Raw genomic sequence first — 115,343 nt, 5'->3', positions numbered from 1 at the left:
TATTTGCACCTCTAGCTATTATTATAGCCAATTATATAGAAATTATACCCGATAAATGGTTTAAAGAACTCTTTTTAGGTGTGTTAATTTTACTGCCTTTTACCTTGTTATTGTTGTAGTTTTTTGCCAAACGCTAAATCGCCAGCATCGCCAAGTCCAGGAACAATATACCCCTTGTCGTTTAAGGTGTCATCAATAGTGGCGATCCATAAATGTGTGTTTTTATCAAAATGTTGCGCTACAAAATCAACGCCTTCCTGTGCGCCAATAACACTAATTAAATGAATTTCTTTAGGTGTTCCAAATGGTTTTAAGGCTTCAAAAGTGGCTAGCATCGATTGTCCGGTAGCTAGCATAGGGTCGGCAAGAATAAGGGTTTTACCTTCCAAACTTGGGCAAGCTAAGTATTCTACAATAATCTCAAAACTTTCAGGATTGTGTTTATGGTGTCTATATGCAGAAATAAAGGCATTCTCAGCACCATCAAAATAATTTAGTAATCCGTTGTGTAATGGCACACCGGCTCGCAAAATAGAACACAACACAACCTCATTATTTGGTAAATCTATATGGCTTTGTCCCAAAGGGGTTTCAATTGTTTCAGAATTAAAACTTAAAGTTTTACTCATTTCGTAACCCAAAATTTCTCCAATACGCTCAATGTTTCTTCTAAAACGCATACTATCCTTTTGAATATTAACAGCTCTAATTTCAGCTATAAATTTATTTAAAATGGAGTTTTTAAGTGATAAATTATGAATTGTCATAGGTGAAAATCTAAATTTTGATAGTAAAGTTAATGAATCACAATTAAAAATTTAATTATCACCCTTTTTCAGGGTTTTATAAATTTAAAAATCTTAGATAATTTATGTAATTTCGCATTATAAAAATCAAAGAATATGTTTACAAATAAAGCTAACAAAATTTTTCAAGAGGTTATTGAAAAATATCACATTATTAACACTGTAGATCAACCATTTGAAAATGCTTATCCAGAAAGCGATTTATTAGAGCATTTATTATATAGAAAATGTTGGATTGATACGGTACAATGGCATTATGAAGACATTATTCGCGATCCCCAAATAGATCCTGTTGCAGCATTAACTTTAAAACGTAAAATTGATGCTTCAAATCAAGATAGAACCGATATGGTGGAATATATTGATAGCTATTTCTTAGAAAAATATAAGGGAGCTACTGTAAAACCAGGCGCTACTATTAATACCGAAAGTCCAGCTTGGGGAGTCGATAGATTATCTATTTTAGCCTTAAAAGTGTATCATATGAATGAGGAAGCAACTCGTAATGATGCTTCCGCGGAACACAAAGCCGCTTGCCAGAAAAAGTTAGATATTTTGTTAGAGCAACGCGTAGATTTATCAATAGCTATTGATACGCTTTTAAGTGATATTGAATCAGGTGATAAATACATGAAAGTGTATAAGCAAATGAAAATGTACAATGACGATGAACTAAATCCAGTACTTCGTTCACAAAAATAGAATTCCTGCGTAGGCGGGAATCTCATCCTAAATGTTGAGATGCCAAAACAACAAAAAAACATTCTAGTCATTCGTCTCTCAGCTATGGGAGACGTGGCTATGACTGTTCCCGTTTTACGAGCGTTAACCCAACAGCATCGCGAACTTAAAATTACCGTATTAACACGTGCTTTTTTTAAACCTTTTTTTAGAGATTTAGAAAACGTTGAGGTGTTTTCTGCCGATGTAAAAAGAGAACACAAAGGTGTTTTTGGACTCTATAAGTTAGGAAACGCCTTAAATGAAACACAGTTTTATGTAGTGGCCGATTTACATAATGTACTGCGAAGTAAAATTCTTAAAAACTTTATTACTTGTAAACGTTTTATTTCAATTGATAAAGGCCGAAAAGAAAAGCGACTTTTAACTTCAAAAAAAATAAATAAACAGCTTAAAACAACACATCAACGCTATGCCGATGTTTTTGGTACGCTAGGGTATAAAATAGACTTGAGTACTCCTAGTTTTTCAAAAAAAATAGACTTAAATCCCGAGTTAAAAAAGTACATTAAAGACCCTTTAAAAAAGAGTGTAGGAATCGCTCCTTTTGCAGCACACGAAGGGAAAATGTATCCTTTAAACTTAATGAAACTGGTCATAAAAAAGCTATCGAAAGATCATAATATTATTTTGTTTGGTGGTGGAAAATATGAGTCTGAAATACTTAATGGTTTCCAAAATAGTTTTGATAATACAACCAATCTCGCAGGTAAATTATCGCTTGATGAAGAATTGGATGTTATCTCCAATTTAGACATTATGCTTTCCATGGATTCTGGTAATGCACATATAGCAGCAATGTTAGGTGTTAAGGTGGTTACTATTTGGGGTGTTACCCATCCATTTGCTGGTTTTGCACCTTTTAATCAACCTAAAGATTATGCATTGTTAGCAGACAGAGCAAAATTTCCATTAATTCCAACTTCAGTTTATGGAAATAAATATCCAGAGGATTATAAAGAAGCGGCCGGAAGTATTTCTCCTGAAGTAGTTGTTGGAAAAATTGTTTCCATTCTTTAAAAACGACGTATTCTTCCTGTAAAATAGATATGTTTTATATTAAATGGATGCCATTAAACATCATCAAAATCTATAGTTATACTTGGTGTTGTAGGATGTGCTTGACAGGTTAAAATTAAACCTTCGGCAACTTCGCTTTCGGTTAAAATATTGTTTTGTCTCATGGTAGCTTCACCTTCTGTAACACGTGCTAAACAACTGCTACAAATACCACCTTGGCAAGAATAAGGCGCATCTAAATCTTCATCTAATGCTGCCTCTAGGATGGTTTGTTTTTGCGACATATCAAACGTTGTGGTTTCATCGTCAACAGTAACTGTAATTTTTGTGTTTCCTGTAGCTGTAGCAATTTCCTCTTGAACCTCTGCTGGTTTTGCAGCTTTAAAAAGTTCAAAATGAATGCGATTTTCATCAATATCGTGTTCTGTTAGTACATCTTTTACCGTATGAATCATCGCTTCTGGTCCACAAAGGTAAAACGCATCAACCTCAATATGTTTATGTTTGTTTTTCATAACATAATTAACCGTGCTTTTTTCAATTCTACCAAAAATGGCATCGTCTTCATCTTGCTGGCTAAATACAAACTGAATAGAGAATCGATCTTTATGCGCATGCTGAAGTTCTAAAAGCTCATCAAAAAACATGGTGTCCTTGGTGGTTTTGTTACCATAAACCAAAATAACTTTGCTGTTTACTTCTTCTTCTAAAGCACATTTAATAATACTTAAAATGGGTGTAATACCACTTCCAGCTGCAAATAAAGCTATGTTTTTAGTTTTAGAGTCGTTTGGCTCAAAAACAAAGCGCCCTTTTGGTGGAGCAATTTCAATAGAATCGCCAACTTTTAAAGTGTTATTGGCATAAGCAGAAAAAGTTCCTTCTTTGACTTCTTTAATAGCTACTTTTATTTCGCCGCTTTTTGGAGAAACACAAAGTGAATAATCTCTACGTATTTCATTACCATCTATTTCAGTTTTTAGAGTAATGTATTGGCCTGCTTTAAAGGTAAACGCCTCCTTTAAATTGTCAGGAAGATTAAAAGATATGCTAATCGCTTTATCTGTTTCTCTTGTTATATTTTTTACTGAAAGTTTATGAAATGATGACATAGGTAATTGTTTTCAACAAAAATAAGGAAGCCTTTAAATAAAATGTGTTTTTTTCAATAAAAAGTAAAGCTTGTTTGTATTTTAGTTCAAAAGTTGAAGTTCTTTAAACACAAAACGATGAAATATTATTTTAAATCTGTAACAATTTTGGATTTAGATACACTTACATTTATGAAAACTAAAACCACCAAAAATGATAAAGCGTTTTTTAAGTTTAGAATGGAAATCCTTTTTTAGGTCGGCAAGCTTTGGTAAAAGTTTAGGTATTAAAATATTTATGGGCTTTTTAAGCTTGTATTTAATAGCCATGTTTTTAATATTGGGTATAGGTTTATTTCCAGCGCTTCAAGAGTTTTTTCCAGAGAGCGATCCTTTATTAATTGTAAATAGTTTTCTTTTTTATTGGATTTTAGGCGATTTGGTAATTCGTTTTTTCTTTCAAAAACTACCTGTAATGAGCGTAATGCCATTGTTGGTCCTTCCAATAAAACGAAGTAAGATTGTAAATTATGTATTAGGAAAATCGGTATTTTCCTTTTTTAATGCCTTGCCTTTATTTGCAATTATCCCATTTGGTGTTACTTTAATAGTTAAAGATTATCCCGTAAGTCAAGTTATAGGGTGGATGGCAGCTTTAATTGTAGTGGTTCTTATTATCAATTTCTTGAATTTTATTGTTGAAAGTTTTTCGGCCGAAAAAGAATTGTCTTTTCTGCCAATTCTAGTTTTAGCAGGAGGTTTGTATGGTTTAAATCATTTTAATGTGGTGTCGTTTAGCGAAATTATTGGCAATGGTTTTAATGCTATTTACAATCAATCTGTTTTTATTGTAGTACCTATATTAATTCTGTTGGCCTGTTATGTGCTCAATTTTAAATTACTAAAACAAAAACTGTTTTTAGATAGCGGGTTAAAAACAAAAATTAAAGAAGTAAATACTTCTAACCTAGATTGGACTAAAAACTTTGGAGATATAGCCCCATTTTTACAGTTAGATTTAAAATTAATTTGGCGAAACAAACGAACTAAGTCTACAGTTTGGATGGTTGTTTTTGGGCTTTTGTATGGTTTGGTTTTTTATGTTAACCCACAATTTATAAGCATGACACCGTCTTACATTTTTGTTGGCGTGTTTTCTACAGGTATTTTTTTAATGAATTTTGGGCAGTTTGTTCCTGCTTGGGATAGTAGCTATTACGGACTATTAATGACCCAAAACCTTAAATACGAACAGTATTTAAAATCAAAATTCACTTTAATGGCCTTAAGTGTATTAATCTTATTCGTTTTAGGAATTCCGTACGTGTATTTTGGGTGGAAAGTATTATTTGCTCATTTTGCAGCGGCCATTTATAATATGGGTGTAAATACGCATGTTATTTTATTAGGCGGTTCCTTTAATCGTAAAAAAATAAACCTTAATGAAAAAGCGGTGTTTAATTACCAAGGTACTGGAGCAGTACAATGGCTAATAGGAATTCCTATTTTGCTTTTACCAATGGGAATCTTTGCTGTAGTGTATTTTTTAACAGGTTTTGAAATAGCGTGTTTGGTTTTAATAATTCTAGGTATTGTTGGAATTGTTTTCCATCAAAAAATAATGAAATTAATCACAAAGAAATATACAGATTCAAAATATAAAATGATTGATGCTTTCAATCAAGATAACTAATAAGTCTTAAATACTAAATATCATGATATCAACGTCTAATTTATCTAAAAAATATAACGGAAACCAAGTGTTAAGTATAGACGCTTTAGATATTCCTAAAGGGCAAAGCTTTGGTTTAGTAGGGAATAATGGTGCTGGAAAAACCACTTATTTTAGTTTGTTGTTGGATTTAATTCAGCCAACTACAGGGTACATTAAAATTAACGATGTACAAGTTGATAAAAGTGAAGATTGGAAACCGTTTACAGCTGCTTTTATAGACGAAACCTTTTTAATAGGCTACTTGACGCCCGAAGAATATTTCTATTTTATTGGCGAATTACGCGGACAGAACAAAGCCGATGTAGATGCTTTAGTAGCGCAGTTTCAAGATTTTTTTCATGGCGAGATTTTAGGACAAAAAAAATACTTGCGTGACCTAAGTAAAGGTAATCAGAAAAAGGCCGGAATAGTTGCAGCGTTAATAGGCAACCCAGAAGTTATTATTTTAGATGAACCATTTGCAAATCTAGATCCTACAACGCAAATAAGGCTTAAAACGATTATAAAAGAATTAGCCGAAAAGCAAGGTGTAACAGTATTGGTTTCTAGTCATGATTTATTACATGTTACCGATGTTTGCGAGCGTATTGTTGTGCTTGAAAAAGGAGAAATTGTTAAAGATTTAGAAACAAATGCAGCGACTTTAAAAGAATTGGAAGCTCATTTTTCAGGAAGCGAAGTCTTATAAGGTCTTAATACTAGATTTTCAAGGTTTTTTTATGCGGAATCCCATTGGTGGTTTTCAAATTTAAAGCAACATTTTTAAGACTCTAACATAGGGTGTCGGTGTTTTTGCTCAACCATTTTATCTGTCAATATATAGCTAAATCCAAAAAGATGCTTATTTTTACCACGCTATATATAATAATAGCAAGACTTTATAGTTATTATCTAGACTAAAAATACCAGCATTGAAAACACCTACTAAAGCCATATTATTACTTATTTTAACTGTTTTTCTTGCATTAAGTTGTTCTAGAAAGAAAGATAAATTTATTAATAGAAACTTTCATGCGCTTACAGCAGAGTTTAATGCGCTTTATAATGGTTACAATGCTTTAGAAGAAGGAAGGCAAGCACTTAACGACGCCTATTTCGATAACTATTGGGAGGTTTTACCCATAGAACGCATGCAAGTTTTTGAAGATGTGGTGCTTCCTGGGCAGTCTAAAAACGAAAGTTTTTCTAGAGCCGAAGAGAAAGCGGTAAAAGCCATTCAAAAACATAGTATGAATATTGATGGTAAGGAGCGTAATCCGCAAATGGATGAAGCTTACTTACTTTTAGGTAAAGCACGATATTTTGATCAGCGCTTTGTACCGGCCTTAGAAGCTTTAAACTATATTCTTTATAAGTACCCTGCCAGCGATAAAATCAATCAGGCTAAGGTTTGGCGAGAAAAAGCAAATATTAGACTAGATAATAACGAATTAGCTATCGAGAACTTAAAGCGTCTTTTAAAACAAGAAGATTTAAAGGGACAAGATTTAGCTGATGCTAGTTCAATTTTAGCGCAAGCGTTTCTTAACACAAAAGTTATTGACACAGCTATTACCCAATTAGAAATTGCTGCAACAGCAACAAAAAATAACGACGAGCGCGGTCGATACCGTTTCATTCAAGGGCAGTTATATAATCAGTTAGGGTATAAGGATAGTGCCAATATAGCTTTTGATAAAGTGATTGATCTTAATAGAAGAACACCAAGAATCTATTTAATTACGGCACATTTAGAAAAAATAAAAAATTTCGATTTTGAAAACGGCGATAAGCTTGAAGTTACCGAATTACTTACAGAGCTTGAAGAAAACCGAGAAAACCGCCCATATTTAGACAAGATTTACCATCAAATAGGCGCATATCATTTACAAAACGGTTCAGATTCATTGGCTGTTGCTTACTATAACAAATCGTTACGTACAGACACGCGCGATAAATTACTTAAAGCTAAAAGTTACGAAACCTTAGGGGACATGAATTTTGATGCTTCGGTGTATGCCAAGGCTGGTCATTATTACGACAGCACCATGAGCAACTTGGTTTTAAACTCTAAACCTTATCGCGTTATAAAACGTAAGCGAGATAATTTAGAAGATGTTATTTATTACGAAGCTATAGCTAAAGCAAACGATAGTATTTTACGACTTGTAAATTTACCAGAATCCGACAGGTTAGCCTATTTTGAGTCTTTTGTTGAAGATTTAAAAATTAAAGCTGAAGAAGAAAAGGAAAAATTAGAAGCAGCCAATAGGAATAGTGGGCTTGCAACTATAGGCAGTCCTGGAGGTGTTCAGGTTAATCGCGGCGGTAACCAAGAGGAATCAACCATTTTTTATTTTTACAACCCTACAACTCTATCTTATGGTAAAAATGAGTTTAATAGGTATTGGGGCGATAGACCTTTGGAAGATGATTGGAGGTGGTCTAGTAAAGGAGCTACAAATAATGTAAATACTAATACAAATGTTAGTATTGCAGATATTGCTTCAGATGAAGAACGTTTCGACCCTCAGTTTTATATCTCTAAAATTCCTTCAGCAGAAAAAGAAATAGATAGCATTTCTAAAGATCGTAACTATGCGTATTATCAATTAGGATTGATTTATAAAGAAAAATTTAAAGAGTATAATTTAGCGAAAAGTAAATTTCAAGATCTATTAAAAAGTAATCCTGAAGAACGATTAATATTGCCTTCAAAATATAATTTATATAAAATTTATGAATTGTTAGGCGAAAATAGCGAGGCAGCAATTGCAAAAAATGAGATTATCGATGCATACCCAGATTCTAGATACGCAACTATTCTGAAAAATCCAGAGTTAATTACAGATCGCGATGAAAATAGTCCGGAGAGTTTGTATGAAGCCTTGTATATTCAGCATGAAAATCAAGAATACGCCGATGTAATTTCTAAAAGCGAAGAGTATATTAAAACCTTTGATGGTGATGCTATGGTACCAAAATTCGAACTTTTAAAAGCTACAGCTTCTGGTCGATTATATGGTTTCGAGGCTTATAAAAAAGGCGTAAATTACTTAGCCATTACCTATGCTAATACACCCGAAGGTAAGCAAGCTCAAAATATAGAGTCTAATATATTGCCAAAGTTGGAAAATAAGGCATTTGTTAAAGCAAGCGATAGTATTCCAGAAAACTATAAGGTTGTGTTTCAATTTAAAAACGCACCAAAAGAAACTATTTCTGGGTTTAAAGAAACGCTAGATGAGGTTTTAGGTAATGTTAAGTATTATAAATTAAGTGCATCGGTAGATGTTTATGGTCCCGATACTAAATTTGTGGTAATACATGGTATAAAAACCGAGCAAGTAGCGCAAACATTTAATCAGCTTCTAACGGAAGAGGATCAATATAAAATTAACACCCCTTATTTTGTAGTATCATCTACAAATTATCGAATTATTCAAATTCATAAAAATTTGGATGATTATTTGAATATCGACAATAATTAAACCTAAAACACATTATGTTCTCTGATAGTAAAAAAGTAAAACAAATGACAGAAAGCAACGGAAGTCAAAATATAATATCTAAAGGTACTCAATTGGTTGGCGACTTTACAAGCCAAGGCGATTTAAGGATAGATGGCAGTATTGAAGGAAATATTAAAACTGCCGGTAAAGTAGTTGTTGGTAAGTCGGGTTTAATAGAGGGTACATTAAGTGGAACGGATGCTTATTTTGAAGGCAAGTTTTCTGGAAAATTAGTGTTATCTGGTACGTTAACCTTAAAAGCTTCTGCGCATATTGATGGCGAGGTTGTGGCAGGAAAATTAGCAGTAGAGCCAGGAGCAACGTTTAATGTTACTTGCGTTATGAAAGGCGCTGGAAAAGAAATAAATAATGGCCAACAAGGAAAACTACCACAAGGAAAACCAGAAACAGGGAAAACAGCTTAACCCTTATATTAGGTTCACTTCTATAGCTATTCAAATGGGTTTAACCATTTATTTAGGTAGTAAACTTGGTGCATGGTTAGATGTTAAGCTAGGTAACGAAAATCAACTCTATTATAAAATAGTATCTCTTATAGCGGTGTTTTTTGCCATTTATTCGGTAATAAAACAAGTTATAAAAATAACCAATAAAGATTCTTAATGATTAAACGAATAGTTATAGTAGCCGCATTGTTTTTGCTGCTATTTGGTGTTAGTTATGGTATTCATAGCGCTATTATAAGTTCTAATTTATCCTATTCTTTACTTAATGTTTACCTGTTTTTTGCAATAAGTGCGGTTTTAGTGTATGCTACAGTAGAGGGTGTTTTTAGTAAATTGCCTAATCAAGCAGGTTACGCATACCTCATGATGATGTGTTTAAAAATAGGCGCTTTCGTTTTAATTTTTCAAAAAAGTATTTTTTCCGAAGTGGTGTTATCGCGGGTAGAACGCGTAAATTTAGTTGTGCCATTGTTTTTGTTTTTAATAGCCGAGGCCGTTGTTGTAGGGAAACTATTAAACGATAAATAGTTAGTCGTTTTTTAACGAATAAAAACTAATATAAAAAAGAGTTTGCAATTATGAATTATTGTGTACATTTGCACAAATTTTACAGAGCATAAATTTCATTATTTAGTAAAGGCATAATGGTGGCAAAAAAATCTATCAAGTTTATAAAATTTCTAGTACTATTCTTAGTCTCTTTTAACGGTTTTGCAGGCGGTGACAAAAACCCTCAAGGCAATACCATCGATACTCCCGATGAAATTAGAGAATATATTTCTCATCACTTAAAAGATTCTCACGATTTTCATTTTTTTACAGATAATGCATCTGGGACACATTATAGTTTCCCGCTTCCTGTTATTGTTTGGACAAGTGAAGGTTTAAAAACATTTATGTCTTCTGCATTTCATCACGATGATGCTGGTCACGTAGTTGTCGAAAAAGGTGGTGTTAAGTTAACGAAGATCCATAGTAAAATATACGAATTAGAAAGCGGAGCATCTTCAGTTAGTTTTGATGAAGACCATCATGCAACAAACGCACATAAAGTTTTAGATTTCTCTATTACTAAAAGTGTATTTGGTATGCTGTTGGCTGGTTTGTTAATGTTTTTAGGGTTTGTTGCCTTAGCTAAGAGTTATAAAAAAGGACCAATACCAACTGGATTTGGTCGTGTTTTAGAGCCTTTAGTAATTTATGTAAGAGACGATATTGCTAGACCAAACATTGGTGATAAAAAATACAGAAAATTTATGGGGTTCTTACTTACCGTATTTTTCTTTATTTGGATATTAAACTTATTAGGTTTAACACCTCTAGGTTTTAACGTTACAGGACAAATAGCAGTAACCGTTTGTTTAGCTATTTTTACAGCAATTATTTATTTATTTAGTGCTAGCAAAGATTTTTGGGCGCATACATTATGGATGCCTGGTGTTCCAGTAATACTAAGACCAATACTTGCAGTTATAGAGTTAGTTGGTTTTGTGTTAATTAAACCATTCTCTTTATTAGTACGTTTATTTGCTAACATGACAGCAGGTCACTTTGTTGTAATGAGTTTAATAGCATTAATGATTACACTTAAAAAAGACTTTGGTCCAATAGGATCAACAGGTATGTCTTTAGTGTTAGCATTATTTATATCGGTTATCGAGATATTGGTAGCCTTTTTACAAGCATTTATATTCACGATGTTATCATCGTTATTTATAGGAATGGCAGTTGAAGAACATGACCATCACTAATAAGAATTTGTTTAATTAATATTTATAAAAACAATTATTATGTACAATTTAATTGGAGCAGGATTAATCGTAATCGGAGGAGGAATCGGATTAGGTCAAATTGGTGGAAAAGCAATGGAAGGTATTGCTAGACAACCAGAAGCAGCTGGAAAAATTCAAACTGCGATGATCATCATCGGTGCCTTATTAGAAGGTTTAGCATTCGGTGCATTAATCTTAGGGAAATAAGAATTTCCTAAAAAACAAATAAAACAGCATTCTGCAACGGTTGGTTGCAGAAGCTGTTTTAAAAAAAATTAAACAAAAAAAGTTAAGTAATCTATATAGTATGGAAACTTTATTAAATGATTTTTCGGTAGGCTTATTCGTAATGCAAGCGGTTATCTTATTAATAATTATTTTATTAATGAGAAAATTTGCTTGGAAACCAATTCTTAATGCTCTTGATGAAAGAGAAGGCGGAATTGCGAATGCTTTAAAATCTGCTGAAAATGCAAAATTAGAAATGCAAAATCTTCAAGCAGATAACCAAAGGTTATTAAAAGAAGCTAGAGCAGAACGCGAGGAAATGCTTAAAGAAGCACGCGATATGAAAAATAAGATTATCGAAGATGCTAAAACTGAAGCTAGCGATACTGCTAATAAATTAGTAGCACAAGCTCAAGCAAGTATAGAATCTGAAAAGAAAGCAGCTATTGCAGATTTAAAATCGCAAGTAGCTAACTTATCATTAGAAATTGCAGAAAAAGTAGTGCGTACAGAATTATCTAACAAAGACAAGCAATTACAATTGGTTGAAACGATGTTAGGTGAAAAATCATTAAACTAAGTTATAATGGCGGGAGCAAGAGCAGCAATACGTTACGCAAAGGCATTATTAAGTTTAGCTACAGATCTAAAAACAACAGATGTTGTTAATACGGATATGAAGCTAATTGCTGATACCGTTGCAGGAAATAAAGAATTGAACGACATGCTTCAAAGTCCTGTAATAACGTCTTCAGATAAAAAAGCTGTTTTATTAGAGGTTTTTAAAGGATCTAATAAAAGTACTTTAGATTTAATTAGTACATTAAGTACAAATAACAGAATTTCTATTTTACAGCACGTAGCTTCAAAATACAATCAGTTATTTGATGAGTCTAAAGGTATTCAAATTGCAACAGTTACCACAGCAGTAGAATTAACAGCAGATTTAAAAAAGAAGGTTTTAGCAAAAGCTAAAGAACTTACAGGTAAAGATGTTGAGGTAGAAAATATTATAGATGAAAGCATTTTAGGTGGTTTCATTTTACGTATAGGTGATACACAATACAACGCAAGTGTTGCAAATCAGCTAAATAAGTTAAAACAAGAATTTACATTAAACTAAGATCTTTTAGGTCTAAATAAACAATAAGATGGCAGAAGTAAAACCAGCTGAAATATCAGCAATCTTAAAAAAACAACTTTCAGGTTTTGAGGCGAGCGCTTCATTAGATGAAGTAGGAACTGTATTAACTGTAGGTGACGGTATTGTTCGTGCTTACGGATTAGCTAACGCTCAATATGGTGAGTTAGTAGAATTCGAAGGCGGATTAGAAGGTATTGTATTAAACCTTGAAGAGGATAACGTAGGTATCGTATTATTAGGTACTTCTGTTGGCGTTAGAGAAGGGTCTACTGTAAAACGTACTTCTCGTATTGCATCTATTAAAGTTGGAGAAGGTATTGTTGGTCGTGTTGTTGATACTTTAGGTAACCCTATTGATGGTAAAGGACCAATAACAGGTGAAACTTACGAAATGCCATTAGAGCGTAAAGCTCCTGGTGTTATCTATAGAGAGCCGGTAACCGAGCCATTACAAACAGGTATTAAAGCAATTGATGCTATGATTCCAGTTGGTAGAGGTCAACGTGAGTTGGTAATTGGAGATAGACAAACGGGTAAAACAGCGGTTTGTATTGATACCATTATTAATCAAAAAGAATTTTACGATGCAGGTGAGCCTGTATATTGTATATATGTTGCTGTAGGTCAAAAAGCCTCAACAGTAGCACTTATTGCTAAAACATTAGAAGAAAAAGGCGCATTAGCTTATACTACTATAGTAGCTGCAAATGCATCAGATCCTGCTGCAATGCAAGTTTATGCACCATTTACAGGAGCTTCTATTGGAGAGTATTTTAGAGATACTGGTCGTCCAGCATTAATTGTATTTGATGATTTATCAAAACAAGCTGTTGCTTACCGTGAGGTATCTTTATTATTACGTCGTCCACCGGGACGTGAGGCGTATCCTGGTGATGTATTTTATTTACACTCAAGATTATTAGAACGTTCTGCAAAAGTTATTAATAACGATGCTATTGCTAAAGAAATGAATGATTTACCAGATTCGCTTAAGCCAATCGTTAAAGGTGGTGGTTCATTAACAGCTTTACCAATTATTGAAACACAAGCAGGTGACGTTTCAGCATATATTCCAACAAACGTAATTTCTATTACGGATGGACAAATTTTCTTAGATGGAGATTTATTTAACTCTGGTGTACGTCCAGCAATTAACGTAGGTATTTCTGTATCTCGTGTTGGTGGTAACGCTCAGATTAAATCAATGAAAAAAGTATCTGGTACTTTAAAATTAGATCAAGCACAGTTCCGTGAGTTAGAAGCTTTCGCTAAGTTTGGTTCAGATTTAGATGCGGTTACTTTAAACGTAATTAATAAAGGTAAGCGTAACGTAGAGATTTTAAAACAAGCTCAAAACGATCCATTTACTGTTGAAGATCAAGTTGCAATTATTTATGCAGGATCTAAAAACCTATTAAAAGATGTTCCTGTAGAGAAAGTAAAAGAATTTGAACGCGATTTTATCGAGTTCTTAAAAGCTAAACATAGTGATGTTTTAGCAACTTTAAAAGCAGGTAAATTAACTGATGAAGTTACAGATACATTAACAGCTGTAGCAAAAGATTTATCAGGTAAATATAGAGCATAAAAAGTGAGAGTTTAAAGTTATGAGTTTAGAGCGTTTCTAACTCATAACTTTAAATTTAAAGTGTAAAATTAATGTCACTCTAAGTCTAGTCTGTTCAAATGGCAGTCTAAGTATCGAAGAGTCTTTATAAAAATAAAGAATGGCGAATCTTAAAGAAATACGTAACAGAATATCATCAGTATCTTCAACGATGCAGATTACCAGTGCCATGAAAATGGTATCGGCTGCAAAGTTAAAGAAAGCGCAAGATGCTATTACCGCAATGCGTCCTTATGCTGATAAGTTAACCGAACTTTTACAAAGTTTAAGTGCAACTTTAGATGCAGATTCTGGAAGTGCATATTCTGAACAACGCGAATTAAAAAAAGTACTTATAGTTGCAATTACTTCTAATCGAGGTTTAGCTGGTGCATTTAATTCAAACATTATAAAAGAAGTTAACAGATTAACGTCTGAAACTTATGCAAACCAAGAAGTTTCTTATTTCGCTATTGGTAAAAAAGCAAACGATGCTTTTAAGAAAACCAATAATGTAATTGCCAATAAAAGTGAGATTTTCGATAATTTAAATTTCGAAAATGTTGCTGAAATTGCAGAAGGTTTAATGGAGAAGTTTGTTGCTGGAGAGTTTGATAAAATTGAAATAGTTTATAACAAATTCAAAAATGCTGCCACTCAAATAGTAATGACCGAGCAATTTTTACCAATTGTACCTGTAAAAGGAGAGGTAACAGTTAATGCAGATTACATTTTTGAGCCATCAAAATTAGAAATTGTAGAAGAGTTAATACCTAAGTCTTTAAAAACACAATTGTATAAAGGTCTTAGAGATTCTTTTGCCTCTGAACATGGTGCACGTATGACGGCAATGCATAAAGCAACCGATAATGCTACCGAGTTAAGAGATCAACTTAAATTAACTTATAACAAAGCACGTCAAGCTGCTATTACTAACGAAATCCTTGAGATTGTTGGTGGTGCAGAAGCTTTAAATAATTAATACATTCCTGCTAAGGCAGGAATCTTAACAAAATCTAAAACCTAACTTTAACGAGTTAGGTTTTTTTGGTTTAAAAGCCCTATTTTTAACCTTATAAATAAGCAATTTTTTTGAGCGGATTAAAATCTTTATTCAAACAAACATTTATTTACGGGTTAGCTACGGTCTTACCCAGAATGTTGAGTTTCTTGTTGGTTCGCCTTCATACCGATGAAAGTGTGCTAAAATCGGTTGCCGATTATGGCGATGTATCCTTAATATTTTCCTATTTCGTAATCTTTAATGTCATTTTAGCTTATGGTATGGAAACGGCATTTTTCAGGTTTTTTAATAAGGAAGACGACAAAGCAAAGGTTATTGGCACATCTACTATATCGCTAATCATAACATCTTTTGGTTTTTTTGTTCTTGCCTTATTATTTCAAAAACAAATCTCCAACTTTGTAGATATTAAAGTAGAATACATCCAGCTAGTGGTCTGGATTCTGCTATTAGATGCTTTGGTAATTATTCCATTTGCATGGTTAAGAGCCAATGCAAAACCCATGAAGTATGCTATTATTAAAATACTAAACGTGGTTATAAATTTAGGTTTAAACCTGTTTTTACTACTATGGCTAAAAGATTTGGCATCAGAGTACGCTGTACTAGAGCCGCTGTACAAACCCAACTATCAAGTTCATTATATATTTATAGCCAATTTAGTAGCCAGTGCAGTAACTTTAGTGTTAATGTTGCCTTTTTACTTTAAGGTTAAATTTACTTTCAACAAGGTACTTTGGAAACAGATGATGCAGTACGCTTTTCCTGTATTAATTGCCGGTGTTGCTTTTTCAATCAACGAAAGTTTCGATCGTATTTTATTAGACAAATTATTACCCGAAGCTATTGCCAAAACAGAAATTGGTATGTATTCGGCATGTTATAAACTAGCGTTGTTTATGATGCTATTTGCTACGGCATATCGTTTGGGTGTAGAGCCTTTCTTTTTTAGTCATGCTAAAACAGAAAACCCACAAAAAAATTACGCCATCATACTAGAGTATTTTGTCATTTTTGGATCCGTTATTTTACTGGCAGTTGTGGTTTTTGCCGATGTGTTAAAGGTTATTTTTATTGGCAATCAAGAGTATTGGGAAGCCATGTGGATTGTTCCGGTAATTTTAATAGCCAATTTTTGCTTAGGTATTTATCATAACCTTTCGGTTTGGTACAAAGTTACCGATAGAACCAAGTTTGGTGCCTATATATCTATTTTCGGCGCTGTGTTAACCTTAGTATTAAACTTTTGGTTAATACCTATTTTAAGTTATAAAGGTTCGGCTATAGCCACTTTAGCGGCCTATGCGTCTATGATGTTATTGTCGTATTATTTTGGTAGAAAATATTATCCTATTCCATACAACATTAAGAAAATTGCCATGTATTTAGGGCTATCCATAGCACTGTCTTTAGTATCTTTTTATCAATTTAGAGGTCAATATATTGTTGGAATTTCTATGTTAATTGTATTTTTGGCGATAGTATATTTTGCTGAACAGAAAGTCATTAAACAACTTTTAAAACGATAACATGCAAATTAAAATTATAAATAAATCTAATCACGATTTACCGCATTATGAAACGATGGCTTCGGCTGGTATGGATTTACGTGCCAACCTTACCGAAAGCATCACATTACATCCCATGGAACGCAAAATAGTACCTACAGGCTTGTTTTTAGAGCTTCCAGTTGGTATTGAAGCACAAGTGCGTCCTAGAAGTGGTTTAGCGGCTAAAAAGGGTATTACAGTGCTTAATGCTCCAGGAACAGTGGATGCAGATTATAGAGGTGAAGTTGGTGTGATTTTAATTAACTTATCACATGAAAACTTTACCGTAGAAAACGGCGAACGTATTGCTCAATTAGTCATTGCAAAACATGAACGTGTAGAATGGCAGGAAGTAGAAGTACTTTCTGAAACGGATAGAGGTGAAGGCGGTTTTGGGAGTACGGGAGTAAAATAGTTCCTGCGGAGGCAGGAACCTCTTAGTCGATAATAATGAAATATTGGTATGTCTACATAATGTCAAATAAGCCTAAAGGCGTATTATACATTGGTTTTACAGACAGTATAGAAGAAAGAGTAAAAGAGCATAAATTAAAGGTTTATCCTAAATCATTTACCGCGAAGTATAATTGCGATAAACTGATTTATTTTGAAGAGTTTGATAACGGCAATGAAGCTGAAAAACGAGAAAGACAATTCAAGAAATGGAAACGAGATTGGAAAATTAAATTAATTGAAGATATGAATCCTAGTTGGTCGGATTTGAGTATTAACTGGAATTTAAATTACAATAAATTAAGAAAATAAAGTTTAATATTAAAAGATACCCCGTCAAGCGGGGCATGTGATATGAAAATAATAGTACCAATGGCAGGTCGAGGATCTCGATTGCGCCCACATAGTTTAACTGTACCAAAACCATTAATTCCAGTTGCTGGACAACCTATTGTTCACAGATTGGTAAAGGATATCGCCAAAGTTTTAAAACAACCTATAGAGGAAATAGCATTTGTTTTAGGTGATCCGGCATGGTTTGGAGACGAGGTTGTTGCTAGTCTGGAAAAATTGGCAACAGATTTAGGCGCTAAAGCCTCTATTTACCGCCAGGATAAACCACTTGGAACGGGTCATGCTATTATGTGTGCAAAACCATCTTTGTCGGGTCCTGCAGTAATTGCTTATGCCGATACCTTAATTAGAGCAGAGTTCGATTTAGATCCAACGGCCGATAGCGTTATTTGGACAAAACAAGTGGATAATCCAGAAGCTTACGGTGTTGTTAAGTTAAATGCTAACCAAGAGATTGTGGAGTTGGTTGAAAAACCAGAAACTTTTGTGTCCGATCAAGCAGTAATAGGTATCTATTATTTTAAAGATGTTGCCGTATTAAAAGGGAAGCTACAAGAAATTCTTGATGAAAATATTATGAATGGTGGCGAATACCAAATTAACGATGGTATTAAACGGATGATGGCCGAAGGTAAAGTATTTAAAACAGGAACTGTTGATGAGTGGATGGACTGCGGAAACAAAGCCATAACCATAGAAACTAACCAACGTATGTTAGGGTTTTTAAAGGCCGATGGCGAGGAAACATTAGTAGCAGATTCGGCTAAACTAGAAAATTCTAAAATTATTGAGCCGTGTTTTATAGGTGAAAATGTGGTGCTTAAAAACACAACTATTGGACCTTTTGTATCGGTTGGAAATGGCACAGTTATTGAAAATTGTACCATTGAGAATAGCTTGATTCAAACGGATTCTGAAATTAAAAACGCTAAGTTAAACCATGCTATGATTGGTAATAACGTTAAGTATAATGGCGAATTTACTAGTATAAGTATTGGTGATTATTCGGTGTTAGAATAAAATCCTGCCAAAGCAGGAATCTCATAAAATGATGTTAGCAAATAGTATTTGACCAATAACTGAAGACTGCCAACTGCAGATTGACCGCGTTAGGGATTGAGCAACTGTTGGAGCTCCTCGCAGAGAGCGACTTGTGAAGGCCCGACCTTTAGGTAACGCCCAAATATTGAAAATAATGAAACAAAAAATCTACATATTATTTTTTCTCTTCGGAATGGTATTGCTTCCGCAGATGAACTATGCGCAGGTAGATTTTAATAAAACGCCCGACGACGATTTAGGGAATAACGAAGATGCGTTTCAGGAGTTATTTTACGAAGCGTTGAAGCAAAAAGGCATTGAGAATTATGATCGAGCTGCCGAAGCTTTACAGAAGTGTATTGACATGGATAATTCGGTGCCTGTGTTATATTTTGAGTTGGGTAAAAGTTACATAAAGCTTAAAAATTTTGGTGAAGCTGAAGATGCCTTAAAGAAAGCGGTGGATAAAGACCCAGATAACGAATGGTTTTTAGACGAGCTTTACGGCTATTATGCCTCGCAAAACGATTACGATTTAGCCATTAAAACGGTAAAGCAGTTGGTGCGATTTCATCCGGATTACAAGGAGGATTTAGCATCGCTTTACATGCAAACAAAAAAGTATGATAATGCGCTAGAAATTTTGGATGCGTTAGATGCCGAATTTGGCGTTTCGGTAAGTCGAGACGTTATGCGAAATCGAATTTACCAAGCTACAGGACGTAAAGAGGACCAAATAGAAAATTTAGAATCGCGCGTTGAAAATAACCCCGAAAAAGAATCGAATTATTTAGCACTTATTTTTAGGTATAGTGAAAATAACGAAAAAGAAAAGGCTTTTGAAACGGCTAAAGACCTTTTAAAGGTTAACCCAAATTCGCAATTAGTGCATTTGGCATTATACAAGTTTTATTTAGATGATAACGATGCTGAAAAGGCTATTGAAAGCATGAAATTAGTGGTTAAAAGCACTAAAATTAAGCCCGAAGCTAAATTAAAAGTGCTTAGAGATTTTGTGAGTTTTGTTAAAGAAAATCCGGAGTACGAAAGCGATTTGGTTGAGGCTACAGCTTTGGTTAGCGATGCCGATACTAGTAAATCTGTAGAGGAGTTAGGACAATATTATTTAGCAAAAAATGATAAGGTAAAAGCTTTAGAACATTTTGAAGAAGCTTTAAAACTAGAACCAAATAATTTTAAGATCCTGCAAAATGTAATGCTGTTATATATCGATTTAGAAAAGTTTGAGCAGGCTAAAACAAAAAGTAGCGAAGCGCTGGAAAGCTACCCATCGCAACCCGTTATTTACCTTATAAATGGTGTGGCTTTAAACGCCTTAAACCAACCTAAAGATGCTATTGAAGCTTTAGAAACTGGAGTAGATTATATTGTTGAAGACAGCAAAATGGAAGCCGATTTTTACAAGCAACTTAGTAAAGCTTATACCTTACTAAACAATACAACAAAAGCAAAAGCGTTTAGTGATAAGGCAAAACAAATACATCCCCAAAATTAATGCAAACAACTTCAAAAATTATTTTAGGCTTATGTACTATACTACTGTTTAATTGTAAATCTGCAAAAACAGTAAGAGGTGGCGAGGCTAATTTAAATTTGTCTACAAGACAAGTTATAAAGGAAAACGCAAAACAAGTTGCCACTTTTAAAACTTTACAATCTAGACTAAAAATAAGCTATACGCAAAAGGGAAAATCGCAGTCGCACACGGTTACATTTAGAGCCAAAAAGGGCGAATCCATATGGATAAACGCGCCGTTTTCTGTTATACGCGCTTTGGTAACACCAGAAAAAGTGAGCTTTTACAATAAGCTTGATAAAACGTATTTTGATGGCGATTACAAATATTTAAGCGATTTACTGGGCACCGAGTTGGATTTTAATAAGGTTGAGAATTTACTGTTAGGCGAAACCTTATATAATTTAAACGCTAGCGATTACACAACCAGTGTAGACCAAGAAGCTTATATTGTTCAGCCAAAAAATCAGCGTGCGTTATTCGAGATTTTCTTTTTGTTAAACGCATCGAATTTTAAGGTAAAATCGCAGCAAATATCGCAACCCAAGGAATTTAGGCATTTACAAATCGACTATTTAAAGTATCAAGATGTAGATAGTCAAATTATTCCGGAGTTAATAAAAGTAATTGCTGTGGAGGCGAACGAGGAAATGCTTATAGAATTAGAAATGAAAAGTGTGTCTTTAAACGAAGCGTTACGTTTTCCGTTTAAAATACCTTCGGGTTTTGAAGAAATTGAGCTGTAAATGAAAGTGAGTAAAAGTACATACCGGCTTATTTTTATTTTAGGGTTTTTGTTGTGCAGTAGTTTTAGTTTTTCGCAAAGCGATAAGCAGAAGCAATTAGAATCTCGCCGACAAGAGCTGCGCAGAGAAATTGAAAAAATTAACGAGTTACGTAACCAGACTAAATCTAAAACAAAGTCCGAGCTTAGTTTAATTGAAGATTTTAACCATAAAATTAGTGTGCTTTCTAATTTAATAAAGGTAACCAACCAGCAAGCCAATTTACTTACGCGAGAGATAAACACGAACCAAAATAAAATATCCAATTTAAGAGACGAGCTAAAGCAGTTAAAGGAAGATTATGCTGCTATGATTGTGAAGTCTTATAAAAGCAAAAACCAACAAAGTCGTATTATGTTTTTGCTGTCTAGTAACGATTTTAAGCAGGCTTACAAGCGTTTGCAGTACATAAAGCAATACTCGGACCACCAGAAGCAACAAGGCGAGATTATAAAGGCTAAAACGCTGGAGTTACAAGATATTAATGCGAGTTTATTAAAGCAACAAGAAGATAAAAAGAAATTGATTGCCGAAAACAGAGTGGTTCAAAAATCCTTAGAAGCCGAACGTAAACAGCACGAAGTGGTTATGGCGGCCTTAAAAAAGAACATGTCTAGGTATGTTGCCGAAATTAAACAAAAGCAACGCGAAGCCGATAAAATTGATAGAGAAATAGACCGTATTATTAAAGCGGCTATTGCAAAATCTAACAAAAAAGCGGGTAAAACCACCAGTTCTAAAAGTTTTGCTTTAACGGCTGAAGAAGAGGTGCTAGCCTCTAACTTTATTTCGAACAAAGGAAAATTACCTTGGCCAGTCGAAAAAGGTTTTGTGCGTTTAGGTTATGGTAAACAACCGCATCCTATTGATAGATCGTTAACCATAAATAGTAACGGTGTGCGTATTGCTACCGAAAAAGGCGCAAAAGCAAGAGCGGTTTTTGATGGCGAAGTAAGCGAAATTCTTAAAATGAAAAACGTAAATCCTATAGTCATGATTCGCCACGGAAATTACTTAACCTTGTACAGAAACTTATCGCAAGTGTATGTTAAAAAAGGGGATAAGGTTAAAACCAAACAGGTTATTGGCGAGGTGTTTACAAATCCATCAAACGGTGAAACAATTTTAAGTTTTACGCTATCTAAAGGTACTGCAACCGAGAATCCTGCGAGTTGGATTTATAAAATGTAACCCATATATTCCTGCGGAGGCAGGAATCTCATGATTAGAAACTACAATTATTATTTAAAGTTTTTTAGCTAATAGAATTTTTAGTGAAACATTTACGTTACATAAAACTCTACAATCTAAAGGCAATAATTAACGGTATTTTTTATACTTTTCTTACAAGTAAATTAAGTATATTTACGGGGTAACAACGAAGAAAAAGTTTTTATATCCCGGATTATTTGTGGGATATAAGTAGTGAAAGTTATTATATAACAAGTTGGCAAACATTTGAGGAATGACAGAAACGAACAATAATAACGATGGAATAATAGTCGGAGAAATTTCTAAAATTGCGAATAGCAACCCAAGAATTAACCGAGTTTTAAGTATGCTTTTAGACCATTTTATTATGTGTCTTTTAATTGTGCCATTGGGATTTTTGATTTTTGGATTAGGAGCATTAATGAAAGACAATTTGAACAACGGAATTGGAATGGTTTTAGTTTTTCTTCCTTTTTTCGTTTATTTAAACAAAGATTTTTTCAATGCCAAAAGTCCTGCAAAACGGATTTTAGGATTTCAAGTAATTGACCGAAAAACAAATAATCCAGCGAACGAATTACAATGTTTCGTTCGGAATTTGACTATTTGTGTTGCTTGGCCATTAGAAGTTATTGTTGGACTAATAAATCCTGAAAGACGAATTGGCGATTTTCTGGCTAACACAAAAGTTATTACATCAGAAAAACAGAAGCTTAAATCAATTTTTACTGATTTGAAAAACACAAACCTGAAAATAAATTTTATTGGGATTTTAATAATTGGCGGAATTTACTTTTATGGTTTAAGTCTTTTATTACCAAGTATGAATTAAAAAAAAACGATTTGCCAACAATGTATAAAAATAATCGCTCAATTTTGGGCTTAACCAAAGGTCGTTGCAAGTTTACTACGTCTGATTTTCCTGCGGAAAATCCTCGCACGTAAACCCGCAACTATTTTTATACGAGACCGTTGTACATAATGCGGAAATCGTGCTAAAATTGAACAATCCAAACTAAATACACCAACCCATATTAGAAAATTTAAATAAAGAAGTAATAAAAATATGAGCGAAATAAATAAAATATTTATTGCTACAGCAATTATGGTTGTAATTAGCTGTAAAGAAAACAAGAATAACTCAATAACTAATTACAAAGAATCTGAACAGACCGTAGTAAAATTGGAACCGGAAATTCAAATAACCGAAAATCAATCAGAAGGTTGGAAATTTACGGAAGCCAATGCTATTGCTTTACTTTTTGAATGGAATCAAGCACATAATGAACACGATGCAGAAGCTATAGCTAATTGTTATATGGACCAAGCTTATATGTACGGAAAATTGTATGAGCATAACGATGCAGTGACTATAAAAGAAAAAATGTTTAAAAAATATCCAAAATTTAAACAAAGAATAATTTCCAGTAGTATTAAAACTACTGGTTCGACATCATTTATTAAAAGAATAGATTTTAAGAAAGTTGTAACAATGAAAGGAAAAGAAACAATTTACAATTCATTTCTTGAATTTGGCGGAGCTCAAGGTATATTCTCTATCGTTGAAGAAGGTGACATCGATTAAATAAAATGAAATATAAAACGTGCGAAAGCATTATGCCCAACAAAGAACAGAGTTAAAGAACAATTAACTTTAAGCTAATTTTGAATCAAAGTTTTCATCATAAGGCAATCCGCTTTTTGCAATAGCAAAAGCCTGTTTAAGCAACTTATTTGCTACTGTTATTAATGCTAATTTAGCACTCTTTCCTTTAGCTACAATCCTGTCAAATATTGCTTTCATGCTCTGTATATTTATACACTGAAAAGGCTTCTAAAAACACAAGGTTTCTTAATTTTAATAGCGGAATAACAGCATAATTGATAGTTTAACAAACCTATACGTTATTCGTTTAAAAGATTTTGACGGGATTAATTACTTAAATAATCCTAAAATTGTGACACGCCAAAACACAAATTAGCATGACAAGCGCTGAACTACTACTTCTAAATTCCCGAATTCAAAATATTAGAAGTTCTACACCCGCGTTAGGGATTGAACGGTCTGTTTAAGCTCCCCGACTTTTTAGGAGGGAGCGAGTAGTGAAAGCCCGACCCTTGTGGTAACGCCCAAACAATTATCTAATCAAACAGTGCTTTTAACTCTGTAGCTTCGTTAGGCTTTATTTTTCCGGCTAGTAATAGACTAAGTTGTTTTCGGCGTAAAGCGGCCTCAAAACGCTCTATTTCAAGCTCGGTTTCTGGTTTTACTTCGGGTACTTTTACTGGGCGTCCTGTTTCATCGACAGCTACAAAGGTATAAATGGCTTCGTTGGCTTTTGTTCGGGCTCCAGATTCGCGATCTTCCATCCAAACATCAATAAAAACTTCCATAGAGGTGTTAAACCCACGCGATACTTTAGCTTCTACCGTTACAACGCTTCCTAAAGGTACAGCACGATTAAACGCCACGTGGTTTACAGATGCGGTTACTACAATGCGTCTGGAATGACGACGCGCAGCAATACTAGCCGCACGATCCATACGCGCTAATAATTCGCCTCCAAAAAGGTTGTTTAGTGGGTTGGTTTCACTGGGTAAAACCAAATCTGTCATGGTTGTTTTAGATTGTTCGGGTGTTTTTGCTTGCATTGTAGATTTTTATAATGCGGCAAAGTTACAAACTAATAGCATTTATTGTTTGAATTTACATTAAAGAAAATGAGAATGTAAACTAGTCTAGTTTTTGTACTAGTAACCAAGCGTCTCTGTTATGCGATTTTTTAATGTCTCTAAGTGCTTGTAAAGCATCTAGTCTACTTTCGTAGCTTGCATAGGCAACTTGGTGTAAACCGTATTTGTTTGTACCAATTTTTCGGGCAGTAAAACCATCGGCTTTTAGTTGCTTTACTCGGGTATCGCAGTTTTCTTCAACTCTAAAAGCACCTGCAACAATATGGTAATTACCTGTTTGTTTGGTTACGTTTAAGGTTATTGCTGGTAACGGGTTTAGGTTAAAAGTGGCTTGTTGTATTTTGGTATCTAACTGCTGTGTGGCTTGTCTTTGTGCAATTTGGTTATGTTGCTCAATTTGACCTACATAATAATTAGAAGCTCCAAAACCACCTAAAGTTAAGGCTATTAAAGCTACTGCAGCATATTTTAAATACGATTTAGACTTGCGCTTTTCTGGTGTTACACCAATAGGAATTACTTTTTCTATGGCTTCGGCTTCTTCTTTGTAAACCTCGCGTGTTACGGCAGGCGCTACAAATTGAGAAAGTCCAAAAGAATCGGTTAAATAATTTAAATGATACGTAGGTTCAAATAAAATTTTACCTTCTTTATTAAAAACAATTTCACCTATGTTTTTAAAAGTAAGCGTTTCGCCTTGTGTTAAATAAGACTTTAGAAGTTTAACACGTTTTGCAATTTTTTTGTTAGCCGCCTCGAAAGGGATTTTTTCTACATCGGCAACATAATGTGCCAATAAACCATCGTTTTGCTGAATTTGCTCATTAAATGATACCACTTTTTTTGGCGCATGAAAGGTATTTGTAGCATCATTAATGCTAGCAGATACTTGCTGCGTTAAAAAGGCACCAAACTCAGGAATGGTAACACACTCATATCTATATAGTAAGTCGCTTATGTAGGTTTCTAATTGCATAAAAACAAAGTTATAAAAAAGTAGTTTCTAATAAAATTTAGGGCGAACTTTTTATTAACAAAGTAAAAATTCTTTTATTGTAGTTTTAAAATCAACAAGATAGCATGACAGAAAATGATTTGCTTTATACTTTAGCCTTGCAACATGTGCCAAATATTGGCGATATTACTGCTAAACGATTGATTTCGCATTGTGGTTCTGCCGAGGCGGTTTTAAAAGAGAAGTCGCAAAACTTACTTAAAATAGATGGTATTGGAAGCGTTACTATTAGCGATTTGTTTAAATCACATCATTTAAAGGAAGCCGAAAAAGAGATTCGGTTTATAAAGGTAAATAATATTGAGGTGTCTTATTTTAACGAGGCTAACTACCCTGAAAAGCTAAAACACTGCATTGATAGCCCTATTTTGTTGTTTCAAACAGGTAAGATAGATTTAAAAAACCAACCTATTATTAGCATAGTTGGTGCCAGAAAGATTACTACCAGTGGTATTGCCTTTTGTGAAAATTTAGTGGAGCAATTAGCCATTTATAATCCTATAATTGTTTCGGGTTTTGCTTATGGCACCGATATTACGGCGCATAAAGCTGCTATGAAGCATAAGTTGCAAACCGTGGCGTGTTTAGCGCATGGACTAAATCAAATTTACCCGAAAGTGCATAAAAAGTACATGGTTGATATGGAAAAAAACGGCGGGTTTTTCTCCGACTTTTGGAGTACAGATACCTTTGATAAGAATAATTTTTTAAAACGAAATAGAGTTATTGCTGGTTTAAGCGAAGCGACTATTGTTATAGAATCGGCCGAAAAAGGTGGTAGTTTGGTTACCGCAGATATTGCGCACTCGTATAATCGCGATGTGTTTGCTGTTCCGGGTCGTACTACCGATAGCCAAAGTATAGGGTGTAATAATTTAATTAAGCACCAAAAAGCGCATATGCTAACTACACCTTTGGATGTGCCTTATATTTTAGGTTGGGAATTGGAAAGTGAGAAACAACCCGTTATACAAAAGCAATTATTTGTCGAGCTAGATGCCACCGAAAAAGTGATTTATAATTACTTAAAAGAAAACGATAAACAACAGTTAGATAGCATTGCATTAAACTGCAATTTGCCTATTTTTAAAGTCTCTGGAACCCTTTTAAATATGGAGCTTAAAGGCGTTGTAAGACCGCTTCCTGGGAAATTGTTTGAGGTTATTTAAAACGAAAGCGGAATAGATCTAGAAATTCAAGTTTTTAATCACGAGATTCCTGCTTTTGCAGGAATTTGTTAATAGCCAACTTTTTCGCGAACTCTCGCCAAAACATCATTAGCTATTATTTTGGCTTTTTTCACCTCACAACCAAAGCCACATCAATTTTGTTGAGGATATTCATATGATAACTTAATTTATTAAGGCTAAAAAAATGTGTTTTGTAATAAGATTTGGGTCTAACTAATTATAAGAATTAATGTACGTGTTTTCTAGCAATACAAGCTTCTTAATTGTTAATACCGATTACTTATTTGTTGAAAACTCTTTAATAAAAGTGTATTATTTATCCATAACTTTGAATGCAGGCTTTGAGGTCTTGATTTGTAACCGTTTGGTTGTAGAGATAAAGTGAATGTTTAATTTAAAAGTAAAATTCTTTATATGTTTAAAGAAGAGAACAAAAAAAAACTGCAAACCGTTTTTTGGATTGCAGCTATTATTTTTTATGTTGTAAGTACTATCACATTAGTTTCGACCCTAAGATAATACTAACAATTAAAAGTGATATTAGACCGAAACATTGAATGTTTCAATCATTCCCCACTAATTTATTAGATGGGGTATTTTTTTATACAAAATGTTTGTATTGTACAAATACAAATATACATATTATCATTTATAATTCTACATAAGTAGGTGTTTTATGTATAGAAATCTAATTAGTTTTATCTATATTATTTTAATTTTAGGTAATTATCTATTAAAATACTTTTGTCATTAAGTTCATTATCAAACAGTGTTTCATATAAAAAAATCTAGTTTGCGCGTTATAAATGCAATCTAAAGTGCTTTCTTATTGATTTGTTTGGTGGTTTCTATTTGGCATTAGAAGCTCCTGCCTCTTTAAAAATTTGACATATTACTATAAAGAAAATGGTACTCAGGTTACTTTTAAAAAGTTAACTTAAAATAAAATAACGTTTATGTTTAATGAGATTCCTGCTTTCGCAGGAATTTGTTAATAGCCAACTTTTTCGCGAACTCTCGCTAAAACATCATTAGCTATTAATTTGGCTTTTTCGGCACCAACTAAAAGTGCTTTGTCAATTTCCTCTAAGTTGTTCATGTAATAGTTGTAACGCTCGCGAGGTTCGGCAAATGTCTCAACAATTAACTCAAATAAGGCTTGTTTAGCGTGTCCGTAGCCGTAACCACCATTTTCGTAATTAGCTTTCATTTCGGCAATTTGTGCTTCATTGGCTAATAATTTATAAATACCAAAACAGTTACATGTACTCCAGTCTTTAGGATCTTCAAGCGGTGTGCTATCGGTTTCGATAGACATAATTTGCTTGCGTAGTTTTTTATCGTTTAAAAATATATTTATGGTATTATTTTGGCTTTTGCTCATTTTTCCGCCATTAGTACCAGGAATTAGCATAATGTTTTCTTGCACCGAAGCTTTAGGTAAAACAAAGGTTTCGCCAACTTTAGCGTGAAAACGCGAGGCCACATCGCGAGTCATTTCAATATGCTGTTCTTGATCTTTTCCAACAGGTATTATTTCGGCATCGTATAACAATATATCGGCAGCCATTAGCATTGGGTAGGTAAACAACCCAGAATTAACATCCTCTAATCTATCGGCTTTGTCCTTAAAACTATGCGCTAAGGTTAGGCGTTGGTAAGGAAAAAAGCAGCTTAAATACCAAGACAGTTCGGTTACCTGAGGGATATCGCTTTGTCTGTAAAACACGGTTTTTTCAATATCTAAACCAAATGCTAACCACGTTGCTGCGGTAGAATATGTGTTTTCGCGTAAGGTTTTTGCATCTTTAATTTGTGTTAAAGTATGCATATTTGCAATAAATAAATACGACTCGTTTTCTGGGTTTTTAGCCATTTCAATTGCTGGCATAATGGCCCCTAAAATGTTCCCTAAATGTGGTGTTCCTGTACTTTGTATGCCTGTTAGTATTCTTGCCATCTTTTCATTCCTTCAATGGAGGAATCTCTTTAATTAGTATTCAATCTTGTTTAACCAAGAGCAAAGGTAAACGTTTTAATAAAATAGCTCAATACAATTATGTATTTTTGAAGCTTATGAAACTATTTAAATATATTTTCTGGCTACTTTATCGTATTTGGTTTTATATACTAGTAGCGCTGCCTATTCTTTTACTTTTTCCAATTCTTTTAGTATCAATCGCTAAAGAATCTTGGTATCCTTATTTTTTTAGGATTGCTAGGTTATGGGCAAAGTTTATTTTAATAGGAATGGGGTTTGCCTATAGTATTAAGCGCGACGAAGTTCCAGATAAAAACAAAAGCTATATGTTTATTGCCAACCACACCTCGATGGCAGATATTATGCTTATGTTGGTGACGGTTAAAAATCCTTTTGTATTTGTTGGAAAAGCAGAATTAGCCAAAATTCCGTTATTTGGTTTCTTTTATAAACGCACCTGTATTTTGGTAGATAGAAGTTCGCCAAAGAGTAGGCAAGCTGTGTTTTTAAGAGCACAACGCCGCTTAAAATCGGGGCTTAGTATCTGTATATTTCCTGAAGGTGGTGTGCCAGAAGAGCATGTTATGTTAGATAGTTTTAAAGACGGTGCGTTTAGGTTAGCTATAAATCATCAAACACCTATTGTGCCTATAACTTTTGCAGATAATAAAAAACGTTTTTCATATACTTTTTTTAGCGGAAGCCCAGGAAGAATGCGCGTTAAAGTTCATAAATTTATTCCTACCGAAGGGTTAAAGATTGAAGATACTAAAGGTTTAAATGAAAACTCTAGGACTGTAATCTTGAATCAGCTAGAAGCTTTTGAAAGTAAATAGTTTTTAATACAATACTTCTAAAAATAAAAAAACTGCTCGAGGGGACGAGCAGTTTCCTTTTTGATATGAATTTCCGAGCTTAAATGGAAACCCACACCCAGATCTAACCAAAAACCTAGAACTTAATAGAGAATCCGGTATATACACCAATAAAAAATGGTGAAAAGTTACCGGAAGTATTGTTAAATGTGTTGAATTGATATTTAAAAATAGGTTCTAAATTCAAATCGAATGTTTTAGTAACCTTATAATTTAAACCCATTCCTAAATTGGCACTATAGCTTGTATTATTAATATTGCTAGCTTCACCAAGATAGGTTCTGGTTCCGTTTTGTTCTTCAGAAAAAATCTCGTTGTTATTTAAAAAGAACGAACTAAAACCACCAATAAGGTTAACACCAAGTTTTTTATCCGAAAGTGTATATTGAATTTCCAGTGGGATTTCAATATAACCTAATGCTTGATTTATAGAAGCATTAGAGGCCGCAAACGAATCGGAAGTATTGGCGTTTAAATTTTCTGAACTTATAAGTGCAACATCGGCATTACTTGAATTACCGCGAGCACTTACATTTTGTAACGCACTACTTTTAGAACTAAAACCAACCGATTGAAACACCACAACATCGTTGGTGTTGTAACCTAAATTAACACGGTTAATCCCAGAGCGGACGCTCAGTTTTTTGTTTACGGCATAACTAGCAGAAATACCATAACTCATATTAATTTCGCCCGTTTTAGAATTAGAATTAAACTGCGGATCTATAGATGAGCCTTCGTTTAAGGTATTAAAATAAACCGGTGCAGCATTTGGTGCTACACGCCATCTGTTGGTAGGTGTTTCGTTGTTGTTAGCAATGTCCTCGGTGTTATCTAAGGCCTCTTCAATAGAGCGTTTATTCTCTTCTGGGTTTACTTCTGTTTTTGCATCCTTTTCAGCTTCTTTTGCTGCTGTATTATCATTAGCATTTGCAATTGCTGTTTCCTTTTGGGAAGCTTCTTCAATAACCATAGTTGCTTTTTCTTTGTTTACTACAGCGGCTTCCTTTTTTAAATTAGTAGTCGTGTTATATGCTTCGGAAGTATTAGCAACTTGTGTTGTGTTTTCCGTTGAATTTTGAAGGTTGTTTGACTTTCTTTTTTCTTCTGAAACCGTATTAGCAACACTACTATTCTTATTATTAGTGCTTGCTATTGTTGTTGTGTTATAAAGTGATTTAGCATTTGTTTTGTTAGCTGATTTTTGCTTATTGCTTTTTAAAGGCGCATTATTAGAACTGGCTATGTTGTTTGAAGCATTTGCTGAATTGCTAATAGTATTAGACTCCTTTTTTGATGCTTTTGTGGTGCTATTCGTGTTATTATCATCGTCTTCGTTTGAAGCGATAACAGGAGTTTTAACAGTGTTGCTACTAGGTTGTTTGTTTTCCTTTACCTCAATATGTTCTATAGTTTCGGTTTCGGTATCTACAACTTGGTTAGTATTACTTGCGTCTGTATTATTAAAAAAGAGAGCACCAGCAGTTATTAATAACGCTAATAGTGCAGCAACGCCAGCATAACGCCACCAAATAGGAATAACGCGTCGTTTTTTCTTTTTTTCGTTCAGTTTTGCTTCAATATTTCTCCAAACGGCATCGTTAGGTGCGGCTTCAAAATCTTTAAATCCTTCCTGAAATAATCGGTCTATATGTTTTTTATCGCTCATTTATAAGGATTGTGAACGTTGTGTTGTTTTATAATCTTCAATCGTGTTTTTCAAAATGTGTCTTGCTCGCGCTAAGTTAGATTTTGATGTGCCTATGTTTATGTCTAGCATTTTAGCAATGTCTTTATGCGAATAGCCATCTAGAACATACAGGTTAAAAATTAACCGATACCTATCTGGTAATTCTTGAATGATTTTTAGAAGATAATCAATGGAGAGTTCGTCTTCATCAACTTCAACTTCTACATCTTCAATGGTGTTTTCGTTTATAATATCAAAAACCTTTTCGTTTCGGTAACGCTGTAATACGGTGTTTACGGTAATACGTTTTATCCAACCCTCAAAAGAGCCTTTGTTTTTATACTGTTCAATTTTTTTAAAAATTGTTAAAAATGCGTCTTGCAAATTATCTTGCGCTTCGGCATAGTTACGCGAATACTTTAAACAGATGGCGAATAATTTACCCGAATAGAGTTTATATAATTCGCCTTGTGCTTTAGTATCGTCATTCTTACAATTTTCTATGAGTTGGTCTAAACTCAATTTAAACATGTATTAATTAATACTTACTCTACAACGGGCACTTCAATGGTTAAATATTGCGTTTCGCCATCGGCGTCTTCACCCTGCCAAAACTTAAAAATATACGAACCGTTACTGGTTACTTTAAAGTTGAAAGTAGCTTCTACTTCTTCATTTTCAAAAGTTTCGCAGTCGTTTTGGTCAAAAACATAAGTAATTGGTGCTACTGTTCTTTCATTATTTTCTTTTAAATAATAAAATTCTTTAAAGCTGTGACACGATGATGGATTTAAGTAAGTTACTGTTATTGGATAAATTTCGCCTAACTCAAATTCGTCTGGTATATCTACACTTTCTACGGGTAAAATTTCAAAACTATAACGTGTGCCGTCATCATCAATACTACAAGAGGCGCACAGTATAAGTGTTAAACAAAGTACAAGTAATTTTTTCATTGCAAAATAAATTTTAGGGTTATCTACATGTTTGCACTATTAAGATGCAAAACAAACGAAATGGTTGCGTATAAAATTTACTTAATTAGTTGTTTGTTAATCTAACTGTACTAAAGTTAAATGTTTTGTGCTAAATGAGCTATGTGTAAAGCTTAATATTTTTTTAGAACGTATAGCTTTTTTAAGGTGAGGATAGTTTATAAACTAAAAAATCCCGAATTAACGGGATTTTAAATTTTTTATTCTTGCTCATCTATGAATTTCCTAACCTTGGCTTCAAGCTCGTCCATAAGTTCTGGATTGTCTTTTATTAATGCTTTTACAGCATCTCTACCTTGGCCTAATTTGGTTTCGTCGTAACTAAACCATGAACCGCTTTTCTTTATAATTTCTTGCTCTACGGCTAAATCTAGAATTTCACCAACTTTAGATACACCTTCGCCATACATAATGTCGAACTCTGCTAATCTAAATGGTGGTGCTACTTTATTTTTAACCACTTTTACTCTGGTTTTGTTACCTAAAACAGCACCATCTGTACTTTTTATTTGAGTAGATCGTCTAATATCTAAACGTACAGAAGCGTAGAATTTTAAGGCGTTACCACCAGTTGTTGTTTCTGGGTTACCAAACATAACACCAATTTTTTCACGTAATTGGTTAATGAAGATTACCGTACAATTGGTTTTACTAATTGAGGCTGTTAGCTTTCTTAATGCTTGCGACATTAAACGCGCATGAAGTCCCATTTTAGAGTCTCCCATTTCGCCTTCAATTTCACTTTTTGGTGTTAAGGCTGCCACAGAATCTATTACTACAATATCGATAGCGCCAGAACGAATTAAATTATCAGCAATTTCTAGAGCTTGCTCACCATTATCTGGTTGCGAAATAATAAGGTTATCGATATCCACACCCAATTTTTCGGCATAAAAACGATCGAAAGCATGCTCTGCATCAATAAATGCAGCTATACCTCCTGCTTTTTGTGCTTCGGCAATGGCGTGTAATGTTAGGGTTGTCTTACCAGAAGATTCTGGTCCGTAAATTTCAATTACTCGTCCGCGTGGATAACCACCAACGCCTAAGGCAATATCTAAACCTAATGAACCTGAAGGAATGGCTTCTACATCTACTATTGCAGAATCGCTCATTTTCATTACGGTTCCTTTTCCGTAGGCTTTATCTAATTTATCTAAAGTTAATTTTAGTGCTTTTAATTTTGCTTCTTTTTCTTTATCGCTGCTCATTTTCTTTGTTTTTTCTGAAAAATTGTATGCTAAAGTACTATATCTTTTTTCATGTTACAATAATAGTTTTCAACATCCTTAAATGTAGTGGTAAATACTTGATTTTAGGGCTTAAAAAAATATTTTTTATAGTTTTACGCAACCTTTTTTAATATTACGCATCTAGTTAGTAAAGGGAAAAAATATTGCTATCAAATTTGCCAAAAGAGTTTTGATATAAAGACTAACTCTAAACTCGATAAAAAGCATTTAAAACATTAGTTTTAGGTGCTTTTTTGTTTTTTAGGAATTGGATGGGTTTTTAAATAAACCTATAGCTCGTTTTTTAAACTTTGACCTTGGCAGGTTGGTTGCGCTAGGGATAGTAATGGAAAGCCCACAGCCTGACGAAGGAAGTGCGAGGACTTGCAATGGATAGCCCGACCTTTTGGGAGCGCCCAAATTTTTAAAATTGTGTAATTGTAGATTAATTGTATTTTTGCAGCTTAAAATATTCTTTAACTTAAAAATTTAGTATAGCATGCAACTGTACAATACATTAAGCGCAAAGGAAAGAGCTGAGTTAATCGAAAAAGCCGGAAAGGATCGATTAACACTTTCTTTTTATCAGTACGCTAAAATTACAAATCCTCAGGAATTTAGAGATCAATTATTTATTGCTTGGAACAAATTAGACGTTTTAGGGCGTACTTATGTGGCTCACGAAGGCATTAATGGGCAACTTTCATTGCCAGCAGACCAGTTTAATGAGTTTAAAGCACATTTAGATACTATTGATTTTTTAAAAGGCATTCGTTTAAACATTGCTATAGAGCAGGATAACATGTCATTTTTAAAATTAAAAGTGAAGGTGAGAAACAAAATTGTTGCCGATGGTTTAAATGATGACACGTTTGATGTTACCAATAAAGGGGTGCATGTTGATGCTGAAAAGTTTAATGAACTTATTGAGGATAATAACACCGTTTTGGTGGATATGCGAAACCATTATGAGAGTGAAATTGGGCATTTTAAAAATGCTGTAACTCCAGATGTGGATACTTTTAGAGAATCGTTAGATATTATTGAAGACGATTTAAAAGACCACAAGGAAGATAAGAATTTGGTGATGTATTGCACAGGCGGCATTCGTTGTGAAAAGGCAAGTGCATATTTTAAACATAAAGGGTTTAAAAATGTGTTTCAGTTAGAAGGTGGTATTATTGAATACACGCGCCAGGTGAAGGATAAAGACTTAGAAAATAAGTTTATGGGGCAGAATTTTGTTTTTGATGAAAGACGTGCCGAACGTATTAGTGATGATGTGATTGCTAAATGTCACCAATGTGGCGATGCTTTTGATACGCATACTAATTGTGCTAACGATGCTTGCCATTTGTTGTTTATACAATGTGATACCTGTAAAGAAGAGATGGATAATTGCTGCTCTACAACCTGTAAAGAGATTCATGCTTTACCTTTTGAAGAACAAAAAGCTTTACGTAAAGGCCAAGGTAATAGTAACGATATATTTAAAAAAGGTCGTGCCGACCACTTACCGTATAAAAAAGACTTGCGAAACATTTTTGAAAGTTTTAAAAAATAGAAAAAAGGCTCCAAATTTTGGAGCCTTTTTTTTGTTGGGTGTTTTGTGGTTTTATAAAGCTGTATAATTTTTTTGGTTTTTTAGAGTTTAATAGTCGGTAAAGGGTTATGTTTTATATATAATGAACAATCAGTTACTATGTAAAACCGATTAATTGTATACTTTTGAAGCGCAGAAAATAATTTAATGGATATATACAAGCTTTTAAAACTTAATAAGAAAATAAAAAACCATAGGGTGAAATTTCTAGGGTTGTATATTTTACATAAGTTGAATAAAAGGTATTTAGCGGTAAATTTAGATCCTGTTTTGGCGTGTAATTTACGTTGTAAAATGTGTTATTTTACAGATGAAGAATATGTTAAAAAGTTAAAAGGCCAGTTTAAAGAAGAAGAAATTAAGCGTGTGGCCGAAACTGTTTTTAATAGAGCATTAAAATTACAGGTTGGTTGTGGCACAGAGCCCACTTTATATAAAAAATTACCCGAATTAATAGCCTTAGGTAAAGCTTATAAAGTGCCTTATATATCGCTTACTACAAACGCTAATTTACTTACCGAAGAAAAAATAGAGGAGCTTTTAATAGCGGGTTTAAACGAGTTTACCATTTCGCTTCATGGGGTTAAAAAGGAATCTTACGAGAACTTTATGAAAAAAGCAGATTACGAAAAATTTCATGCTGCTTTTAATGCCTTTAAAAAACTTAAAGAAAAATACGATTTTAAGGTGCGTATAAATTATACGTTTAACAAGGATAATTTTCATGAACTAAAAGACTTTTTTCAATATTTTGATGGCGGTAGTTTCGATATCCTTCAAGTGCGTCCCATTCAAAAAATAGGAAATACCGAGTATAACGATTTTGATATTTCGAGTTTAAAGGATGATTATTCCGAAATAATACAAGAAATTTCAGAGCATTGTAAATCCAATAAAATTACGTTGTTGGCGCCTAAATCTATTGCTAAATTGGCCCAGAAAAACGAAGCTAGTTTTATATTCGATTATACCTTCTGTTATGTGTCTCCGACCAGTTTTTGGAAAGAAAGTTTTAATTGGAAAGAAGAAAGTTTTAATGAGTATAGCAAGAAAATAGGATGGAGTAAATTACTGTTTTCTAACATTTTTAAATCTAAAAAACAGCTTAGCACAACATCAAATAAACTTAATTATGATGTTAATTTTAATTGAAAAAAAATTAAAAAACCCTTTGCTTTATAGTCTCTTATAATAATCTTATATTTACATCTTGAAGCCTTTTTTATTATAGCAGTTATATGTGGGCTTCTTAAAATTTCATTATCAGGTATTTACAGGTTGCTATGCTGTAAGATGAAATTAAAAAAAGAATAGTTACGAACCATCTTCCGCTAGATACTTTTCTATACGGAATCAATATATATAAAATATGGCTTGCGCAAGTTGCTCAACTAAAGACGGCTCTCCAAAAGGCTGCAAAAATAATGGTACTTGTGGTACAGACAGTTGTAATAAGTTAACCGTTTTTGATTGGTTAGCAAACATGTCTTTACCTAACGGAGAAAAACCATTTGATTGGGTTGAGGTACGTTACAAAAACGGCAGAAAAGAGTACTACAAAAACACAGAAAATTTAACGTTAAGTATTGGCGAGATTGTAGCTACACAAGCCAAATCTGGTCATGATATTGGTATGGTTACCCTTACGGGGGAATTGGTACGCGTTCAAATGAAACGTAAAAACATTTCTGAAAATCCAGAAGAAGTTCTAAAAATTTACCGCAAAGCAAGTCAGAAAGATATAGATATTTGGTCGGCCGCAAGAGACAAGGAAGAACCTATGAAGGTTAGAGCACGTCAATTTGCAATCGATTTGAAACTTCAAATGAAAATTTCAGATATCGAATTTCAAGGCGATGCTAGTAAAGCGACGTTTTATTACACCGCAGAAGAGCGTGTTGATTTTAGAGAGTTAATTAAAGTTTTTGCACGCGAGTTTAGAACCCGTATTGAAATGAAGCAAGTTGGGTTTCGTCAAGAAGCTGCAAGACTTGGTGGTATTGGGTCTTGTGGACGCGAGTTATGTTGTTCTACATGGTTAACAGATTTTCGTTCGGTAAGTACATCGGCGGCTCGTTATCAGCAATTATCATTAAACCCTCAAAAGTTAGCAGGACAGTGTGGTAAATTAAAATGCTGTTTAAATTATGAGCTAGATACGTATTTAGATGCCTTAAAAAGCTTTCCTAAAAACGATACTAAGTTGTATACCCAAAAGGGAACTGCGGTTTGCCAAAAAACAGACATTTTTAAAGGCCATTTATGGTATGCCTATGAAGGTGAGTGGATGAATTGGCATAAAATCACTACAGATCAAGCAAACGAAATTATTGAGCTAAATAAGCAAAAGAAAAAAGTAGCTAGTCTTGAAGAGTATGCTTTAGAAATTTTAGAAGAAGATACTAAAGAAGTTTTTGAAAACGTTGTTGGTCAAGATAGTTTAACCCGTTTTGATAGTCCAAAAGGCAATAATAAACGTAAAAATAATAGAAGGAAAGGTAATCAAGGTAATAAAAAGCCTTCTAATGCCAAAGGTGCTTCTAACAATAAAAATACAGCACCAAATAAAAACCAAAATAGCCAAAAGCCAAACCCAAATAATCAAAGTCAAGGTGGTCAAGGTCAAAACAAACGTAGAAAAAATAACAGGAAAAAACCTCAAAACAATAATAATGCTGCAAAATAGAGTTGTATTATTTTTATTAATATTTACTACTGTAATAGTGTCTTGTGATTCCAATGGGGTGTATGATAAATACAAATCGGTTCCAAATGCATGGCATAAAGATTCCATTATTAGTTTTAAGGTAACACCACCAGATTCTATAAATAAGCATAATTTATTTGTTAATTTAAGAAATACAAATGCCTACAAGTTCAATAATATATTTTTAATTGTCGAAATGGTTTTTCCGCATGGTAAAACATTAAAAGATACTTTAGAATATAGGATGGCCGAACCAAGTGGTAAACTTTTAGGCGAAGGTTATACCGATATTAAAGAAAATAAATTGTGGTATAAAGAAGGCGTGGTTTTTCAGGAATCGGGCACTTACACGGTAAACATTCAGCATGCTATGCGCGAAAACGGAAAGGTAAATGGTGTTGTGGAGCTGGATGGTATTACAGATATAGGGTTTAGGGTAGAACATAATAATGCAAAATAAAATTGTCTCACTTGGTTTAGGCTAAGTGTTTTTTAATACATAGTAAATGGCAAAAGCAAAAAAAGAAACTAAAGCAGTTCAAGATTTTTCAAAATATGTCCGTTGGTTTTGGATCGTATTTTTAGGAGGTATTATTTCACTTTTCTTGATTTTTTTTCTAACCTCTATTTTCGGGGATTTACCAGATCACACGGTTTTAGAAAATCCTAAAACACATTTAGCTACCGAAATTATTTCGTCCGATGGACAAACACTAGGTAAATTCTATTTAAACGATAATAGAACGCCGGTTAACTATTCAGAATTTCCTCAACATTTAGTCGATGCGCTTATAGCAACCGAAGATGTTCGTTTTCATGAACATTCTGGTATTGATGCTCGAGGTACGTTACGAGCTATTGCTACCTTAGGTGGTGGCGGTGGAGCAAGTACAGTGTCTCAGCAATTAGCAAAACAATTATTTACAGGAGTAGCTTCTAGAAGTACTTTTGGTAGAATTTCTCAAAAAATTAAGGAGTGGATTATTGCTACACGTTTAGAGCGTCAATACACTAAAGAAGAAATTATTGCCCAATATTTTAATATCTACGATTTTGGAAATAACGCTGATGGTATTCGTAGTGCGGCACGTATTTATTTTGGTAAAGAGCCTAAAGATTTAAGCATTAAAGAATCTGCTATGTTGGTAGGGATGTTTAAAAATTCATCGTTATATAATCCAAGGCCAGAGCGTAATCCTGTAGGCGTTAAAAACAGACGTAATGTGGTATTGGCTCAAATGTATAAATACAATTATATTACAGAGGCAGTAAAAGATTCGCTTCAAAAAACCGAACTAGATTTAAACTATTCGCCAGAATCGCATCGTGAAGGTATTGCTACTTATTTTAGAGGCTATTTAGATGGTTTTATGAAGGATTGGATTAAGAACAATCCAAAGCCAGATGGAACAAAATGGAATTTGTATAACGATGGATTAAAAATCTATACAACCATCGATTCTCGTATGCAAACCCATGCTGAAAATGCAGTACAACAACACATGCCAAGGTTGCAAGCAGAATTTTTTAACCAAAATACGCCAAAAAGAAACCCAACAGCGCCTTTTTTAGATTTAGAAAAAGAGGAAATAGATGCCTTATTAAAACGAGGGATGAAACAATCTGAGCGTTGGAGGCATATGAAATATGATTTAAAGAAATCTAACGACGAGATTATTAAGTCTTTTGATAAGCCTGTAAAAATGACTGTTTTTGAATGGAAAGAAGGTAAAGCATCAGAAGTTGATACGCTCATGAAGCCTATTGATTCTATGCGTTATTACAAATCCTTTTTAAGAACAGGTATGATGTCTATGAATCCGCAAACCGGACATGTAAAAGCATGGGTTGGTGGTATTAACTACAGGCATTTTCAATACGATATGGTAAAACAAGGAAAGCGTCAAGTTGGTTCTACGTTTAAGCCTTTTGTTTACACAGCAGCAATCGATCAATTGCATTATTCGCCCTGTGATGAATTTCCAGATGTTCCGTTCTGTATTGAAGCTAATAAATTTGGAAACCCAGAAGAGTGGTGTCCAAAAAACTCTAATGGCGACAGTGATTATGGCGGAACAAGAACTTTAAAAAATGCCTTAGCAAACTCTGTAAATACAGTAACAGCACAGTTAATAGATAAAGTAGGGCCGCAAACGGTTGTCGATTTAGCCAAAAAACTAGGTATTGAGTCCGAAATGCTTCCTGTGCCATCTATAGCCTTAGGAACACCAGATATTAGTGTTTACGAGATGGTAGGCGCGTATTCAACGTTTGCAAATCAAGGGGTTTATACCAAGCCTGTTATGGTTACTAGTATTGAAGATAAAAATGGTACTATTTTGTATCAATTTAAACCAGAAACGCGCGATGTGTTAAGTGAAGAAACAACGTATGTGGCTGTTAAGCTTATGGAAGGCGTAACACAAATTGGTTCGGGTGCCAGATTAAGACATAGTTGGGCTAAATATAAGCCAGATTACAAGGAGGTTATTACTGGGTATCCTTATGAGCTAACAAACCCTATCGCAGGAAAAACAGGAACTACACAAAACCAAAGTGATGGTTGGTTTATGGGTATGGTGCCTAATTTAGTTACAGGAGTTTGGGTTGGTGCCGAAGATAGAGCAGCGCATTTTAAATCGATAACTTACGGGCAAGGTGCAGCAATGGCATTACCAATTTGGGGTGTTTATATGAAAAATTGTTATGCCGATGAAGAATTAGATATTTCTAAAGAAGATTTTAAAAAACCTGAAAACTTATCAATTAATGTAGATTGTTCTAAGCATGAAAGTACCTCTGATGCTGATGAAGATCAAGATGAAAATACACCAGAAGATTTAGATTTTGGATAATATTTAAACCTTATAAAACTATAAAGTAAAAACCATTCTGAAAAGGATGGTTTTTTTATTTGTTAATAATTTCCACTTATCATTCAATTATTCGTAAATTTATATTGCAAAAACTGAATATAATGATTAACAAAAAAGTAGCAAATGTACAAGATGCCTTAAAAGGCGTATCTGATAATATGACATTTATGTTTGGCGGTTTCGGGCTAAGTGGAATTCCAGAAAATGCCATTGCGCAATTAGTTAAACTTGGTGTAAAAGGATTAACCTGTATTTCAAATAACGCTGGAGTCGATAATTTTGGATTAGGGCTGTTGCTTCAAAAAAGACAAATAAAAAAAATGGTGTCATCTTACGTTGGTGAAAATGACGAGTTTGAGCGTCAAATGTTGTCTGGTGAGTTGGATGTTGAATTGATTCCGCAAGGTACTTTAGCCGAGCGTTGTAGAGCGGCACAGGCCGGATTTCCTGCTATTTATACACCTGCAGGATATGGTACGGAAGTTGCCGAAGGTAAAGAAACACGAGAATTTGATGGTAAAATGTACGTTTTAGAGCATGCTTTTAAAGCCGATTTTGCTTTTGTAAAAGCCTGGAAAGGCGATGCTGCTGGTAACTTAATTTTTAAAGGAACTGCTAGAAATTTTAATCCTAACATGTGTGGTGCAGCAAAAATTACGGTTGCTGAGGTTGAAGAAATGGTGCCTTTAGGCGAATTGGACCCTAATCAAATTCATATTCCAGGGATATTTGTGCAGCGCATTTTTAAAGGTGAAGTTTTCGAAAAACGAATTGAACAACGTACTGTAAGACCAAAAAGTACTTAAAGTTAAGCTCACCATAGAGTGAGTAACTTATAACTTTAAATATGTATTAACTTATAACTTAAATAGATGTTAGATAAAAACGGAATAGCAAAACGCATAGCAAAAGAAGTACAAGATGGCTTTTACGTTAATCTTGGTATTGGCATTCCAACACTTGTTGCTAATTATGTTAGAGACGATATAGAAGTTGAATTTCAAAGTGAAAATGGGGTTTTAGGTATGGGGCCGTTTCCTTTTGAAGGCGAAGAAGATGCCGATATTATTAACGCCGGAAAACAAACCATAACAACGCTTCCTGGTGCTAGTTTTTTCGATTCGGCACTTAGTTTTTCAATGATACGAGGTAAGCATGTAGATTTAACCATTTTGGGCGCTATGGAAGTGGCTGAAAATGGCGATATAGCCAATTGGAAAATTCCTGGTCGTATGGTTAAAGGTATGGGAGGTGCCATGGATTTAGTGGCCAGTGCAGAAAATATAATTGTGGCTATGATGCATACCAATAAGCGTGGTGAATCTAAACTGCTTAAAGCATGTAGTTTGCCATTAACCGGTGTTGGTTGTGTAAAACGTATTGTAACTAACCTTGCAGTTTTAGAAGTAACAGACCAAGGTTTTAAGCTGTTAGAACGTGCGCCGGGAGTAAGCGTTGAAACTATTAAAAATGCTACCGAAGGCACCTTGATTATTGAAGGTGAGGTTCCAGAAATGGATATTTAGGCAAAGTCTTTATTGCGGGTGAAATTGCTTAAATGTTAAAATTAAGTGTATTTCATCGATTAATTATGTTTTTTAACGATATATTTAAAATCTGTGCTATATTTGTAGAGCCCAATGAAACCAATTTAATATAAAGATTTCCCCAAATCTACCTTAAACTAACCGCTTATGAATTTTGCAACAAATCTACCTGAATTACCTACTAATGATGAAAGCAAATTCAAGGAAACTCTGAAACATAATGTTCAGTTTTTTAAGAGTTTGGTTTATTTAACAAAAAAGATATTCATGCTATAATCCTTTTGGAATAGCATGAATTAATTTTTTTGTGTACTCTTTTTTCGGATCGCTATAAATAGTATCGGCGTCATCCAATTCTTCAATTTTACCCTTGTTCATTACCAGTAATTGGTCAGACATATATTTAACAACGGCTAAATCGTGAGAAATAAATATATAGGTAAACCCAAAATCTTCTTTTAGTTCATTTAAAAGATTTAAAACCTGTGCTTGAACCGATATATCCAAAGCAGAAACCGACTCGTCGCAAACAATTAATTTGGGTTGTAAAGCAATAGTTCTAGCAATACCAATACGTTGCCTTTGTCCACCAGAAAATTCGTGAGGATAGCGGTTATAATAATCTTCAGATAAACCTACACGGTTTAAAATTTCAATTACTTTTTGTTTTCGTTCGTTATCAGAATTATATAGTTTATGAACTATCATGGGTTCTAAAATAGCTTCGCCAACAGGAATTCTAGGATTTAAAGAGGAATATGGGTCTTGAAATATAATTTGAATGTCTTTTCTAAGCGTTCTAATTTTAGATTTTGACAACTTAGTTATATCCACACCATTATATAATATGGCACCGGCAGTAGCTTTATCTAGTTGTAGTATGGCGTTACCTAAGGTTGATTTTCCGCAACCCGATTCGCCCACCAAGCCAAGTGTTTCGCCTTTGTAAAGTTTAAAACTTACATTGTTTACGGCTTTAAAATGCTGAGGTTTAGAAAACCAACCCGATTTAGAAATATATTCTTTTTCAACATTAATAACCTCTAAAAGTGGTGGTTTTGCATATAGTTTTTCATGATTTTTTTTACGTTGTGCCGTAGTTACAATTTCTGTTGAAATGGTGTCTTCTAAAAAATCTTGAATAGTTGGTAGTGTTTTAAGTCGTGAATCTAAAGATGGTCTAGAGTTTATTAAAGCTTTGGTGTAGTTGTGCTGTGGGTTATTAAAAATATCAGATACATGGCCTTGTTCAACAATATTGCCTTTATACATAACCAATACATGGTGTGCAATTTCAGATATTAAAGCCAAATCGTGCGTTATAAAAATAATGCTCATTTTTGTTTCTGCTTGTAACTCTTTTAAAAGGCTAATAATGTCTCTTTGCACCGTTACATCCAATGCTGTTGTAGGCTCGTCGGCAATTAAAATATCGGGTTTGCAGGCAATGGCCATAGCAATCATAACACGTTGTTTTTGTCCGCCAGATATTTCATGCGGGTATTTTTGATGTGTAATGGCTACATTGGGGAGTTTAACTTTTTCAAAAAGTAAAAGCGTTTCGTTTTTTGCTTCTTTTTTAGATAAGTTGGTGTGCTGTAATAGGATTTCTTCAACTTGTTTTCCGCAAGTCATCGATGGATTTAACGAACTCATAGGTTCCTGAAAAATCATGGCAATTTTATTACCTCTTATGTTTTGAAATAATTTTGGAGAAAGTGTTGTTAAGTCATTGTTATTATAAAGTATGCTGCCAAAATCTATTTTTGATATTTTTTTAGGAAGAATGCCTAATATAGCTAAGGATGACACCGATTTTCCCGATCCGGATTCGCCTACTATTCCGAGTATTTCATTCTTGTTTAAATTATAAGAAATACCATGGATAACTTCGTTGTTTCCAAACGAAATAGTAAGATTTTTAATTTGTAATATAGGAGTTTCAGCCATTTAAATATGTATAATTTCGTCGTCGGTTAAAATGGAATCGCCTCTTAAGCGTAAAAATATTTGGGCAACGGCAATCGTGTCTTTTTCGCAATAGATAATTATTCTATCGATTTCCTTTTCTTTATAAAACACCCGATACACTTCACTGCCATCAATATCGTCTTTAGGCGATGGAATTCCTAAAACATTGGTTAATAATTTTAAAGAGGTATAGGTTTTATAATCGCCAAATTTCCACAATTCTAAGGTGTCTAAATGCGGTACTTCCCAAGGTTTTTTTCCAAATAAATTGAGTTTGTAAGGTAGCTCAATACCGTTTATAATCATGCGTCTTGCAATGTAGGGAAAGTCGAATTCCTTGCCGTTGTGCGCGCAAAGTAAATGTTTGGTTTGGCTAAAATGAGAAATAATAAGATTTTTAAAGTCCTTCAATATTTTAACTTCATCGCCATAAAACGAAGTGACTCTAAATATTCTGTTTTCACCCTGAAACGTAAAATAACCCACCGAAATACAAACTATAAGGCCAAATTCTGCCCAAATTCCGGCACGATCATAAAACTCTTCGGCTGTAAAATCTTCTTTTCTTTGGTATCTCGATTTTTGTTCCCAAAGGGCTTGTTTTGTTTCGTCTAAATCAGAAAAATACTGGGTTTCTGGAACGGTTTCAATGTCCAAAAACAATATGTCTTCAAGGTTTAATTTACTAATCATCTTTAATTTCCGCGAAAGCGATTATTTATTTATTCAACATTTTATAAGCTTCTTCAATATACACCGTAATATCATCTGTAAATTTTCCAATGCCTTGGTCTGGCGATTTTTTATGCCCCAAACGCACGATTATTACATTGTCTTCTGGCTCCACAATTACGTATTGGCCTAAGTGACCACGCATCATAAAAAAATGTTTGTCGCCAACATTTTTTAGCCACCAGCCATAGCCATATTCTGGACTTTCTTTAAAGCGCGGCGTAATACTTTTTTTAACAAAAGCGGAATCTAAAAGCTGTTTACCATTCCATTTTCCATCGTCCTTATACAATTTTCCAAAGCGTGCAAAATCTCTAGCGCTACTTGCTATACAGCAAAAGGCTTTTGCTAATCTGTTCTCTTCATCGTCTACTTGCCAATAAGCATCGTTTGCGGCTCCCATAGGTTTCCAAAAACTTTCGGATAGGTAATTGGATAGTGTTTTACCAGTTGCTTTCTTTAATACCATACCTAAAAGTTGTGTGCTTCCGCTTAAGTATTCAAAAGATTCTCCTGGTGTTTTTACTACTTTCTGGTTTAAAATGGTTTCGGCTAAATCGTCATCGTAATTGGCCCTTGCGGTAACCGAAAACGGACTCGTGTAATGCTCTACCCAATCCAGACCAGATGCCATGGATGATAAATCGCCAACCGTGGTTTTAGCATAATTATATTGCGGATAAAAATCGCTAAGTGGCTGGTCTAGGTTTTTTATATAACCATCCATAATGGCTTTTCCTAAAAGCGCAGAGGTTATACTTTTTGCCATAGAAAACGAATTGGTTTTTGATGCCGCATTAAAACCATCGTAATATGTTTCGAACCAAATACTATCGTTTTTAATAATTACATATGCTATGGTTCCCCAATCTTTATTTACTGTACTCAGTTTTTCGGTTGGTTGTACGCTGTTATAGTTTTTATGTATTGGCCATTCATCTACCGTGTCGCCTTTTTTAATGGTGTCGTTTTCAAAGTACGGATAGTCATCTATAAAGGCCGTTTTATGTCCTGTAAAATACACAACTTTTACACCTCGAAGAATATATTCGTAATCGAAAATGTATAAGGCTATAACTATAATGGCTAATAGTGCTAAAATCCATTTAAGGAGCTTTTTTATAAAGTTCATTTTATTAGTTTAATGTTGCAACTAAAGATAAGGAAATAAATATATGGGTGTAAAATAAATTATTTGGAAGCGGCCTTTTGCATGCGCTTTTTCTTGTAAAAGTCCTTATCGGCTATGTAAATGGTTTTAGAAAGTTCGGCAATTACAACGCCCTCTTTGTTTACAATATTTGGTGTTTTTACAATATCTATTTCGCCTTTAACTTTTATGTCTTTTTTAATATTTACAATGTCTTCCGGCGAAAAAACGAATTCGCAAAATATAGTTTCTTTACCTGGTCGTCTATATTTTATAGTTGCTGCTTTGTCCCAAACTACGTAGTCATCACCAAGAATTTTAATAAGCTGAATCATATAAATGGGGTCTGTGGCCGATAGCATACTACCGCCAAATATAGAACCTACAAAGTTTTTGTTTTTCCAGCTTAACGGAATTTTAATTTTAACGTAATGTAAATCTTTAGAAACCTCAATAACTTTTGCTGTTGAATGCCTGTACATGGGCGACCAATTAAACCCATGTTTATAAATTTGAGCCTCGCTAAAAAAACGGTTAGCAATATTGGAAAGTGTTCTGTACATATTAAAATAAACTTTGTTGCTTATATGGGCTTTCGTGCTCTAACAGCCATTTTTTACGATGTAAACCGCCGGCATAACCAGTAAGTGAGCCATTACTGCCAATGACGCGATGACACGGTACAATAATCCATAATGGATTTTTACCATTAGCATTGGCCACAGCGCGAATAGCTTTAACATCGCCCAATTGTTTTGATAAATCTAAATAAGAGGTTGTTTTACCGTAGGGAATTTGCTCTAAAGCATGCCAAACGCGTTTTTGGAAATTTGTACCGCTAGCATTTAATTTAAGGTTGAATTGTTTGCGTTCGCCCATAAAATATTCATGGAGCTGAATAGCACAATCCTCTAATTCTACGGGAATAATATCTGTGATTTTTTCTTCGGAATTAAGCACGGTAACAGATGTAATACCATCAACATCACCAATTATTTTAGTGAATCCTAAAGGTGATTGAATGATGCAGCTTTCCATCTGAATTATTTTATTTTAAATGGTTAATTGCAACATTCATGTTGGTTTAATTGTGAATATTACATTACTCTGAAGCTTTATCTTCTTCAATAATACCTAGTTTTTTAGCACGTGCTTCCCAGCTTTTTCTAGCTAAATGTTGCAGGTCTGAAACATTATCGCTCTCATCCATAATTTCTAACCCTAAAAGCGTTTCAATTACATCTTCCATGGTTACTAAACCACTTACCGATCCATATTCATCGACTACTAAAGCCATGTGGTTTCTGCTTTCTACAAGTTTTTCAAAAAGTGTAGGGATGGCTAAATCGCGATTTACAATAATAATATCTCTTTTAAGGTCTGCTAATTTTTTATTACCATTACCTAAAGCCATTTCTTTAAAAATTTCGTCTTTTAAAACTAGGCCTTTTATATTGTCTTCGGTTTCAGAAAACACTGGAATTCTAGAAAAGCGAAGGTTTAAGTTTCTATTAAAAAAATCTTCGACTGTGGTTGTTTCATTTTCGGTTTTCATAACGGTTCGTGGTGTCATGATATTTTTAGAAAATATTTCTTTGAAGGTTAAAAGGTTTTTAATGATTTTACTTTCGTTTTCTTGAAAAACACCTTCTTCATGAGCCATATCGGTCATTACCATAAATCCTTCTCTGCTTAAAACGCTACCATGACCTTTACCGCCAATTAATTTTGTAGTTAATTGTAATAACCATAAAATTCCCGTCCACTTTAAAGGGAAAATTAGTACCGTTAATGCTTTTGATGTGAAGTTTGCTAATTGTTTCCAGTAGGTTGCTCCAATGGTTTTCGGGACAATTTCTGAGGCTACTAATATTAAAAGCGTCATGATTGCTGAAACTACACCTACAGTATTTATGCCCCAAAATTCAATTTTAAATTCTAAGCTTTCGGCTTCAATACCAACCATCATTGCACCTAAAGTATGTGCAATAGTGTTTAGCGTAAGTATGGCTATTAGTGGTTTGTCTACATCTTTTTTTAAGGCTTCTAATGTTAAAGCATAGTCTTTTCCTTCTTGTTTTTTAACATTTATAAAGGTTGGAGTAACGCTTAATAAAACAGCCTCAAGGATGGAACATAAAAATGAAAAGAAAATTGAAATGGTTGCCCAAAAAAGTAATGCGCTCATAGGTTTATTTTGTTAATGACGAATTTACGATAATAATTTCACAACATCCTTAGCAAAATAGCTAGCGATTATATCTGCACCAGCACGTTTAAATGCCATGGTAGTTTCCATCATCACTTGGTCGTGGTTTAGCCAACCTTTTTCGGCAGCAGCTTTTATCATGGCATATTCGCCAGAAACTTGATATACAGCCACAGGAACATCGACCTCGTTTTTAATGTCTCTTAAAATATCCAAATAAGAAAGACCAGGTTTTACCATTACGATATCGGCTCCTTCGTCAATATCCATTTCAGTTTCTCTAATCGCTTCAAAACGGTTACCAAAATCCATTTGGTAGGTTTTTTTATCCTTCGGAATATCTATTAAATCAACAGGAGCAGAATCTAAGGCATCGCGAAAAGGTCCGTAAAAAGCGGAGGCATATTTTGCGGAATAACTCATAATGCCTGTATTAATAAAACCTTCATCTTCTAGAGCTTCGCGAATGCTAAGAATACGACCATCCATCATGTCGCTTGGTGCCACAAAATCGGCTCCAGCAGTAGCATGAGAAACGCTCATTTCTGCTAAAAACTCAGCGGTTTCATCGTTTATAATTTGTCCGTTTTCAATAATACCATCGTGTCCGTAGGCCGAATATGGATCTAGAGCCACATCGGTCATCACCAACATGTCTGGGCACACATTTTTAACGGTTTTAATAGCGCGTTGCATTAATCCGTTAGGGTTTAAGGCTTCTTTTCCCTGGTTATCTTTTAAATTATCTGGCACTTTTACAAAAAGTAACACTGATTTTAATCCCAAACTCCAAAGTTCTTTTACTTCGCCTTCAAGCAAATCTAAACTGTACCGAAAGTAATTTGGCATCGATGGGATTTCATCTTTTATGCCTTTGCCTTCAACCACAAAAAGAGGCACTAAAAAATCGTTTGGTGTTATAACGGTTTCACGAACTAAAGCGCGAATGGCTGCGTTGGTTCTTAATCTTCTATTTCTTCGTAATGGAAACATAGTTTTAATGTAAAATTGTTCAGATAATGTTTACTTTTATCAAATACAAAGTTAATCATTAAAACTCATTTTGTATTGCTAGAATCCCTAAGTGTTTTAGAATTTAAGTTCCCTTGGCGAAGTTATCAGGAAACCCTATTAAAAAATTTTGATAGTCATATTTTAGACCACCATTTTCATGTTATTGCGCCTCCAGGATCGGGAAAAACCATTTTAGGAATCGAAATTTTAAGGCGATTAGGCAAAAAGACATTGGTTTTAGCACCTACGCTAACTATAAGAAATCAATGGGAAAGCAGGCTGCAGGAGTTTTTTACTAAAAACAATGGTTTCGACGCTTGTTCCTTTAACATAAAATCGCCTAGTGATATTACGTTTTCAACCTACCAATCGCTTCATGCTTTATACAAGTCTTTTGAAGATGAAGAAGATTATTTTAAATTTTTCGAAACCCATAATATTGAAACCGTTGTTTTAGACGAAGCACACCATTTAAAAAGTGCTTGGTGGAAATGTTTGATGGCTTTAAAAAACCGTAATTCGTTTTTTGTAGTGGCACTAACTGCAACACCGCCTTACGATAGTAGCCGAAGTGAGCTTGCCAAATACTTTACATTGTGTGGCGAGGTAGACGATGAAATTGCGGTACCCGATTTGGTAAAAGAAAACGATTTATGTCCGCATCAAGACTTTGTATATTTTTCGAAACCCAATGATTTAGAAATTAATTTCATTGTTGAATACCGACAAAAAATCTCGAAATTTCAAGATGCTATATTGCATGATGAATCGTTTATAGCGCTTCTTAAAAATCATAGGTTTTATAAGAATCCAAAGATTCATTTGGATGAAATTTACACAAATACATCCTACTTCTCATCCATTTTAATTTTTTTGAATGCCTGTGGAGTTTACATAGAAGCAGAAACCTTAGAGATTCTGGGTTTTAATAAAAATGAAACCATTCAGTTTCCAAAACTCAATTTAGAATGGTTGGAAATTCTACTTCAAAACCTTTTAGTAACAGATAGAGAAACTTTGATAACTCACGAAGATTATCTTGTAACGCTCGAAAAAAAACTAAGACGACTTAATGTTTTAGAACGCAACCAAGTGAATTTTGTTGGCGAGCAATTGCTTTATAAATCTTTGGCGTATAGCCCAAGCAAACTTAAAAGTATTGTAAAAATTGTGGCGTCCGAAAGGGAAGCTTTAGGAGAAAACTTAAGTTGTGTCATTTTAACCGATTATATCCGGAAAGAGTTTTTAAACACCTCTAAACAAGCTATTGAAACCATTAATAAAATTGGTGTTTTGCCTATTTTTAAATATGTAAAAACATATTGTTCTTATAACAACGAATTAGCTGTTTTAACGGGTAGTTTGGTTATAATCCACACTTCTATTTTAAAGGCTTTTGAAGCGATTGGGAATATGGATAATTTTTCGTTTTCTCCTCTAGTTAGTGACCACGAATTTTTGGAAGTAACGACTAAAGGTAAACCCGAAAAATCGATAGTCGAAATACTTACGCAGCTTTTCGAGAATGGTACTATAAAGGTTTTAATAGGAACAAAATCGTTGTTAGGCGAAGGTTGGGACGCACCTTCAATTAACAGTTTAATTTTGGCTTCTTTTGTGGGGTCTTTTGTGTCATCAAACCAAATGCGAGGTAGAGCGATTAGAAAGGATGCAAGCAAACCTAATAAAACAGGAAACATTTGGCATTTAGCTTGTGTAGATCCAACGGCAACAGATGGCGGACGAGAAGTTGATATATTAAAACGACGTTTTGAGGCCTTTGTTGGTATTACAAACACCTCAATTCCTTTTATATCTAATGGTTTTGATCGCCTTAATTTTCCTGAAAACCTATCGGTAGAAGCTATTGATAGCCTAAATACTGAAACTTTACAAAAATCTCGACAAAGACCAGTAATAACAAAGCAATGGGCAAGTTCCATTGGAAGCGGTACAAAATTAACTAAACAAGTTAAATGGCTTTATTTAGATGAGAAACCTTATAAAGCCCAAAAGCAAATTTACTTTTTTGATGTTGTACGGTTTTTTGTTGCCGAATTATCGCTAACCATGTTGTGGTTTTATTTTGAGTTTATTCTAGAAGGTCTGCAACTTATAATTAGTCGCGGGTTAACGTATTTTATTTATGCGTTTATGGGCGCTTTCGTGTTTCGTTTTGGTTTAAAATTATACAAAGCGGTGTCGTTGTATTTACGTTATGGATACTTGCATAAAAAGATTAAAAAAATAGGTTTAGCCATACTTAATACCATGCATGAGTTGAAGCTTTTAAATACTAATATTCAAAATATTCAAGTGGTTGCATCTCGTTTAGATAAAGGAGATGTGGTGTGTATGCTAGTTGGAGCTAATAATTATGAGAGTGCTTTATTTTCTAGGGCATTAACCGAAATGTTAGATCCTGTAGATTCGCCTCGATATTTAATTATAAAGACCAGTTTTTTTAGAAAACGACTTAACGTTGAAAATTTTTATCCTGTTCCTGAAATTTTTGGTAACAAGAAGGAAAATGCACTCGTTTTTAAGAAGCATTGGACAAAATTTTTGGGTAGAAATAAATTGGTGTTTACACGACAAGTTGATGGCCGAAAACTTCTTTTAAAGGCACGATTATTTCATGCTTATAATGCGTTTAAAGAGGTGTCTAAAGAGGTGATTTTTTGGAAGTAGTTATTTACTCAAACCTAAATAGAACCAAGTATTGTTTTCTTTTACAAAAGCGGATTTTTCGTAAATGATTTCCACTTTTCCTTTCTCATAAAAATACGCTTGAAAGGTTACGGTACCTTCGGTATCGGTTTCGGTGCCTTTTGTTGTTTCTAGAACTTCTAACTTTATCCATTCTACATATTTTGCCCATTTTACAATCGACGCTTTTTCTTTTATTGGTCGGGTAGAAGGATGGTGACTTGCCATTAAATAATCGCCATCGGCTTTAACAAAGGCGGCGTATCTAGATCGCATAAGTTGTTCTGCGGTTTTGGCTTCAGTTATGTTTATATGAGCCTTTTGGCAGCAATTCGAGTAGGTTTTTAAACTTCCGCAGTAACAGTCCATAAATTTTAAATTAGTCTTTAAAATAAGCATTTAATAATCCAATTTGCCCTAAATGATACAAGTCGTGTTGAACTACACCTTCAATTAAAAATTTTAAACTATATGTTTTGCCAATTGTTTTTTGTTCTAAAAAAGCATCGTTTTTTTGAAGTTTTAAAATCTCAATGATTTTGTTTTGGGTTGAGGTTAATTCATTTAACAAGACCTTCCATTCTTTTTGACTTTTTATGGTAATTAATTTCCAATCTGCTTCAGAATTCATTTCAATATCAAAAGCTTCGTTTCCTTGAAGTTTTTCAATAGCAAAGACCCTCCAATTAATTACATGCTGAATTAAATTGGCTATGGAGTTTTTAGAATTTGGAAGTGTTTTATTTACCAATTTAATGTCTATGTTTTTGAGTTGAAACATTAAAGAATCGCCATACCAAGGATTGCCTTGAAATGTATTATTTAAACTTTCAACAAGCTGTAAAATTCTAGAATTCATGAATACTATTTTATACCCAACTCACAGGGTTTTTTAAAACTTCTAATAGTTTTGCCTCCTCGCTTCCAGCTTCCGGATGGTGGTCGTAAACCCATTGTACATGCGGTGGTAAACTCATTAAAATACTTTCTATACGTCCGTTAGTTTTTAAGCCAAAAAGGGTGCCTTTATCGTGTACTAAATTAAACTCTACATAGCGTCCGCGACGAATTTCTTGCCAGTTACGTTGGGCATCTGTATATGTTAAATCTTTACGTTTTTCAACAATAGGAACATAAGCTTCTAAGAAACTATTGCCAACTTCGGTTACAAAATTGTACCAATTTTGCATACTTATATCATCGGTAGCTTTGCAATAATCGAAAAATAAACCGCCTAAACCTCGGCCTTCATTTCGATGTGCATTATAAAAATACTCATCGCAACGTGCTTTGTATTTTGGGTAGAATTCTGGATTATGCTTATCACAAGCTGTTTTACAGGTTTGGTGAAAGTGTTTAGCATCATCTTCAAACAAGTAATATGGCGTTAAATCTTGTCCGCCGCCAAACCATTGGTCTACAATGTTTCCTGCTTTATCATACATTTCAAAATAACGCCAATTGGCATGTACGGTTGGTGCCATTGGGTTTTTAGGATGCAAAACCAAACTTAATCCGCAGGCAAAAAAATCGGCATCTTCTACGCCAAAATACTTTTGCATGCTGTCTGGTAATTTACCATGTACACCAGAAATGTTAACACCTCCTTTTTCAAAAACATTACCGTTTTCAATAACACGCGTGCGGCCACCACCACCTTCTGGTCGTTTCCAAATGTCTTCTTGAAATTTAGCTTTGCCATCAATAGCTTCTAGTTTTGAGGTTATGCTGTCTTGTAAAGTTTGTATGTATTGGTAGAATTTGTCTTTCATTTATTCAATCTCTTTATAAAGCTCATACAACTCCATATCTAAAGGCTGTTCTCCTGGAGGTGTGTGTTCGTTTTTTAATGTTTTAATATGCGTAAAATTGTTGTTTTTGGCAACTTTTAAACTACCTATATTACTTTTATGCGCAATAATTTGAAGCGTTTTTAAACCTAAGTTTTCAAATGCGTGGTCTGATAGCTGTTTTACAGCTTCGGTGATTATGCCTTTACCTTCAAAATTGTAGTCGATGCAATACGCAAATTCACCTTGTTTGGTAGTCCAATTAACTTCTTTAATATACACTAAACCAATTAATTTGTGGGTTTCAATTTCCTTAATAGTGAATAAAAATTCTTCTTCGGATTCAAACTGTTTTGCTTTTTTAGCAACAAAAATATTTGATAAATCGGGTGTTAAATTCTGTTCTAAAGTTTTTGGAAAATAGCGTTTTAATCGGTCTTCGTTGGTTACAGTAAAGTTGCATAAAGACCATCCATCTTTTGGGTGAATAGGTGTAATGCGATAAGATCCAAAGTTAAGCTGCATGTATGGGTTTGTTTTTAATTTGAATCGCTTCTACCGTTTTTGTTGAAGCTGCTGTTACCGATAAGGGTAGCACTAAAATTACACCAATTACCGGAATTAATAAAAACAGGATAAAAACGATACCGTTACCTATTGCTAAACCTTTGTGTTTGCTTACAAATTGTAAGCTATCTTTATAGTTATAATGACGCTCTAGTGTGTAATCCATATTGCCAAAACCGGCATAATAGGCTTGTAGCATAAAGAGTAAAATGGTTGAAAATATATTAACTACAGGAATAAATTTTAAAAGCAGAATAGGAATGGTAAACAATAGTTCTTTAAACAGGTTCCTTATGTTTATTCGGATACCTCGCCATAATTGTTCTGAAAAGCTTGTATTTCGGTGTGAATGTGGTGGATTACCTGTAAAATGAGCTTCAATTTTTTCGGAAACGGGACTCATAAATGGCGCTGATAATGCCATAATGATGTGTTTAAAAAGGATGAGCCCAATAACCACGATGATTATTCCGCCAATAAAATTACTTATGGACGCGAATGTTTCTTTACCCCAATCCCAAATCCAGATTTTTGATATGAATGCGCCAATATTATCTGACAAACCGTAAGCTGAACCAAAAACAACGATTGCGGTTACTAGGCTAATTAGCATAGGAATAGCAAAATATTTCCAGAGTTTTAATTTTGAAATTAGACTGAAAGCACCGAAGTATGCTTTAATTCCTGAAATGATGTTCTTTATCATAACGTTTCTGTTGCGTTAGGGATTGAACGGTCTGTTTGAGCTCCTCGCAGAGAGCGAGTAGTGAAAGCGCGACCTACTTTTTTATAACGATAAGTATATTTTTAAAACCGATTGTTACATAAAAAAGTAGGTAACGCCCAAAATATTTTAATTTCCGTATTCTTTTACGGCATCGATAAACGCTTTGGCATTATCCAATGGAATGTTTGGTAAAATACCGTGACCAAGGTTTACAATGTATTTATCCTTACCAAAATCGTTAATCATTTGGTGCACCATTTTTTTGATTTCGGCTGGTGGAGAAAATAAACGTGTTGGGTCGAAATTACCTTGTAGTGTAATGTTTCCGCCAGTTAAATAACGTGCGTTACGCGCAGAACAGGTCCAGTCTATACCAAGTGCAGAAGCACCAGATTTAGCCATTTCGTCGAGCGCAAACCAACACCCTTTACCAAAGGCGATTACCGGAGCATCGTCTTTTAAGGCATCTATAATTTGTTGGATATATTGCCATGAGAATTCTTGATAATCGACTGGTGATAGCATACCGCCCCAAGAATCGAAAACCTGAACAGCGTTACATCCTGCTTTTACTTTTTCTTTAAGGTAAGCTATAGTGGTATCTGTGATTTTTTGTAATAATTGGTGTGCTGCAATTGGGTTTGTAAAGCAAAACTCTTTGGCTTTATCGAAATTTTTGCTGCCTTGACCTTGCACGCAATAGCATAAAATGGTCCATGGTGAACCTGCAAAACCTATTAACGGAATTTCGTTATTCAGTTTTTCTTTGGTTGCTTTAATGGCTTGATAAACGTAATCTAGAGCTACGGTTACATCTGGAACAATAACATTATCGACATCTTTTTGAGAGCGAATAGGATTTGGTAAATACGGACCAAAATTTGGTTTCATTTGCACCTCAATATTCATGGCTTGAGGAATTACCAAAATATCGCTGAATAAAATTGCTGCATCCATGCCGTAACGACGGATAGGTTGTACTGTAATTTCGCTTGCTAACTCTGGCGTTTGGCAACGTGTAAAGAAATCGTATTTAGCCTTTATTTCCATGAATTCTGGAAGGTAACGACCTGCTTGACGCATCATCCATACGGGTGGACGATTAACTGTTTCTCCTTTTAATGCTCGTAAAAATAAATCGTTTTTAATGCTCATATCTCTGTTTTGACCCGAGAGGTTTTAGAACCCTATAAGTCTATTTTCTGTTATATTATTTAATACCTACAAGGTTTTTAAAACCTTGCAGGAAGATATTTTATGGTAAAAATTTACACATAATGCTCATTAACCAACTCGATAACACTCTCTACAGTTGGTACTTTTGCAACTCTAACATCCTTAAAATGTTTTTTAGCCACTTTAGCTGTGGTTTCTCCAATACAAAAAGCAATAACCTCTGTGTTATTTGCTTTAACAAAACTTTCAACGGTTGATGGACTGTAAAACATAGCAGATTCTACTGAGTCGTTAACTTTTACACCATCGTACTTGGTTTGATACGCTTCTATTTCGTTAACTTTTATATTGTTTTCTTCAAGAATGTTAGGTAAATCGTCTAATCTTAAATCGCTACAGAAGTAAGTAACCTCGGTGCCTTCAATATAATCGATTAAATATTCAGCAAGTTTTTTTGCATTCTTTTCGGTATGCTTAACCTTGCCTATTTTATTTTCGACCAAACGTTTTGTTCTGCGGCCTACACAGTAAATATTTTTGAACTGTAACTCTATGGCCGAATAGTTTGTAGTTAAAGATTCTACCGCGTTTTTGCTGGTAATCACTACATTTTCGATTTCATTTTTTAATAAACGTGGCGCGATACGATTTAAGCTTATTTTAATAAAATCTGAACTTTCTGCAACTACTTTTTCATGAAACAGTAAACGTTGGTCTTCGGTAAAACTCTTTGTAGAATATACGTTTGTTTTTCTGTCTGAATTTTTAATTTTATCCATTAAGCGTTTACCACCACGCTCAATTACAAAATCGGCGCAATATTGTGCCATATCATGATGTTCACCAAGTTTTTTAACTCGGGTAACGTCTATTCTTTTGGTTCCGTCTGGACTTAATAGTACACCTTTAAAGTTGATTTCTTCATCTTTAATGTATGCTAAAGCGCCTATTGGAGCTGTGCAGCCACCTTCTAATTTATTTAGAAATTCGCGCTCTATAGTGGTGCAAATTTCGGTTTCTTCGTGGTTTAATGCGGCACAGGCTTCTTTTATAAACTCGTCTTCCTCTAAAGCCGTAATCATTATAGCGCCTTGTGCAGGTGCAGGAATCATCCAGTCTAAATTAATAGCTTCTTCTGGTCGTATTCCAATTCTGCCAATACCTGCAGCGGCAAAAATAGCACCATTCCAGTCGTTATCTTCCAGTTTTAGTAAACGCGAATTTACATTACCACGTAAATCGGTAATGGTATGCGTTGGAAAACGGTTTAGCCATTGCGCACGGCGGCGTAAACTACCGGTAGCAATAACGGCTTCTTTTGCGCCTAAAAATTCTTCATTGTCTTTAAAAACCAATGTATCGTTAACATTGCCACGTTTTAAAACAGCTGCTTGTATAATTCCGTTTGGTAAAACTGTTGGCACGTCTTTTAAAGAATGTACAGCAATATCTATGTCGTTATTCAACATAGCGATATCTAATGTACGGGTGAATATACCAGTAATACCAAGCTCGTAAAGGGGTTTGTCTAAAACTAAATCGCCTGTAGATTTTACAGGTACGAGTTCGGTTTTATGACCAGCTTCTTCAAGTAATTTTTTAACAATGTTGGCTTGCCATAGTGCTAATTCACTATCGCGAGTACCAATTCTTATGGTTTTAGACATTTTTTGTAGACGGTTCTAATTGGAATACTTTTTTAATAAGTTCCAGGCTTTCATCAGTAGAGACATCATCATCTTTTAAATGATGTGCAAAATGATTGGTGATTTTTTGAATGATGTTATTGCTAATTAATTCGGCTTGCGCTTCATTAAAATCAACGTTTTTCTTGCGTTGGGTGTTTAATTCTGCACTAGCAAAATCAGATAATTTATGTTTTAGAGCTTTAATAGTTGGAGCAAACTTTCTAGTTTCTAACCAACTGTTAAATTCTGCTTTAACTTCTTCTATAATCGCTTCCGCGGAAGGAATATGTGCTTTTCTAGCCTCTAAAGTTTCATCGGTCATTTGAGATAAATGATCTAAATGAATTAATGAGACATTATCTAATTCTTGAACGTTTTCGTTAACATTCTTAGGGATAGATAAATCTAAAATTAAAAGCGGTTTGTTTGTTTGAATAAGGTGTTTATCAATAGTTGGGCGTTGTGCGCCAGTGGCAACTATTAATATATCAGAGGTGCTTACTTCTTCTTGTAAATTGGCATAATCTTTAACCAACAAATTAAATTTTCCGGCAACTTGTTCTGCTTTGTCTTTAGTTCTATTTATTAAAGTAATGTGCTCGTTTTTAGTGTGTTTAACTAAGTTTTCGCAAGTGTTTCTTCCTATTTTTCCTGTTCCGAATAATAAAATATTTTTATCAGAAACATTTTCAACATTTTTAAAAATATACTGCACAGAGGCAAACGATACAGATGTTGCGCCCGATGAAATATCGGTTTCTGTTTTAATACGTTTACTGGCTTGTATTACCGCATTTACTAAACGCTCTGTAAAATTGTTTAATAAGCCGTATTTTCTAGATAGTTTAGCGCTAATTTTTAGCTGGCTTATAATTTCGAAGTCACCAAGAATTTGACTATCAAGACCAGAACCAACGCGAAACATATGCGAGATAGCCTCTTTATTTTTATATACGTAAGCGACATCCTGAAATTCTTCAACGGTTCCGCGAGTATTATCGCAAAGCAGTTTAATAAGTTGAAAAGGGTGTTGTGCAAAACCATAAATTTCCGTTCTGTTGCAGGTAGAAGTAACTACTAAACTTTCTATACCATTTTCCTTTGCTTGATTAAGCAATGTAAGCTTAGAGTCTTCATCTAAACTAAAATGTCCTCTTATATCTGCATCGGCTTTTTTGTAACTTAAACCAATAGCATAAAAGGAACTACTTTTACTTATATTATATTTCTGCATTGCTGTACCTGAAAATGTGAAGCAAAAATATAGTGATGCGTTGTTAAAAAGTAACGCTTAAAGAACTTTTAGTGTCGATTGTGGTTTTTTAACGTTGTTTTTTAGTAAAACATGATAAATATCATATTTTTGTAGTGAATTGGGCGTGTTTTTACTGTTTAATTTAGAATGAATCTAAATAAAATGAATATGAATCAAGAAATAAATAACGATAAAAGTGTCGCTAAAAGTACTTTTAATGAAACAACTGTTGATGATGGTGTTATGGTATTAACATATAAAAATGATAATAGCCAAATGCAATCTCTTGCTAAAGAAATAGATAGCGAGTATATTCAATTTCACTTTTGCGTAAAAGGTTCAAGTCAGTTTGTATTTAACGAAGGACGCTATCGTTTAAATATTCTTGAAGAAAACTCTTTGCTACTTTACAACCCGCAACGCGATCTTCCTATTCATTTAGAGTTAAATCCCCATTCATGGATGGTTTCTGTATTGATTTCTATTAAAAAATTTCATGGCTTGTTTTCGCAAGAAGCCGATTATATTACCTTTTTAAGTGATGATAATAAGGATAAAAAGTATTATAAAGACGGGGTAATTTCGCCATCTATGGCTATTGTGTTAAATCAACTCATAAATTACAATCTTAACCAATCTATAAAATCGTTGTATTTTAAAGGAAAGGCATACGAGCTGTTAAGTTTATATTTTAATAGAAGTGAAGATGCCGATGTAGAGCAATGTCCGTTTTTGGTGGATGAAACCAATGTTATAAAAATTAGAAAAGCCAAAGAAATTGTTATTTCACGCATGGCAGAACCACCAGGTTTACAGGAATTAGCAGACGAAATTGGTTTAAGCCTTAAAAAGCTAAAAGAAGGTTTTAAACAAATATATGGCGACTCGGTTTTTAGTTTTTTATTGGATTATAAAATGGAAGTAGCGCGAAAATTGTTAGAAGCAGGAAACGATAATGTAAACGAAGTAGGGCACAAGGTGGGCTACAGTACTTCTAGTCATTTTATTGCTGCCTTTAAAAAGAAGTATGGAACAACACCTAAAAAATATGTGATGTCTTTGGGGTAATTTTTTTATTGTAAGTTTTTTCTATTATCTTAGACTAACATAAAAACAAATGCCCTTAATATTATGAAATACCTAAGCCCAGAAATAGAAGCCCTATCCAAACACATGGCAATTACAAAATCGTTAGCAAGAACAAATGTGTCTTGCGGTATTTTTCAAGATTGCGATTATAACGAGGAACGTCCAAAGTTATATCACCAGAGCGATAAATAAGATTTTATAATACTAAAGCTAGGGTCTATAATTTTTACTTATAGTATAACAGTTAAAATATTTTATACTATACATTTTCATTGCTATTTCTATCGTATTTTTGCAATATGAAAAAAGGAATCTTATTAGTTAATCTTGGTTCTCCTGATAGTCCAAGTCCTAAAGATGTAAAAAAGTATTTAGGTGAGTTTTTAATGGACGAGCGCGTAATTGATGTGCCGCTTTGGGCTAGAACGATTTTAGTAAAAGGTATTATTTTAAATACACGACCAAAACAATCGGCAGCAGCTTATAAAAAAATATGGTGGGACGAGGGTTCTCCTCTTATAGTATTATCCGAAAAGCTTCAAGATAAAGTTCAAGAAAAACTAGAAATGCCTGTTGCATTGGCAATGCGCTATGGTAGTATGACCATAAAAAAAGGGCTTCAAGAATTAGTTGATAAAGGCTGTACAGAAATAAAAACCATTCCCTTATATCCGCAATTTGCCATGGCCACGACCGAAACTATAGATGTTAAGGTAGATGAGTTGGTTTCAGAACATTTTCCAAATGTGAAAATAACAAGAACACCTGCTTTTTATAAACGTGAAGATTATATAGAAGTACTTTCAAAAAGTATAGCAGAAAAACTAGAAGGTTTAGATTACGAACATATCCTTTTTAGTTATCATGGGGTTCCAGAACGCCATATTCGTAAAAGTGATATTACTAATGGTAATTGTAAAATGGATGGTAAATGCTGCTTTAAAAAAGGAAGTCAGCAACACGAGTTTTGTTACAGACATCAATGTGAAATTACCACGGTTAATGTTGCAAAAGCATTAGGCATGAAAAATGGCACATATTCAACATCCTTTCAATCTAGACTAGGTTTCGATCCTTGGTTGCAACCTTATACCGATCGCACCATAGAGCGATTAGGGAAAGCCGGCATTAAAAAAATGGCAATTGTAACTCCAGCCTTTGTTAGCGATTGTTTAGAAACTTTAGAGGAGATTGCCATGGAGGGCGAAGAGTTATTCCATGAAGTTGGCGGAAAAGATTTTACAGTTATTCCATGCTTAAATGATCGTGAAGATTTTGCTCAGGTTATAGCTAATATCGCTGAAGAATGGACGCCTGTTAAAAAAACAGTAACCCTTTAATGTCTAAAACAGCATCACAAGATTTAGGAACACTACCCATAAGCAAACTTTTAGTTAAGCAAGCTATTCCTGCATCTATTGGTATTTTAGTCATGTCTCTAAACATTTTAGTAGACACTATTTTTGTTGGGCAATGGATAGGTTCAACAGCTATTGCGGCTATTAACGTGGTGTTGCCAGTTTCTTTTTTTATTGCAGCCTTAGGTATGTCTATAGGCGTTGGTGGTTCTTCAATAATATCTAGAGCTTTAGGTGCTAATAATCCAGATAAAGCGTTAAAAACTTTTGGTAATCAAATTACGTTAACTCTAGTATTAACCATTTCTATGGTTATTGTAGGGTTGTGGTTTATAGATGGTATTGTCCCTGCTTTTGGCGGAAAAGGCAACATTTTAGAGCCCGCAAAAATATATTATACCATCGTGCTTTATGGCGTGCCCTTTTTAGCACTATCCATGATGGGAAATACGGTAATTCGAGCAGAAGGAAAACCAAAATTTGCCATGTATGCCATGATGATTCCATCGGTAGGCAACCTTATTCTAGATTATATATTTATAAACCTTTTAGATTTAGGAATGGCAGGAGCAGCTTGGGCAACCACTTTAGCTTACGTATTTTGTTTTGCATTTATTTTTTGGTTTTTCTTATCTAAAAACTCCGAATTAAAAATAAAAAAATACCATTTCGGACTCCATAAACCTATTGTGTTAGAAATCGCATCATTAGGTTTTGTTACCTTGGCAAGACAAGCCGTAGTGAGTATTACGTACCTGTTTATGAATAATATTTTGTTCAATCTAGGTGGCGAAACATCGGTTACCGCTTATGCCATTGTGGGGCGTATGCTAATGTTTGCCTTGTTTCCGGTTTACGGCATTACACAAGGCTTTTTGCCTATTGCAGGGTTTAATTATGGTGCGTTTAAATATGCCAGAGTTAAAGAAAGTATTTATACCGCCATTAAATACGCAGCAGGTTTAGCCACTTTAGTTTTTATATTATTAATGGTGTTTCCAGAAGCCATAACACGGCTTTTTACAGATAATGCAGAGGTTATGTTACAAACACCTCCAGCCATGCGATGGGTATTTGCAGCTACACCTATAATTGCACTACAACTTATTGGTGCAGCTTATTTTCAGGCTATTGGTAAAGCAAGACAAGCCTTGTTGCTAACTTTATTAAGGCAAGGTTTTTTCTTTATTCCACTAATTTTTATCTTACCTATATTTTATGGCGAATTAGGCGTGTGGATAGCCTTTCCAATTTCCGATGTATTAGCAACAATAGTAACAGCTTATTTTTTAAATAGAGAAATTATCAAGAATTTAAATCCAGAAAGCGAACCTATATCTCAAGCCACTTAAACTATGGAATACTACCAATACATAAAGGCCTTTCATCTTATTTTTGTAATCACCTGGTTTGCCGGTTTATTTTATATTCCGCGTTTGTTTGTTTACCAAATTGAAGCCTTTCATAAACCATCACCCGAAAAAGAAATTTTAGGAAAACAACTAAAACTCATGGCAAAACGCCTGTGGTTTATCATTACATGGCCATCGGCAATTTTAGCCTTGGTTTTTGGTTTAGCTCTATTTGCAATTAACCCATATTTAGCCTATCAACCATGGATGCAAGTAAAATTGGGTTTTATAGTGTTATTGTTTATTTACCACTTAAAAACGCATCACTATTTTAAGCAATTACAAAACGGTGTGGTAAACAAAACATCTAGTTTTATGCGCATCTGGAATGAGGGCGCTACTTTCATTTTATTTGCAGTTATCTTTTTAGTTATTTTAAAAAGTGCCATAAACTGGATTTGGGGTGTTGCAGGTATACTTATTCTTGGCGTGCTAATTATGTTAGGCTTTAAGGTCTACAAAAACATTCGCGATAAAAATCCCGAAGCCTAAATAACAGTCATTCCCAATTATTTTTATGTCAAAGTTGTATCAAGAAGTTGGGCGCTACCACAAGGGTCGGGCTTTCACTACTCGCTCCCTCCAAAAAAGTCGGGGAGCTCAAACAAACCGTTCAATCTCTAGCGCACTTATCTGCTAACTTCAATTTTTTAATTCGTTGGTCTGTTTTGGTTTGATTATTGCTATATTTAAACCAATGAAATTAAAAAACTTATCCTTACGCACACGCATCTTTTTAGCAATGATACTGCTAGTAATGTTTGCATCTGTGCTTATTTCGGCGGTAGCTATTTACCAGTATAACGAGCAAAGTAAAGATTATCATGAAGGCCGTTTAGAACGTAAAGAAGAAAACGTACAAACTCATATAAAACGCTATTTAAACGGACGCCAAAACACCTGGGAAGTTAAAACAGAAAACATACCCTTAATTTTTAAAGATGAAATTTACAATATTGCAGATATTCATAAGCTGCAAATAAATTTGTATAATTTAGATGGCGGCCTGTTAATTTCCTCAAAACCTGGGTTGCAAACCGAGCTTGTAGATAAATGTATCTCTGCCGAAATAATGAATGCTTTAACCCATAACGTAGCCTTCAATAATTCTTCAGAAATAACGCAACATAGGCATGTCGATATTCATAAAGAAAACGGAGAGACCTTTCAATCATCTTACACATACATTACCGATAATAAATCTAAAGCGGTCGCCATTTTAAACATACCGTATTTAGAAAAAGACGATTTTCTGGATAAAGAGCTCGAAGAGTTTTTAAAACGTTTAGTTTTTGCATTTATGGTGGTGTTGCTAACCGCAATTGCAATTGCATTTTGGTTATCAAAATACATAACAAAATCTTTAAAACTTATTAGCGACATTATTAACACCACAAGGTTAGAGAAGCGAAACGAACGCATAAATGTAGACGATACCAGCGAAGAAATTTCAGCACTTGTAACCTCCTATAATAGTATGATTGATGAGCTAGAGGAAAGTGCCATACAACTAGCAAAAAGCGAGCGCGAACAGGCCTGGAGAGAAATGGCAAAACAGGTTGCTCACGAAATTAAAAATCCGTTAACACCCATGCGACTAACGGTGCAAAATTTTCAACGTAAGTTTAATCCAGAGGACGAAAACATTCATTCTAAACTCGATGAGTACAGTAAAACCTTAATTCAGCAAATAGATACCATGAGTTCCATAGCATCGGCATTTTCAAACTTTGCTAAAATGCCTGCGCAGCAAAACGAAACCCTAAATGTAGTCGAAATTATAAAGCTAGCGCTAGATATTTTTAACGAGTATCACATAGAATTCACCTTCGATGCCGAAGAAATTATAGCAAAGTTTGATAGAACACAACTTATTCGTGTGGTTACAAATCTGGTTAAAAATGCTATTCAGGCTATGCCAGATAATCGAACACCAAAAATTGTAGTTCATGTGGCTAAAGGAAATGGTAATGTGGTTATTACGGTTGCAGATAATGGTACAGGTGTAGCCGAAGAAAATAAAGATAAAGTATTCGAGCCAAAATTTACAACCAAAACAAGTGGTATGGGACTTGGGTTGGCTATGGTAAAAAATATTGTAGAAACGCACAAAGGCACTATATCTTTTGAATCTGAAAAAGATAAGGGTGCAACATTTAAAGTAACATTTCCTAAATTCTCATGAGGTCAATTATAATTATGGTTTTTATGGGTTTAACTTTTAATGTGTTTTCGCAAACAGGAGTGTATGTAAGAAAACCAGACCTTACAGATGGCAATAAATTAAAATGGACCATAACATTAAATGCAGATGGTACGTTTTTATATCATTTTTTAGAGACATTTCTGCTACATCCCCAAGAAACACAGAAGAACATTTTTATGGTAAAGGCACTTGGAAGCATGAAGGAAAGCAAATTTTATTTTATAGCAAACCATCAGAATTAAATGCAGAGTTTTCTGTAAATTTGAATAATTCAAAAGCTAGATATATTACAAAATCGCCCAGAGATAAATCAGATAAAATTGTAAAAACGGCGTTAAAATTTTACGAATCCGAGACATTTCATATAGAAGGCTTAACCGTGTTTAAAGAATAAATTATGAGTTATAACAACATCATTTCAGAAGAAAATAATGGCATAACAACCATAACTATTAATCGGTCTAAAAAGCTAAACGCCTTAAATAGAGAGACTATACAGGAGTTACACGAAGCTTTTAACCATGCAGATAACGATGCTGATACTAAGGTTATTATTGTAACCGGTAGCGGAGAAAAAGCCTTTGTTGCAGGAGCAGATATAAGCGAGTTTTCAGATTTCGATGTTAGTAAAGGCACACAATTAGCGGCAAAAGGACAGGAGTTATTATTCAATTTTGTCGAAAATTTATCTACTCCAGTCATTGCTGCAGTTAATGGCTTTGCACTTGGCGGAGGTTTAGAGTTGGCTATGGCTGCTCATTTTAGAGTAGCTAGCGATAATGCTAAATTAGGGCTTCCGGAGGTGTCTCTTGGTGTTATTCCTGGTTATGGAGGTACACAGCGTTTACCGCAATTGGTGGGCAAAGGGCGCGCTATGGAGATGATTATGACAGCAGGCATGATTGATGCTAACCAAGCTTTAAGTTATGGCTTAGTAAATCATGTTACTACGCAAGATGAATTACTTCCGCTTTGCGAAAAAATAGCAGCTAAAATTTCCCGAAATTCAACCGTTGCAATTAGTGCAGCTATACGCGCCATAAATGCTAATTTTAAGGATGGTGTAGATGGGTTTAGTGTTGAGGTTCTGGAATTTGGAAACTGTTTTGGTACCGATGATTTTGAAGAAGGAACTACAGCTTTCCTGCAAAAACGTAAGGCTGATTTTCCGGGGAAATAATTGAGTTATGCCAACAAAAAAGTGGGCTAAATTAGCCCACCTTTATCAACAGTTTCTAAATTAGGTATTTAGATGTTTATAGCTTTTGTGAATTCTCTGCCATCCGAGTTGCATACAATTTTGTATCCACCATACTTCAAGCCAGCAAGTTTGTAAGCTTTTGTTATAGTTTTAGTGTTTTCTACAGTTTCAGCATGCATTAATTCTTCGCCATGATCGCCTAAAAAGTATATTTTGATATGGCAAGGAGCTTCTTTAAGTGCTAATTTTGTTAGCATAACTACATTGTCTTTTACCACAAACATAGGCTTGTAAATAGTGGTTTCCTTTTCCTTATCGAAAAGAACAATATTTGACTTTACCGTAAAAGGTATCGTGTTAATTTCCATGTCTTTATCTAGCTCAAAAACATACGAGCCATCTGGTAAAGCTGTTAGATCGAATCCTTTTGTGTAGTTTCCAGATTTTTGCATGGACTCTTTATATAAAACTATGCCATTTACATCTTTTACGGATAGTAAGTTTCCTTGCTTTACATTTAGTAAAGTAAGTGAGGTTCTTTTAGCTTCATTTTTAATATTAAATAGAGAAGCATTGTTTGCGAAACTTAGCATGGTAGTAAACATAATTACCATTAAGATTCCTTTTTTTGAGTTTTTAATTGTGTTTTTCATAATAGGGGTATTAACGTTCAACACTACAAATATAGAACGCAATAATGTTATTTAAAACATTGGTATTGACCAATTTATGTGTTAGATTACCTGTTAATTTTGCATCATTTTAAGGTAAAAATAATGTTACTTAATGTTCAGTAAAAGTTGAGAATAATAAGCATTAAAAAAGTGGACTAGTGTCCACTCTTAATATAAATTTTTATGTAGTATTAGGAGATAATTCTTTACCAGTTTTGGCTAAAAATTTAGTTGTTAATTTTTAACAAATAACTTGTTAAATACTAGTTCTGCAAGCATCCAATATAGTGAGCAATATATAAATGTTACTACAAAATATAAGAAGAGCCAGTCGGTTTTAGAGATGAAATGAAATAAACTTGAAAGAACTACTAAATTGAGTATAATCCATATAGAATAAAACACACCTTTTTTATTCCAATTATTGCTCATTTTTTGTTTTATAACAGTCGTATTTTGGTTTTGCAATTCACTGTTTATTAGTTTATTGGATTTCTCCTGTTCTAATTTGAATTTTTTTTGTTTGTGGATATGGTTGCAATAGTAGGCTTGAGAAATAAACATGCTGTAAAATTTAAAGAAAGTGGGCTGGTTTAGCCCACTTTTAGTATCTGGTTTGGTTAGAGATTAAGAATTTATGTATTTAATAAATTCGTTTCCTTCAGAAAGAATTACAATTTTAAAAGATCCTAGTTCTTGGTTTTCTAATTTAAATGTGCGTTCTATAATCTTAGTGTTTTCAATATCTTCAGAAAAAATTAAATCTGAATTATTAGATCCTTTTTCTGTATAGTAAACCTTAATATTTAAAGGGTTTCCTTCTAAAGTAAGTTTCGATACAAATACAAGATCACCTTCTACGCGCACAGTTGGTTTAAAAACAGTGGTTTCTTTATCTTTATTAAAAGACACTATACTAGACTTTACTGTAAAAGGTATTGTCTTAATTTCTAGGTCTTTATTAAGTTCAAAAAGATAATCGCCATTTGGTAAAACCGTTAAATCGAAACCTTTTGTGTAGCTTCCAGTTTCTTGAATGATTTCTTTATATAGTGTTATACCAAATGCATCTTTTACAGATAGTAAGTTGCCTTGTTTTACATTGTTTAAGGTTAGTGACGTTTTTTTAGCCTCGTTTTTAATATTAATTAATTTAGCTTCATTTGCGAAACTTAATAAGGTAGCAAACAATGTTACCATTAAGATTCCTTTTTTCGAGTTTTTAATTGTGTTTTTCATAATAGGGTGTATTAACGTTCAACAATACAAATATATAGTAGATTAGGGTGCTGTAAAACACTGGTATTGACTAATTTATGTGCTAAATTAACTGTTAATTTTGCATCATTTTTAGGTAAACTTAATGTGTCCTAAAAGTGGTTTAATTTAAGATGAATTTTAAGGGAAGATCGTTACATTTAAAGCAAAAAAAAATGCTGTTAAAAGCATTTGGAAAATCAAGATATTATATAAAAATGAAAGTGGGCCACCACAGCCCACTTTACAACTAAACTAAACTAAATAAGACATTAAACTAATTATTAATGAATGTTGTATACTCTTTATTACCAGAGTTTATTTCAATTTTAAAATTTCCTTTTGTTAATTTGAATACTTTTTCGATAGATTGAGTGTTCGTGATTTTCTCAGAGAAACGAAGTGTTGATTCTGTACCATTAATAGCATATACATTAATAGTTGTTTCTTTAAGTTCTGGATTTAGTTTTGTTACATAAACTAAATCTTGATCTTGTTTTACGTAAGGCTTAAAGTAAGTAACCTCGTCGGTTTTATTAAAAGTTACTTGGTTATGTAATACAGTAAAAGGGATGGTGTTAATTTCTAAATCTTTTTCAAGTTCAAAAACATAGTCTCCATCTGGTAATTGTGTTAAATCAAATCCTTTAGTGTATGAACCTTCTGTTTTAATAGCTTCTTTATATAAAACAATACCGTAATTATCTTTAATAGTTAATAGGTTACCAACTTTTACATTTTTTAATACGATTGCTGTTTTTTTAGCTCCTTTTTTAATAAGTGAATTAGAGTCGTTTGCAAATCCTACTACTGTAGCTAAAAATGCTACCATTAAAATTGCTTTTTTCGTGTTTTTCATTGTCTTTTTCATAATGCGTGTTGTTATTAATTAACACTACAAATATATAACGTTAAAAAGCCTTATAAAACATTGGTTTTGATGGATTTGTATGCTAAATTAACTGTTAATTTTGCATCATTTTTAGGTTAATTTAACATAGATAAAAACCTTACTCTTTTTTTTGAAATGAGTTAACGTAAAGAGTGCTTTAAATTTTAATGGAGATATAGAAGTTTAGATGTTTTAAGGAGATATTAAAACATAAAAAGTGGGCCACCACAGCCCACTTTTACAAACTAAACTAAACTAAATAAGACATTAAACTAATTATTAATGAATACTGTATGCTCATTGTTTTCTGAGCTTATTTCTATTTTGTAATTTCCTTTTCTTAATTTGAATACTTTTTCGATAGTTTGACTATTCGTAATTTCTTCAGAGAAACGTAATGTTGCTTCTGTACCTTCAAGAGCATAAACATTAATAGTTGTTTCCTTAAGCTCTGGATTAAATTTTGTTACATAAACTAAACCGTTCTCTTGCTTTACGTAAGGTTTATAAGTAGTCGTTTCTGCTGTTTTATCAAAACTTACAACACTATTTGCTACTGTAAACGGGATTGTATTAATTTCTAAATCTTTTTCAAGTTCAAAAACATATTCACCATTTGGCAATTCAGTTAAATCAAATCCTTTAGTATATATACCTTTAATTTTAATTGCTTCTTTGTATAGTATAATTCCGTAATTGTCTTTAATGGTAAGTAGGTTACCAACTTTTACGTTTTCTAATACTAAGGCTGTTTCTCTAGCTCCTTTTTTAATAAGTGAATTAGAGTCTTTTGCAAACCCTATAAACGTAGCTAATAATGCTACCATTAGGATTCCTTTCTTTGTACTTTTAAATGTGTTTTTCATAATTATGGGGGTCATAATGTTCAACGGTACAAAGGTATGGTAGAAGGGGAGTTAAGAAAACATCAATTTTGACCACTTTATATGCTAGATTAACTGTTAATATAACGTTAATTCATTGTTAAGTTAAAATAGCATATATTTAAGGTAATTAAATATACAATGTATGCATAATATGTAGTAAATTTGCTTTAAATTATTGCTCGCATGATTAAAAAGAAACCTACTTTAGAGAAACTTACCCCAAGTTTTGGAAGTTCAATTTTGGTTAAACAACACTTGAAACAGGCAGATAGACTCAACGCTTTCTGGCATTTTCATCCAGAAATGGAGTTGGTTTACGTTAATAAAGGACAAGGAAAAACACATATTGGTAACCATTTATCTTACTTTAATAATAGTCAACTTATATTAATAGGTGCTAATTTACCGCATAATGGGTTTTCTGATAGGCTTACAGCCAACGGAACAGAGACCATCATACAGTTTAAATCTGATTTTTTAGGCGAAGATTTTCTTAATGTGCCGGAAATGGCAAATATTGTAGCGCTTTTTGAGCGTGCTAAAAAAGGTATTCGTTTTCAAATTGATACCAAAAAGAAAATAGGACTTAAAATTGAAAAGCTTTTAGAACATGATGGTTTAAAACGTGTTTTAAAGTTTTTAGAAATTTTAAACTATTTAGCTAAAACAGATGATTACACCTTATTGAATGCCGATGGATTTGCTTTTGAAGCCGAAGCGCAGGAAAGTGCTAAAATAGGATCGGTATTTAAATATATTCGCGAAAATTTTCAACATCATATTGCTTTAGATGAAATTGCAGATATAGTAAGTATGACGGTTCCTGCTTTTTGTCGTTACTTTAAAAAGGCTACTAGTAAAACTTTTACACAGGTGGTTAATGAGTATCGTGTGGTACACGCTACAAAATTACTATCGGAAGAAAGTGAAATGAGTATTGCCGACGTTTGTTTTGAGTGCGGTTTTAATAACTTTTCACACTTTAATAAGGTATTTAACGACATTACAGGTAAAAGTGCGTCTAGCTACCGCAAGGAGATCAAATTAATGATTCAATAATTCTTTGGTTTATAATGTAATAAGGTATCCTTTCTATTATAAATAATGAAATTGTAGTTCTTTAAGTAGCGTATTAGCAATAGAGTTACTTTTCGCCATTCCACTCGCTATAAAATTGCTTTAAGAAGTCAAGCATATACTCATGGCGTGCATTTGCCAACTTTTTACCTGTTTTAGTATTCATTTTATCTTTTAGCAATAACAGCTTTTCGTAAAAATGATTTATAGTTGGTGCAGTTGAGTTTTTGTATTCCGCTTTAGTCATATTAAGATTAGGCTCAATATCTGGGTTATAAAGTGCTCGGTTTTTAAAGCCTCCATAGTTAAAACAACGCGCTATACCAATGGCGCCTATAGCATCTAAACGGTCGGCATCTTGCACAACATCTAGTTCTGGCGACCTAAAAGCTGTTGTATTATTAGTGGATAAGCTAGATTTAAACGAAATATTATTTATAATGTTTACAACATGTTCTATGGTTTTGGAGTCTACATTAAGTTTAAAGAGAAATTCTCGTGCTTTTTTTGGTCCTATGGTTTCATCGCCGTTATGAAATTTACTATCGGCAATATCATGAAGTAAGGCGCCTAGTGCAACAACAAAAGTGTCTACAGGTTCTGCCTTTGCAATTAATAGGCTGTTTTTATACACCCGTTCTATATGAAACCAATCGTGCCCACCTTCAGCATTAGTTAATTCTTCTTGAACAAAAATTTTGGTTTTGTTTATAATATCTTCTGGTGTCATGGGTATTAAATTTCTTCTAAAATTGAGGTGCCTTTTGATAGATTGCCAGAGGTCCACTGCCAATTTTCGTAAAGTGTTACTTTTCCGTTTGGGTTAATTTTTGGGGTAGAAATACAAGTGCCTGTCATTAACTCGCCTTTTTTATTTACTTGATGGTATCGCATATTGATAGTGCCATCTTCATTAACCAAACCAATTAAATGCCCTTCTATAATATTACCGCCACTATAGTTTGAAGTTAAAATAGATCCATTTTGTTTATAAACAAAAATGGTGGCCGAAGTGGTTTCGCTATTATTAGAAGTAGAAACAGGTCTAAAATGTTTATTATTGTAATTAACCAATTGTATTGTCTATTAAACTCCTTATCTAAACACTGTTGTTGGTGTTTAGCGTTTTATGTTTTTTGGAATTTTATTTTATAATAGCAGGCTCAACCCATTTAAATTGGAACGAGTTTTCCGGAATTTTCATGCGCTCAGATAAGCGATACATTCTTGCTGGAAGTTTCATTAAATAGTCTCTAGCTTTTTCAGCTTCATCGGTTAACCCTGTAATTTTATCTAGTTCCCAACGGTTAATTAGTTTTTGTAAAATATCTACATAATCGTTTGATGTGTATACACCAATACGCTGTGCAGTGTTAGAAAACTCTTCGAAAGCAGAACTTGCTTTACCTCCAGATTCTCTTAAAAAGTGAGCCGGCATGGTAATTTTTTGTTTCATCATATAATGAAAAGCCATCATCATTTGGCTAGGGTCTACTTTAAAAATACGTTCTACAAACTCAGAGTAGGCGTGGTGGTGGCGCATTTCGTCTCCAGAAATAATTTTACACATTTTCGATAAACGTTTATTGCCATAATCTTTTGCAATTTTAGCTACACGGTTATGCGAAATATAAGTTGCTAGTTCTTGAAAACTAGTATATACAAAGTTTTTGTAAGGATCTCGGTCTGTACCAATATCAAAACCATCTGTAATAAGGTGTTGTGTGGTTTTTTCAATTTCCTTCATATTAACACGTCCCGAAAGGTATAAGTACTTGTTAAGCACATCGCCATGTCTGTTTTCTTCTCCAGTCCATTGGCGCACCCATTTTCCCCAGCCGTTTCCACCGTTTTCAACTTGGTCTACACCTTCAACATCCATTAACCACGATTCGTAAGTTGGTAATGCTTCTTCAGTAATCATATCACCAACTAAAACAACCCAAAAATCATATGGTAAATCTTTAGCTAACTCTCGAATTTCCTTAACATCCTCAAAAAAAGACTCGTCTGTAGTTTCAGAATTTGGTAAAAAATCCGATGGTTGCCAGATGCTGTCTATTGGAATTAAATATTTTTCCATTAGCGCATCCACGTCTTTTTCCAAAAACTTCATCACCTCTAATCTTTTATTCTTTAAAGACATATTTTACCTAGTTTAATTTTTAATGTGGTTTTTTATGGTCGATTCAACAGTTTCAATAAGATCTTCCTTATTAACAAATATAGCTAAATCTATGGGTTTATGTACAGTAAATTTAAGATGATTACCTAATCCCATAGGGAATTTTCCATATCGTAACATTTTCCAGGAATTATTTATACTAACAGGCACTATTAACGCCGATGGTATTTTTTTAAATAAAATCTCTAAGCCTTTTCTTTGAAACGGTTTTACCGTGCCATCTTTACTACGTGTGCCTTCTGGAAAAATAACAGCAGCATAGTTGTTTTCTTCAATAAACTCGCCAAATTTCATTAGCGCTGGTAGGGATTGTCTTGGGTTTTTTCTGTCTATTAACGCGGCACCACCATGGCGTAAGTTATACGATACACTTGGTATGCCTTTACCTAATTCTATTTTGCTAATAAACTTGGGGTTTCGTTTACGCATATACCAAGTTAAAGGATAAATGTCGTGTAAACTTTGGTGGTTGGCAACAATAATTAATGGGCGGTTAGGCTCTATATTGTGCTCGTTTATAAACGAAAAACGAGTACCTAAAATATTGGCACATCGCATTAAACAAAATTGAAGTATATAAACGCTTTGTTGGTGTGTTTTTTTTCCAAAAACATTAAAACAAAACCACTGTATTGGATGAAACACAAGCAGTGTTAATCCAAAAAATAAATAGTAGATAACCGATAATGGATAGGACAATAGTTTTAACATGCCCCAAAAATAATAAACTATGTTTTAGTACACAGCAACGCAAGCATTATTTTCGCAACTTACCGTAGTTGGTGGTATAGCAACGGCACAATCAGACACGATGCCCCATAATTCATTATAAAGCGATTCTTTTCTGTTGTAATTTTCAACCAGCTCTTCAAGTGTTTCAGTATCAATAGATGTAGAGTAAATTAAATAGCTCCAAGGGCCACCACAAGGCTTGCTGCCAAAGGCAATATATGTACATTCAAAACCATCTCCGCAAGTAGATGTATTGGCTAAATCTTCAATTTCAGATTTTAAATCTTTCAATTGTAATTCCTCATCTATTTGCGATAAACCAGTGTCTTCATTACATTGTGTAGAAAATAATAACAAACAAAACGTAACTAAAACAAGTATTGAAAATGGCTTTTTCATCTTTTTGTAATTTATTTAAAAGATGTTAAAATTTAAAAATGGTTGCGTGTAAAACTATAAAAACCACGACTAAATCGTGGTTTTTATATTTTTCTCGGCTAATCTCTCTTTGTTTTTAAAGAGCGATAAAGCACGAGGTCTTTTTAACAATGATCGTTGTAAGCATCAACAAGGTTTTCTGCAATTAATTCTGCAGGACGACCTTCAATGTGGTGACGCTCTAACATGTGCACCAATTCGCCATCTTTAAACAACGCCATACAAGGTGAACTTGGAGGAAACGGAACCATATGGCCACGAGCTGCATCAACAGCCTCTTTATCAACACCTGCAAAAACCGTTACAATATGGTCTGGTTTTTTAGCATTCTCTAAACTCTTTCTAGCACCTGGACGCGCATTTGCTGCTGCACAACCACAAACCGAATTTACAACCACTAATGTTGTTCCTTCTTTAGCTAAGGCAGCATCAACAGCCTCGGCAGTATGTAATTCTTCAAAACCTACTTTGGTTAAATCCTCACGCATTGGTTTTACTAATTCTGCTGGATACATATTTTTAAATTTTTTATTTGATAATTAATATTTGTGCAAAGTTAATCAAAAATCGTGCAATTAGGCTTTGGGCGTTCCCTTAAAACGCTTATGGCGTTATAAGGTCAGGCTATCCACTATATCTTTTTTGTGTTTAATGCCTTTAGTTTTACAATCAAGTTATTAGGCTATAATAAATTAACACCTGTAAATAAGCTTAACAGTTCACAAAAAAGGATACCGTTTCTATCCTTAACGCGTTAGAAATGTAACAAAACAACCAAATATTCGACTAACAATGTTATATTTAGGTCGTATTAAAAATAAAATAATTACATGAGTTTTTCAAAATGGATAGGCGCCTCAATAGGCTGGTCTTTTGGTGGTCCCATTGGGGCAATAATAGGTTTAGCTTTAGGCAGTGTTGTAGATGCTATGGCCGATGGAAATGGCGGTTCGCTTTTAGGAGATAGACAAACCAAAACCCAAGGTCGAACTACCTACAGAACGCAACCTAGGCAGCGGCCACAAACCCAATCGGGCGATTTTGAAGTAAGTTTACTCATTTTAGCTTCGGTAATTATAAAAGCCGATGGTAAACAAGACCAAAACGAGTTAGATTTTGTGCGTCAGCAGTTTTTAAATATGTACGGCAAGGAGCGTGCAAACCAAGCCTTTAAGCTATTTAAAAATATAAATAATCAAAACGTTTCGCTTAGGCCAGTATGTTTGCAAATTCGCCAAATGATGGATCATCCATCGCGTTTACAACTTATGCACTTTCTATTTGGAATTGCAAAATCCGATGGCGCAGTAACCGAAGATGAGGTTAAGCTAATTTATACCATAGCCGGCTATTTAGGTATTAGTTCTAGAGATTATGAAAGTATTAAAGCCATGTTTTATAACAGTAGCGATAATGCGTATAAAGTTCTAGAAATTGCTAAAAGCGCTACGGTTGATGAGATTAAAAAAGCCTACCGAAAAATGGCTAAAAAATACCATCCAGATAAAGTAATCCATTTAGGTAAGGAGCACCAAAAAGGTGCCGAAGAAAAATTTAGACAGGTTCAAGCTGCCTACGAGCAAATCCAAAAGGAGCGTGGATTCTAAAATTCCTGCGCAGGCAGGAATCTTGTTTAATTAGTTTAAAAAGAAGCTGGTAGCAATAACTGCTACAATTAATATTGCTAAAACAATAGCTACAAAAGTGGTTGTTTTCTTTGTGGTTGCATCTTTTTGTAAAATATAGTTTCCTTTATCATCGTCAGTTTCTTTTATAAATTCAAAATTTTCTTTTTCTTTTTTCATCTTTTTATATATTTAAAATTAATGTGTTATTTATTTACTATCAACGCATGAATAACACCTGGCAACCAACCTAAAATAGTTAGTAAAATGCTTATTAGTAATGTGGTTCCAATACCGTGTTTCATAGCAACAGCTACAGGTGGTAATAAAATGCTTAATACAATAGTTAAAATAGACATGTTTGTATGTTTTTATGTTCAATACAAAGCTACTGTAAGAAAATAGTAAAGATTAGTGTATATCATTTAGATGTTAACTCAAATAAAAAGTTATATGTCGATATAATTTAAAACTTGACTTAATATTTTTATAATTAGAGATTAAATAAATAAATTGCAGTACAACGTTTTAATCTACCTAATTTTTAATAATGAAGAATATCTTTGAAACTAAGGAAACCCAAGCTGTAATTAATAGAATTAACAGCCTTTCGCCAACAGCACAACCTTTGTGGGGTAAAATGAGTGTGGACCAAATGTTAGCACATTGTAACGTGACTTACGAAATGACCTTCGAAGATATACACCCAAAACCAAAAGGGTTTACTAAATTAATGCTTAAATTATTTGTAAAAAACATCGTGGTGGGTGATAAGCCTTATAAAAGGAATAGTCGTACAGCACCACAATTTGTAATATCAGATACTAAGAATTTTGTTGAAGAAAAAGCGCGTTTAACAGATTACTTATGGAAAGCACAAGGTTTAGGCGAGCAGCATTTTAGTGGTAAAGAATCGCACTCTTTTGGGCTTTTATCTACTCAAGAATGGAACAATATGTTTTATAAACATTTAGACCATCATTTAAATCAATTTGGAGTGTAATTAAAAAATATAAAAAAAAACCAGCTAATCATTATTAAATGAATAACTGGTTTGTAAATTATTATGTTTAGAAATCTATTTGCTTACGTAGGTTTTGCTGTCTTCTCCTTTTTCAAATATCATTACTAATTTTTTATTCTCGTCATAATATAAAGCTGCCATTTTCCAGCCTTCACTTTGTGTAGATTCTATTAAACACTTGCGTACATCTGGATTGTTTAAATTAAAACTCGAGTTAATACGGTCGTTTGCTTGTGCGTCTATGGTAACCAAAAGTATTATGGCTACAAATAGTACTTGTAATTTGTTCTTCATTTAGGGTATATTTTTAATAATTAAAAATGCAAGATTATAGCATCCTTTATTAACTATTAAAAATAATAGATAAGGGGTTTAAATATTCGTTTTGTTTACTCGAAAATAATTGTAGAATTTGTTTTACTAACCAATAAATTTATGGTTCTACCTAAAATTAAAGCTCTATTGTCTTTGTCGTGTCCTGCCGGCATGTTAAAAGCAATAGGAAAGCTGTAATCGGCTAGAGCATCAAGTATAAGTTGTTCAACCGATGTTCCCCATAATGTTGTGTTGGTTCGCATTTTACTCATGCCGCCAACAATTACGCCCTTACAATTATCAAAATAGCCAGCACGTTTTAAACTTTGTAGCATCCGGTCTATGTGGTATTTATACTCGCCAATCTCCTCAATAAATAAAATTTTACCATCGGTATTAATACTAGTGTCCGAGCCTAACATTGTGTGTAATAAGGTAAGGTTTCCGCCTACTAATTGCCCCGAAGTTTGTCCCGTTTTATTATAGGTAGAGCCTTCTAAAGTATACGTTAAAGGAGCTCCAAAAAGGGCATTTTTAAACGTATTAATACTAGCTTCAATTTCTAATTCATCCTTTGGTAGGCTCACGCACATTATGGCGTGCAAGCTCTCAACACCTTGGTTGTGTATTTGGCTATGAAGTGCTGTAATATCAGAATATCCAATAAGCCATTTAGGGTGTTTATTAAATAGTTCAAAATTCAACTTATCTAAAATTCTAACTGTGCCGTAGCCACCACGAGCGCACCAAATCGCACTAATTTTAGGATCATCCATTGCTTTTTGTAAATCTTCGCAACGCTCATCGTCCGTTCCAGCAAAATGATTTTCGGCATTAAACACATGTTTTCCAACTACCGAGTGCAAGCCCCAGCGTTTTAAAAGGTCTTGCGCTTGCTTAATTTCGTCTTCTCTATTTTTTAAAATTCCAGAAGGCGCTACAATAGCAACAGTGTCGCCTGCCTTTAAGTATGGTGGTTGTTTCAAAGTCGTGTTTGGTTTATCTGTTCCTTTGTTTTGGGCGTTACTAAGTTGTATTCCGAAGAAAATAGCAAAGCAAAACAAGTATAAAGTTTGAAAATTTCTTAGCATAAGGTAAAAGTACATTTTTTTTTACACGTTTAAAATTTATAAATACTCGTTTTATATGGATTTCAAATTGTGTACTTTTGCGGCTCAAATAAAGACATTACAATGCCGAAAAGATATACCATTACAACTGCACTTCCTTATACTAACGGTCCTATTCATATTGGGCATTTAGCAGGCGTGTACGTGCCAGCCGATATTTACGCACGTTATTTGCGTTTAACAGGAAACGACGTTTTACTTATTGGAGGAAGCGACGAGCATGGTGTGCCTATTACCATAAAAGCTAAAAACGAAGGGGTTACGCCTCAAGATATTGTAGATAAATACCATGCAATAATTAAAAAATCGTTTGAAGATTTCGGGATTACCTACGATAATTACTCGCGTACCTCGGCTCCAATTCATCATGATACAGCTTCAGAGTTTTTTAAGACTTTAGATGCAAAAGGTGAATTTATTGAGGAAACTTCAGAGCAATTATACGATGCCGAGGCCAATCAATTTTTAGCCGATCGTTTTGTAATAGGAACTTGTCCTAAATGTGGTAATGAAGAAAGCTATGGCGACCAATGTGAAAACTGCGGAACAAGTCATAATGCAACCGATTTAATAAACCCTAAATCGGCCATTACAGGAAATTTGCCTACTTTAAAACAAACCAAACACTGGTTTTTACCTTTAGATAAGCACGAGGCATTTTTAAAAGAATGGATTTTAGAAGGGCATAAAAAAGATTGGAAATCTAACGTTTACGGGCAATGTAAATCTTGGATAGACGATGGTTTACGTCCTAGAGCGGTAACTAGAGATTTAGATTGGGGTATTCCGGTACCAGCAGAAGGGGGCGAAGGTAAAGTACTTTACGTTTGGTTTGATGCGCCTATTGGTTATATATCATCTACCAAAGAATGGGCGCAACGCGAAGGGAAAGATTGGGAACCGTATTGGAAAGATAAAGACACCAAATTAGTGCATTTTATTGGTAAAGATAATATCGTGTTCCACTGTATTATTTTTCCAGCCATGTTAAAGGCCGAAGGCAGTTTTATTTTACCAGATAACGTGCCTGCAAACGAATTTTTAAATTTAGAAGGCAATAAATTGTCTACCTCTAAAAATTGGGCCGTTTGGTTACATGAGTATTTAGAAGAATTTCCTGGGCAACAAGATGTTTTGCGTTATGCTTTAAATGCTAATGCGCCAGAAACCAAGGATAACGATTTTACTTGGAAAGATTTTCAAGCTAGAAACAATAACGAGTTGGTAGCCATTTTTGGTAATTTTATTAACCGTGTTGTGGTATTAACCAATAAATATTACGAAGGTGTTGTGCCAACTCCGGCCGATTTTACAGATGTTGATACAGAAACTTTAGCAGCCATTAAAGCATATCCAGATGTTATAGCAAGTTCTATTGAACGTTACCGTTTTAGAGAGGCTGGTCAAGAATTAATGAATTTAGCACGACTAGGAAATAAATATTTAGCCGATGCCGAACCTTGGAAAATGATTAAAGTAGACGAAGCGCGTACAAAAACAATTATGTATGTAGCTTTGCAAATAGCATCTGCTTTAGCAACCTTAAGCGAACCGTTTTTACCGTTTACATCAACAAAGTTAAAAGGTATTCTTAAAGTTAGTTCAGGTGATTCGACACAGGAGAATCGTATCGAGAACACTTGGAACGAAATAAATACAAAAGACGTATTACTTCCAGCAGGACATAAAATAGGAGAAGCAGAATTGTTATTCTCTAAAATTGAAGATAAAACCATTCAATTCCAATTGGATAAATTAGAAGCTAGTAAAAAAGCTAACGAAATAGCCAATGCTAAAACAGAGCCTCAAAAGGATACTATTACTTTTGAAGATTTTACAAAACTAGATATTCGTGTGGGTACTATTTTAGAAGCCGAAAAAATGCCAAAAACTAAAAAGCTTTTAAAGTTAAAAGTAGATACTGGTATAGACACAAGAACCATTGTTTCTGGTATTGCTGAAAGTTTTACAGCAGAAGAAGTGGTTGGTAAACGTGTAACTGTATTAGTAAACTTAGCACCAAGAGCTTTACGAGGTGTAGAAAGTCAGGGTATGATTTTAATGACTGAAACTCCCGATGGTAAATTGGTGTTTGTAAATCCAGACGATACTAGTGTTAGTAATGGGTTGCAGGTGAGTTAAAAATATCTTTATGAGGTACCTATGTTTTTTATTGACTTTTGCTTTTTTGCATAATTATTCATGCTTGAGTCAAGAAAGTGTGTTGAATTTTAAAGTAAATCAGGAATCTAAGCAAATAAAAAAACGAACATATTCTTTTTCTAATGCTGTAAATAATGATTTAGCCATTCTTGTTAGGGAGCGGAAAAATAGTTTTGCTTTTTTGTTTGATGAAAACTTTCAAGTTAAGTCTAAATTCGATTTTGTTTACAAAAAGAAGAGTAAGTACAATGTTGTTTTAGGTGAAACAATTTTAGGTTCTCAATATAGTCTATTATACTCCAACTCAATAAAAAATAGGTTTTGTGTTTTTACAGTCGATTTTGATTCAAAGTCAAGTATTTTGAAGGAATTAAAAATCGATTTCCAAAATGATAGATATCTTAAAACTATTTCTCATAAGAATATATTATATGTGTTAAGTACTTCAAACAAGGATGATGAAATAATTATTAGAAAATTGAATGCCGATTATGAATTTGAAATCATTAAAAGTCATACTTTAAAACTAGAAAAAAATCAAAAGCTTTATACTCAAGATTTTTTGAGCAATGGCTTTTGGGCAACTATTAAGCCTAATGTTGTAAAAATAGATAATAGAATTCCAAACGCTATTGAACAAGTATCTAAAGAGAATAAAATTTATGTTCAGAACGATAACTTATATTTAACATTCGATAATTCTACAGAGTTTACGGTAGTTTATAGTATTAATTTAGTCAATTTTTCAATCGAAAAAAAGAAATACAATTATCCAAAAGGAAAGATTGATGAATTTAAAAAGTTTAATTCCTATTTCTTTGATAATAAATTATTTCAAATTGCAAGCTCCAATAAAGAAATGATTTTTGAGGTAAAAAGCTTGGAGAATGAGGTTTTAAAATCTTATTATTTTAATAAAGAAACACCAATAGATATTAAAAACTCTCCCATTATTCAAGATGGTAACACAGCTTTACCTTTTGTTACTAAAAGAGAATTTGAGGAAACATCTAAATTTTTACGTAAAATTTCTTCTGGTAATTTGGGAGTAAGTGTTTACAAAAAAGATGATGCGTATCATTTTACAATTGGCGGGGTTAAGGACGTTAGTTATTCAATGGGAGCTCCAATGATAATGTCTGGTCCAACACCAATTACTATTAATAACCAAGTACATTATATGCCTTCGCCTAATCCTGTTTTTTCTAGTTATCAATCATACGCAGGGACAAAGTCAACTTATTTTAACACGAAGCTAGATTTGGATTTTAACTATCTAAAAGGAGAAGTAGATGATAATGTTTTCGAAAAAATAAAAAACTATTCTGAAAGTTTAAAACATATATCGGGAGAGGATGTTTTCTTTCATAAAGATCAATTGTTATTTAGTTATTTTAACATGAAAAACGCAGAATTTAATCTGGTTAAATTTTAAATCCAACTTTATTTTTTATTTCAGGGTTATAAAACCAACACACCCATATTTCTCGTATGTATTACCAAACGCATCAATAATTTTATTGAATGCATCAAGCCACCGTATGGCTAATTATTAATTTTGAAACCAAATAAAATAACACTTATGAAAAATATGAAAAACCTATTATTTATACTCTGCACGGTATGTTTAATGTCTTGCGGAACATCAAAAACAGTAAGAACATCTAAAAAAGTTATTAAAGGCGATTGGACGTTAACTAACATTACTTACAGCAAACCAGGAACCTATAATGTTACGCTTTTAAATGATGCATCAAAGGAATGTTTTGAAAATAGTACATGGAGTTTTATACCAAATAACAATACAGGTATGTACGCTATTAATGGAATAGCCTGCGATACAGGAAACAGAAATTTTGTGTTTACAATAAACGAAGTTGATGAAGCTACAGGTTTGTATAATTTTCTTTTAAAACCAACCAACGAAAAAGGTAAATCTGAAACAAATCAAGGTTTTAAATTAAATCTTACTGCCTTATCCGAAACCGATATGCAATGGCAACAAACCGTTTCTGTTGATGGAGCTCCTTTTGTTATCAGCATGAATTTTTCTAAACTATAATTTTTACTGAGCTAAGTATATTAAAAATTAATTTTATCTAATTATAATTACAACACATATGAAAACATATATCAAAAAAACAACAATAGTACTTTTTAGCATTATGATGGCTATAAGTTTTACAAACTGTAAATCGGTACAAAACGCAAATAACAAACAAAAAGGAGGCGTAATAGGAGCCACTGGCGGTGCGCTTTTAGGAGCTATTATTGGTAACAATGTTGGTAAAGGTGGTAACGGCGAGTTAGGTGCTGTTATTGGTGGTGTTATTGGCGGTGGCGCAGGTGTGCTTATTGGAAATAAAATGGATAAGCAGGCGCAAAAAATTGAAGAAGAAATTCCAGGTGCACAGGTAGAACGTGTAGACGATGGTATTGTGGTGACTTTCGACGAAACTAGTGGTGTATATTTCGATACGGCTAAATTCAATGTTAATGGCGCATCTCAAGAAACCTTAAATAAATTAGCTGCAGTATTTAAAGAATATCCAGATACTAATATTTTAGTGGTTGGACATACAGATAGTGTAGGTGGAGAAGAGTCTAACATGACGTTATCTAAAAACAGAGCTTATGCAGTAACCAATTATTTAACTGGTAAAGGGTTAAGCAGCTCAAGATTTACAACAAATTGGTTTGGAGAAAGCCAACCAATGCACGATAATGCAACGGCCGAAGGACGTGCTAAAAACCGTAGAGTAAACGTTGCCATTGTGCCTAACGAAAAAATGATTGAAGAAGCAAAGCAGGATACTCAAAACTAATAAATAGTAAAATATCCCCAAATTGATCTCAAGAGGTCTAGCCATTACGGTTAGGCCTTTTGTTTTATATTTTATTAAAGTTTTGTAATGTTTCCGTTTTAAAAAAGACTCACTATCTATGATGCAAACATTCACAGAATTTTCAACCAATGCCATCTTAAAAATAGGAGATCAGGAGCTTCTTGCGCCTTACAAAAAAGCCACTCAGCCACATTTATACACGTTTATTAGAACCAATAATTCTAGAGCTCAAATCGTGGTAGATAGCATTCCATATACCATCGAGCCAAACAGTATTTTAGCATTAACCGTTGTACAATATTTTCAATTTGTATCAGGTACAGATTTGGTGGTATATCAATTTAATCCTGAGTTTTATTGCATAAAAGACCACGACCAAGAAGTAAGTTGTGCAGGCTTATTGTTTTTTGGTAATGTGCACATTCCAATCATGGAATTAAGCCTAGAAGAAAGCCGAAAGTTCAACACACTGCACGATGTGTTTTTAGACGAGTTCGAAACTAAAGATACCATTCAAGCCGAAATGCTACGCATGCTCATGGCGCGTTTCATTATAATAAGCACGCGATTGCTAAAGGCCAAAGAAGGCTTTGTAGAAACGGCTACAAATGCTAAAATAGATTTATTACGCGAGTTTAATATTTTGGTCGAAGCGCATTTTAAAACCGAGCATAACGTAGCTTTTTACGCCAGTAAATTATTTAAATCGCCAAAAACATTATCAAATACCTTTGCTAAATTAAACACAAGTCCGCTAAAACTTATCCACGAGCGTATCGTGCTCGAAACTAAACGCCTATTAATCTACACCGATAAAACAGCAAAAGAAATAGCCTACGAAGTTGGATTTGAAGACGCCTCGCATTTAAGCCGTTTATTCAAAAAGCAAACCCAATTATCACCTTCCGAATTCAAAAAACAGCTTCAAAAAGCATCTTAAGTTTTATTTGGGCGCTACCCAAGGGTCGGGCTTTCCGCTAAATCTTTTTTTGCCATAGGCGAAAACAAAAAAAGGATGTCGCTACAATCCCTAGCGCAATCATCCGCCAAGGTCATAATATAACCTAAAGCAGTATTATCTGTAAATAACCTGCCCAAAAAATCTCTGCAATCAAATAATTCTGTATAAAACAGTAGTTAGGGAAAAATCGACAAGTCCTAAGGCAATCTAGCCATTTTGTAACACGTATTCCTAATATACCTTTGTACCGAACAATTAAAACAACAACGTCATGAATTTAAAACACATATCAATATTCAACTTAATTGAAATATTTAAAGGCAAAAGAAAAGAAGTAACCCATACAATCTCACCAAAAACACATTGCGAGCAAAATCACCTTTCAGATTTTTATTGCGATGCAGAGAGACCTTATATCGCTTAGTAGTTTGACGATTTAACTTAATAAAGGAAAAATCGACAAGCTAAAAGGAAGTCTTTACATGGTAAGCACTTTATAACTGTTGCACCTTTGTACCAAGAAAAATAAATAACAATATTTAAAACAAAAAATAAAATTATGAGCACATTTAATGTACCAACAAGAGACCAAGTAAGTGAAAATAACCAAGCTATTTTCGATAACCTAAACAAAGCTTTAGGTTTTGTACCAAACTTATATGCAACATACGCTAATAGCGACACAGCATTAGAGAATTATTTAAATTTTGCCAATGCAAAAACATCATTATCGACAAAAGAAAAAGAGGTAGTAAATCTAGCGGTAAGTCAAGTAAACGATTGTATTTATTGTTTATCTGCACACACAGCTATCGGGAAAATGAATGGTTTTTCCGATGATCAAATTTTAGAATTAAGAGCAGGACGTGCATCTTTCGATAATAAATTAGATGCCTTAGCAAAATTAGCTAAAAACGTTACCGAAAACCGTGGAAAAACCGATGCTAATGTTTTAGAAAACTTCTTTAACGCCGGATACACAAAAGGGAATTTAATAGATACTATTTCTTTAGTAGGCGATAAAACAATATCTAATTACATACACAGTACAACACAAGTACCAGTAGATTTTCCTGTAGCGCAACCCTTAGAAGTAGCAGCCGTATAAATAAATTTAATAAAACCTTGTAGGTATAAAATTCAAATAATTAAATCATAAAATTTCTCATTTAACGAGAACACAAAAACAATTAAAACATGAAAAAAGTAGTATCAATTTTAGTAATCGTATTAGCATTTACATTCAATTCAAATGCACAAGATAAAATGATGGACAAAGCTGTTGTTAAAACTATTGCATTAGAACAAACTCCAGGTGAGTTTACCGAAAAAGGTTTAACAGTTAGCCCAGGAACCTATGTGTTTGAAATTTCAAATAATCATGCAGCAGAAAAAGTAGGTTTGGTACTTGTTAAAAAAGGAGACGATGCCAGCAAACCAGAAAATCATATTAAAACTGCTTATGTTACAACAGCAGTAGCTGATGGTAAAACCGAAAAATCGAACCCAACAACATTGGCCGCTGGAGAATATGTGTATTTCTGCCCATTAAACCCAACGCCACAATACACATTGACGGTTCAGTAGTATTTAGTATTATTAATAGCATTAAAGGTTATTCTGTAAAAAGAATAACCTTTTTTTGTTGCGGTATTTTGAAAGCCACAAAGTAAATGTGTAACTTTACATAAACACGAAATATTATGTTATCAAAAACCATAGAAAACGCATTAAATAATCAAATAAAAATAGAGGCAGAATCGTCTCAAATTTATTTAGCTATGGCATGTTGGGCAGAAGTTAAAGGTCTAGAAGGTGTAGCCAATTTTATGTATGCACAATCTGATGAAGAACGCGAACACATGTTAAAACTTGTAAAGTTTGTAAACGAACGTGGTGGACACGCTAAAATTTCAGCGTTATCAGCTCCAAACGTTACTTTTAAGTCTATTAAAGAAATGTTCGAAAAATTATTTGAGCACGAGGTGTTTGTGTCAGATAGTATTAACGAATTGGTACACATTAGTCTTCAAGAAAAGGATTATGCAACACATAACTTCTTGCAGTGGTATGTTGCCGAACAAATAGAAGAAGAAGCCGTAGCACGAACTATTTTAGATAAAATAAATATGATTGGCGACGATAAAGGCGGACTGTATTTATTTGATAGAGATATTGAAAATTTAACAGTTACAACTGCTGCTTCTAACGCGCCAGAGTAAATTTTAACATTTAAGCTTATTTAGATTTAATTAAAATAACTTATTTTTGCCCTCATTATTAGAATAGTAGATTCTGTCGTGGGGAATAAAAAGAAAAAAAAGGCAATTAAAAAATTACAAAAATTAGGAATAGAACTTCCTGAAAAAGTAAAAACAAGTTGCTGTAAAAAATTTAAAAAAGGAGAAAACAAGCGTTGTAAAAAATGCCCGTGTTTCGATTTACTTAAAAAAGTGGCTTAATTTTAAAGCTTTCAATTTTCTGTTATTGTAAGGGACATGGCATTGTTTTTGTGCCTGTTTTTAGTATAACCATATACTGTGAAACATACACTAACTACGCTTCTTTTCTTCGTTTTTTTATCATTTAACTTGGTTGCTCAAGAAAACAGCTTTTTATCTGTAAAAGTTGTAGATAGTATATCCAACATACCCGTAAGTTTTGCAACCATTAGAATCGCTAAAACCTCCAGAGGTTTAATTGCCGATGAAGCTGGTAATTTTAGATTGCCCCAAGACATCCAAACGCAACATGATAGCTTATTAATATCTGCCATTGGTTTTAAAACCAAATATGTAAATCTTAATGTTTTTGATAATGCGGTTCTCAATATTGTAAAAATAGCACCCAAAGTTGAGGTTTTAGAAACGATAACCATTACAAAAAACATAGCAAAAAAGGAAGGTCGAATTTTAACTGCCAATCAAATTGTAAATAACGCAGTGCAGAATATTAAAATTAATTACGCCGTAAATCCTTTTTCATATTTAGCATACTATCGAGATTATCAGGTTTTCGAAAATCAATACTTTAATTTAAATGAAGGTCTTATTGAGGTTTTCGATGCTGGCTTTAAAACCAACCAATTCTTAAATAAAGAAAATAAAACAGCTCTTTATTCGTATGCTTTAAATACCGATTTTAAACAAAGCGAAAGGTTCTCTGTGCCTTATGATAATAAGTCTTCTAAATATATTGAGAACGCAAACATAATAGCTATGGGCGGAAATGAGTTGAGCATATTGCAACTGCATGATCCTATTAGAAATCACGACATTAAAAATCTTGCTTTTATTTACAATTTGGAAACCGATTTTATGAAAAATCATGATTTTGAGCTACTAAGAACTACTTTTCTAAACGACAAACCCATTTATGAAATTGGTATAATCAAGAAATTCAAAATAAACAGTGAGCTTTCTAAAAGGAAAAACAAGAAATTACAAGAACGCTTCAAGGTTCAGGGTACTATTTATATATCCAAAGGTAATTTTGAGATTCATAAAATAAAGTATGCCGTTTTTGAAGGGGAAGCAAAAAACTGCAAATACGCCATTAATTTAGAGTATACGCCCAAAAATAATGTCATGTATTTAAATTACCTTTCTTTTAATAATGCCTTTAAAGTTTTGGACGAAACAAGCTTTAAAACAACTGCGGTGTATTTAAAAGATTCGGTAGATGTTGTTCATGTCGATTTTAATAATCCCGTTAATCCGAGTACACTAAAAAAGAGAAACTTTAAACTGTATTACACGAATATTTTTCTTCCTATAAAATCTATAGAATTAGTGGGTAGCAAGTCCATTAAAATACATTTAAAAGCCAATACATTTAAAAAATATGCTATTTTGGATGGTGCTCAAATCACGCTATATCCCAAAAACATTCTCGATACTGCAAATAAAGTATTAAATAAGCCGCTTTTTTTTAATGTTAACCAGTTTAGGGAAGTTTTTGTTCAAGAAGTTTTTTCAAATAAAAAACCAGATTTAGGTTTGCAATATGTTAATAAATCCCAGCCATTATCTCAAAGTCATTTAAATAAATTTGATGATAGTTTAAAGTATTGGTTAAACACACCACTAAAGAAAACAAAGCAATAAAACAGTTGCAAACGTCCATGAAACAGGATAAATTTCAATAAGGTATAAACTAGCGCTGTAATACATTTAATTTTTTTAGATTTGGTTTAAAATTAGAGCTTCATACTAGCATGATAAAATATATAATTGGCCAAACCCGACTTCCAGAGCAATCGGTAAAAAACACCATCGCATTATTAAATGAGGACTGTACCATTCCGTTCATATCAAGATATCGAAAAGAGCGCACAGGAAACTTAGATGAAGTTCAAATTGGCGATATTGTTAAATATAAAGAGGGATTTGAGGCTCTAGAAAAGCGTAAAAAAGCCATTTTAAAAGCCTTACAAGAGCAAGACGTTTTAACGCCGGAATTAAAACAAAAAATTGAAGCTACTCAAGATTTAGTAACGCTAGAAGATTTATACTTACCCTATAAAAAAAGCCGAAAAACTAAAGCGGAAAAAGCACGACAGCTAGGTTTAGAGCCTTTGGCCAAAATTATTATGAGCCAAAATGCAAACGATGTGGAGTCTATTGCCTTTAAATATATAAAAGGAGATGTGGCATCGGTTGAAGATGCTCTAGAAGGCGCACGACATATTATTGCCGAATGGATTAACGAGCGTACCGATCTTCGTAATAACATACGCCGACAGTTAGAGCGTTTCGCTATGATTTCCACGAAAGTGATAAAAACAAAAGCCAACGATGAAAACGCTCAGAAATTCAGAGATTACTTCGATTGGGAAGAAAATTTAAGCCGAATTCCTTCGCACCGTCTGTTAGCAATTTTACGAGCCGAAAAAGAAGGTTTTATTCGGGTAAAAATAGAAATTGACAACGATCGTGCTTTAGATAATATCGAGCGCCGTATTATTAAAAGTAATAACGCTTGCGCGGAAGAAATAGAAGCTGCTATAAAAGATGCTTACAAGCGCTTGTTGCTACCATCGTTAAGTAGTGAAGCGCTTCAAATTGCTAAAGATAAAGCCGATGAGTCTGCCATAAGTGTATTTGCTAAAAACTTAAAACAATTGTTGTTAGGCTCGCCATTAGGCGAAAAACGTGTTTTAGCTATCGATCCGGGATTTAGAACAGGCTGTAAAGTAGTGTGTTTAGATGCACAAGGACAATTAAAATACAACGAAACTATTTATCCGCATCCACCAAAAAGCGATAGTGTTGGTGCCATGAAAAAAATAAGTTCGCTTTGCGATGCCTATAAAATTGAAGCCATAGCGATTGGAAACGGAACCGCATCGCGAGAAACCGAAGCCTTAATTAGAAAAGTACATTTTAAAAATGATGTGCAGGTGTTTGTAGTTAGCGAAGCAGGAGCCAGTATTTATTCGGCATCAAAAATAGCAAGAGAGGAATTTCCAGATTACGATGTTACGGTTCGTGGATCGGTTTCTATTGGGCGCCGTTTGCAAGATCCATTAGCCGAATTGGTTAAAATCGATGCCAAATCCATAGGCGTTGGGCAATATCAACACGATGTAGACCAAACTAAGCTTCAAAAACAATTGGATGTTGTTGTAGAAAACTGTGTAAACGCTGTTGGTGTAAATATTAACACAGCAAGTAAACCTTTGTTAAGTTCGGTATCTGGAATTGGACCAAAACTAGCCGAAAATATTTTTAATTACAGAAACGAAAATGGTGTGTTTACCTCAAGAAACGATATAAAAAAAGTACCGCGTTTAGGCGGGAAAGCTTTCGAGCAAGGTGCTGCCTTTTTACGAATTAAGGATGCTAAAAATCCGTTAGACGATTCTGCTGTACACCCAGAAAGTTATGGGTTAGTCACAAAAATGGCGAAAGACTTAGGAAAATCTGTTCAAGATTTAATAGGCAATAAAGAAATACTTCAAAAAATAAATTTAAAACAATATTGCACAGATTCTGTTGGCTTACTAACGCTCGAAGATATTATAAAAGAGCTTGAAAAACCAGGATTAGATATTCGTGAGCAAGCTAAAGTATTTGCCTTTAATCAAAACATTAAAACCATAACCGATTTACGCGAAGGGCAGTTGCTACCTGGTATTGTTAATAATATTACCAATTTTGGCTGTTTTGTAGATGTGGGAATTAAGGAAAGCGGACTTATTCATGTTTCAAACCTATCAGATAGTTTTGTAAAAGATGTAAATGAACATGTTAGTTTACATCAACAAATTATAGTAAAAGTGCTAGAGGTTGATGTTCCGCGAAAGCGTATTCAATTAAAATTACATAAATAAAAGCATTAACCTGTTTTAGATTAATGCTTTTATTAAGAGAATTTATGATGCTTTTTTTAAAGCTTCGGGGTTCTGTAGTTTGGTAGAAATTAAGTCTTTCCAGTTTTTAACTCTGTTCATTTCGTAATTTTCCATGTACATGTCATCGGTGTCGAAAAAATTAATAACCAAATCTTTTTTATTAGCCAATTTATAAGTTAGTCTTAAGTCTAATCGAATTAATTGGTTCATTTTGTTTTTATCCGATTTGTAATTGGTAACCAATTCGCAACTTTTAATTTCCGATAATGCTACGTTTTCATGCTGTTTATCTTCAGCTTTTAAATGAATGTAAGTGAGTGTGGTGTTATCTTCAGTAATACCAATAAACTTGTTATTCCAAACTTCTTTATAGCCGTATTTTAAATTATTTTGTTTTGTTAATTTCTCTACTTCTTTTTTAGTACTCGTATTTAAGCCTTTTAAAACAAATATTAAAAAAGGAATGATAACGCTTAAAGTTACTAGTATGGCTAGTAATGTGAATGATATTTTCATGGTTGTAAATTTTATGATTTAATGTATAATAAATCAACCCCAAGCCTAAAATATAAGCCTAGTGTTGCCAAAGTTTTAATAAAAAAAATGGCGTTTACGTAAATGAATGGTGTGGGAAAATAATTTGCCTTATTGGTAAGCTAATACTAATAAGTTTACATGCTTTTTGATACACCAAGTAATTTTCTTGCTGCTCTTTACACACCTTATTTTTTAAATATAAATTTTTAAAAAATGAGACTTGGTCCTCTTTAAAGGAATTTACTGTAAAATCTAGATACGAGTTTACAATAATGCCTTGGTTGTTTAAGGCGGTGATTTTAAGTACCTTATGCTGGGTTACTGGTGTTTTTTCGGCGTAGTTATTTTGGCTTTCTGTAAAAAAGAAAGTCGACAGACCTATAAAAAGCGTTAAAACGAATTGGTTAAACCTAAACACGGTACTATTATTAATTAATACCCCAAAGGTAAAAGTTTAACTGTTAAGGATATTATAAATTTTTTTAAAAAAACTATGAGCTTATTCGGCCAGCATACTTCTGTTTTTGAAATCTTTTTTCATGACATCAATAGTACTTTTGGTAAGGCGTTTAGTAATAAGACCTTTTACTAACTTTAGTGCATTTCGTATTAGCCACTTTTCTTTAAATCGTTTATTAATTTCCGAGGTAAGAATGTTGTTAATTCTATTTTTTAAAGCAGGTTCAATAGTATTAAAATAGTTGGGTGCCAATTTTGGAAACTCCTCAATGGTATACGAAAATGGATTTGTATTTCCGTTTTCTTTATCTTCTATAAAATTTAAATCTGGAATAATAGGGAAGTAGGTGGCTTCTACACCACTATCGTTAGTGGCTTTGCGTTTAAATATGGCTAAGGCATGGTCACTTAAACCTTCAAACAAGGGGTGTAAATTGTTTTTATCGTGTTCTAGCATAAAGTAGGCTCTAAAAAAATTACGCGCATTATTTCGGCCTAAAAAGAAATCATGCTTTCTAAATTCTATGTCTAAAAAGCCACCAAAACCGCCTAAAGACGCACAAGAAATAGGCGGATGGTTTTTTAGAACTCCAAGATGCTCCCACTTAACAGGAAACACTAAGAGGCGCAAATAATCTTTGTAAAAAGATCCGCTATGTTTTACGCTTACCTGCTCTCTAAGCGTGGTGTAAAGTTTAGGGATAACGCTCCAAATACTTTTTTGGAATAATGTTGGCGAGAAAATATCTTCTACGCCACCAGGTTCGTCTTGGTTATAAAAATTAGGGAAAGGGTCTACCATTATCGTTCCAAACATAGGTAGTTTAGGGTCGTAATTAGGTATTATACTTTCTAAAACTTGAACAACCTCAGAGTATGGTTCGTTGTTAATGGTACCGCCATCAACATCGGTAAAATCGAAATAATTGTCGTTTATTTTTATGTCTATTACCGATTTATCCTTTTCGTCTATCTCAAGATTTCTTAAAATACAGTTTTTTAAATAGGTTGTGCTTAATTGGTCTTTAAAATGTCTGGGTGCTAAACCAATTGGGAACGCGCCAGTAGCTTTGGTACATAGTTTAAGTAAAGCTTTAGAGGCTTCGTTGTATGGGTCGAATTTTAAATAAACATCCTTATCGGCTACCTCATCATATTTCATTTTAAAATGGGCAATTATCATATGCTCACTCATGCGGTGTCCGGGTGTGTATGGAAAATTGGCCGACGATACGTTTCCAAACTTAAACTCAAAAGGCACGCCACGTAAGCTACAAAGGGTAAGTATAATTCTTAAATCTTCAGAAATATAATGTGGTCTTTTTCTTTTATTTTCTTTGGATACTAATTCGTTAAAAACCTTGTCTGCAATCCGATCTATAGGTTTAGAGTTTAATAGCGACGGTATATCATCGCTAGAATCCAAATCTTCGGTGTTCAACATTTTTTCGAAGGTCTTTACCTTATCGTCGTCATCCAAAAGCACCCAACTATCATATAAAATATTACCTGTTTTAAGATTGGTAGGTAATTTTACTGGTGGAGTTTTCGAAAATGTAGAAAGTGCTGTTATCATGCCAACCATTCCACCTGCCGATGCACCACCAAGTGCTTCAATACAAACGTCGTGTAACGGAATTTGCTTCTCGTAAGTCGTTAATGTCTGGTTGTTGCTTAGTTTTTTCCTAATCACAGATTTTTGTTCTTCCCATAATTCTAAAATTTCATAAAGATAATCTATAAATCCCGCAGTGTATGCCCCAGCAGATACTGCACCTGCCATGGTTATGCCTAAATGAAAAGGTTTATTACTCATAATATTATTATTTAAAATTTGCGTTAATAAAATTAAAGGCAATAATAAATTTCACGCCGTTACTGTGTGCTAAATAACAAACAGAGGTTATGGCCTTGGTATGTTCAAGTTTCTGTTTTAAGGTTGAAAAAAATGTCGAATAACGAGTCACTTTCATAGCACATAAATTAAGTGGTTATAAAATTGCTATGCGTCATAAAAACCCTTGTACAAGGAATACTTTATATATAGATTATGACAATAAAACTCTTAGGGTAAGGTGAAAATTATACTATTACGATACAGGTAAATATACAAAAAAACAAGATTAGTTTTACAATTCCTACAAAATTAGGCCCGCTAAAGCCATCTGTTTAATTTCTGTTTTAGTTAAAATCTTAAAATTAGTCGATAAAAAAAGCGCTCAAAATAGAGCGCTTTTTTTATAATATATTTAAATAGATTTATCTATTCATGTTTCTTATTTGGTCGATAAAAGTATCTAAATCCACACCGTTACTCACTAAAGTTAAAGCTTTGTCTGTAATGTATTTTACATTTACAGCGTGAAAACCAAGACCTACAGCAATTTTATTCAAAAGCAAGTGCTCAGGGTCTCCTTTAATATTATCAACATGTACCATACGAACCAAATCATACAAACGCTCTAAACGTAAATCGTAAGAAGCAGGTGGGTTAATAGAATGCGAATTGTAATTCTCTAAAATAGCCTTGTAATCGCCTTCTCCAATTTCTAAACGTTGTGCCAAACGGTCTAAAAACGCTTTTTCTTCCGGCGAAATAACTCCATCAGCCATGGCAACTCGAACTATCGATGCAAAATGACTCTCATTACGCTTCTTAAAACCACTGTCAAATAAATCTGAAAACGACATAATATTTTTTATTTAGTGGTGCAAACCTACATATTTTTTTTAATATTTTGAATTGAAAGTTTACTTTTTTGGGCGTTACCACAAGGGTCGGGCTTTTCCTTGCAAGTCCTCGCTACGTTCCTCCGCTGTGGGCTTTTCAGTACAATCCCTAACGCGGGCGTACAACTATTTAGGAGCCTCATAATTATTTTGGTTAATATAAGGGTTCAATCATGGCAAATCCACTAAAAAATAATTCTAAACCGTATATTTGCACTTCAAAACAAAATTAGGTGAGTAAAACGAGTATCTCTCAAACCTATTTACAGGCTTTGCAAACGCAAAATCTGCAAACTACTATGGCCCAAATTGGGTCTAAAACACATATTAAGGGGCTTGTAGGGTCTTCTTTTTCCTTTGTTATTTCTAGCATTTTTAAAGCAGCCGACAAACCATTTTTATTGGTTTTTAACGACAAAGAAGAAGCCGCTCATTATCTAAACGATTTAGAGCAGTTATTAAGCTCCAAAGATGTGTTGTTTTATCCTGGTAGTTATCGCAGGCCTTACGAAATAGAAGAAACCGATAATGCTAATGTGTTATTACGTGCCGAGGTTTTAAACCGGATAAATTCGCAAAAAAAACCTGCTATAATTGTAACCTATCCCGATGCCCTTTTCGAGCAAGTAGTTACTAGAAAAGAGTTGGAGCGCCATACCTTAAAAGTGGGTGTAAATGATAGTTTATCAATCGACTTTGTAAATGAAATGCTTTTTGAGTATAAGTTTAAACGTGTCGATTTTGTAACCGAACCTGGTGAGTTTTCAGTGCGTGGTGGTATTGTAGATGTGTTTTCATTCTCCAACGATGTGCCATATAGAATTGAGTTTTTTGGCGATGAGGTAGATAGTATTCGAACCTTTGATGTGGAAACGCAATTATCCATCGAGCAAATTAAAAAAATCAACATCATTCCTAATGTGGCTAATAAACTTCTGGAGGAATCCCGCCAGAGTTTCTTAAAATACATTGCTCAAAAAACAGTAGTCTGTTTAAAAAATGCCGATTTACTATTTTCTAGAATCGATGAGTTTTTTGAAAAGGCCGAAGTCGCATATAATAAACTCTCAGGAGAAATAAAACATGCCAAACCTCAAGAGTTATTCTGTAATGCAACCCTATTAAAAAAGCAGTTGCTCGATTTTTCTATTATAGAATTTGGTACGCAAAACGTTTTTTCTAAGGATTTAAGTAATCAAATTGTATTCGATACCACGCCACAACCTGCATTTAACAAGCAATTCAATTTACTTATTGAAGATTTAAATGCCAATCATAATAAAGGGTATACCAATTATATTGCCTGTGTTAGCGAGCAACAAGCCAAACGTTTTCATGATATTTTCGACGATTCTAATCTAGAAGTCGCACCTTATAACACCATAATTTTATCGCTACATCAAGGGTTTATAGATCATGATAGTAAAATTGTTTGCTATACCGATCATCAAATTTTCGAGCGTTACCATAAATTTCAGCTTAAAAACGGTTATGCTAAAAAGCAAGCCATTACGTTAAAAGAGCTTACCAATCTGGATATTGGGGATTATGTAACGCATATCGATCATGGTATTGGGCGTTTTGGCGGGCTTCAAAAAATAGATGTTGAAGGTAAAAAGCAAGAGGCTATTAAATTGGTGTATGGCGAACGCGATGTGCTGTATTTAAGTATTCATTCCTTACATAAAATTACCAAGTTTAATGGTAAAGACGGCAAGCCTCCTAAAGTTTATAAATTAGGAAGTAATGCTTGGAAAACCTTAAAACAAAAAACTAAAGCACGTGTAAAACATGTAGCTTTTAATTTAATAAAATTATACGCTAAACGTAAAACCGAAAAAGGCTATCAATACAATCCAGATAGCTACATGCAACACGAGCTGGAAGCATCTTTTATTTACGAGGACACACCAGACCAAAGTACTGCTACCGCAGATATTAAAGCCGATATGGAAAGCGAACGCCCTATGGATCGCCTAATTTGTGGCGATGTTGGTTTCGGTAAAACAGAAGTTGCCATTCGTGCAGCATTTAAGGCAGTCGATAATGGTAAACAAGTAGCGATTTTAGTGCCAACTACTATTTTGGCGTATCAACATTCTAGATCGTTTGCTAAGCGTTTAAAGGATTTTCCGGTTACTGTCGATTATGTTAACCGTTTTAGAACAGCTAAAGAAAAACGCGAGACTTTAGAAGGTTTAGAGCAAGGAAAAGTCGATATTATTATCGGTACGCATCAACTGGTAAATAAAAACGTAAAGTTTAAAGATTTAGGGCTTTTAATTGTCGATGAAGAGCAAAAGTTTGGGGTTGCCGTAAAAGAAAAACTTAAAACTATTAAGGATAATGTGGATGTGTTAACGCTAACCGCAACACCAATTCCTAGAACTTTGCAATTTAGTTTAATGGCGGCTCGCGATATGTCGGTTATTACAACCGCACCACCAAATCGATATCCAATAGAAAGTCATGTTATTCGTTTTAGCGAAGAAACCATCCGTGATGCGGTGAGTTATGAGATTGAACGTGGCGGACAAATTTATTTTATACATAACCGTATTGAAAATATTAAAGAAGTTGCTGGATTAATTCAGCGTTTAGTTCCCGATGCTAAAATTGGTATTGGGCACGGGCAAATGGATGGCAAAAAACTAGAGCAACTTATGCTGGCTTTTATGGATGGCGAGTTCGACGTTTTGGTGAGTACAACTATAGTAGAAAGTGGATTAGATGTTCCTAATGCAAATACTATTTTTATAAATAACGCCAATAATTTTGGATTAAGCGATTTACACCAAATGCGTGGTCGTGTTGGTAGAAGCAACAAAAAAGCATTCTGTTATTTTATTACACCAGAATATTCAGCAATGACCGATGATGCCAGAAAACGAATAACAGCACTAGAGCAATTTACCGAGTTAGGAAGTGGTTTTAATATTGCCATGAAAGATTTAGAAATTCGTGGTGCTGGCGATTTATTAGGTGGTGAGCAAAGTGGATTTATTAACGAAATTGGGTTTGATACGTATCAAAAAATTCTAAATGAAGCTATCGACGAGCTTAAGGAAACCGAATTTAAAGATTTGTATGATGAAGATGAAGCCGATAAAGTTTATGTAAAAGATGTAACCATCGATACTGATTTTGAGCTTTTATTTCCAGATAGTTACGTTAATAATATTGCCGAACGATTAAGTTTATATACCCAGCTAAACAACCTGAAAACCGAAGAAGAATTGCATACCTTTGAAAAGGAATTAATAGACCGTTTTGGAGCTTTACCAAAACAAGTGACCGATTTATTAAATAGTGTCCAAATAAAGTGGTTAGCTACTAAAATAGGGTTCGATAAAGTTATCATGAAAAAAGGCAGGTTAATAGGGTATTTTATTAACGACCAACAAAGTAGTTTTTATCAGAGTCCTAATTTTACTAAAGTCTTACAATTTGTACAAAAAAATCCTGGGGCTTGTAAAATGAAAGAGAAGCAAACTAGAAATGGTTTACGATTAATGCTAAGTTTTGAAGCTATTAAAACCGTTAAACATGCTTTAGAAGCTTTAAAGTCAATTGTGGCTTAATTATTGATTTTTAATTAGAAAATATATTACATAAATGAAACGCTTATTACTTTTAACACTAATACTTCCAGGTTTATTAATAGCACAACATACTATTAAAGGGAAATTTACGCCTGCAAAAGATTATAATTTTGCCTTGTTGTATAAAGTAAATCCAACCATATCGGATTATGTTACCAATGCTGAAATACAGGAAGATGGAAGTTTTGAGTTTAAGTTAGATTCTACAAAAACTAAAGGCACTTACCGTTTGGTGTATGCAGTGCCTCAAGAGGATTATAATTTTGATATTATTTACAACGGAAAAGAAGATATCGAGTTAACGTTTAATTCTGAAACTGGGGTTGAGTTTATAAAATCTACCGAAAACAAATTATTAGCGGCTTATACCAATAGCATGTCTATGGTTACCCAAAGTATAGGAAACTATTTTAGTCAGGAGAGCGAAGATAAAAAGGCTTTAAAAGCCATATTTAAAACGCAAAAGGAAACGCAAGAGAATTTCGAGAAAGCGGCACAAGGTACAAGAGCGCTAGCGTTTATAAAAGCGAATAAACCTTATGTGCCAGAAACTATCGAGCCTGTTGAAACCTATATTGCCAATTTAAAAGCGCACTATTTTGATTATGTAGATTTTAATAATCCAGTACTTCAAAGTTCAAATTTTTTAGAAGAACGTATGCTTAATTATGTGTTTGGAATGTCCTCTGAAACTAAAGATGAGGTTGAGAATTACAAAGAAAATATCGATGTCGTTTTCGGGCATATGAAAACAGCTCCAAAAGAAGTGCAACGTATTTTATTGTTTGATTTGTGGCAACAAATGGCAGATTTAAGAGAAGAAGCTGTGGCTAACTATATTGGTGAAAATTATCTAATGGACGTTGCTGTTAATTTAAATGACCAACAATTATTAAAAGACTTAATTTTATATAAAAACCTTTCAAAGGGTACTGTAGCGCCTAATTTTAATATTGAAATTGAAGAAAAAGGCAAGGTTATAACTAAAAAATTAACCGATTTAAAAGGTGCCGAAAATTACGTTATCGTTTTCTGGAGTAGCACATGTTCTCATTGTTTAGATGAGGTACCGCAGTTGCAAAAGTTTGTAAATACCTTCGAAAAAAACAAAGTAAAAGTGGTTGCCATAGGTTTGGAAGATGAGCCTTATGGTTGGAAAAATTTAACTTATGATTATCCAGAGTTTATCCATGTTTATGGAAAAGGAAAATGGGATAATAAAATAGGTAATGCCTACGGCGTATCTTCAACACCAACATATTTTATACTAGATAAGGACAAAAAAATTGTTGCTAAGCCTTTAGATTTTGAGGTTCTAAAGGAATACTTTGAGGTAGAGGAAGAGTAGTTTAAAAATGGTAAAAAGATAAATTGCTGTTTTAAGTAGAATTTTTCCTATTTTTAATTGTTTCAAATCAATTCTATGGTTGTAATTTTTAGAAATAATTACATATTCGCAATTTTGTTTTTTACGGTATTAGTTACTGATATTTACATAAAAATAAATTTTGGAGCTTCTACTTATAGATTGATTTCTAAGGCAATCCTTTCAATACTGTTACTCGCTTATTACCTTTTAAATGAAAAAGAAATATCTTCAGTAAAACGCGTATTTGTAATTTCTGCATTAATGTTCTTCATGTTAGGAGATATCATGCTCATTTTTAATGAAATCCACATTTATAATATGGTTGGTATATGCAGTTTTATTGTTGCTAAGATGTTTTATGTTTTCAGATTTTACAATAGTATTGATTTCAGTTTTAAAAAATTAATACCTATCCTCATACTTTGTTTTGTATACATGTCTGGCATTTTAATTTTAATAAATCAAAACATGAATAGTAATTATTATTTAATAATACTGTTATATTTATTTATAGCGTTAGGTACTTTAATTTTTGCAATTTTAAGAAAACCAGATGTGAATAAAAAAAGTTATTATTTAGTTTTAATTGGTGTTTTGTTTTCAGTTTTGTCGGATAGTATAGCTGGTTTAAAATTGTTTTATCGTAGTGATATTGCTTATGAAGGGGTTACTGTTATGCTTTTTTATGGGATATCGCAGTATCTAATAATATCTGGGCTCATTAGCCAGACAAAAGATTTTATCGAATTGGATACTGATGATGTTATGGAAAAAGTCTAAGTAATTGTAAAAATAATAATTAAACTGCAGTAATTATCATCGGGTTAATTTTCTACTAAAAGTGGTAAAAAGCATTTTCTAAATGCTCAATATTAAAGCCTTTACCTTCTTTTACAATAGCAATAATATCAAATCGTACTTCAACGTCTAAATCGTTTACAGTAACATATTCATCAACCGCCTTTACTAAACGCTGAATTTGTTTGGGTTTTACAAAGTCTTGCGGATTTCCAAAATCGGTAGTCGAGCGTGTTTTTACTTCTATAATAGCTAGAATATCTTTTTTTTGTGCAATAATATCTACTTCAGCTTTATCAAAACGGTAGTTGCGCTCAATAATGGCGTAGTTGTTTTTCAGAAGAAAATCTACTGCTAATTGTTCACCTTTTTTACCAAGTTCGTTGTGTTGTGCCATTTCCTATTTTGAATAATCAAAAATAAATTCCAAGTGTGAGCTACTCGCCATCAGGTTAGGGTTTGTTCCAGTGTCTCCTTCAGGTATAGGCTCATTAAGTTTTTTGTAATACGCAATCCAACCTTCAGTGGTTTGTCCGGTGCTGTCTTTAAATGTCATCGGGTTGGTTTCAAAAGGCATAGGCGTTTCATTTAAATCTTGAACGGAGAACATTTTGTAAACCAGTTCAGAACAATAATAAGCTCTATCGTCCCAAGCAAAACCAGAATCGTACGGAATATTTAGACGTTTTAAACCATAATTTATGGCTTCAGGAATATATTGTGAATAGCTGTTGTCTAATCGCGCTACTGTAGTTCTGGATTTGTTTAAGCTGTTGGTATTACGATCAAGAAAATCTTGTAAAAGTGTTTTGGTGATTCCTGTTTTAGGTATAGCCTCAACTACAAACCAATCGTCGTTACTTTTCATCGCTATTCCAACATGCGAGTAATTTTTAGCAACCGATGTTGCTGTAACCGATTTTATGGCATTATCAATGGCATCTGTTCCTGTGTCTTGAAAAAGTAAATCGCCTTCTTGCAATTCAAAATCTATGTTTTTGTTAGCATTTTTGCAACTTGTAAAAAGAAGAATTGCACTAAAAATAAAGTAAATAAGTTTTGGTGTGGTATGTGCCATTCTATATTAAAATTAGCCTCTAAACAAAAAGAAATCATCTTTCATGTGTTCAATCTTATTATCTTGATTTGTAATAATATAATCGATAGCTTGAGATGTAAATTGTTCGCCTTTTTCGGTTAAAGACACTATGTTTTTATCAAACTGAATCATGTTATTCTTTAATGCTAAATCTAAAACTGTTTTAGAGCGTACTTTTTGCCAATTTATATGTTCGTTAAGGTGATTAACATGGCGCTCGCGCTCTTCGGTATGATTTTTTAAATGCAATAAAAAGGTTAATAAAGAGACCTCTGTACGTTGTTGCTTTTCGCGATACATAACTGCAATAATCCCTTTTCTTGGTGCAAATAGATATACAACCAAAAATAGTAGTCCTAACATGGTGGTTATAGATCCTGCAATGGATGCATCTAGCACATGTGCTAGCCAATATCCTGCAATAGCACTAAATACGCCAAAACAGATGGCGTAGATAAGCATGCGTTTTAATTCGTTTGTTAGTAAATATGCTGTTGCTGCAGGAGCAATCATTAAAGCAACTACTAGAATGGCACCAACGGCATCGAAAGCGCCAACTGTGGTAACAGACGAAACCGTCATTAATCCATAATGTATAACAGCTGGAGAGAACCCTAATGCCGCTGATAAGCCAGCATCAAAGGTGCTTACTTTTAGTTCTTTAAAAAAGGCCAATAGTAATCCAATGGTTATTATTAGAATGCTTCCAATAATCCAAAGGGATTTAGGACCAACATCTAATCCTGCAATAATAAGCCTATCAAAAGGTGCAAAAGCGAGTTCGCCTAGTAAAACGGCATCAACATCGAGATGCACATCGTTAGCATTTTTTGCTATCATAATAACACCAATACTAAACAGAATAGGAAACACTAACCCAATAGCGGTATCTTCTTTTACCAAGCCTGTTTTTTGAATGTATTCGACCAAAACCACGGTAATAATTCCGGTTAAAGCGGCAAGCAAAATAAGTAAAGGTGAGTTTAAATCTTGAGTGATAAAAAATCCAATGACAATACCGGGTAAAATGGAATGGCTTATAGCATCGCTAATCATAGCCATTTTTCGTAATACCAAAAAGGTTCCTGGTATGGCGCAAGCTATGGCCACCAAACTTGCAATTAGCTGTATTTCTATTTGCGCATTACTCATTGTTGCTAGTTTGTTGATTATACAAATTGGATGCTGTTTTAAAGCCTTCTTCGGTTAAGCTCCACATGGTACCTTCTAGTTTTACATAGTTTTTTTCTACTAATTTTTGAAGGGAGCCTTTTGTGAAACCTTGAAAATTATTTAAAATTTTAATAGCGTGTGGATGAGAAATGTTTTCGTGTGTTTCTGCTATATGAAACATGAACGATAATGTTTTTTGAAGCTGTAAGTCGCGACGGTTTTTTATAAAACGTATTTGTTTGAATAATAAACCACGACTAGGAGAAAATATAAAGGATACCAGAACAAAAACACCCGCTACTATTACAATTACTGGTCCTGTAGAAAGGTTGTTTTGACTGGCACTAATGGCGGTTCCGAACACGCCCGAAAACGCTCCAAATATAGCTGCTAGAAAAACCATTACGCTTAAGCTATTTGTCCATTGTCTTGCAGCAGCGGCAGGAGCTAGCAACATGGCGCTCATTAATACAACACCTACCGTTTGTAAGCCTAAAACGATGGCTAAAACGATGAACGTGGTTATTAAAATATCGATAAATTTGGTGTTAAAGCCAAGTGTTTTGGTATAGTCGGCATCGAAAAGTAAGATTTTGAATTCTTTCCAAAATAGCAATAAAACAAATAAACATGCGCCTGTCACAATCGCCATTAGCCAAACGTCGCTTTCTACTAAGGTGGCGGCTTGACCGAATAAGTATTTATCTAACCCTGCTTGGTTTGCGTTTGGTTGTTTTTGAATGAAGGTGAGTAAAAGCATACCAAATCCGAAAAAGAGCGAGAGAATTAAGCCTAATGCGGTATCTGACTTTAAATGGGTTTTACTAATAATGCCTTTTATCCAGAATGTGCCAATTAGTCCGCTTACTAATGCGCCTAATAATAGCACATTGCTGTCTTTTGCGCCTGTAATTAAAAAAGCAATGGCAATACCTGGTAAAGCGGCATGAGAAATAGCATCGCCTAAAAGACTTTGTTTACGTAGTACAGCAAAACTACCTAGCATACCTGTAACAGCGCCCAAAATGGCGGTGCCTAAGGTTATTGTTCTTAGGGTGTAGTCTGTAAAAACTAGTTTTATGTATTCTGTTATATCCATAATTCTTGCAAAGGCAGGAATGACTTCCTTTTTTCGCTTTTCTTTTTATGTTATGTTCATTTTGCCTTGATGCAAAACGAACCAAAAAATCATATCAATCTGAGGAAATTGCTAAAGCACCATTCGCTCTCGAAATTGCGTGCTTAAAGCTGCGCTTTGCGACTCCATGCCTTCGCTCTTTATTTCTGCAGATCGATGATTTCGACTGTGTCGAAACTTGGGTGTTGATTTTCTGCCTGATTCTTTTTTACTTCCAATTTATTTTTATTCTTTCTAACTTCTAACTTCTAACTTCTAACTTCTAACTTCTAACTTCTAACTTCTAACTCTTACTCCTGTATACTTACTTTATAATTTATACCATAGGTTTTTGTTAAGTTATCGTCGTTAAATATATCTTTAACTGGTCCTGTGGCTATTTTTTTTACGTTTAAAAAAGTTACCCAATCGAAATACTCTGGTACGGTTTGTAAATCGTGATGGACTACAATTACCGTTTTTCCGGCTTTTCGTAATTCTTTTAAAATATTGATTATAGCTATTTCGGTTGTGGCATCGACACCTTGAAAGGGTTCGTCCATAAAATAAATAGAAGCGTTTTGTACTAAGGCTCGTGCTAAAAATATACGCTGCTGTTGACCACCAGAAAGCTGACTTATTTGTCGGTTTTTAAAGGGTAACATGCGAACTTTTTCAAGCGCTTCTAAAGCTGCTTTTTTTTCTTTCTGTCCTGGGCGTTTTATCCAGCCTAAACTTCCGTAAGTTCCCATAGTTACAACATCTAAGGCTGTTGTTGGGAAATCCCAATCTACACTTCCTTTTTGTGGCACATAGGCTACAATTTGGCGTTGTTTTTCGTAGGGCTTGCCAAAAATTTCGACACTTCCGGCTATGGGTTTTAATATGCCTAAAATAGACTTAATTAATGTTGATTTTCCGGCGCCGTTTGGTCCTACAATGGCCATAAGTACACCTTCTGGAATTTCTAAATCGATATCCCAAAGTACGGGTTTGTAGTTGTAGGCTACGGTGAGGTCGTCTACTTTTACGGCTATTGCGCCTACAGATGTTGCGTTTTTGTTTGTTTCTGATGATTGCGCCATATTCTGTTTTTTTATATGTTCATTTTGCCTTGATGCAAAACGAACCAAAAAATCATATCAATCTGAGGAAATTGCTAAAGTACCATTCGCTCTCGGAATTTCGCGCTTAAAGCTGCGCTTTGCGACTCCATGCCTTCGCTCTTTATTTCTGCAGATTGATGATTTCGACTGTGTCGAAACTTGGGTGTTGACTTTCTTTTATTTTTTGTGTTTTTTTAAATTTTCTATGTTCTATTTTGTACTCTTCAAATTGTTAATTTTAAACTGACCTTAGCTGATAACTTAGCCCTGATAGAAGCGGCATCCTTTTTTTGCTGCCATATATGGCAAAAAAAGATATAGCGTATAGCAGGAAATAGCTTCGAATAAAATTACTTTAATGCATTTATTATGGTGTTTACGTTATACTCGAACATGCCTATATATGTGCCTTCTATGATTCCGGAATTTCCTAAAGCATCGGAGTACAAAGAGCCGCCAATGGTTACATTGTGGCCTTTTGAGTTTACGGCTGCTTGAAGGGCTTCGATGGTGCGTTTTGGCACCGAACTTTCAATAAAAATGGACTTCACCTTCTTTTCAATTATGAAGCTTGATAGTTTTTGAACGTCTTGCACTCCGGCTTCGGTGGCTGTTGAGATGCCTTGCAAACCAACGACCTCGAAGCCAAAAGATTTTCCGAAATAGTTAAAGGCATCGTGTGCTGTTACTAAAATACGTTGTTCTTTTGGAAGTGTTTCTATTTTAGCGGTTAATTTTGTTTTTAGGCTTTCTAATTGTTTTATATAGTTAGCGCCGTTGGTTTGAAAAGCGTCCTTGTGTTCTGGGATGGCTTCGCTAAGTTTTTGGGTTACAAAGGCTGTGGCTTGTATCCAATAATCGACATTAAACCAAATGTGTGGATCGTAATTGGAGGCAAAATACTCCGAGCCTATTAGGGTGTTTTTGTCTATAGCATCGCTAATGGCAATGGTTTTTATGTTTTTCATTTTCTCGAAAACTTCTACCAATTTGCCTTCTAGGTGTAGGCCGTTGTAAAAAATAATATCTGCGCTGGAGAGTTTGGTGACATCGCCTTCGCTAGCTTTATATAAATGTGGGTCTACGCCACTGCCCATTAAACCTTGTAAGTTAATGTGCTCGCCGCCTATGTTTTTAACCAAATCGGTTATCATAGAGGTGGTGGTAACGACGTTAAGTTTTCCGTTGGTTTGTTTTTTGTTTTTACAGCCTAAAAGAACCAGTGCTATAAGTAGAGTTAGTATTGTTTTTTTCATGTTTTGGTGTTATATTTTTTGTATTCTGTAGCTTAAACCTAGGCCTAGTAAAAGGTCTTGACCTTGGGTAATGCTTGTGCCAAAATAGGTGTCTAGTTGTAAATCGTTAGAGACTAAATAGGTAAGGCCGGCATCCCAATAATGATTGGCTTTACTATCTTCTGGAAGGTCGCCGTAAAGCTCGGCGTACATACCAAATTTATGGGTTATGCTATAGCCGTAGGCTATGGTGTAAATGGCGGCTGCTTCGGCAGAATCATCGCCCCATTGGGCACCTATATTGTACCCTAAACTCGATTTTTCGCTTAAGGTGTGCGATAAGGATAGCCTGAAATCTACACCTGTGTATTCTGGTCTATAATCTGCAGATGCACTAAACACCGGAAATACGTGACCTATTAATGCTATTTCTGGCATGGCGGCATTTTCTTCGGTTATGTCTATTTTTAGTCCTAAAAGTAAGGGAGACAATCCGCTGGTAACATTATCTAGTTTGGTGTTGTTTATTTTGGTTGTGCCCTCAACAAAATCCCATCCTAAACGAAATTCTACATTATCTAAAATACCGTAACGTATTAGCATGGTGTTGTAGGTGTAGTTTTCTGATTTGATATTATTGAACTCGAAAGACTCGTATAGTCCGCCAGTTTCAAATTGTATAACACCTTTGCCTACGGTTGATGATGCCTCGGTAGCATCGGGCCTATCGGTTACTAAGGCGTCTACATTATTTTGGTTGTCTTGTGAAAATGCTGAAAAGCTTGAAATACCTAAAATGGTTAATATGATTTTAATCTTGCTCATTAACGTAAATAATTGATGTGAAATCTTCATTTAAAAGAATGGTGTTGTTGTTTATTGAGATTTGTGTCATTTTATTAGAACTGAATTGTTTTGAAACCAAAACCGTATTGCCATATTTTAGGCCGTTTTGGGAACAAAAGTCGAAGAATTCTTTATCGTCGCTCATTAAACGAGAAATGATGTATTGTTTACCTTCTTTAGTGTTTGAAAGTGAAATAGAGGTATCGGTTGTTGTGATTTCTCCATTGGCGTTTGGTATGGGGTCGCCGTGAGGATCGAACTTGGGGTTGCCCAAATATTCACTTATTTTATTGGCTAGTAAATCGGATGTTTGGTGTTCTAATAATTCGGCTTCTCTGTGAATATCATGTAACGACATATCAAAAAGTTTGAACAATAAAGCTTCCCATAACCGATGCTTTCTAACTACGTTTAAGGCCATTTTGGTGCCTTTATCAGTTAGTTTTAGCTCTTGGTATTTTTCGTAATTAATGAGGTCTTTAACGGCAAGTTTTTTAGCCATATCGGTGGCAGCGGCATTGGATATACCTAACTCTTTTGCGATGTTACCAGGTTTGGTATCGTTGTTATTACTTTTTCCATTTTTATAAATGGCTTTTACAAAGTTTTCTACTGCTACAGACATTTGTGTTTGCTTTAAATAAAATTTAAGTAAGCTTAAATATTTTACAAATGTAACTAAAAAATGCAAAAATCCCCACTTTAAATTATAAAATGAGGATTTTTGTTAAATCTGAAAAAGGTATGAATGTTTAGCTCTTTTTAAATCGGACTTGCTTTTTAATAAATTTCGGAAACTTTTTAATACCTGTTAACGTGAATTGTTTATAGTAGCATTCGGCAGCTTCAGATTGTAATTGAATTTGCCCGTGGTCTAGAATGCTGCCGTCTCTTTTCTTAGCATTTTCAACAACCATAACCACTTCGCCGTTAACTAGGTGCACTGCATCGTTTCCAACTACGTAAATTTCTAGATGGTTCCATTCGCCATGAGGAGCGTCTGGTTCTTTAGAAGCGCTTGTGTAGCCTATTTTTTCTAAATATACGTTAGAGTTAGGGTTGTATTTATTTCTTGGAGTAGCTTGGGTACCTCTAATTTCGACTTGAGGTTTTCCTGTTGTGCCACCAAGGGGAATAAAATCGCCTAAGTCGGTTTCTTGTACTTGGTATTCTAAACTTGCTTTCCAGGTATTCCAAAAACTTCCGTGTTCGCCATGGGCATGGTATAAAATACCAGAGTCTCTAAGATCTGCTAGTCTTGGTTCCCATTTTTTATCGCCCCATTTAAAATAGATGCTTAAATGATAATTCTTGTAAGATGCTATAGTGGTTAAGCCACCATAAATTTCGCCTGTAATTTTTAACACAGGTTCGTTGTTTTCTTTAATAATTATGAAAACATTTTTTAGGTCGTTATTTAGGCCTAAGGCTGTTCCTTTATGCACATTATCAGATTGGTAAGTGCCTTCGGGTAGTCCTTGAATAGTTTTGTGAGGTACGCCATTCCATTTCTCGAAAAGACTTAAATCCTCATCAAATAAAGCGATTGTTTTTCCCTTTTTTTGCGCTGTGGTGTTTACTGAAAATAATACGAATGCAATTAGTGTAAGTAAAAGTGGTTTTCTCATTGGTTGTTTAAGTTTGTTTGATAAAACATAAAGAAACAATAAAAAGAGTAAATAAGCAGAAGGTAAATGTATTTTGTTTTAAATTTATTAGTGCTTAATGGCAACCACAACCATCGTCTCCACCGCAGGCTTTTTTAGGTTTGGATTTTTTCCAGAAGAATTTTTTAACCAAAAAAGTCAAGGCTAAAGCTATTGCTGTAAAAACTAATATGTTTTGAATAATCTCGTTCATATTCTTTAAGTCGAAATTAAACTAATTTCATTTCAAAAATTGAAAAGCAATTAAAGCTACAATATACGCAAAAGCCGTCATTATAACGAGTTGTAATATAGGCCATTTCCATGAGTTTGTTTCTCGTTTTACAATAGCTAAGGTGCTCATACACTGCATAGCAAACGCATAAAAGAGTAGTAATGATATGCCTGATGCTAAGGTAAATAAAGGACCTCCTAAAATTGGATTTACCTCGCCTGCCATTCGGTTTTTTATGGTTTCTTCCTCGTCGCTTCCAACACTATAAATAGTGGCTAAAGTACCTACGAATACCTCGCGAGCCGCAAAACTACTTATTAAAGCAATACCAATTTTCCAGTCGTAACCTAAAGGTCTTATAGCTGGTTCTATAGCATGACCTGCAATACCTATAAAGGAATGTTCTAGTTTATGTGACGCTACTTTGTGTTGTATTTCTTCGGGAGATAAATTTTCGGAAGCAAACTTGGTGTTTATTATTTCTTCTGCGTTATTGAATTGTTCTCCAGGTCCGTATGATGCTAGGAACCACAGTACAATAGAAATGGCTAAAATTATTTTACCAGCACCAAATATGAAGGCTTTTGTTTTTTCAATTACGGTAATCGCTACATTTTTAAACAGCGGTAATTTGTAATTAGGCATTTCTATTACAAAAAATGTTTTGCCTTTTATTTTTAATACTTTGTTTAAAATATAAGCTGAAGTTATGGCGGTCCCGAAACCAATAAGGTAAAGTAACATTAAGGTTAACGCCTGATAGCTTAAACCAAGAATTCGACCTTCTGGTATTACTAGTGCAATAATGATAAGGTAAACTGGTAAACGCGCAGCACAGGTAGTAAATGGCGTTACTAAAATGGTTATTAAGCGTTCTTTCCAATTTTCAATATTACGCGTTGCCATAATAGCAGGAATAGCACATGCGGTTCCAGAAATTAATGGGACTACACTTTTTCCGCTAAGTCCAAAACGACGCATAATTCTATCCATTAAAAACACCACACGACTCATATAGCCTGTTTCTTCTAGAATAGCCATAAATAAAAATAGAAATGCAATTTGCGGAATAAAAATTACGATACCGCCCAAACCAGGAATAATACCTTCGGCTAGTAAGCTGGTAAAAGCCCCTTCTGGTAATTGGTTTTTTACCCATTCGCTAAGCGATGAAAACGATTCGTCGATAAAGTCCATTGGAATACCAGACCAATCGTAAATAGCTTGAAATATAAGTAGTAAAATGGCGCCAAAAATAACATAACCCCAAACTTTATGTGTTAAAACACGGTCTAATTTAGAGCGTAAATCTTTGGCTTGCGATAAATCGACAGTTTTTCCTTTTTTAAGGATTTCGTTAATAAACTGGTAGCGCTTTATGGTTTCTTTTTGTTGAAGACGTTTTAAATCGCCTTTTTGCTTGGTTTTAAAATCTTCAACAGTTTTAAATTCTTTTCTTGTAATGGTACCAAAATTTACATCTTGGGTTATAACGAGCCAAAGCTTATAAATTAATTGGTTTGGAAATGTTTTTTTTAAATCGTCAAAGTAAGCAGGATCGATAACAGACATGTCTAAACACGGCTTAACAGATATTTCTTTATAGTTAGAAATGAGTTGTTTTAAGGTGTCTATACCTATATTTTTTCTTGTGCTAACTAGGGCTATTTTGGTGTTTAGTTTAGATTCTAAATAATCGATATCTAAAGATATGCCTTTGCGCTTCATACGGTCGGCCATATTAATAACCAACAGCGTAGGAATCTGTAAATCTTTAATTTGAGTAAACAGTAAAAGGTTTCGTTTTAGATTTTCAACATCGGTAACAACAACAGCAATATCAGGGAAATCTTTATCGTTTTTATTAAGTAAAAGTTCGATGACTACATTTTCATCCAGCGACGATGCATTTAAACTATATGTACCAGGTAAATCAATTATATGCGCTTTTACACCACGAGGCAATTTGCAAATACCCTGCTTTTTTTCGACAGTAATACCAGGGTAATTTCCAACCTTTTGGTTTAAACCTGTTAAAGCATTAAAAACTGATGTTTTACCAGTGTTGGGGTTGCCAATTAGTGCGACATTTATTTGTTTACTCATGTGTCACTTTTTCAATTAAAATATGAGAAGCAGTTTCTTTTCTAATAGCTAAATGCGACCCGTTTATATTTAAATACATAGGGTCTTGAAATGGCGCAACTTGAACTAGCTCCACTGCATTTCCTGGTAAACAGCCCATTTCGAGTAGTTTTAAAGGAATGTGAATTGACGAAACATCTATAATTATAGCGCGTTCCCCACGTTTTAAATGTGATAAAATATCTTGCAAGCTTATTTAGATTGATTTTAAAGAGTCAAAAGTAATGTAAAAGTTTAAAAGGGAAAAGTTTAGTAGTTTAAAATAAGTAATTATTTAACAATTGTTTGTTGTTAGTCAGTTTAATACGCTAAAAAGATAATAGGTGCAGAAGTGTTTTTATGTTTAAAAACCTTAAAAATTAGTGTTTTACTCCACTTTCTAGAAAAGGCATTTACCTCAAAATGATTGAATTATCAGATGTAAGGCGTTTTTATCTTCTTTGGGGTTAATATAGCATATATATGCATCAAGTGTGTTGTTTCTCATTGATTATTAAGGGGTTAGTTTTGCAGCCGCAATAAACCCCATGAAAATTAATACATTATGAAAACGAGTAACAGAATTGTAGTAGAAAGTAAAGTAGGAACAAAAACTAAAAAATTTAGCAACGCAAGTTCACTAGTTTGGAATGCAAAAAGACGTTTCAAATAATCAACATATACTTTTAATATCAAAAGCTCTTTTTATTTAAAAGGAGCTTTTTTTTTGCTTTTAATCTTGATAAGATTCTTTAAGTATTGCAATATCGTTGATCAGGCGCTTAATATCTTCGGTATTTGTACCATCATAAAACCCTCGTATTTGACGCTTTTTGTCAATTAACATAAAGTTTTCGGTATGTACCATATCAAAAGGGCCGCCATCGCCTTGATCTTTTACTGCTAAATAACTTTTTCTGGCTAGTTTGTAAATTTCTTTTTTATCGCCAGTAACCAAGTTCCATTTTTTATCATTAACCCCTTTTTTAATAGCATAACGTTTTAATTGTGCAACGGTATCAATTTCTGGAGTTACCGAATGCGAGAGAAGCATAACTTCATTATCGTTTAAAATTTCGTTTTGAATTTCTGCCATATTGGTAGTCATAATAGGGCAAATGGTTTGGCAAGTTGTAAAAAAGAAATCGGCCACGTAAATTTTATCCTTGTAATCCTTTTGTGTAATAGTTTTACCGTTTTGGTTTGTTAAACTAAAATCGGCTATTTTATGATATTTTTTTTGATGCTGTATGGTGCTATCAACAAGCTCTGTACTTACCATTGTAGGTTGGTAAATAGGCAACGGTTGGTAAACATTTAAAGTGTTATAAATAATAGTAATTATTATAATTGAAATGATGCCAAAAACTATAGCAAATACTTTATATTCTTTAAAAAACGATAGCATTTAAGAGCTTTTTAATTAAATCGTAACAAAAATACGGCGATTTTTAGTGTAAAGTGTTTTTCTTCAACCATAAATAATTGTTAAAACGGTGGCCATTATGCGATTCTCTTTTTAAACTTGGTTTAAAAGCTTACTTTTGTGCGATTAAAAAAATAATGTTAAGCTATATATGGAGTTTGTTATAAAGATATCTCAGTTTTTACTAAGTCTTTCGTTGCTAATTGTACTGCACGAATTAGGACATTTTATTCCTGCAAAGGCTTTTAAAACTAGAGTAGAAAAGTTTTATTTATTTTTCGATGTTAAGTTTTCTTTGTTTAAAAAGAAAATTGGCGGAACAGAATACGGTATTGGTTGGTTGCCTTTGGGAGGTTATGTTAAAATTTCGGGGATGATTGATGAGAGTATGGATACCGAGCAAATGGCACAAGAACCACAGCCATGGGAATTTAGATCTAAACCCGCATGGCAACGTTTAATTATTATGCTTGGTGGTGTAACTGTTAACTTTTTATTAGCCATTTTCATTTATATTGGGATGAGTTATTTTTATGGTGATACGTTTTTGCCAAATGAAAATATAACCGATGGTTTAGTTATTGAAAGTACGGTTGCAAATAACGCAGGTTTACTTACAGGCGATAAAATATTAGCTGTTGATGGCGATAAAATTGAGACTTTTTCTGAAATTTCTGAAAAAGTACTATTTGGAAATGAGATTTTAATAGAGCGTGATGGTAAACAATCTACCGTAACAATGCCTGAAGATTTTTTAGCGCAATTACTAGATTCTAAAGAAACTGGTTTTATTAGCTTAAGACAACCTTTTGTTGTTATTCAAGTTCCAGATACGTCTTATAACAAGGCTAGTGGATTAAAACAAGGCGATATCTTTTTAGGATTAAACGGGGTTAAAACTAAATATGCTGATGAGGTTAAAACGGTTTTAGAAAAATTTAAAGGTCAGGACGTTTCGGCAACCGTAAAAAGGGGTGGACAGGAAATTAACGTACCGCTTAAAGTTAATAAAGATGCTAAACTAGGTATTGTAGTAGCGGGAGCATCGACTCCTGAAACTTTAGAAACTTTAGGGTATTATAATTTTGATGTAAAGGATTATAGCTTTTTAGAGTCTATTCCTGTTGGTTTAGGTAAGGCTAAAGATAAGGTTGTTTCTTATTGGGATCAATTAGGTGCTATTTTTACCCCAAGTACAGGTGCGTATAAAGGCGTAGGTGGCTTTAAAGCTATTTATGATATTTTTCCTAGCTTTTGGAGCTGGCAGGTGTTTTGGAGCATTACAGCCTTTTTATCTATAATGTTAGGGGTTTTAAATTTATTGCCAATTCCTGCGTTAGACGGCGGACATGTTATGTTTTTATTATACGAAATGATATCTGGTAGAAAGCCTGGAGACAAATTTATGGAGTATGCACAAATGGTTGGTTTCTTTATTTTAATAGCACTAGTCTTGTTTGCGAATGGTAATGATATCTATAAAGCAATATTTGGTTAAAATTTTTTTAAAAAATGTTTGCAGAAACTAAAAAACAATTTATATTTGCACTCGCTAAGTAAAAAAGCACACTCCTTCTTAGCTCAGTTGGTTAGAGCATCTGACTGTTAATCAGAGGGTCCTAGGTTCGAGCCCTAGAGAAGGAGCAAAACAAAACCCGATACGAAAGTATCGGGTTTTTTGTTTTTAATTGGTTGTATGCTTATTGTACTAAATATTTAGAGTCGAAACTTCTTTAATTGATGTTCAATATTTTTGATTAATAGTATTTCCACACTTTTATATTTGTTATCAGTATCACGGCAATTTATATGGATAACTAAACTCTTAAGTACAGCTTGTTATTTTTTTTCTTTTAATGAAAGTAAACGGATATTAATTTGTTGAAATTAAATTTTGTGTTTAGTTTTAGTTATATTGTGCTGATAATTAAATATTTATTAATTATGAAATTTAAATCATCATTGATTATACTTTTGGGTTTATATTCATTCGGTTTTAGTCAGAATACTAAGATACCGAATAGGAATTTTGAAAGAGCTTTAATTGAATTAGGAATCGATTTTATTAATTCTGAACCCGACGGGTTTATTCCTACATCAAGAATTGCTGGGGTGGAATCTTTGAACGTTGCTAAAAAATTAATCTCAGATTTAACAGGTATAGAAGATTTTTTAGCATTAAAGAGTTTAAATTGTGCTTACAATCCTATTTCAGAATTAAATGTCAGTTCCAATTCTGCTTTGGAATATTTAAATTGTTCTCTCAATTTATTAACAAGTTTAGATGTTAGTTCTAACAAGGCTTTAACAAGTTTAAATTGTTCTTCGAATTTAATTAAAAATTTAGATTTAAGTTCGAATACAGCTTTAATAAGATTGTACTGTGGCTCTAATGAATTAACAAATTTGGATCTTAGTTTTAATTCGCAATTAGAGTCATTGTCTTGTACGTATAACAACTTAAGTACTTTAGATTTAAGTTCGAATACAGCTTTAATAAGATTGTACTGTGGCTCTAATGAATTAACAAATTTGGATCTTAGTTTTAATTCGCAATTAGAGTC

General features: G+C 33.8%; 113 protein-coding genes, 1 tRNA gene and 2 pseudogenes (1 of these 116 only partly in view). 61 read left to right on the top strand and 55 right to left on the bottom strand.

Going from position 1 to position 115,343, the window contains the following annotated elements; genetic code table 11:
• Nucleotides 1–119, top strand: the end of a protein-coding gene (locus HNQ90_RS00760; RefSeq protein WP_144114756.1) for a DUF6427 family protein. 805 nt of this gene lie to the left of the window's left edge; the window shows 119 of its 924 coding nt (coding positions 806–924); the start codon falls outside the window, past its left edge; the stop codon is at nucleotides 117–119.
• Here the strand turns inward: HNQ90_RS00760 and upp are convergent.
• The gene (gene upp, locus HNQ90_RS00755) at nucleotides 108–767 is read right to left on the bottom strand and encodes a uracil phosphoribosyltransferase (RefSeq protein ID WP_144114755.1); all 660 of its coding nucleotides are present in this window, start codon (nucleotides 765–767) and stop codon (nucleotides 108–110) included. The genes HNQ90_RS00760 and upp overlap by 12 nt on opposite strands.
• A 135-nt stretch (nucleotides 768–902) precedes the next feature.
• On the opposite strand from upp, the gene HNQ90_RS00750 reads away from it, so the two are divergent.
• Together HNQ90_RS00750 and HNQ90_RS00745 are read left to right on the top strand one after the other, a co-directional pair.
• Entirely contained in the window at nucleotides 903–1,508 is a 606-nt protein-coding gene (locus HNQ90_RS00750) for a DUF4254 domain-containing protein (protein WP_144114754.1), read from the top strand.
• A gap of 39 nt (nucleotides 1,509–1,547) precedes the next feature.
• Entirely contained in the window at nucleotides 1,548–2,567 is a 1,020-nt protein-coding gene (locus tag HNQ90_RS00745) for a glycosyltransferase family 9 protein (RefSeq protein WP_241678305.1), read from the top strand.
• 53 nt (nucleotides 2,568–2,620) lie between these two features.
• Here HNQ90_RS00745 and HNQ90_RS00740 read toward each other — a convergent pair whose 3' ends face one another.
• Nucleotides 2,621–3,679, bottom strand: coding sequence for a ferredoxin--NADP reductase (locus HNQ90_RS00740; protein WP_144114753.1), 1,059 nt, complete (start codon nucleotides 3,677–3,679; stop codon nucleotides 2,621–2,623).
• Nucleotides 3,680–3,872: 193 nt separating this feature from the next.
• Between HNQ90_RS00740 and HNQ90_RS00735 the strand changes: the two genes are divergently transcribed.
• The 21 genes from HNQ90_RS00735 to HNQ90_RS00635 all read left to right on the top strand — a co-directional run bounded on the left by HNQ90_RS00735 (nucleotide 3,873) and on the right by HNQ90_RS00635 (nucleotide 23,642).
• Nucleotides 3,873–5,351, top strand: a complete 1,479-nt coding sequence (locus HNQ90_RS00735) for a DUF5687 family protein (RefSeq protein WP_144114752.1) — start codon at nucleotides 3,873–3,875, stop codon at nucleotides 5,349–5,351.
• A 22-nt stretch (nucleotides 5,352–5,373) separates the two neighbouring features.
• Nucleotides 5,374–6,081 carry an ABC transporter ATP-binding protein gene (locus tag HNQ90_RS00730; RefSeq protein WP_144114751.1) on the top strand — a complete coding sequence of 236 codons (708 nt, stop codon included), beginning with the start codon at nucleotides 5,374–5,376 and terminating at the stop codon, nucleotides 6,079–6,081.
• 223 nt (nucleotides 6,082–6,304) lie between these two features.
• Nucleotides 6,305–8,863, top strand: coding sequence for a type IX secretion system periplasmic lipoprotein PorW/SprE (porW, locus tag HNQ90_RS00725; RefSeq protein WP_144114750.1), 2,559 nt, complete (start codon nucleotides 6,305–6,307; stop codon nucleotides 8,861–8,863).
• Nucleotides 8,864–8,877: 14 nt separating this feature from the next.
• Complete coding sequence (locus tag HNQ90_RS00720) at nucleotides 8,878–9,309, top strand: bactofilin family protein (RefSeq protein ID WP_144114749.1); 432 nt, start codon at nucleotides 8,878–8,880, stop codon at nucleotides 9,307–9,309.
• Complete coding sequence (locus tag HNQ90_RS18035; protein WP_144114748.1) at nucleotides 9,254–9,508, top strand: AtpZ/AtpI family protein; 255 nt, start codon at nucleotides 9,254–9,256, stop codon at nucleotides 9,506–9,508. The genes HNQ90_RS00720 and HNQ90_RS18035 overlap by 56 nt, the downstream gene beginning before the upstream one ends.
• Nucleotides 9,508–9,879, top strand: coding sequence for a DUF6168 family protein (locus tag HNQ90_RS00710; protein WP_144114747.1), 372 nt, complete (start codon nucleotides 9,508–9,510; stop codon nucleotides 9,877–9,879). The genes HNQ90_RS18035 and HNQ90_RS00710 overlap by 1 nt, the downstream gene beginning before the upstream one ends.
• Nucleotides 9,880–9,995: 116 nt before the next feature.
• Nucleotides 9,996–11,102, top strand: a complete 1,107-nt coding sequence (gene atpB / locus HNQ90_RS00705) for a F0F1 ATP synthase subunit A (protein WP_172625792.1) — start codon at nucleotides 9,996–9,998, stop codon at nucleotides 11,100–11,102.
• 39 nt (nucleotides 11,103–11,141) lie between these two features.
• Nucleotides 11,142–11,330: an ATP synthase F0 subunit C gene (gene atpE / locus HNQ90_RS00700; protein WP_004569351.1), complete on the top strand. Its 189-nt coding sequence runs from the start codon at nucleotides 11,142–11,144 to the stop codon at nucleotides 11,328–11,330.
• A 100-nt stretch (nucleotides 11,331–11,430) separates the two neighbouring features.
• On the top strand, nucleotides 11,431–11,931 hold the full coding sequence (locus HNQ90_RS00695; RefSeq protein ID WP_144114745.1) for a F0F1 ATP synthase subunit B: 501 nt from the start codon (nucleotides 11,431–11,433) through the stop codon (nucleotides 11,929–11,931).
• 6 nt (nucleotides 11,932–11,937) lie between these two features.
• Nucleotides 11,938–12,474, top strand: a complete 537-nt coding sequence (gene atpH / locus HNQ90_RS00690) for an ATP synthase F1 subunit delta (protein WP_144114744.1) — start codon at nucleotides 11,938–11,940, stop codon at nucleotides 12,472–12,474.
• Between the two features lie 28 nt (nucleotides 12,475–12,502).
• On the top strand, nucleotides 12,503–14,083 hold the full coding sequence (gene atpA / locus HNQ90_RS00685; protein ID WP_144114743.1) for a F0F1 ATP synthase subunit alpha: 1,581 nt from the start codon (nucleotides 12,503–12,505) through the stop codon (nucleotides 14,081–14,083).
• Nucleotides 14,084–14,222: 139 nt separating this feature from the next.
• The gene (gene atpG, locus HNQ90_RS00680; RefSeq protein ID WP_144114742.1) at nucleotides 14,223–15,083 is read left to right on the top strand and encodes an ATP synthase F1 subunit gamma; all 861 of its coding nucleotides are present in this window, start codon (nucleotides 14,223–14,225) and stop codon (nucleotides 15,081–15,083) included.
• A gap of 110 nt (nucleotides 15,084–15,193) precedes the next feature.
• Nucleotides 15,194–16,654, top strand: a complete 1,461-nt coding sequence (locus HNQ90_RS00675; protein WP_144114741.1) for an oligosaccharide flippase family protein — start codon at nucleotides 15,194–15,196, stop codon at nucleotides 16,652–16,654.
• A 1-nt stretch (nucleotide 16,655) separates the two neighbouring features.
• On the top strand, nucleotides 16,656–17,090 hold the full coding sequence (gene dut / locus HNQ90_RS00670; protein ID WP_144114740.1) for a dUTP diphosphatase: 435 nt from the start codon (nucleotides 16,656–16,658) through the stop codon (nucleotides 17,088–17,090).
• A gap of 35 nt (nucleotides 17,091–17,125) precedes the next feature.
• A complete protein-coding gene (locus HNQ90_RS00665) occupies nucleotides 17,126–17,440 on the top strand; it encodes a GIY-YIG nuclease family protein (RefSeq protein WP_144114739.1) in 315 nt (104 codons plus the stop codon).
• A gap of 42 nt (nucleotides 17,441–17,482) precedes the next feature.
• On the top strand, nucleotides 17,483–18,502 hold the full coding sequence (locus HNQ90_RS00660) for a sugar phosphate nucleotidyltransferase (RefSeq protein ID WP_144114738.1): 1,020 nt from the start codon (nucleotides 17,483–17,485) through the stop codon (nucleotides 18,500–18,502).
• Nucleotides 18,503–18,677: 175 nt separating this feature from the next.
• On the top strand, nucleotides 18,678–20,039 hold the full coding sequence (locus HNQ90_RS00655) for a tetratricopeptide repeat protein (RefSeq protein WP_144114737.1): 1,362 nt from the start codon (nucleotides 18,678–18,680) through the stop codon (nucleotides 20,037–20,039).
• Nucleotides 20,039–20,806, top strand: a complete 768-nt coding sequence (gene lolB1 / locus HNQ90_RS00650; protein WP_092849255.1) for a lipoprotein insertase outer membrane protein LolB1 — start codon at nucleotides 20,039–20,041, stop codon at nucleotides 20,804–20,806. The genes HNQ90_RS00655 and lolB1 overlap by 1 nt, the downstream gene beginning before the upstream one ends.
• On the top strand, nucleotides 20,807–22,036 hold the full coding sequence (locus HNQ90_RS00645) for a murein hydrolase activator EnvC family protein (protein ID WP_092849252.1): 1,230 nt from the start codon (nucleotides 20,807–20,809) through the stop codon (nucleotides 22,034–22,036). It begins immediately after the preceding gene.
• Between the two features lie 274 nt (nucleotides 22,037–22,310).
• Nucleotides 22,311–22,889 carry an RDD family protein gene (locus HNQ90_RS00640; protein ID WP_144114736.1) on the top strand — a complete coding sequence of 193 codons (579 nt, stop codon included), beginning with the start codon at nucleotides 22,311–22,313 and terminating at the stop codon, nucleotides 22,887–22,889.
• Between the two features lie 234 nt (nucleotides 22,890–23,123).
• Complete coding sequence (locus HNQ90_RS00635) at nucleotides 23,124–23,642, top strand: hypothetical protein (protein WP_144114735.1); 519 nt, start codon at nucleotides 23,124–23,126, stop codon at nucleotides 23,640–23,642.
• 69 nt (nucleotides 23,643–23,711) lie between these two features.
• Here the strand turns inward: HNQ90_RS00635 and HNQ90_RS00630 are convergent.
• From HNQ90_RS00630 to HNQ90_RS00620, 3 genes and pseudogenes are all read right to left on the bottom strand, one after another.
• Nucleotides 23,712–23,916: pseudogene (locus HNQ90_RS00630) on the bottom strand (IS110 family transposase); the annotation flags it as partial.
• 283 nt (nucleotides 23,917–24,199) lie between these two features.
• A complete protein-coding gene (locus HNQ90_RS00625; protein WP_144114734.1) occupies nucleotides 24,200–24,709 on the bottom strand; it encodes an acyl-CoA thioesterase in 510 nt (169 codons plus the stop codon).
• Between the two features lie 82 nt (nucleotides 24,710–24,791).
• A complete protein-coding gene (locus HNQ90_RS00620) occupies nucleotides 24,792–25,727 on the bottom strand; it encodes an HU domain-containing protein (protein WP_144114733.1) in 936 nt (311 codons plus the stop codon).
• Nucleotides 25,728–25,831: 104 nt separating this feature from the next.
• On the opposite strand from HNQ90_RS00620, the gene dprA reads away from it, so the two are divergent.
• Nucleotides 25,832–26,935, top strand: a complete 1,104-nt coding sequence (gene dprA / locus HNQ90_RS00615; protein WP_144114732.1) for a DNA-processing protein DprA — start codon at nucleotides 25,832–25,834, stop codon at nucleotides 26,933–26,935.
• A 1,012-nt stretch (nucleotides 26,936–27,947) separates the two neighbouring features.
• Here the strand turns inward: dprA and trpS are convergent.
• Nucleotides 27,948–28,916: a tryptophan--tRNA ligase gene (trpS, locus tag HNQ90_RS00610; protein WP_144114731.1), complete on the bottom strand. Its 969-nt coding sequence runs from the start codon at nucleotides 28,914–28,916 to the stop codon at nucleotides 27,948–27,950.
• Between the two features lie 116 nt (nucleotides 28,917–29,032).
• On the opposite strand from trpS, the gene HNQ90_RS00605 reads away from it, so the two are divergent.
• On the top strand, nucleotides 29,033–29,773 hold the full coding sequence (locus HNQ90_RS00605; RefSeq protein WP_144114730.1) for a lysophospholipid acyltransferase family protein: 741 nt from the start codon (nucleotides 29,033–29,035) through the stop codon (nucleotides 29,771–29,773).
• 115 nt (nucleotides 29,774–29,888) lie between these two features.
• Here the strand turns inward: HNQ90_RS00605 and HNQ90_RS00600 are convergent, their stop codons facing one another.
• From HNQ90_RS00600 to recA, 4 genes are all read right to left on the bottom strand, one after another.
• Nucleotides 29,889–31,481, bottom strand: coding sequence for a hypothetical protein (locus tag HNQ90_RS00600; RefSeq protein ID WP_144114729.1), 1,593 nt, complete (start codon nucleotides 31,479–31,481; stop codon nucleotides 29,889–29,891).
• On the bottom strand, nucleotides 31,482–32,024 hold the full coding sequence (locus tag HNQ90_RS00595; protein WP_144115546.1) for an RNA polymerase sigma factor: 543 nt from the start codon (nucleotides 32,022–32,024) through the stop codon (nucleotides 31,482–31,484).
• A gap of 23 nt (nucleotides 32,025–32,047) precedes the next feature.
• On the bottom strand, nucleotides 32,048–32,458 hold the full coding sequence (locus tag HNQ90_RS00590) for a hypothetical protein (RefSeq protein ID WP_144114728.1): 411 nt from the start codon (nucleotides 32,456–32,458) through the stop codon (nucleotides 32,048–32,050).
• A gap of 239 nt (nucleotides 32,459–32,697) precedes the next feature.
• Nucleotides 32,698–33,708: a recombinase RecA gene (recA, locus tag HNQ90_RS00585; protein WP_144114727.1), complete on the bottom strand. Its 1,011-nt coding sequence runs from the start codon at nucleotides 33,706–33,708 to the stop codon at nucleotides 32,698–32,700.
• Nucleotides 33,709–34,228: 520 nt separating this feature from the next.
• Between recA and trhO the strand changes: the two genes are divergently transcribed.
• From trhO to HNQ90_RS00550, 7 genes are all read left to right on the top strand, one after another.
• Nucleotides 34,229–35,293: an oxygen-dependent tRNA uridine(34) hydroxylase TrhO gene (gene trhO / locus HNQ90_RS00580; RefSeq protein ID WP_144114726.1), complete on the top strand. Its 1,065-nt coding sequence runs from the start codon at nucleotides 34,229–34,231 to the stop codon at nucleotides 35,291–35,293.
• A gap of 270 nt (nucleotides 35,294–35,563) precedes the next feature.
• Nucleotides 35,564–36,484 carry a radical SAM protein gene (locus HNQ90_RS00575; protein ID WP_244962203.1) on the top strand — a complete coding sequence of 307 codons (921 nt, stop codon included), beginning with the start codon at nucleotides 35,564–35,566 and terminating at the stop codon, nucleotides 36,482–36,484.
• 217 nt (nucleotides 36,485–36,701) lie between these two features.
• Nucleotides 36,702–38,018 carry a PSP1 domain-containing protein gene (locus HNQ90_RS00570; protein ID WP_144114724.1) on the top strand — a complete coding sequence of 439 codons (1,317 nt, stop codon included), beginning with the start codon at nucleotides 36,702–36,704 and terminating at the stop codon, nucleotides 38,016–38,018.
• A complete protein-coding gene (locus HNQ90_RS00565) occupies nucleotides 38,005–38,499 on the top strand; it encodes a gliding motility lipoprotein GldH (protein WP_144114723.1) in 495 nt (164 codons plus the stop codon). Before HNQ90_RS00570 ends, HNQ90_RS00565 begins: the two co-directional genes overlap by 14 nt.
• Nucleotides 38,500–38,545: 46 nt before the next feature.
• Nucleotides 38,546–40,894: a transglycosylase domain-containing protein gene (locus tag HNQ90_RS00560; RefSeq protein ID WP_144114722.1), complete on the top strand. Its 2,349-nt coding sequence runs from the start codon at nucleotides 38,546–38,548 to the stop codon at nucleotides 40,892–40,894.
• A 122-nt stretch (nucleotides 40,895–41,016) separates the two neighbouring features.
• Nucleotides 41,017–41,721 (top strand): CoA transferase subunit A, encoded by a 705-nt coding sequence (locus HNQ90_RS00555; protein WP_144114721.1) that lies wholly within the window; start codon nucleotides 41,017–41,019, stop codon nucleotides 41,719–41,721.
• 66 nt (nucleotides 41,722–41,787) lie between these two features.
• Complete coding sequence (locus HNQ90_RS00550) at nucleotides 41,788–42,441, top strand: CoA transferase subunit B (RefSeq protein WP_144114720.1); 654 nt, start codon at nucleotides 41,788–41,790, stop codon at nucleotides 42,439–42,441.
• Nucleotides 42,442–42,732: 291 nt separating this feature from the next.
• On the opposite strand, the gene HNQ90_RS00545 is transcribed toward HNQ90_RS00550, so the two are convergent.
• The 7 genes from HNQ90_RS00545 to hemB form a co-directional block, all read right to left on the bottom strand.
• Nucleotides 42,733–44,412, bottom strand: a complete 1,680-nt coding sequence (locus HNQ90_RS00545; protein WP_144114719.1) for an ABC transporter ATP-binding protein — start codon at nucleotides 44,410–44,412, stop codon at nucleotides 42,733–42,735.
• The gene (locus HNQ90_RS00540) at nucleotides 44,413–45,126 is read right to left on the bottom strand and encodes a 3'-5' exonuclease (RefSeq protein WP_144114718.1); all 714 of its coding nucleotides are present in this window, start codon (nucleotides 45,124–45,126) and stop codon (nucleotides 44,413–44,415) included.
• Nucleotides 45,127–45,151: 25 nt separating this feature from the next.
• Nucleotides 45,152–46,297 carry a serine hydrolase domain-containing protein gene (locus HNQ90_RS00535; protein ID WP_172625791.1) on the bottom strand — a complete coding sequence of 382 codons (1,146 nt, stop codon included), beginning with the start codon at nucleotides 46,295–46,297 and terminating at the stop codon, nucleotides 45,152–45,154.
• Between the two features lie 59 nt (nucleotides 46,298–46,356).
• A complete protein-coding gene (locus tag HNQ90_RS00530; RefSeq protein WP_144114717.1) occupies nucleotides 46,357–46,878 on the bottom strand; it encodes a DUF4442 domain-containing protein in 522 nt (173 codons plus the stop codon).
• Between the two features lies 1 nt (nucleotide 46,879).
• On the bottom strand, nucleotides 46,880–47,353 hold the full coding sequence (locus HNQ90_RS00525) for a methylated-DNA--[protein]-cysteine S-methyltransferase (protein ID WP_144114716.1): 474 nt from the start codon (nucleotides 47,351–47,353) through the stop codon (nucleotides 46,880–46,882).
• A 64-nt stretch (nucleotides 47,354–47,417) separates the two neighbouring features.
• A complete protein-coding gene (locus HNQ90_RS00520) occupies nucleotides 47,418–48,503 on the bottom strand; it encodes a CNNM domain-containing protein (RefSeq protein WP_144114715.1) in 1,086 nt (361 codons plus the stop codon).
• A gap of 24 nt (nucleotides 48,504–48,527) precedes the next feature.
• A complete protein-coding gene (gene hemB / locus HNQ90_RS00515; RefSeq protein ID WP_144114714.1) occupies nucleotides 48,528–49,517 on the bottom strand; it encodes a porphobilinogen synthase in 990 nt (329 codons plus the stop codon).
• Nucleotides 49,518–49,592: 75 nt separating this feature from the next.
• On the opposite strand from hemB, the gene HNQ90_RS00510 reads away from it, so the two are divergent.
• The gene (locus HNQ90_RS00510) at nucleotides 49,593–52,229 is read left to right on the top strand and encodes a DEAD/DEAH box helicase family protein (protein ID WP_144114713.1); all 2,637 of its coding nucleotides are present in this window, start codon (nucleotides 49,593–49,595) and stop codon (nucleotides 52,227–52,229) included.
• Here HNQ90_RS00510 and HNQ90_RS00505 read toward each other — a convergent pair whose 3' ends face one another.
• The 8 genes from HNQ90_RS00505 to hemA all read right to left on the bottom strand — a co-directional run bounded on the left by HNQ90_RS00505 (nucleotide 52,230) and on the right by hemA (nucleotide 59,429).
• Nucleotides 52,230–52,616: a YchJ family protein gene (locus tag HNQ90_RS00505; protein WP_144114712.1), complete on the bottom strand. Its 387-nt coding sequence runs from the start codon at nucleotides 52,614–52,616 to the stop codon at nucleotides 52,230–52,232.
• A 10-nt stretch (nucleotides 52,617–52,626) separates the two neighbouring features.
• On the bottom strand, nucleotides 52,627–53,106 hold the full coding sequence (locus HNQ90_RS00500; RefSeq protein ID WP_144114711.1) for a DinB family protein: 480 nt from the start codon (nucleotides 53,104–53,106) through the stop codon (nucleotides 52,627–52,629).
• Nucleotides 53,107–53,116: 10 nt separating this feature from the next.
• Nucleotides 53,117–54,019, bottom strand: coding sequence for an oxygen-dependent coproporphyrinogen oxidase (gene hemF / locus HNQ90_RS00495; RefSeq protein WP_144114710.1), 903 nt, complete (start codon nucleotides 54,017–54,019; stop codon nucleotides 53,117–53,119).
• Nucleotides 54,020–54,562, bottom strand: coding sequence for a GNAT family N-acetyltransferase (locus HNQ90_RS00490; protein ID WP_144114709.1), 543 nt, complete (start codon nucleotides 54,560–54,562; stop codon nucleotides 54,020–54,022).
• On the bottom strand, nucleotides 54,552–55,310 hold the full coding sequence (locus HNQ90_RS00485) for an EI24 domain-containing protein (protein WP_144114708.1): 759 nt from the start codon (nucleotides 55,308–55,310) through the stop codon (nucleotides 54,552–54,554). Before HNQ90_RS00485 ends, HNQ90_RS00490 begins: the two co-directional genes overlap by 11 nt.
• A 147-nt stretch (nucleotides 55,311–55,457) precedes the next feature.
• The gene (gene hemE / locus HNQ90_RS00480) at nucleotides 55,458–56,486 is read right to left on the bottom strand and encodes a uroporphyrinogen decarboxylase (RefSeq protein WP_144114707.1); all 1,029 of its coding nucleotides are present in this window, start codon (nucleotides 56,484–56,486) and stop codon (nucleotides 55,458–55,460) included.
• Between the two features lie 113 nt (nucleotides 56,487–56,599).
• The gene (hemC, locus tag HNQ90_RS00475) at nucleotides 56,600–58,174 is read right to left on the bottom strand and encodes a hydroxymethylbilane synthase (RefSeq protein ID WP_144114706.1); all 1,575 of its coding nucleotides are present in this window, start codon (nucleotides 58,172–58,174) and stop codon (nucleotides 56,600–56,602) included.
• Nucleotides 58,167–59,429, bottom strand: a complete 1,263-nt coding sequence (hemA, locus tag HNQ90_RS00470; RefSeq protein ID WP_144114705.1) for a glutamyl-tRNA reductase — start codon at nucleotides 59,427–59,429, stop codon at nucleotides 58,167–58,169. The genes hemC and hemA overlap by 8 nt, the downstream gene beginning before the upstream one ends.
• A gap of 189 nt (nucleotides 59,430–59,618) precedes the next feature.
• Between hemA and HNQ90_RS00465 the strand changes: the two genes are divergently transcribed.
• The 8 genes from HNQ90_RS00465 (at nucleotide 59,619) to HNQ90_RS00430 (ending at nucleotide 66,695) form a co-directional block, all read left to right on the top strand.
• The gene (locus tag HNQ90_RS00465; RefSeq protein WP_144114704.1) at nucleotides 59,619–60,518 is read left to right on the top strand and encodes a helix-turn-helix transcriptional regulator; all 900 of its coding nucleotides are present in this window, start codon (nucleotides 59,619–59,621) and stop codon (nucleotides 60,516–60,518) included.
• A gap of 63 nt (nucleotides 60,519–60,581) precedes the next feature.
• The gene (locus tag HNQ90_RS00460; protein WP_172625790.1) at nucleotides 60,582–60,731 is read left to right on the top strand and encodes a hypothetical protein; all 150 of its coding nucleotides are present in this window, start codon (nucleotides 60,582–60,584) and stop codon (nucleotides 60,729–60,731) included.
• 107 nt (nucleotides 60,732–60,838) lie between these two features.
• Nucleotides 60,839–61,879: a ferrochelatase gene (hemH, locus tag HNQ90_RS00455; RefSeq protein WP_144114703.1), complete on the top strand. Its 1,041-nt coding sequence runs from the start codon at nucleotides 60,839–60,841 to the stop codon at nucleotides 61,877–61,879.
• On the top strand, nucleotides 61,879–63,249 hold the full coding sequence (locus HNQ90_RS00450; protein ID WP_144114702.1) for an MATE family efflux transporter: 1,371 nt from the start codon (nucleotides 61,879–61,881) through the stop codon (nucleotides 63,247–63,249). The genes hemH and HNQ90_RS00450 overlap by 1 nt, the downstream gene beginning before the upstream one ends.
• Nucleotides 63,250–63,252: 3 nt before the next feature.
• Nucleotides 63,253–63,801, top strand: a complete 549-nt coding sequence (locus HNQ90_RS00445) for a CopD family protein (RefSeq protein WP_144114701.1) — start codon at nucleotides 63,253–63,255, stop codon at nucleotides 63,799–63,801.
• A 205-nt stretch (nucleotides 63,802–64,006) separates the two neighbouring features.
• On the top strand, nucleotides 64,007–65,494 hold the full coding sequence (locus HNQ90_RS00440; protein WP_144114700.1) for a sensor histidine kinase: 1,488 nt from the start codon (nucleotides 64,007–64,009) through the stop codon (nucleotides 65,492–65,494).
• 103 nt (nucleotides 65,495–65,597) lie between these two features.
• Nucleotides 65,598–65,909, top strand: coding sequence for a hypothetical protein (locus HNQ90_RS00435; RefSeq protein WP_144114699.1), 312 nt, complete (start codon nucleotides 65,598–65,600; stop codon nucleotides 65,907–65,909).
• Between the two features lie 3 nt (nucleotides 65,910–65,912).
• Nucleotides 65,913–66,695: an enoyl-CoA hydratase/isomerase family protein gene (locus HNQ90_RS00430; protein WP_144114698.1), complete on the top strand. Its 783-nt coding sequence runs from the start codon at nucleotides 65,913–65,915 to the stop codon at nucleotides 66,693–66,695.
• A gap of 68 nt (nucleotides 66,696–66,763) precedes the next feature.
• On the opposite strand, the gene HNQ90_RS00425 is transcribed toward HNQ90_RS00430, so the two are convergent.
• From HNQ90_RS00425 to HNQ90_RS00410, 4 genes are all read right to left on the bottom strand, one after another.
• Nucleotides 66,764–67,369 (bottom strand): hypothetical protein, encoded by a 606-nt coding sequence (locus HNQ90_RS00425; RefSeq protein WP_144114697.1) that lies wholly within the window; start codon nucleotides 67,367–67,369, stop codon nucleotides 66,764–66,766.
• Nucleotides 67,370–68,017: 648 nt separating this feature from the next.
• Entirely contained in the window at nucleotides 68,018–68,629 is a 612-nt protein-coding gene (locus HNQ90_RS00420; protein ID WP_144114696.1) for a hypothetical protein, read from the bottom strand.
• Between the two features lie 295 nt (nucleotides 68,630–68,924).
• Nucleotides 68,925–69,518 carry a hypothetical protein gene (locus HNQ90_RS00415; protein WP_144114695.1) on the bottom strand — a complete coding sequence of 198 codons (594 nt, stop codon included), beginning with the start codon at nucleotides 69,516–69,518 and terminating at the stop codon, nucleotides 68,925–68,927.
• Between the two features lie 293 nt (nucleotides 69,519–69,811).
• Complete coding sequence (locus tag HNQ90_RS00410) at nucleotides 69,812–70,405, bottom strand: hypothetical protein (protein ID WP_144114694.1); 594 nt, start codon at nucleotides 70,403–70,405, stop codon at nucleotides 69,812–69,814.
• A 204-nt stretch (nucleotides 70,406–70,609) separates the two neighbouring features.
• On the opposite strand from HNQ90_RS00410, the gene HNQ90_RS00405 reads away from it, so the two are divergent.
• The gene (locus tag HNQ90_RS00405; protein ID WP_144114693.1) at nucleotides 70,610–71,485 is read left to right on the top strand and encodes an AraC family transcriptional regulator; all 876 of its coding nucleotides are present in this window, start codon (nucleotides 70,610–70,612) and stop codon (nucleotides 71,483–71,485) included.
• 85 nt (nucleotides 71,486–71,570) lie between these two features.
• Here HNQ90_RS00405 and HNQ90_RS00400 read toward each other — a convergent pair whose 3' ends face one another.
• The 6 genes from HNQ90_RS00400 to HNQ90_RS00375 all read right to left on the bottom strand — a co-directional run bounded on the left by HNQ90_RS00400 (nucleotide 71,571) and on the right by HNQ90_RS00375 (nucleotide 75,373).
• Nucleotides 71,571–72,233: an HD domain-containing protein gene (locus tag HNQ90_RS00400; protein ID WP_144114692.1), complete on the bottom strand. Its 663-nt coding sequence runs from the start codon at nucleotides 72,231–72,233 to the stop codon at nucleotides 71,571–71,573.
• A 5-nt stretch (nucleotides 72,234–72,238) separates the two neighbouring features.
• On the bottom strand, nucleotides 72,239–72,577 hold the full coding sequence (locus HNQ90_RS00395; RefSeq protein WP_144114691.1) for an avidin-fold protein: 339 nt from the start codon (nucleotides 72,575–72,577) through the stop codon (nucleotides 72,239–72,241).
• A 70-nt stretch (nucleotides 72,578–72,647) separates the two neighbouring features.
• Nucleotides 72,648–73,649 (bottom strand): acyl-ACP desaturase, encoded by a 1,002-nt coding sequence (locus HNQ90_RS00390; RefSeq protein ID WP_144114690.1) that lies wholly within the window; start codon nucleotides 73,647–73,649, stop codon nucleotides 72,648–72,650.
• 12 nt (nucleotides 73,650–73,661) lie between these two features.
• The gene (locus HNQ90_RS00385) at nucleotides 73,662–74,399 is read right to left on the bottom strand and encodes a lysophospholipid acyltransferase family protein (RefSeq protein ID WP_144114689.1); all 738 of its coding nucleotides are present in this window, start codon (nucleotides 74,397–74,399) and stop codon (nucleotides 73,662–73,664) included.
• Nucleotides 74,400–74,423: 24 nt separating this feature from the next.
• Nucleotides 74,424–74,819, bottom strand: a complete 396-nt coding sequence (locus tag HNQ90_RS00380) for a hypothetical protein (protein ID WP_144114688.1) — start codon at nucleotides 74,817–74,819, stop codon at nucleotides 74,424–74,426.
• Between the two features lie 143 nt (nucleotides 74,820–74,962).
• Nucleotides 74,963–75,373: a BrxA/BrxB family bacilliredoxin gene (locus HNQ90_RS00375; protein ID WP_144114687.1), complete on the bottom strand. Its 411-nt coding sequence runs from the start codon at nucleotides 75,371–75,373 to the stop codon at nucleotides 74,963–74,965.
• Nucleotides 75,374–75,688: 315 nt separating this feature from the next.
• Between HNQ90_RS00375 and HNQ90_RS00370 the strand changes: the two genes are divergently transcribed.
• On the top strand, nucleotides 75,689–76,465 hold the full coding sequence (locus HNQ90_RS00370; protein WP_144114686.1) for a TerB family tellurite resistance protein: 777 nt from the start codon (nucleotides 75,689–75,691) through the stop codon (nucleotides 76,463–76,465).
• A 30-nt stretch (nucleotides 76,466–76,495) separates the two neighbouring features.
• On the opposite strand, the gene HNQ90_RS00365 is transcribed toward HNQ90_RS00370, so the two are convergent.
• Together HNQ90_RS00365 and HNQ90_RS00360 are read right to left on the bottom strand one after the other, a co-directional pair.
• Entirely contained in the window at nucleotides 76,496–76,663 is a 168-nt protein-coding gene (locus tag HNQ90_RS00365; protein ID WP_172625789.1) for a hypothetical protein, read from the bottom strand.
• A gap of 26 nt (nucleotides 76,664–76,689) precedes the next feature.
• Nucleotides 76,690–76,842: a YqaE/Pmp3 family membrane protein gene (locus tag HNQ90_RS00360; RefSeq protein ID WP_144114685.1), complete on the bottom strand. Its 153-nt coding sequence runs from the start codon at nucleotides 76,840–76,842 to the stop codon at nucleotides 76,690–76,692.
• A 191-nt stretch (nucleotides 76,843–77,033) separates the two neighbouring features.
• Between HNQ90_RS00360 and HNQ90_RS00355 the strand changes: the two genes are divergently transcribed.
• Nucleotides 77,034–77,486, top strand: a complete 453-nt coding sequence (locus HNQ90_RS00355; protein ID WP_144114684.1) for a DUF1569 domain-containing protein — start codon at nucleotides 77,034–77,036, stop codon at nucleotides 77,484–77,486.
• 75 nt (nucleotides 77,487–77,561) lie between these two features.
• On the opposite strand, the gene HNQ90_RS00350 is transcribed toward HNQ90_RS00355, so the two are convergent.
• Together HNQ90_RS00350 and HNQ90_RS00345 are read right to left on the bottom strand one after the other, a co-directional pair.
• Entirely contained in the window at nucleotides 77,562–77,801 is a 240-nt protein-coding gene (locus HNQ90_RS00350; protein WP_144114683.1) for a hypothetical protein, read from the bottom strand.
• 95 nt (nucleotides 77,802–77,896) lie between these two features.
• Nucleotides 77,897–78,913 (bottom strand): S66 peptidase family protein, encoded by a 1,017-nt coding sequence (locus HNQ90_RS00345; protein ID WP_144114682.1) that lies wholly within the window; start codon nucleotides 78,911–78,913, stop codon nucleotides 77,897–77,899.
• Nucleotides 78,914–79,015: 102 nt separating this feature from the next.
• On the opposite strand from HNQ90_RS00345, the gene metG reads away from it, so the two are divergent.
• The 10 genes from metG to HNQ90_RS00295 all read left to right on the top strand — a co-directional run bounded on the left by metG (nucleotide 79,016) and on the right by HNQ90_RS00295 (nucleotide 91,256).
• Nucleotides 79,016–81,094, top strand: coding sequence for a methionine--tRNA ligase (gene metG / locus HNQ90_RS00340; protein ID WP_144114681.1), 2,079 nt, complete (start codon nucleotides 79,016–79,018; stop codon nucleotides 81,092–81,094).
• A gap of 64 nt (nucleotides 81,095–81,158) precedes the next feature.
• Nucleotides 81,159–82,550: a hypothetical protein gene (locus HNQ90_RS00335; RefSeq protein WP_144114680.1), complete on the top strand. Its 1,392-nt coding sequence runs from the start codon at nucleotides 81,159–81,161 to the stop codon at nucleotides 82,548–82,550.
• Between the two features lie 156 nt (nucleotides 82,551–82,706).
• Nucleotides 82,707–83,177, top strand: a complete 471-nt coding sequence (locus tag HNQ90_RS00330) for a lipocalin family protein (protein WP_144115544.1) — start codon at nucleotides 82,707–82,709, stop codon at nucleotides 83,175–83,177.
• Nucleotides 83,178–83,235: 58 nt separating this feature from the next.
• On the top strand, nucleotides 83,236–83,940 hold the full coding sequence (locus HNQ90_RS00325) for a YiaD family glycine zipper/OmpA-like lipoprotein (RefSeq protein WP_144114679.1): 705 nt from the start codon (nucleotides 83,236–83,238) through the stop codon (nucleotides 83,938–83,940).
• 118 nt (nucleotides 83,941–84,058) lie between these two features.
• The gene (locus HNQ90_RS00320) at nucleotides 84,059–84,901 is read left to right on the top strand and encodes a helix-turn-helix domain-containing protein (RefSeq protein ID WP_144114678.1); all 843 of its coding nucleotides are present in this window, start codon (nucleotides 84,059–84,061) and stop codon (nucleotides 84,899–84,901) included.
• A gap of 580 nt (nucleotides 84,902–85,481) precedes the next feature.
• The gene (locus HNQ90_RS00315; protein ID WP_144114677.1) at nucleotides 85,482–86,030 is read left to right on the top strand and encodes a carboxymuconolactone decarboxylase family protein; all 549 of its coding nucleotides are present in this window, start codon (nucleotides 85,482–85,484) and stop codon (nucleotides 86,028–86,030) included.
• An 89-nt stretch (nucleotides 86,031–86,119) separates the two neighbouring features.
• A complete protein-coding gene (locus HNQ90_RS00310) occupies nucleotides 86,120–86,509 on the top strand; it encodes a hypothetical protein (RefSeq protein ID WP_144114676.1) in 390 nt (129 codons plus the stop codon).
• A 116-nt stretch (nucleotides 86,510–86,625) separates the two neighbouring features.
• On the top strand, nucleotides 86,626–87,144 hold the full coding sequence (locus HNQ90_RS00305; protein WP_144114675.1) for a ferritin: 519 nt from the start codon (nucleotides 86,626–86,628) through the stop codon (nucleotides 87,142–87,144).
• Nucleotides 87,145–87,462: 318 nt separating this feature from the next.
• The gene (locus HNQ90_RS00300; protein ID WP_144114674.1) at nucleotides 87,463–89,028 is read left to right on the top strand and encodes a carboxypeptidase-like regulatory domain-containing protein; all 1,566 of its coding nucleotides are present in this window, start codon (nucleotides 87,463–87,465) and stop codon (nucleotides 89,026–89,028) included.
• Nucleotides 89,029–89,138: 110 nt separating this feature from the next.
• Nucleotides 89,139–91,256 carry a Tex family protein gene (locus HNQ90_RS00295; protein WP_144114673.1) on the top strand — a complete coding sequence of 706 codons (2,118 nt, stop codon included), beginning with the start codon at nucleotides 89,139–89,141 and terminating at the stop codon, nucleotides 91,254–91,256.
• Between the two features lie 42 nt (nucleotides 91,257–91,298).
• Here HNQ90_RS00295 and HNQ90_RS00290 read toward each other — a convergent pair whose 3' ends face one another.
• The 3 genes from HNQ90_RS00290 to HNQ90_RS00280 all read right to left on the bottom strand — a co-directional run bounded on the left by HNQ90_RS00290 (nucleotide 91,299) and on the right by HNQ90_RS00280 (nucleotide 94,964).
• Nucleotides 91,299–91,793, bottom strand: a complete 495-nt coding sequence (locus HNQ90_RS00290; RefSeq protein ID WP_144114672.1) for a hypothetical protein — start codon at nucleotides 91,791–91,793, stop codon at nucleotides 91,299–91,301.
• Between the two features lie 520 nt (nucleotides 91,794–92,313).
• Complete coding sequence (locus tag HNQ90_RS00285) at nucleotides 92,314–94,089, bottom strand: hypothetical protein (RefSeq protein WP_144114671.1); 1,776 nt, start codon at nucleotides 94,087–94,089, stop codon at nucleotides 92,314–92,316.
• 443 nt (nucleotides 94,090–94,532) lie between these two features.
• Nucleotides 94,533–94,964: a tellurite resistance TerB family protein gene (locus tag HNQ90_RS00280; RefSeq protein ID WP_144114670.1), complete on the bottom strand. Its 432-nt coding sequence runs from the start codon at nucleotides 94,962–94,964 to the stop codon at nucleotides 94,533–94,535.
• Between the two features lie 272 nt (nucleotides 94,965–95,236).
• Between HNQ90_RS00280 and mfd the strand changes: the two genes are divergently transcribed.
• The 3 genes from mfd (at nucleotide 95,237) to HNQ90_RS00265 (ending at nucleotide 100,754) form a co-directional block, all read left to right on the top strand.
• Nucleotides 95,237–98,584: a transcription-repair coupling factor gene (mfd, locus tag HNQ90_RS00275; RefSeq protein ID WP_144114669.1), complete on the top strand. Its 3,348-nt coding sequence runs from the start codon at nucleotides 95,237–95,239 to the stop codon at nucleotides 98,582–98,584.
• Between the two features lie 34 nt (nucleotides 98,585–98,618).
• Nucleotides 98,619–99,953, top strand: coding sequence for a TlpA family protein disulfide reductase (locus HNQ90_RS00270; protein WP_144114668.1), 1,335 nt, complete (start codon nucleotides 98,619–98,621; stop codon nucleotides 99,951–99,953).
• 75 nt (nucleotides 99,954–100,028) lie between these two features.
• On the top strand, nucleotides 100,029–100,754 hold the full coding sequence (locus tag HNQ90_RS00265; RefSeq protein ID WP_144114667.1) for a lysoplasmalogenase family protein: 726 nt from the start codon (nucleotides 100,029–100,031) through the stop codon (nucleotides 100,752–100,754).
• Between the two features lie 55 nt (nucleotides 100,755–100,809).
• On the opposite strand, the gene HNQ90_RS00260 is transcribed toward HNQ90_RS00265, so the two are convergent.
• The 13 genes from HNQ90_RS00260 to HNQ90_RS00200 all read right to left on the bottom strand — a co-directional run bounded on the left by HNQ90_RS00260 (nucleotide 100,810) and on the right by HNQ90_RS00200 (nucleotide 112,761).
• The gene (locus tag HNQ90_RS00260; RefSeq protein ID WP_144114666.1) at nucleotides 100,810–101,169 is read right to left on the bottom strand and encodes a YraN family protein; all 360 of its coding nucleotides are present in this window, start codon (nucleotides 101,167–101,169) and stop codon (nucleotides 100,810–100,812) included.
• A 3-nt stretch (nucleotides 101,170–101,172) separates the two neighbouring features.
• Nucleotides 101,173–101,850: a YiiX/YebB-like N1pC/P60 family cysteine hydrolase gene (locus HNQ90_RS00255; RefSeq protein ID WP_144114665.1), complete on the bottom strand. Its 678-nt coding sequence runs from the start codon at nucleotides 101,848–101,850 to the stop codon at nucleotides 101,173–101,175.
• 12 nt (nucleotides 101,851–101,862) lie between these two features.
• The gene (locus tag HNQ90_RS00250) at nucleotides 101,863–103,023 is read right to left on the bottom strand and encodes a metal ABC transporter permease (RefSeq protein WP_144114664.1); all 1,161 of its coding nucleotides are present in this window, start codon (nucleotides 103,021–103,023) and stop codon (nucleotides 101,863–101,865) included.
• Complete coding sequence (locus tag HNQ90_RS00245) at nucleotides 103,016–104,143, bottom strand: metal ABC transporter permease (protein ID WP_144114663.1); 1,128 nt, start codon at nucleotides 104,141–104,143, stop codon at nucleotides 103,016–103,018. Before HNQ90_RS00245 ends, HNQ90_RS00250 begins: the two co-directional genes overlap by 8 nt.
• A gap of 329 nt (nucleotides 104,144–104,472) precedes the next feature.
• Entirely contained in the window at nucleotides 104,473–105,246 is a 774-nt protein-coding gene (locus HNQ90_RS00240) for a metal ABC transporter ATP-binding protein (protein ID WP_144114662.1), read from the bottom strand.
• 371 nt (nucleotides 105,247–105,617) lie between these two features.
• Complete coding sequence (locus tag HNQ90_RS00235; RefSeq protein WP_144114661.1) at nucleotides 105,618–106,523, bottom strand: metal ABC transporter solute-binding protein, Zn/Mn family; 906 nt, start codon at nucleotides 106,521–106,523, stop codon at nucleotides 105,618–105,620.
• A gap of 9 nt (nucleotides 106,524–106,532) precedes the next feature.
• On the bottom strand, nucleotides 106,533–107,327 hold the full coding sequence (locus HNQ90_RS00230) for a transporter (protein ID WP_144114660.1): 795 nt from the start codon (nucleotides 107,325–107,327) through the stop codon (nucleotides 106,533–106,535).
• Complete coding sequence (locus tag HNQ90_RS00225) at nucleotides 107,314–107,973, bottom strand: metal-dependent transcriptional regulator (protein ID WP_144114659.1); 660 nt, start codon at nucleotides 107,971–107,973, stop codon at nucleotides 107,314–107,316. The genes HNQ90_RS00230 and HNQ90_RS00225 overlap by 14 nt, the downstream gene beginning before the upstream one ends.
• Nucleotides 107,974–108,100: 127 nt before the next feature.
• Entirely contained in the window at nucleotides 108,101–108,976 is an 876-nt protein-coding gene (locus HNQ90_RS00220) for a 3-keto-disaccharide hydrolase (protein ID WP_144114658.1), read from the bottom strand.
• Between the two features lie 94 nt (nucleotides 108,977–109,070).
• On the bottom strand, nucleotides 109,071–109,208 hold the full coding sequence (locus HNQ90_RS00215; protein ID WP_144114657.1) for a FeoB-associated Cys-rich membrane protein: 138 nt from the start codon (nucleotides 109,206–109,208) through the stop codon (nucleotides 109,071–109,073).
• 27 nt (nucleotides 109,209–109,235) lie between these two features.
• The gene (feoB, locus tag HNQ90_RS00210; protein ID WP_144114656.1) at nucleotides 109,236–111,335 is read right to left on the bottom strand and encodes a ferrous iron transport protein B; all 2,100 of its coding nucleotides are present in this window, start codon (nucleotides 111,333–111,335) and stop codon (nucleotides 109,236–109,238) included.
• Nucleotides 111,328–111,564 carry a FeoA family protein gene (locus tag HNQ90_RS00205; protein ID WP_144114655.1) on the bottom strand — a complete coding sequence of 79 codons (237 nt, stop codon included), beginning with the start codon at nucleotides 111,562–111,564 and terminating at the stop codon, nucleotides 111,328–111,330. The genes feoB and HNQ90_RS00205 overlap by 8 nt, the downstream gene beginning before the upstream one ends.
• 522 nt (nucleotides 111,565–112,086) lie before the next feature.
• Nucleotides 112,087–112,761: an SCO family protein gene (locus tag HNQ90_RS00200; protein ID WP_144114654.1), complete on the bottom strand. Its 675-nt coding sequence runs from the start codon at nucleotides 112,759–112,761 to the stop codon at nucleotides 112,087–112,089.
• A 169-nt stretch (nucleotides 112,762–112,930) separates the two neighbouring features.
• Between HNQ90_RS00200 and rseP the strand changes: the two genes are divergently transcribed.
• The 3 genes and pseudogenes from rseP to HNQ90_RS00185 form a co-directional block, all read left to right on the top strand.
• A complete protein-coding gene (rseP, locus tag HNQ90_RS00195; RefSeq protein WP_144114653.1) occupies nucleotides 112,931–114,277 on the top strand; it encodes an RIP metalloprotease RseP in 1,347 nt (448 codons plus the stop codon).
• 72 nt (nucleotides 114,278–114,349) lie between these two features.
• Nucleotides 114,350–114,423: transfer RNA gene (locus HNQ90_RS00190), tRNA-Asn, on the top strand.
• A gap of 300 nt (nucleotides 114,424–114,723) precedes the next feature.
• Nucleotides 114,724–115,343, top strand: a pseudogene (locus HNQ90_RS00185) (hypothetical protein); the annotation flags it as partial.

This window comes from Algibacter amylolyticus (genome assembly GCF_014202225.1).
GTDB lineage: Bacteria > Bacteroidota > Bacteroidia > Flavobacteriales > Flavobacteriaceae > Algibacter_B > Algibacter_B amylolyticus.
This window is presented reverse-complemented; position numbering and strand designations above follow the sequence as displayed.

Bases quoted from the DNA above. Each gene is read 5' to 3' on its own strand.
- recA (WP_144114727.1), bottom strand. From the start codon at position 33,708: ATGAGCAGCGATAAAGAAAAAGAAGCAAAATTAAAAGCACTAAAATTA.
- HNQ90_RS00420 (WP_144114696.1), bottom strand. From the start codon at position 68,629: ATGAAAAACACAATTAAAAACTCGAAAAAAGGAATCTTAATGGTAACA.
- atpB (WP_172625792.1), top strand. From the start codon at position 9,996: ATGGTGGCAAAAAAATCTATCAAGTTTATAAAATTTCTAGTACTATTC.
- HNQ90_RS00315 (WP_144114677.1), top strand. From the start codon at position 85,482: ATGAGCACATTTAATGTACCAACAAGAGACCAAGTAAGTGAAAATAAC.
- HNQ90_RS00380 (WP_144114688.1), bottom strand. From the start codon at position 74,819: ATGAAAAAGCCATTTTCAATACTTGTTTTAGTTACGTTTTGTTTGTTA.
- HNQ90_RS00560 (WP_144114722.1), top strand. From the start codon at position 38,546: ATGGCAAAAGCAAAAAAAGAAACTAAAGCAGTTCAAGATTTTTCAAAA.
- HNQ90_RS00415 (WP_144114695.1), bottom strand. From the start codon at position 69,518: ATGAAAAAGACAATGAAAAACACGAAAAAAGCAATTTTAATGGTAGCA.
- atpA (WP_144114743.1), top strand. From the start codon at position 12,503: ATGGCAGAAGTAAAACCAGCTGAAATATCAGCAATCTTAAAAAAACAA.
- HNQ90_RS00425 (WP_144114697.1), bottom strand. From the start codon at position 67,369: ATGAAAAACACAATTAAAAACTCAAAAAAAGGAATCTTAATGGTAATT.
- trpS (WP_144114731.1), bottom strand. From the start codon at position 28,916: ATGGCAAGAATACTAACAGGCATACAAAGTACAGGAACACCACATTTA.
- HNQ90_RS00285 (WP_144114671.1), bottom strand. From the start codon at position 94,089: ATGAGTAATAAACCTTTTCATTTAGGCATAACCATGGCAGGTGCAGTA.
- HNQ90_RS00535 (WP_172625791.1), bottom strand. From the start codon at position 46,297: ATGAACTTTATAAAAAAGCTCCTTAAATGGATTTTAGCACTATTAGCC.
- HNQ90_RS00370 (WP_144114686.1), top strand. From the start codon at position 75,689: ATGAGTTTTTCAAAATGGATAGGCGCCTCAATAGGCTGGTCTTTTGGT.
- HNQ90_RS00440 (WP_144114700.1), top strand. From the start codon at position 64,007: ATGAAATTAAAAAACTTATCCTTACGCACACGCATCTTTTTAGCAATG.
- HNQ90_RS00430 (WP_144114698.1), top strand. From the start codon at position 65,913: ATGAGTTATAACAACATCATTTCAGAAGAAAATAATGGCATAACAACC.
- HNQ90_RS00290 (WP_144114672.1), bottom strand. From the start codon at position 91,793: ATGAAAATATCATTCACATTACTAGCCATACTAGTAACTTTAAGCGTT.
- HNQ90_RS00305 (WP_144114675.1), top strand. From the start codon at position 86,626: ATGTTATCAAAAACCATAGAAAACGCATTAAATAATCAAATAAAAATA.
- HNQ90_RS00565 (WP_144114723.1), top strand. From the start codon at position 38,005: ATGCTGCAAAATAGAGTTGTATTATTTTTATTAATATTTACTACTGTA.
- HNQ90_RS00345 (WP_144114682.1), bottom strand. From the start codon at position 78,913: ATGCTAAGAAATTTTCAAACTTTATACTTGTTTTGCTTTGCTATTTTC.
- atpE (WP_004569351.1), top strand. From the start codon at position 11,142: ATGTACAATTTAATTGGAGCAGGATTAATCGTAATCGGAGGAGGAATC.
- HNQ90_RS00720 (WP_144114749.1), top strand. From the start codon at position 8,878: ATGTTCTCTGATAGTAAAAAAGTAAAACAAATGACAGAAAGCAACGGA.
- atpG (WP_144114742.1), top strand. From the start codon at position 14,223: ATGGCGAATCTTAAAGAAATACGTAACAGAATATCATCAGTATCTTCA.
- HNQ90_RS00220 (WP_144114658.1), bottom strand. From the start codon at position 108,976: ATGAGAAAACCACTTTTACTTACACTAATTGCATTCGTATTATTTTCA.
- dut (WP_144114740.1), top strand. From the start codon at position 16,656: ATGCAAATTAAAATTATAAATAAATCTAATCACGATTTACCGCATTAT.
- HNQ90_RS00240 (WP_144114662.1), bottom strand. From the start codon at position 105,246: ATGGCGCAATCATCAGAAACAAACAAAAACGCAACATCTGTAGGCGCA.
- HNQ90_RS00660 (WP_144114738.1), top strand. From the start codon at position 17,483: ATGAAAATAATAGTACCAATGGCAGGTCGAGGATCTCGATTGCGCCCA.
- HNQ90_RS00485 (WP_144114708.1), bottom strand. From the start codon at position 55,310: ATGATAAAGAACATCATTTCAGGAATTAAAGCATACTTCGGTGCTTTC.
- HNQ90_RS00310 (WP_144114676.1), top strand. From the start codon at position 86,120: ATGAAAAAAGTAGTATCAATTTTAGTAATCGTATTAGCATTTACATTC.
- HNQ90_RS00320 (WP_144114678.1), top strand. From the start codon at position 84,059: ATGATGCAAACATTCACAGAATTTTCAACCAATGCCATCTTAAAAATA.
- rseP (WP_144114653.1), top strand. From the start codon at position 112,931: ATGGAGTTTGTTATAAAGATATCTCAGTTTTTACTAAGTCTTTCGTTG.
- HNQ90_RS00405 (WP_144114693.1), top strand. From the start codon at position 70,610: ATGATTAAAAAGAAACCTACTTTAGAGAAACTTACCCCAAGTTTTGGA.
- HNQ90_RS00400 (WP_144114692.1), bottom strand. From the start codon at position 72,233: ATGACACCAGAAGATATTATAAACAAAACCAAAATTTTTGTTCAAGAA.
- HNQ90_RS00250 (WP_144114664.1), bottom strand. From the start codon at position 103,023: ATGAGTAATGCGCAAATAGAAATACAGCTAATTGCAAGTTTGGTGGCC.
- HNQ90_RS00350 (WP_144114683.1), bottom strand. From the start codon at position 77,801: ATGAAGAACAAATTACAAGTACTATTTGTAGCCATAATACTTTTGGTT.
- dprA (WP_144114732.1), top strand. From the start codon at position 25,832: ATGACAGAAAATGATTTGCTTTATACTTTAGCCTTGCAACATGTGCCA.
- HNQ90_RS00550 (WP_144114720.1), top strand. From the start codon at position 41,788: ATGTTAGATAAAAACGGAATAGCAAAACGCATAGCAAAAGAAGTACAA.
- HNQ90_RS00245 (WP_144114663.1), bottom strand. From the start codon at position 104,143: ATGGATATAACAGAATACATAAAACTAGTTTTTACAGACTACACCCTA.
- HNQ90_RS00355 (WP_144114684.1), top strand. From the start codon at position 77,034: ATGAAGAATATCTTTGAAACTAAGGAAACCCAAGCTGTAATTAATAGA.
- HNQ90_RS00360 (WP_144114685.1), bottom strand. From the start codon at position 76,842: ATGTCTATTTTAACTATTGTATTAAGCATTTTATTACCACCTGTAGCT.
- HNQ90_RS00505 (WP_144114712.1), bottom strand. From the start codon at position 52,616: ATGGACTGTTACTGCGGAAGTTTAAAAACCTACTCGAATTGCTGCCAA.
- HNQ90_RS00500 (WP_144114711.1), bottom strand. From the start codon at position 53,106: ATGAATTCTAGAATTTTACAGCTTGTTGAAAGTTTAAATAATACATTT.
- HNQ90_RS00635 (WP_144114735.1), top strand. From the start codon at position 23,124: ATGAGCGAAATAAATAAAATATTTATTGCTACAGCAATTATGGTTGTA.
- hemB (WP_144114714.1), bottom strand. From the start codon at position 49,517: ATGTTTCCATTACGAAGAAATAGAAGATTAAGAACCAACGCAGCCATT.
- HNQ90_RS18035 (WP_144114748.1), top strand. From the start codon at position 9,254: ATGGCCAACAAGGAAAACTACCACAAGGAAAACCAGAAACAGGGAAAA.
- HNQ90_RS00260 (WP_144114666.1), bottom strand. From the start codon at position 101,169: ATGGCACAACACAACGAACTTGGTAAAAAAGGTGAACAATTAGCAGTA.
- trhO (WP_144114726.1), top strand. From the start codon at position 34,229: ATGCAACTGTACAATACATTAAGCGCAAAGGAAAGAGCTGAGTTAATC.
- HNQ90_RS00330 (WP_144115544.1), top strand. From the start codon at position 82,707: ATGAAAAACCTATTATTTATACTCTGCACGGTATGTTTAATGTCTTGC.
- HNQ90_RS00385 (WP_144114689.1), bottom strand. From the start codon at position 74,399: ATGTTAAAACTATTGTCCTATCCATTATCGGTTATCTACTATTTATTT.
- HNQ90_RS00625 (WP_144114734.1), bottom strand. From the start codon at position 24,709: ATGCAAGCAAAAACACCCGAACAATCTAAAACAACCATGACAGATTTG.
- HNQ90_RS00390 (WP_144114690.1), bottom strand. From the start codon at position 73,649: ATGTCTTTAAAGAATAAAAGATTAGAGGTGATGAAGTTTTTGGAAAAA.
- HNQ90_RS00520 (WP_144114715.1), bottom strand. From the start codon at position 48,503: ATGAGCGCATTACTTTTTTGGGCAACCATTTCAATTTTCTTTTCATTT.
- HNQ90_RS00225 (WP_144114659.1), bottom strand. From the start codon at position 107,973: ATGTCTGTAGCAGTAGAAAACTTTGTAAAAGCCATTTATAAAAATGGA.
- HNQ90_RS00435 (WP_144114699.1), top strand. From the start codon at position 65,598: ATGGACCATAACATTAAATGCAGATGGTACGTTTTTATATCATTTTTT.
- HNQ90_RS00540 (WP_144114718.1), bottom strand. From the start codon at position 45,126: ATGATTAGTAAATTAAACCTTGAAGACATATTGTTTTTGGACATTGAA.
- HNQ90_RS00490 (WP_144114709.1), bottom strand. From the start codon at position 54,562: ATGCAGCTTAACTTTGGATCTTATCGCATTACACCTATTCACCCAAAA.
- HNQ90_RS00450 (WP_144114702.1), top strand. From the start codon at position 61,879: ATGTCTAAAACAGCATCACAAGATTTAGGAACACTACCCATAAGCAAA.
- HNQ90_RS00730 (WP_144114751.1), top strand. From the start codon at position 5,374: ATGATATCAACGTCTAATTTATCTAAAAAATATAACGGAAACCAAGTG.
- HNQ90_RS00235 (WP_144114661.1), bottom strand. From the start codon at position 106,523: ATGAAAAAAACAATACTAACTCTACTTATAGCACTGGTTCTTTTAGGC.
- HNQ90_RS00665 (WP_144114739.1), top strand. From the start codon at position 17,126: ATGAAATATTGGTATGTCTACATAATGTCAAATAAGCCTAAAGGCGTA.
- atpH (WP_144114744.1), top strand. From the start codon at position 11,938: ATGGCGGGAGCAAGAGCAGCAATACGTTACGCAAAGGCATTATTAAGT.
- HNQ90_RS00655 (WP_144114737.1), top strand. From the start codon at position 18,678: ATGAAACAAAAAATCTACATATTATTTTTTCTCTTCGGAATGGTATTG.
- metG (WP_144114681.1), top strand. From the start codon at position 79,016: ATGCCGAAAAGATATACCATTACAACTGCACTTCCTTATACTAACGGT.
- HNQ90_RS00280 (WP_144114670.1), bottom strand. From the start codon at position 94,964: ATGTCGTTTTCAGATTTATTTGACAGTGGTTTTAAGAAGCGTAATGAG.
- HNQ90_RS00325 (WP_144114679.1), top strand. From the start codon at position 83,236: ATGAAAACATATATCAAAAAAACAACAATAGTACTTTTTAGCATTATG.
- HNQ90_RS00605 (WP_144114730.1), top strand. From the start codon at position 29,033: ATGAAACTATTTAAATATATTTTCTGGCTACTTTATCGTATTTGGTTT.
- HNQ90_RS00525 (WP_144114716.1), bottom strand. From the start codon at position 47,353: ATGGAAAGCTGCATCATTCAATCACCTTTAGGATTCACTAAAATAATT.
- HNQ90_RS00750 (WP_144114754.1), top strand. From the start codon at position 903: ATGTTTACAAATAAAGCTAACAAAATTTTTCAAGAGGTTATTGAAAAA.
- HNQ90_RS00740 (WP_144114753.1), bottom strand. From the start codon at position 3,679: ATGTCATCATTTCATAAACTTTCAGTAAAAAATATAACAAGAGAAACA.
- HNQ90_RS00365 (WP_172625789.1), bottom strand. From the start codon at position 76,663: ATGAAAAAAGAAAAAGAAAATTTTGAATTTATAAAAGAAACTGACGAT.
- HNQ90_RS00710 (WP_144114747.1), top strand. From the start codon at position 9,508: ATGATTAAACGAATAGTTATAGTAGCCGCATTGTTTTTGCTGCTATTT.
- HNQ90_RS00620 (WP_144114733.1), bottom strand. From the start codon at position 25,727: ATGCAATTAGAAACCTACATAAGCGACTTACTATATAGATATGAGTGT.
- HNQ90_RS00545 (WP_144114719.1), bottom strand. From the start codon at position 44,412: ATGGCTGAAACTCCTATATTACAAATTAAAAATCTTACTATTTCGTTT.
- HNQ90_RS00375 (WP_144114687.1), bottom strand. From the start codon at position 75,373: ATGTATCCAGCAGAATTAGTAAAACCAATGCGTGAGGATTTAACCAAA.
- HNQ90_RS00530 (WP_144114717.1), bottom strand. From the start codon at position 46,878: ATGTACAGAACACTTTCCAATATTGCTAACCGTTTTTTTAGCGAGGCT.
- HNQ90_RS00640 (WP_144114736.1), top strand. From the start codon at position 22,311: ATGACAGAAACGAACAATAATAACGATGGAATAATAGTCGGAGAAATT.
- HNQ90_RS00445 (WP_144114701.1), top strand. From the start codon at position 63,253: ATGGAATACTACCAATACATAAAGGCCTTTCATCTTATTTTTGTAATC.
- HNQ90_RS00570 (WP_144114724.1), top strand. From the start codon at position 36,702: ATGGCTTGCGCAAGTTGCTCAACTAAAGACGGCTCTCCAAAAGGCTGC.
- hemA (WP_144114705.1), bottom strand. From the start codon at position 59,429: ATGCAGAAATATAATATAAGTAAAAGTAGTTCCTTTTATGCTATTGGT.
- HNQ90_RS00735 (WP_144114752.1), top strand. From the start codon at position 3,873: ATGATAAAGCGTTTTTTAAGTTTAGAATGGAAATCCTTTTTTAGGTCG.
- lolB1 (WP_092849255.1), top strand. From the start codon at position 20,039: ATGCAAACAACTTCAAAAATTATTTTAGGCTTATGTACTATACTACTG.
- HNQ90_RS00215 (WP_144114657.1), bottom strand. From the start codon at position 109,208: ATGAACGAGATTATTCAAAACATATTAGTTTTTACAGCAATAGCTTTA.
- HNQ90_RS00600 (WP_144114729.1), bottom strand. From the start codon at position 31,481: ATGAGCGATAAAAAACATATAGACCGATTATTTCAGGAAGGATTTAAA.
- HNQ90_RS00645 (WP_092849252.1), top strand. From the start codon at position 20,807: ATGAAAGTGAGTAAAAGTACATACCGGCTTATTTTTATTTTAGGGTTT.
- hemF (WP_144114710.1), bottom strand. From the start codon at position 54,019: ATGAAAGACAAATTCTACCAATACATACAAACTTTACAAGACAGCATA.
- HNQ90_RS00255 (WP_144114665.1), bottom strand. From the start codon at position 101,850: ATGGCACATACCACACCAAAACTTATTTACTTTATTTTTAGTGCAATT.
- HNQ90_RS00295 (WP_144114673.1), top strand. From the start codon at position 89,139: ATGATAAAATATATAATTGGCCAAACCCGACTTCCAGAGCAATCGGTA.
- HNQ90_RS00270 (WP_144114668.1), top strand. From the start codon at position 98,619: ATGAAACGCTTATTACTTTTAACACTAATACTTCCAGGTTTATTAATA.
- HNQ90_RS00265 (WP_144114667.1), top strand. From the start codon at position 100,029: ATGGTTGTAATTTTTAGAAATAATTACATATTCGCAATTTTGTTTTTT.
- HNQ90_RS00745 (WP_241678305.1), top strand. From the start codon at position 1,548: ATGCCAAAACAACAAAAAAACATTCTAGTCATTCGTCTCTCAGCTATG.
- HNQ90_RS00695 (WP_144114745.1), top strand. From the start codon at position 11,431: ATGGAAACTTTATTAAATGATTTTTCGGTAGGCTTATTCGTAATGCAA.
- HNQ90_RS00230 (WP_144114660.1), bottom strand. From the start codon at position 107,327: ATGAGCAAGATTAAAATCATATTAACCATTTTAGGTATTTCAAGCTTT.
- hemE (WP_144114707.1), bottom strand. From the start codon at position 56,486: ATGAGCATTAAAAACGATTTATTTTTACGAGCATTAAAAGGAGAAACA.
- HNQ90_RS00410 (WP_144114694.1), bottom strand. From the start codon at position 70,405: ATGAAAAACACATTTAAAAGTACAAAGAAAGGAATCCTAATGGTAGCA.
- HNQ90_RS00465 (WP_144114704.1), top strand. From the start codon at position 59,619: ATGAATCAAGAAATAAATAACGATAAAAGTGTCGCTAAAAGTACTTTT.
- HNQ90_RS00200 (WP_144114654.1), bottom strand. From the start codon at position 112,761: ATGCTATCGTTTTTTAAAGAATATAAAGTATTTGCTATAGTTTTTGGC.
- HNQ90_RS00555 (WP_144114721.1), top strand. From the start codon at position 41,017: ATGATTAACAAAAAAGTAGCAAATGTACAAGATGCCTTAAAAGGCGTA.
- hemC (WP_144114706.1), bottom strand. From the start codon at position 58,174: ATGTCTAAAACCATAAGAATTGGTACTCGCGATAGTGAATTAGCACTA.
- feoB (WP_144114656.1), bottom strand. From the start codon at position 111,335: ATGAGTAAACAAATAAATGTCGCACTAATTGGCAACCCCAACACTGGT.
- upp (WP_144114755.1), bottom strand. From the start codon at position 767: ATGACAATTCATAATTTATCACTTAAAAACTCCATTTTAAATAAATTT.
- HNQ90_RS00590 (WP_144114728.1), bottom strand. From the start codon at position 32,458: ATGAAAAAATTACTTGTACTTTGTTTAACACTTATACTGTGCGCCTCT.
- HNQ90_RS00460 (WP_172625790.1), top strand. From the start codon at position 60,582: ATGAAATACCTAAGCCCAGAAATAGAAGCCCTATCCAAACACATGGCA.
- hemH (WP_144114703.1), top strand. From the start codon at position 60,839: ATGAAAAAAGGAATCTTATTAGTTAATCTTGGTTCTCCTGATAGTCCA.